At 52.2% G+C, this 115343-nt stretch carries 97 protein-coding genes and 3 tRNA genes (2 of these 100 cut by a window edge); 46 read left to right on the top strand and 54 right to left on the bottom strand.

Annotation, left to right across the window (positions count from 1 at the left end):
* The 4 genes from LX87_RS10815 to LX87_RS10800 form a co-directional block, all read right to left on the bottom strand.
* Positions 1-948, bottom strand: partial view of a ComEC/Rec2 family competence protein gene (locus LX87_RS10815; protein ID WP_111628205.1) — the 5' portion only. The gene continues 1146 nt to the left of window position 1, outside the view; only the first 948 of its 2094 coding nucleotides appear in the window; the start codon lies at positions 946-948; its stop codon lies off the left edge, out of view.
* The gene (locus LX87_RS10810) at positions 948-1397 is read right to left on the bottom strand and encodes a GNAT family N-acetyltransferase (RefSeq protein ID WP_111628204.1); all 450 of its coding nucleotides are present in this window, start codon (positions 1395-1397) and stop codon (positions 948-950) included. The genes LX87_RS10815 and LX87_RS10810 overlap by 1 nt, the downstream gene beginning before the upstream one ends.
* Positions 1398-1510: 113 nt before the next feature.
* Positions 1511-2839, bottom strand: a complete 1329-nt coding sequence (locus tag LX87_RS10805) for a M43 family zinc metalloprotease (RefSeq protein WP_111628203.1) — start codon at positions 2837-2839, stop codon at positions 1511-1513.
* Positions 2820-3767, bottom strand: a complete 948-nt coding sequence (locus tag LX87_RS10800) for a PhoH family protein (RefSeq protein WP_111628366.1) — start codon at positions 3765-3767, stop codon at positions 2820-2822. The genes LX87_RS10805 and LX87_RS10800 overlap by 20 nt, the downstream gene beginning before the upstream one ends.
* Before the next feature lie 372 nt (positions 3768-4139).
* Between LX87_RS10800 and dnaB the strand changes: the two genes are divergently transcribed.
* Positions 4140-5786: a replicative DNA helicase gene (dnaB, locus tag LX87_RS10795; protein ID WP_111628202.1), complete on the top strand. Its 1647-nt coding sequence runs from the start codon at positions 4140-4142 to the stop codon at positions 5784-5786.
* A gap of 78 nt (positions 5787-5864) precedes the next feature.
* Here dnaB and rlmD read toward each other — a convergent pair whose 3' ends face one another.
* The gene (gene rlmD / locus LX87_RS10790; RefSeq protein WP_111628201.1) at positions 5865-7310 is read right to left on the bottom strand and encodes a 23S rRNA (uracil(1939)-C(5))-methyltransferase RlmD; all 1446 of its coding nucleotides are present in this window, start codon (positions 7308-7310) and stop codon (positions 5865-5867) included.
* Between the two features lie 68 nt (positions 7311-7378).
* Here rlmD and LX87_RS10785 point away from each other — a divergent pair, with 68 nt between their 5' ends.
* Complete coding sequence (locus LX87_RS10785; RefSeq protein ID WP_111628200.1) at positions 7379-9628, top strand: T9SS type B sorting domain-containing protein; 2250 nt, start codon at positions 7379-7381, stop codon at positions 9626-9628.
* Positions 9629-9755: 127 nt separating this feature from the next.
* On the opposite strand, the gene LX87_RS10780 is transcribed toward LX87_RS10785, so the two are convergent.
* Positions 9756-10223: a CHRD domain-containing protein gene (locus tag LX87_RS10780; RefSeq protein ID WP_111628199.1), complete on the bottom strand. Its 468-nt coding sequence runs from the start codon at positions 10221-10223 to the stop codon at positions 9756-9758.
* A gap of 179 nt (positions 10224-10402) precedes the next feature.
* Between LX87_RS10780 and LX87_RS10775 the strand changes: the two genes are divergently transcribed.
* Complete coding sequence (locus LX87_RS10775) at positions 10403-11212, top strand: SDR family oxidoreductase (RefSeq protein ID WP_111628198.1); 810 nt, start codon at positions 10403-10405, stop codon at positions 11210-11212.
* Positions 11213-11316: 104 nt separating this feature from the next.
* Here the strand turns inward: LX87_RS10775 and LX87_RS10770 are convergent, their stop codons facing one another.
* Positions 11317-12030, bottom strand: a complete 714-nt coding sequence (locus LX87_RS10770; protein WP_229310616.1) for an SH3 domain-containing protein — start codon at positions 12028-12030, stop codon at positions 11317-11319.
* A gap of 137 nt (positions 12031-12167) precedes the next feature.
* Here LX87_RS10770 and LX87_RS10765 point away from each other — a divergent pair.
* The 3 genes from LX87_RS10765 to LX87_RS10755 all read left to right on the top strand — a co-directional run bounded on the left by LX87_RS10765 (position 12168) and on the right by LX87_RS10755 (position 13114).
* Positions 12168-12240 (top strand) — tRNA-Lys (locus LX87_RS10765).
* 75 nt (positions 12241-12315) lie between these two features.
* Positions 12316-12388: transfer RNA gene (locus tag LX87_RS10760), tRNA-Lys, on the top strand.
* A 183-nt stretch (positions 12389-12571) separates the two neighbouring features.
* Positions 12572-13114 carry a DUF4136 domain-containing protein gene (locus LX87_RS10755; RefSeq protein ID WP_111628197.1) on the top strand — a complete coding sequence of 181 codons (543 nt, stop codon included), beginning with the start codon at positions 12572-12574 and terminating at the stop codon, positions 13112-13114.
* A gap of 49 nt (positions 13115-13163) precedes the next feature.
* Here the strand turns inward: LX87_RS10755 and LX87_RS10750 are convergent, their stop codons facing one another.
* Positions 13164-13559, bottom strand: coding sequence for a DUF3127 domain-containing protein (locus LX87_RS10750; protein WP_111628196.1), 396 nt, complete (start codon positions 13557-13559; stop codon positions 13164-13166).
* A gap of 137 nt (positions 13560-13696) precedes the next feature.
* Here LX87_RS10750 and elbB point away from each other — a divergent pair, with 137 nt between their 5' ends.
* From elbB to LX87_RS10735, 3 genes are all read left to right on the top strand, one after another.
* Positions 13697-14386, top strand: a complete 690-nt coding sequence (gene elbB, locus LX87_RS10745) for an isoprenoid biosynthesis glyoxalase ElbB (protein WP_111628195.1) — start codon at positions 13697-13699, stop codon at positions 14384-14386.
* A 369-nt stretch (positions 14387-14755) separates the two neighbouring features.
* A tRNA-Leu gene (locus LX87_RS10740) sits at positions 14756-14838 on the top strand.
* A 315-nt stretch (positions 14839-15153) separates the two neighbouring features.
* Positions 15154-15657 (top strand): hypothetical protein, encoded by a 504-nt coding sequence (locus tag LX87_RS10735; RefSeq protein WP_111628194.1) that lies wholly within the window; start codon positions 15154-15156, stop codon positions 15655-15657.
* Positions 15658-15728: 71 nt separating this feature from the next.
* On the opposite strand, the gene LX87_RS10730 is transcribed toward LX87_RS10735, so the two are convergent.
* Positions 15729-19913 carry a hybrid sensor histidine kinase/response regulator gene (locus tag LX87_RS10730; RefSeq protein WP_111628193.1) on the bottom strand — a complete coding sequence of 1395 codons (4185 nt, stop codon included), beginning with the start codon at positions 19911-19913 and terminating at the stop codon, positions 15729-15731.
* A 143-nt stretch (positions 19914-20056) separates the two neighbouring features.
* Here LX87_RS10730 and LX87_RS10725 point away from each other — a divergent pair, with 143 nt between their 5' ends.
* Positions 20057-20683, top strand: a complete 627-nt coding sequence (locus LX87_RS10725; RefSeq protein ID WP_146624475.1) for an SOS response-associated peptidase — start codon at positions 20057-20059, stop codon at positions 20681-20683.
* 110 nt (positions 20684-20793) lie between these two features.
* Here LX87_RS10725 and LX87_RS10720 read toward each other — a convergent pair whose 3' ends face one another.
* Complete coding sequence (locus tag LX87_RS10720) at positions 20794-21399, bottom strand: deoxynucleoside kinase (protein WP_111628191.1); 606 nt, start codon at positions 21397-21399, stop codon at positions 20794-20796.
* An 85-nt stretch (positions 21400-21484) separates the two neighbouring features.
* On the opposite strand from LX87_RS10720, the gene trhO reads away from it, so the two are divergent.
* Positions 21485-22441 (top strand): oxygen-dependent tRNA uridine(34) hydroxylase TrhO, encoded by a 957-nt coding sequence (trhO, locus tag LX87_RS10715; protein WP_111628190.1) that lies wholly within the window; start codon positions 21485-21487, stop codon positions 22439-22441.
* Here the strand turns inward: trhO and LX87_RS10710 are convergent.
* On the bottom strand, positions 22427-22933 hold the full coding sequence (locus LX87_RS10710; RefSeq protein WP_111628189.1) for a GNAT family N-acetyltransferase: 507 nt from the start codon (positions 22931-22933) through the stop codon (positions 22427-22429). The genes trhO and LX87_RS10710 overlap by 15 nt on opposite strands.
* Before the next feature lie 119 nt (positions 22934-23052).
* Here LX87_RS10710 and surE point away from each other — a divergent pair, with 119 nt between their 5' ends.
* On the top strand, positions 23053-23886 hold the full coding sequence (gene surE, locus LX87_RS10705; protein WP_111628364.1) for a 5'/3'-nucleotidase SurE: 834 nt from the start codon (positions 23053-23055) through the stop codon (positions 23884-23886).
* Positions 23887-23899: 13 nt separating this feature from the next.
* Entirely contained in the window at positions 23900-25468 is a 1569-nt protein-coding gene (locus LX87_RS10700; protein ID WP_111628188.1) for a GH3 family acyl-acid amido synthetase, read from the top strand.
* Between the two features lie 102 nt (positions 25469-25570).
* On the opposite strand, the gene LX87_RS10695 is transcribed toward LX87_RS10700, so the two are convergent.
* Positions 25571-26206, bottom strand: coding sequence for a LysE family translocator (locus LX87_RS10695; protein ID WP_111628187.1), 636 nt, complete (start codon positions 26204-26206; stop codon positions 25571-25573).
* A 7-nt stretch (positions 26207-26213) separates the two neighbouring features.
* The gene (locus LX87_RS10690; RefSeq protein ID WP_111628186.1) at positions 26214-26762 is read right to left on the bottom strand and encodes an NUDIX domain-containing protein; all 549 of its coding nucleotides are present in this window, start codon (positions 26760-26762) and stop codon (positions 26214-26216) included.
* 69 nt (positions 26763-26831) lie between these two features.
* Between LX87_RS10690 and LX87_RS10685 the strand changes: the two genes are divergently transcribed.
* The 3 genes from LX87_RS10685 to LX87_RS10670 all read left to right on the top strand — a co-directional run bounded on the left by LX87_RS10685 (position 26832) and on the right by LX87_RS10670 (position 30052).
* Positions 26832-27830 (top strand): cation diffusion facilitator family transporter, encoded by a 999-nt coding sequence (locus LX87_RS10685; RefSeq protein ID WP_111628185.1) that lies wholly within the window; start codon positions 26832-26834, stop codon positions 27828-27830.
* A 1110-nt stretch (positions 27831-28940) separates the two neighbouring features.
* A complete protein-coding gene (locus tag LX87_RS10675; RefSeq protein WP_211325291.1) occupies positions 28941-29582 on the top strand; it encodes a Crp/Fnr family transcriptional regulator in 642 nt (213 codons plus the stop codon).
* Between the two features lie 80 nt (positions 29583-29662).
* The gene (locus tag LX87_RS10670; protein ID WP_111628183.1) at positions 29663-30052 is read left to right on the top strand and encodes a RidA family protein; all 390 of its coding nucleotides are present in this window, start codon (positions 29663-29665) and stop codon (positions 30050-30052) included.
* Between the two features lie 498 nt (positions 30053-30550).
* Here LX87_RS10670 and LX87_RS10665 read toward each other — a convergent pair whose 3' ends face one another.
* On the bottom strand, positions 30551-31045 hold the full coding sequence (locus LX87_RS10665) for a hypothetical protein (protein ID WP_146624474.1): 495 nt from the start codon (positions 31043-31045) through the stop codon (positions 30551-30553).
* A gap of 359 nt (positions 31046-31404) precedes the next feature.
* Between LX87_RS10665 and LX87_RS10655 the strand changes: the two genes are divergently transcribed.
* Positions 31405-32337 carry a TIM barrel protein gene (locus LX87_RS10655; protein WP_111628180.1) on the top strand — a complete coding sequence of 311 codons (933 nt, stop codon included), beginning with the start codon at positions 31405-31407 and terminating at the stop codon, positions 32335-32337.
* A 71-nt stretch (positions 32338-32408) separates the two neighbouring features.
* On the opposite strand, the gene folE is transcribed toward LX87_RS10655, so the two are convergent.
* Together folE and LX87_RS10645 are read right to left on the bottom strand one after the other, a co-directional pair.
* A complete protein-coding gene (folE, locus tag LX87_RS10650) occupies positions 32409-33143 on the bottom strand; it encodes a GTP cyclohydrolase I FolE (protein WP_111628179.1) in 735 nt (244 codons plus the stop codon).
* Positions 33106-33522: a 6-pyruvoyl trahydropterin synthase family protein gene (locus LX87_RS10645; RefSeq protein ID WP_111628178.1), complete on the bottom strand. Its 417-nt coding sequence runs from the start codon at positions 33520-33522 to the stop codon at positions 33106-33108. The genes folE and LX87_RS10645 overlap by 38 nt, the downstream gene beginning before the upstream one ends.
* 322 nt (positions 33523-33844) lie before the next feature.
* On the opposite strand from LX87_RS10645, the gene LX87_RS10640 reads away from it, so the two are divergent.
* The 7 genes from LX87_RS10640 to LX87_RS10610 all read left to right on the top strand — a co-directional run bounded on the left by LX87_RS10640 (position 33845) and on the right by LX87_RS10610 (position 41043).
* Complete coding sequence (locus LX87_RS10640) at positions 33845-35209, top strand: Gfo/Idh/MocA family protein (protein ID WP_374755120.1); 1365 nt, start codon at positions 33845-33847, stop codon at positions 35207-35209.
* 114 nt (positions 35210-35323) lie between these two features.
* Positions 35324-36553 carry a sugar MFS transporter gene (locus tag LX87_RS10635; RefSeq protein ID WP_111628176.1) on the top strand — a complete coding sequence of 410 codons (1230 nt, stop codon included), beginning with the start codon at positions 35324-35326 and terminating at the stop codon, positions 36551-36553.
* Positions 36553-37629, top strand: a complete 1077-nt coding sequence (locus LX87_RS10630) for a mevalonate kinase family protein (RefSeq protein ID WP_111628175.1) — start codon at positions 36553-36555, stop codon at positions 37627-37629. Before LX87_RS10635 ends, LX87_RS10630 begins: the two co-directional genes overlap by 1 nt.
* Before the next feature lie 152 nt (positions 37630-37781).
* Positions 37782-39803 (top strand): (E)-4-hydroxy-3-methylbut-2-enyl-diphosphate synthase, encoded by a 2022-nt coding sequence (ispG, locus tag LX87_RS10625; protein WP_111628174.1) that lies wholly within the window; start codon positions 37782-37784, stop codon positions 39801-39803.
* Positions 39804-39890: 87 nt separating this feature from the next.
* Positions 39891-40079, top strand: coding sequence for a DUF6728 family protein (locus LX87_RS10620; RefSeq protein WP_111628173.1), 189 nt, complete (start codon positions 39891-39893; stop codon positions 40077-40079).
* Positions 40076-40429 carry an MmcQ/YjbR family DNA-binding protein gene (locus LX87_RS10615; RefSeq protein WP_111628172.1) on the top strand — a complete coding sequence of 118 codons (354 nt, stop codon included), beginning with the start codon at positions 40076-40078 and terminating at the stop codon, positions 40427-40429. Before LX87_RS10620 ends, LX87_RS10615 begins: the two co-directional genes overlap by 4 nt.
* Before the next feature lie 65 nt (positions 40430-40494).
* Positions 40495-41043 (top strand): tetratricopeptide repeat protein, encoded by a 549-nt coding sequence (locus LX87_RS10610; RefSeq protein ID WP_111628171.1) that lies wholly within the window; start codon positions 40495-40497, stop codon positions 41041-41043.
* A gap of 10 nt (positions 41044-41053) precedes the next feature.
* On the opposite strand, the gene LX87_RS10605 is transcribed toward LX87_RS10610, so the two are convergent.
* The 3 genes from LX87_RS10605 to LX87_RS10595 form a co-directional block, all read right to left on the bottom strand.
* The gene (locus LX87_RS10605) at positions 41054-42247 is read right to left on the bottom strand and encodes a DUF255 domain-containing protein (protein ID WP_111628170.1); all 1194 of its coding nucleotides are present in this window, start codon (positions 42245-42247) and stop codon (positions 41054-41056) included.
* 118 nt (positions 42248-42365) lie between these two features.
* Entirely contained in the window at positions 42366-42716 is a 351-nt protein-coding gene (gene gldC / locus LX87_RS10600; RefSeq protein ID WP_111628169.1) for a gliding motility protein GldC, read from the bottom strand.
* 139 nt (positions 42717-42855) lie between these two features.
* A complete protein-coding gene (locus tag LX87_RS10595) occupies positions 42856-43617 on the bottom strand; it encodes a DUF4197 domain-containing protein (RefSeq protein ID WP_111628168.1) in 762 nt (253 codons plus the stop codon).
* Between the two features lie 193 nt (positions 43618-43810).
* On the opposite strand from LX87_RS10595, the gene LX87_RS10590 reads away from it, so the two are divergent.
* The 4 genes from LX87_RS10590 (at position 43811) to LX87_RS10575 (ending at position 47690) form a co-directional block, all read left to right on the top strand.
* Positions 43811-45064 (top strand): competence/damage-inducible protein A, encoded by a 1254-nt coding sequence (locus LX87_RS10590; RefSeq protein WP_111628167.1) that lies wholly within the window; start codon positions 43811-43813, stop codon positions 45062-45064.
* Between the two features lie 11 nt (positions 45065-45075).
* Entirely contained in the window at positions 45076-46416 is a 1341-nt protein-coding gene (locus LX87_RS10585; protein ID WP_111628166.1) for a dihydrolipoamide acetyltransferase family protein, read from the top strand.
* 132 nt (positions 46417-46548) lie between these two features.
* Entirely contained in the window at positions 46549-47166 is a 618-nt protein-coding gene (locus tag LX87_RS10580; protein WP_111628165.1) for a hypothetical protein, read from the top strand.
* Positions 47163-47690, top strand: coding sequence for a 5' nucleotidase, NT5C type (locus LX87_RS10575; protein ID WP_111628164.1), 528 nt, complete (start codon positions 47163-47165; stop codon positions 47688-47690). Before LX87_RS10580 ends, LX87_RS10575 begins: the two co-directional genes overlap by 4 nt.
* Before the next feature lie 80 nt (positions 47691-47770).
* On the opposite strand, the gene LX87_RS10570 is transcribed toward LX87_RS10575, so the two are convergent.
* The 6 genes from LX87_RS10570 to LX87_RS10545 all read right to left on the bottom strand — a co-directional run bounded on the left by LX87_RS10570 (position 47771) and on the right by LX87_RS10545 (position 54395).
* The gene (locus LX87_RS10570) at positions 47771-48583 is read right to left on the bottom strand and encodes an acyl-CoA desaturase (protein WP_111628163.1); all 813 of its coding nucleotides are present in this window, start codon (positions 48581-48583) and stop codon (positions 47771-47773) included.
* Positions 48584-48710: 127 nt separating this feature from the next.
* Positions 48711-49385, bottom strand: a complete 675-nt coding sequence (locus tag LX87_RS10565) for a DUF4159 domain-containing protein (protein WP_111628162.1) — start codon at positions 49383-49385, stop codon at positions 48711-48713.
* Positions 49385-50083, bottom strand: a complete 699-nt coding sequence (locus tag LX87_RS10560; protein ID WP_111628161.1) for a 16S rRNA (uracil(1498)-N(3))-methyltransferase — start codon at positions 50081-50083, stop codon at positions 49385-49387. Before LX87_RS10560 ends, LX87_RS10565 begins: the two co-directional genes overlap by 1 nt.
* A gap of 64 nt (positions 50084-50147) precedes the next feature.
* Positions 50148-50720 (bottom strand): hypothetical protein, encoded by a 573-nt coding sequence (locus LX87_RS10555; RefSeq protein ID WP_111628160.1) that lies wholly within the window; start codon positions 50718-50720, stop codon positions 50148-50150.
* Between the two features lie 80 nt (positions 50721-50800).
* Positions 50801-52003: a M28 family peptidase gene (locus tag LX87_RS10550; protein ID WP_111628159.1), complete on the bottom strand. Its 1203-nt coding sequence runs from the start codon at positions 52001-52003 to the stop codon at positions 50801-50803.
* A 202-nt stretch (positions 52004-52205) separates the two neighbouring features.
* Positions 52206-54395: a glutamine synthetase III family protein gene (locus tag LX87_RS10545; protein ID WP_111628158.1), complete on the bottom strand. Its 2190-nt coding sequence runs from the start codon at positions 54393-54395 to the stop codon at positions 52206-52208.
* 320 nt (positions 54396-54715) lie between these two features.
* On the opposite strand from LX87_RS10545, the gene LX87_RS10540 reads away from it, so the two are divergent.
* On the top strand, positions 54716-56548 hold the full coding sequence (locus LX87_RS10540; protein ID WP_111628157.1) for an LTA synthase family protein: 1833 nt from the start codon (positions 54716-54718) through the stop codon (positions 56546-56548).
* A gap of 110 nt (positions 56549-56658) precedes the next feature.
* A complete protein-coding gene (gene mtaB, locus LX87_RS10535; RefSeq protein ID WP_111628156.1) occupies positions 56659-58008 on the top strand; it encodes a tRNA (N(6)-L-threonylcarbamoyladenosine(37)-C(2))-methylthiotransferase MtaB in 1350 nt (449 codons plus the stop codon).
* A gap of 180 nt (positions 58009-58188) precedes the next feature.
* Here the strand turns inward: mtaB and LX87_RS10530 are convergent, their stop codons facing one another.
* The 3 genes from LX87_RS10530 to LX87_RS10520 form a co-directional block, all read right to left on the bottom strand.
* Complete coding sequence (locus tag LX87_RS10530) at positions 58189-59517, bottom strand: ammonium transporter (RefSeq protein WP_111628155.1); 1329 nt, start codon at positions 59515-59517, stop codon at positions 58189-58191.
* Positions 59518-59587: 70 nt separating this feature from the next.
* Entirely contained in the window at positions 59588-60805 is a 1218-nt protein-coding gene (locus LX87_RS10525) for a porin (protein WP_111628362.1), read from the bottom strand.
* Positions 60806-61168: 363 nt separating this feature from the next.
* Positions 61169-61522, bottom strand: coding sequence for a 4Fe-4S dicluster domain-containing protein (locus LX87_RS10520; RefSeq protein ID WP_111628154.1), 354 nt, complete (start codon positions 61520-61522; stop codon positions 61169-61171).
* Between the two features lie 183 nt (positions 61523-61705).
* Between LX87_RS10520 and LX87_RS10515 the strand changes: the two genes are divergently transcribed.
* A complete protein-coding gene (locus tag LX87_RS10515; protein WP_111628153.1) occupies positions 61706-62725 on the top strand; it encodes an aldehyde dehydrogenase family protein in 1020 nt (339 codons plus the stop codon).
* 66 nt (positions 62726-62791) lie between these two features.
* On the opposite strand, the gene LX87_RS10510 is transcribed toward LX87_RS10515, so the two are convergent.
* Together LX87_RS10510 and LX87_RS10505 are read right to left on the bottom strand one after the other, a co-directional pair.
* Complete coding sequence (locus LX87_RS10510) at positions 62792-63589, bottom strand: glycoside hydrolase family 16 protein (protein WP_111628152.1); 798 nt, start codon at positions 63587-63589, stop codon at positions 62792-62794.
* A 51-nt stretch (positions 63590-63640) separates the two neighbouring features.
* Complete coding sequence (locus tag LX87_RS10505; protein WP_111628151.1) at positions 63641-64474, bottom strand: alpha/beta hydrolase; 834 nt, start codon at positions 64472-64474, stop codon at positions 63641-63643.
* A gap of 230 nt (positions 64475-64704) precedes the next feature.
* Here LX87_RS10505 and LX87_RS10500 point away from each other — a divergent pair, with 230 nt between their 5' ends.
* Genes LX87_RS10500 through LX87_RS10475 form a run of 6 tightly spaced genes read left to right on the top strand, consistent with a single transcriptional unit; the run spans position 64705 to position 70308 of the window.
* Positions 64705-65415 carry an esterase family protein gene (locus LX87_RS10500; RefSeq protein WP_111628361.1) on the top strand — a complete coding sequence of 237 codons (711 nt, stop codon included), beginning with the start codon at positions 64705-64707 and terminating at the stop codon, positions 65413-65415.
* Positions 65412-65903, top strand: coding sequence for a DinB family protein (locus tag LX87_RS10495; protein WP_111628150.1), 492 nt, complete (start codon positions 65412-65414; stop codon positions 65901-65903). The genes LX87_RS10500 and LX87_RS10495 overlap by 4 nt, the downstream gene beginning before the upstream one ends.
* 56 nt (positions 65904-65959) lie before the next feature.
* Positions 65960-67072, top strand: coding sequence for an ATP-grasp domain-containing protein (locus LX87_RS10490; protein ID WP_111628149.1), 1113 nt, complete (start codon positions 65960-65962; stop codon positions 67070-67072).
* Positions 67073-67099: 27 nt separating this feature from the next.
* Positions 67100-68200, top strand: coding sequence for a carboxylate-amine ligase (locus tag LX87_RS10485; RefSeq protein ID WP_111628148.1), 1101 nt, complete (start codon positions 67100-67102; stop codon positions 68198-68200).
* Positions 68201-68258: 58 nt separating this feature from the next.
* Positions 68259-69068 carry a type 1 glutamine amidotransferase gene (locus tag LX87_RS10480; RefSeq protein ID WP_111628147.1) on the top strand — a complete coding sequence of 270 codons (810 nt, stop codon included), beginning with the start codon at positions 68259-68261 and terminating at the stop codon, positions 69066-69068.
* Between the two features lie 49 nt (positions 69069-69117).
* Complete coding sequence (locus LX87_RS10475) at positions 69118-70308, top strand: hypothetical protein (protein ID WP_111628146.1); 1191 nt, start codon at positions 69118-69120, stop codon at positions 70306-70308.
* Positions 70309-70376: 68 nt separating this feature from the next.
* On the opposite strand, the gene LX87_RS10470 is transcribed toward LX87_RS10475, so the two are convergent.
* Positions 70377-71249, bottom strand: coding sequence for a hypothetical protein (locus LX87_RS10470; RefSeq protein WP_111628145.1), 873 nt, complete (start codon positions 71247-71249; stop codon positions 70377-70379).
* Between the two features lie 127 nt (positions 71250-71376).
* Between LX87_RS10470 and LX87_RS10465 the strand changes: the two genes are divergently transcribed.
* Entirely contained in the window at positions 71377-72564 is a 1188-nt protein-coding gene (locus tag LX87_RS10465; RefSeq protein WP_111628360.1) for an aspartate aminotransferase family protein, read from the top strand.
* Between the two features lie 75 nt (positions 72565-72639).
* Here the strand turns inward: LX87_RS10465 and LX87_RS10460 are convergent, their stop codons facing one another.
* The 3 genes from LX87_RS10460 to LX87_RS10450 are packed head-to-tail and all read right to left on the bottom strand — an operon-like array spanning position 72640 to position 77775.
* Positions 72640-73773, bottom strand: coding sequence for an efflux RND transporter periplasmic adaptor subunit (locus tag LX87_RS10460; RefSeq protein ID WP_111628144.1), 1134 nt, complete (start codon positions 73771-73773; stop codon positions 72640-72642).
* Positions 73757-77050 (bottom strand): efflux RND transporter permease subunit, encoded by a 3294-nt coding sequence (locus LX87_RS10455; protein ID WP_111628143.1) that lies wholly within the window; start codon positions 77048-77050, stop codon positions 73757-73759. Before LX87_RS10455 ends, LX87_RS10460 begins: the two co-directional genes overlap by 17 nt.
* Before the next feature lie 50 nt (positions 77051-77100).
* Positions 77101-77775 carry a FadR/GntR family transcriptional regulator gene (locus LX87_RS10450; RefSeq protein WP_211325290.1) on the bottom strand — a complete coding sequence of 225 codons (675 nt, stop codon included), beginning with the start codon at positions 77773-77775 and terminating at the stop codon, positions 77101-77103.
* Between the two features lie 369 nt (positions 77776-78144).
* On the opposite strand from LX87_RS10450, the gene LX87_RS10445 reads away from it, so the two are divergent.
* Positions 78145-80577, top strand: a complete 2433-nt coding sequence (locus tag LX87_RS10445; protein WP_111628141.1) for a helix-turn-helix domain-containing protein — start codon at positions 78145-78147, stop codon at positions 80575-80577.
* Positions 80578-80586: 9 nt separating this feature from the next.
* On the opposite strand, the gene LX87_RS10440 is transcribed toward LX87_RS10445, so the two are convergent.
* Together LX87_RS10440 and trxA are read right to left on the bottom strand one after the other, a co-directional pair.
* Complete coding sequence (locus LX87_RS10440) at positions 80587-82776, bottom strand: penicillin acylase family protein (RefSeq protein ID WP_111628140.1); 2190 nt, start codon at positions 82774-82776, stop codon at positions 80587-80589.
* A gap of 149 nt (positions 82777-82925) precedes the next feature.
* The gene (gene trxA / locus LX87_RS10435; RefSeq protein ID WP_111628139.1) at positions 82926-83246 is read right to left on the bottom strand and encodes a thioredoxin; all 321 of its coding nucleotides are present in this window, start codon (positions 83244-83246) and stop codon (positions 82926-82928) included.
* 281 nt (positions 83247-83527) lie between these two features.
* Between trxA and LX87_RS10430 the strand changes: the two genes are divergently transcribed.
* The gene (locus LX87_RS10430) at positions 83528-83956 is read left to right on the top strand and encodes a hypothetical protein (protein ID WP_111628138.1); all 429 of its coding nucleotides are present in this window, start codon (positions 83528-83530) and stop codon (positions 83954-83956) included.
* Positions 83957-84010: 54 nt separating this feature from the next.
* Here the strand turns inward: LX87_RS10430 and dnaE are convergent, their stop codons facing one another.
* From dnaE to LX87_RS10400, 6 genes are all read right to left on the bottom strand, one after another.
* Complete coding sequence (gene dnaE, locus LX87_RS10425) at positions 84011-87583, bottom strand: DNA polymerase III subunit alpha (protein ID WP_111628137.1); 3573 nt, start codon at positions 87581-87583, stop codon at positions 84011-84013.
* A gap of 132 nt (positions 87584-87715) precedes the next feature.
* Entirely contained in the window at positions 87716-88765 is a 1050-nt protein-coding gene (locus tag LX87_RS10420) for a PD-(D/E)XK nuclease family protein (RefSeq protein WP_146624472.1), read from the bottom strand.
* Positions 88732-89538 (bottom strand): hypothetical protein, encoded by an 807-nt coding sequence (locus LX87_RS10415; protein WP_111628135.1) that lies wholly within the window; start codon positions 89536-89538, stop codon positions 88732-88734. Before LX87_RS10415 ends, LX87_RS10420 begins: the two co-directional genes overlap by 34 nt.
* A 91-nt stretch (positions 89539-89629) precedes the next feature.
* Positions 89630-90886, bottom strand: coding sequence for an NRAMP family divalent metal transporter (locus tag LX87_RS10410; RefSeq protein WP_111628134.1), 1257 nt, complete (start codon positions 90884-90886; stop codon positions 89630-89632).
* A gap of 12 nt (positions 90887-90898) precedes the next feature.
* The gene (locus LX87_RS10405; protein WP_111628133.1) at positions 90899-94660 is read right to left on the bottom strand and encodes a hydantoinase B/oxoprolinase family protein; all 3762 of its coding nucleotides are present in this window, start codon (positions 94658-94660) and stop codon (positions 90899-90901) included.
* A gap of 188 nt (positions 94661-94848) precedes the next feature.
* Positions 94849-97377: a PIG-L family deacetylase gene (locus LX87_RS10400; protein ID WP_111628132.1), complete on the bottom strand. Its 2529-nt coding sequence runs from the start codon at positions 97375-97377 to the stop codon at positions 94849-94851.
* Positions 97378-97601: 224 nt separating this feature from the next.
* Here LX87_RS10400 and LX87_RS10395 point away from each other — a divergent pair, with 224 nt between their 5' ends.
* Positions 97602-100286 carry a sodium-translocating pyrophosphatase gene (locus LX87_RS10395; protein ID WP_111628131.1) on the top strand — a complete coding sequence of 895 codons (2685 nt, stop codon included), beginning with the start codon at positions 97602-97604 and terminating at the stop codon, positions 100284-100286.
* Between the two features lie 132 nt (positions 100287-100418).
* On the opposite strand, the gene LX87_RS10390 is transcribed toward LX87_RS10395, so the two are convergent.
* From LX87_RS10390 to trpS, 4 genes are all read right to left on the bottom strand, one after another.
* Complete coding sequence (locus tag LX87_RS10390) at positions 100419-100985, bottom strand: 50S ribosomal protein L25/general stress protein Ctc (protein ID WP_111628130.1); 567 nt, start codon at positions 100983-100985, stop codon at positions 100419-100421.
* A gap of 106 nt (positions 100986-101091) precedes the next feature.
* A complete protein-coding gene (locus tag LX87_RS10385) occupies positions 101092-102033 on the bottom strand; it encodes a ribose-phosphate pyrophosphokinase (protein WP_111628129.1) in 942 nt (313 codons plus the stop codon).
* A 132-nt stretch (positions 102034-102165) separates the two neighbouring features.
* Positions 102166-102735, bottom strand: coding sequence for a phosphatase PAP2 family protein (locus tag LX87_RS10380; protein ID WP_229310615.1), 570 nt, complete (start codon positions 102733-102735; stop codon positions 102166-102168).
* Between the two features lie 69 nt (positions 102736-102804).
* Positions 102805-103779, bottom strand: a complete 975-nt coding sequence (gene trpS / locus LX87_RS10375; protein WP_111628128.1) for a tryptophan--tRNA ligase — start codon at positions 103777-103779, stop codon at positions 102805-102807.
* Between the two features lie 172 nt (positions 103780-103951).
* Here trpS and LX87_RS10370 point away from each other — a divergent pair, with 172 nt between their 5' ends.
* Together LX87_RS10370 and LX87_RS10365 are read left to right on the top strand one after the other, a co-directional pair.
* Positions 103952-104662 (top strand): DUF2461 domain-containing protein, encoded by a 711-nt coding sequence (locus LX87_RS10370; protein ID WP_111628127.1) that lies wholly within the window; start codon positions 103952-103954, stop codon positions 104660-104662.
* A gap of 61 nt (positions 104663-104723) precedes the next feature.
* Positions 104724-105725 carry a type I glyceraldehyde-3-phosphate dehydrogenase gene (locus tag LX87_RS10365; RefSeq protein WP_111628126.1) on the top strand — a complete coding sequence of 334 codons (1002 nt, stop codon included), beginning with the start codon at positions 104724-104726 and terminating at the stop codon, positions 105723-105725.
* Between the two features lie 16 nt (positions 105726-105741).
* Here the strand turns inward: LX87_RS10365 and LX87_RS10360 are convergent, their stop codons facing one another.
* The 3 genes from LX87_RS10360 to LX87_RS10350 form a co-directional block, all read right to left on the bottom strand.
* A complete protein-coding gene (locus LX87_RS10360) occupies positions 105742-106035 on the bottom strand; it encodes a GNAT family N-acetyltransferase (protein WP_111628358.1) in 294 nt (97 codons plus the stop codon).
* Between the two features lie 136 nt (positions 106036-106171).
* The gene (locus LX87_RS10355) at positions 106172-106567 is read right to left on the bottom strand and encodes a DoxX family protein (protein WP_111628125.1); all 396 of its coding nucleotides are present in this window, start codon (positions 106565-106567) and stop codon (positions 106172-106174) included.
* Positions 106568-106663: 96 nt separating this feature from the next.
* Complete coding sequence (locus LX87_RS10350; RefSeq protein WP_111628124.1) at positions 106664-108742, bottom strand: TonB-dependent receptor; 2079 nt, start codon at positions 108740-108742, stop codon at positions 106664-106666.
* A gap of 178 nt (positions 108743-108920) precedes the next feature.
* Between LX87_RS10350 and LX87_RS10345 the strand changes: the two genes are divergently transcribed.
* The 3 genes from LX87_RS10345 to LX87_RS10335 all read left to right on the top strand — a co-directional run bounded on the left by LX87_RS10345 (position 108921) and on the right by LX87_RS10335 (position 112049).
* On the top strand, positions 108921-109991 hold the full coding sequence (locus LX87_RS10345; RefSeq protein ID WP_111628123.1) for a sensor histidine kinase: 1071 nt from the start codon (positions 108921-108923) through the stop codon (positions 109989-109991).
* A gap of 15 nt (positions 109992-110006) precedes the next feature.
* Complete coding sequence (locus LX87_RS10340; RefSeq protein ID WP_229310614.1) at positions 110007-111053, top strand: sensor histidine kinase; 1047 nt, start codon at positions 110007-110009, stop codon at positions 111051-111053.
* A 216-nt stretch (positions 111054-111269) separates the two neighbouring features.
* A complete protein-coding gene (locus LX87_RS10335) occupies positions 111270-112049 on the top strand; it encodes a LytR/AlgR family response regulator transcription factor (protein WP_111628122.1) in 780 nt (259 codons plus the stop codon).
* Between the two features lie 9 nt (positions 112050-112058).
* Here LX87_RS10335 and LX87_RS10330 read toward each other — a convergent pair whose 3' ends face one another.
* From LX87_RS10330 to LX87_RS10310, 5 genes are all read right to left on the bottom strand, one after another.
* Complete coding sequence (locus tag LX87_RS10330) at positions 112059-112529, bottom strand: SRPBCC family protein (protein ID WP_111628121.1); 471 nt, start codon at positions 112527-112529, stop codon at positions 112059-112061.
* Positions 112530-112616: 87 nt separating this feature from the next.
* Positions 112617-112970 (bottom strand): hypothetical protein, encoded by a 354-nt coding sequence (locus LX87_RS10325; RefSeq protein ID WP_229310613.1) that lies wholly within the window; start codon positions 112968-112970, stop codon positions 112617-112619.
* A 167-nt stretch (positions 112971-113137) separates the two neighbouring features.
* Positions 113138-113707: a Crp/Fnr family transcriptional regulator gene (locus LX87_RS10320; protein ID WP_111628119.1), complete on the bottom strand. Its 570-nt coding sequence runs from the start codon at positions 113705-113707 to the stop codon at positions 113138-113140.
* 42 nt (positions 113708-113749) lie between these two features.
* Positions 113750-114397, bottom strand: coding sequence for a DAPG hydrolase family protein (locus LX87_RS10315; protein WP_111628118.1), 648 nt, complete (start codon positions 114395-114397; stop codon positions 113750-113752).
* Positions 114398-114407: 10 nt separating this feature from the next.
* Positions 114408-115343: the 3' portion of an FAD-dependent monooxygenase gene (locus LX87_RS10310; protein WP_111628117.1), read on the bottom strand. It continues 213 nt past the right edge of the window; only the last 936 of its 1149 coding nucleotides appear in the window; its start codon lies off the right edge, out of view; its stop codon occupies positions 114408-114410.

Below are 115343 nucleotides of genomic sequence, written 5' to 3'. Positions count from 1 at the left end.
AAAAGCCGACCCCAGCACCGGCGCCGAAAACCCCGTCATCAGCGCATAAAACCAGAGCAGCCCAAGCATGAGGGCGGCAAACAGAAACTTTCCGTGCCGGTTTCGTTTCAGAAAAGCCAGCACGAAACTCAGAGCCGCAAACAAAACGCCCACGTGTAGCCCCGAAACCGAGAGAACATGCACGGCTCCCGCGGCCGAATACGCCTGTTGCAAATCCGGATCAATACCGTCGCGGACGCCCAGAATCATGGCCTTGACAATGGCAAATTCGGGACCGTGGCCCAGATGACCCGTAAAAACACTGTCGGCCCATTCGTTGATACCGTAGGCCAGGGCCGTCAGCCGGTTTTCAGGTTGATACCCCATGACGATGCGGTCCGTTGGCTGCAAGTACTGCTGGTGGTAAATGCCCCGATTGGCCAGGTGTCGTTTGTAATTGAATTCGCCGGGGTTCAGGGGTGGATCAATGGTGCGGGGAGCGCCCCGAACAAGCCAGATGTCGCCGTAACGCGGCTTTTTCGAAACGGTTTTAGCGATATACACAATCAGCCGACCGCTCGCCGGTTGCCAGGTGCTGTCGGTCAGCACGGTTTTCAGATCCAGTTCGAGCCGAAAAGTTTTGGCACGGTTTTCGGCCTGCGAACCCACCACGGCCCGGTAAGCGCGAATCGGCTTTTGAAGGTGAATAAGGTTATTCGTATGGGTTGAAGCCGTATGCAACGCGGTCACCAGCCAGCCCAGACAACCCAGCGCCAGCAATCCGCTCACCCCTTTTACAAGTCCGATTGCTGGTAACTTTAGCCAGAATGCGGCAAAAAATACTGTTGCATCGACAAGCAAATATAGAAGTATAAGTTTATCAATTCCCGGAAAAAAAAGATAGGCGATGATTCCGCCCATCAGGGCTATTCCGTAGCGAACAAACGGGAAAGCGTTCCAGCGAAGCATCAGGCAGGAAAAGAAGAAGGCGGCAAAACCATCTTGTAGTGCTGAATACCGCACTCATCAAACATCGGCCCAACGGCTTTAAAACCAAATTTGGCGTACAACGGCATGGCTGTAACCTGCGAATTCAGGTAGATGGATTCGATGGGTTCGGGCTGCTGACTGAACACATCGTCCAGCACGGCCTGCACCAGCGCCTGCCCTACTCCCTTTCCGCGAAACGGGGTCAGCACGGCAAACCGTTCCAGCTTGATCCCGTTCGAGGTTTTGCGCCACCGGGCGGTTCCGCAGGGGGTTCCGTCGCACAGGGCCATAAAATGGCGGCTAACCGGCTCGAATTCATCGTACTCATCTTCCGCTGGCACATTTTGCTCCTTGACAAACACTTCTTCCCGGATGGCAAAGATGTGCTTCATTTCAGCCGGGCTGGTTATCTGAATAACTTCAATCATACGGCAGGAATATTCGATTTTACTCTGTTCAGTTTACCGTTTCACATACGTTAACGCACATTCCCGTTTTTACCGGCAACCGCCTACCGAAAACAGTAAACTAAAACTATCTATTAATGAATCAGCAACCGTTGGGAAGCGGTTTCTTTATCGGTACGCACTTTCACAAAATAAATACCCCGGTTCAGCGTCTCCACCGGAAGCGTAATAGAGGAACTCGGATACTCGGTGTACTTCTGGGAGCGGATGATTCGTCCGGACGCATCCACCAAATCAACCTGAAACGATTGAAAACCGGTAAAAAGAACTTCGAGCGTTGATGACTTATCGGTCGGATTCGGAAATACGTTAACCGTTAGTTTTTCCGTTTGCGGCAGCGGATCGGTCGATTTTACCAACCGCTGACGCCGGGGACTGGCTTCAATCACGGCCCGCATCCGGGCTTTCTGATCCAGCGTGAACAGGTTCATGCAGGCGTCGGGCGTATAATCCAGGTAATTTTCGATCAGGTTGCGGGTTCGGGTCCCGTTGCAATTTGAGAACTTGTCCACACACTCGGTGGTCTGGTTGGCGCCCTCGGTCGGTGGCGTATCGTTGCAGTAATCATTCCCGCAATAATCATCCCCCCACGTGTGCAGCAATCCCAGCCAGTGGCCCACTTCGTGGGTGGTCGTCCGGCCATATCGGTAAATTGAACTGGTTACCGCGCCGATGTCACTGCCAAAGTACCGGTAATCAATGATCACACCGTCCGTCAGTTCGTTTTCCGTAGGATTTAAACCGGGAATATTTTCCGCTTCCGGAAACTGCGAATACCCCAGGTAATCATTCCGCAGCGAGGTCACCCAGATGTTCAGGTATTTATCGCTGGGCCAGTAGGCAATCTGCGAAAGCGCCACATCGTCTCCGCTGGTGCCATCGTAAACGTTAAACGTGCTTTTTTCCGAATAATGCCGGGTAATACCGTTGGTCTGGAAACCGTCGGGATCTACCCGGGCCAGAAAAAATTCGATTCCGGTATCGGCTCCAATCGGGTTGGTATTAAACCCCCGTGTTTTGGGCAACCGGCGGTAATCTTCGTTTAAAACCTGAATCTGGGAAGCAATCTGCTCATCGGAAATATTGGGGTTATTGGCCCCGCCGATAAATCCGGACGAGTTATTATGCACCACGTGTACCACCACCGGGATGCGGTAAATAACCTCACCGACCCGGGCCGTCTGGGCTTCCTTTTTCTGACGGCTGATGACCTCCTGAATCTGTTCGTTGAGTTTCTGACGCCGGGCCAGGCGTTGCGGATCGCGCTGTTGCAGAATGATTTCCCGCTGGTCGATCCCACAACGCTGGGGAAGTCCGGGCGTTTGCGCCCGGACTTCCCCCAGCCCTAAACTAAGCCAAAGCCCCACTGCCGCGAGCAGCGGTTTATTTTTCAGCCCGTTCATACGCTGTGATGATTTCTTTAACCAACCGGTGACGTACTACATCGCTGCCGTCGAGTTCAACGCACGCAATGCCTTTTATATCTCTCAGAAGATCAACGGCTTCAATCAAACCCGAACGCTGGTTTTTAGGCAAGTCGATCTGCGAACGGTCGCCTGTAATGATGGCTTGCGAGTTGGGGCCCATCCGCGTCAGAAACATTTTCATCTGCATCGGGGTCGTGTTCTGTGCTTCGTCCAGCAGAATAAAGGCATTGTTCAGCGTCCGACCGCGCATATACGCCAGCGGAGCAATTTCAATGGTCCGGTTTTCGATGTAGGTTTTCAGTTTTTCGGCCGGAATCATATCGTCCAGGGCGTCGTAAATGGGCCGCAGGTACGGGTCGATTTTCTCTTTCAGGTCGCCGGGTAAAAACCCTAGATTTTCGCCGGCTTCGACGGCCGGACGGGTTATAATAATTTTCTTAACTTCCTTGTTTTTGAGAGCCCGCACGGCAATGGCCACCGCCGTATAGGTTTTACCCGTTCCGGCCGGTCCAATGGCAAACACCAGATCAAACTTTTCGGACGCATCCACCAACTTTTGCTGATTGGCCGTTTTGGCCCGCACAATCACGCCTTTGGTGCCATACACCAGCACGTTGTCGTCCGGTTGCACAACCGCAGTCGCATCGCGTTCCGTATTCTTCAGAAAGCTTTTTACGTTTTCGTGCGTGAGTTTACCGTACCGCTGGTAGTGCTCGATGAGCGAATCCAGAATGTCAGTGATGCGGGTGATTTCCGGAGTCGTTCCTTTAATGCGGATTTCGTTGCCGCGGGAAATAATCCTGCTCATCGGAAAGGCGGCCGCGACTTCTTTAATATTGTTGTTTTCAACGCCCAAAAAGTCGATGAGCGATACGTTGTCAAGCGTTATTACTTTTTCTACCAAATCTTCGTGCATATTTTCAGGGTGAACAATCGAATTCCCTTCTAAATTTAGAGGTTCGTCCGTACTAAACAACAAAAATTATCAATAATTATCTCCCAAATATCTCAAATTTGTGCAAACACTTCATGGTTAATCACTTGCACTCTTTTCTGCCTTTCGAACAAAATACCACAGCGTAAAACAGACCTCTGGCTGACTGACTTTAACCGTAAGCTAAAACGACCATTTTTTTTTAATTTTTTTTCAGACGGGCCGTTAAGAATATGTACTTTAGAGCCAATAACTTACTATTCCAGTTGCCCGCCACACACCATTTCAGGACCGATCAGTTGCCTTTTCATTCTTCCAAGGATTGGCTATACTTGCAGTGCAATGGAGAACGAACGTCCTACCAACTCTAATTTCCGGAAGACCCCGTACATGGGCAATCGGCGCAGTATGTCCGATGGTGTAAACCACATGCTCACCCCCACGGGTCTGGGAAAATTGCCCCCGCAGGCCGTCGATCTGGAAGAGGCCGTACTGGGTGCCCTGATGATTGAGAAAGATGCTCTTTCCGCCGTTATCGACATCCTCAAGCCGGAAAGTTTTTACAAAGAAGCCAATCAACGAATTTATAACGCCATCGTCACCCTGTTTGGTAATGCCGAACCGGTTGATATGCTGACGGTTACGCAGCAGCTACGAAAAAATGGCGAAATTGAGATTGTCGGCGGTGGTGGCTACATTACCGACCTGACTACCCGGGTTACCTCCGCGGCCAACATTGAGTACCACGCCCGCGTTATTGCGGAAGCCTCCATCAAACGGGCGCTCATTACGGTAGCCAACGAGATTCAGCGGGATGCCTACGAAGACACCACCGACGTCTTTAACCTGCTCGACCGGATTGAACAGTCGATGTTCCGGATTTCGGAATCCAACATCCGGAAAAACTACGCCGACATGGGGACCATCATGCGGCAGGCGCTCGACGAACTGGAGCAGAAAAAGAATATGAAAGACGGCCTGACGGGCGTACCGTCCGGCTTCAGCGCCCTCGACCGGCTAACATCCGGCTGGCAACGCTCGGAACTGATCATTCTGGCCGCCCGGCCCGGTATGGGGAAAACCGCTTTCGTCGTCAGTGCGCTCCGCAATGCCGCCGTTGATTTCGGGCAGGCGGTTGCCATCTTCTCACTCGAAATGTCGTCGGTGCAGCTGGTCAACCGGCTTATATCGGCCGAAGCCGAAATCGACAGCGAAAAAATCAAGAAAGGAAACCTGGCCCCGCACGAGTGGGCGCAGCTTCACCATAAAATCCAGCGGCTCACCGAAGCGCCCATTTTCATCGACGACACCCCCGCCCTCTCGATTCTGGAAATGCGTGCCAAATGCCGCCGGTTGAAAGCCCAGCACGATATTCAGATGGTTGTAATCGACTACCTCCAGCTGATGTCGGGCGATACGTCCGGGCGCGCGGGCGGTAACCGGGAGCAGGAAATTGCCTCCATTTCGCGGGCGATGAAAAACCTCGCCAAAGAACTCAACGTGCCGGTCATTGCCCTCTCGCAGTTGAGCCGGGCCGTAGAAACCCGGGGTGGCGACAAAAAACCGCAGCTTTCCGACCTTCGGGAATCGGGTTCTATCGAGCAGGATGCCGATATGGTTATCTTCCTGTACCGCCCTGAATACTACGGCATTACGACCGACGAAAGCGGCAATTCGGTTTCGGGCGTGGGCGAAGTAATCATTGCCAAAAACCGGAGTGGTTCGCTCGATACCGTTCAGCTTCGCTTCGTGGGTAAATACACCAAGTTTGCCGACCTGGATTCGTTCTTCATGCCGCAGCAGTCACCGGCTCCGTTCAGCGGCCCGTCAGCGGGATTTGATTCGAAAATGTCCGGCGCTCAATCCTTCGAAAACCAGGGCGGTATCGTTAAAAGCAAAGCCAACAACCTCAATTCGCCCAATCCGGGCGGGGGCGGCCTCTCCAACTTCGGCTTCGTCGATCCCAATCAACAGGAAACACCGTTTTGAGTTATGAATTAAGAATGATGAGTGAAGAGTTGGCTGGCGCATTTAACTCTTCACTCATCATTCTTAACTCCTACATTCTTAACTTCTCTTTTCCAGCTTGACGATGTTCTCTACGTGATGCGTATGCGGGAACATATCGACCGGCTGAACGGCTTTTACTTCGTATTGTTCGTCTAGAATCGCCAGATCGCGGGCCTGCGTGGCGGTGTTGCAACTCACGTACACAATGCGCTGGGGAGCCGCCTGCAACAAATTTCGGGTCACGGCTTCGTCCATTCCGGCGCGGGGCGGGTCGGTAATCACTACATCCGGTTTTCCGTATTTCTGGAACAGTTCCGGCGTCAGGATTTTACCCATATCACCCGCCAGAAATTCCGCATTCTGAATACCGTTAATCGAGGCATTGACGCGGGCGTCTTCCACCGCCGACTCCACATACTCGATACCGAGTACCTGCCGGGCCTGCCGGGCCACAAACAAAGCAATGGTGCCCGTGCCGGTATACAAATCGTAAACCCGTTCGGAACCTGTCAATCCGGCCCACTCCCGGGTGATTTTGTAAAGCTCGAACGCCTGACTGCCGTTGGTCTGGTAGAACGATTTGGGACCGACCCGGAACGTCAGCGGCTGGCCAATGCCCGCGTCCATCTGCTCCTCAATGTACGGTTTGCCCCAGTACGGTATGACTTCCTGATCCTGGTACGAATCGTTCAGCTTCTGGTTCAGAATGTAATTCAGCGACGTAATCTGCGGAAAGGTCTGTCTGAGCATCTCCATCAACCCTTTGAGTTCCTCCGGGCGGTCTTCGCCCACCTGCACGTTCACCATCACCTGCCCCGTCGAAGCCGTGCGGATAATTACCGTGCGCAGAAAACCCACGTGCGTGTTCAGGTTGTACATGGTCAGCCCGTGCTGAAAGGCGTAGTCGGCCACCGCCAGCCGGATGGCATTCGACGGATCGGGCTGGAGGAAACAATGCACAATGGGCAGAATTTTGTCGAACCGCTTGGGGATGTGAAACCCCACGGCCCGCTTGTCAACCGACGTTCCGGAGCGAATTTCCTCATCGGTGATCCAGCGGCCATCGGCGCAGGTAAATTCCAGTTTATTGCGGTAATACGTCGTCGCTCCGGACGGCAGCGTCGGCAGAACCGGCGGCAGTTGCACCTTACCGATGCGGCTCAGGTGATCAGCGGCCTGCTGGCCTTTAAAACGCAGCTGTTCGTCGTACCGGATGTGCTGCCATTTGCAGCCCCCGCAGGTTCCGAAGTGCGGGCAGAACGGCTCGGCCCGGCTGGGGCCGTAACTGTGTATTTTTTCAACAACGGCTTCCCGGTACTGCTTTTTCTGTTTGACAATCCGCAGATCGACCACATCGCCCGGCGCGGGGACCGGCCCACCCAGGCGACCTTCTACAAATATGACTCCTTCTTCCGTACGAACCAGACACTTTCCCTCGGCGGCAACGTCGTCAATGCGTACCGATTGCAACCGTTGTGTCTTCTTTTGGGTCTTTCCTGACATAATAAACTCTAATAAATTCTGTAAATTAAGCACCGTATTTTCGTTTCAACAACCCTATTCGTATTTGAATGAAACAGTTTTATCGGAAGACAGTCTGGTGGAGTTGGTTACTATGGTGTTGGTTCGGGCTGGCTTTATCGGCTTCGGCCACGCACATCGTCGGTGGAGAATTGGAATTGAAAAGACTGACCAATCAAAACCCGTATACCCACCAGATCAATCTGAATCTGTATTTTGACGACTTAAACGGCAATCCGGGTGCCGAAGATCCCACCGTTTCCATTTTTATTTACCGCAAGGGCGACAACGCTTTTATCGGAGCGCTGGACCTGCCCCTGGTTTCCTCGCAGTTCGTCAATTACACCAAACCCGAATGCGCCCTGCCCTCGCTCCGTACCCGGTTGCTGAAGTATTCCGGGCTGGTCATTTTTAATTTAAACGCCTTCAACGATTCGCGCGGGTATTACATGGTCTGGGAGCGTTGTTGCCGGAACAACTCCATCAGTAACCTCCAGAACCCCGGAAATGCCGGTTCGACCTTCTACCTGGAATTTCCGGCCCAGCGCAGCGGCAATGGCGCGGATTTCATCAACTCCTCCCCTTCGTTCCGCACCGTGCAGGGCGATTACATCTGCATTAACCAACCTTTTTCGTTTGATTTCGGAGCAACCGATGCCGACGGCGACAGCCTGGCGTACCGGCTCGTAACGCCACTGAACGGTTTTAGCACAACGAACAATCCGCGCCCGCAGGTGGCCATGCCCAGTTCGGCGTATCCGGAAGTGCGCTGGACGAGCGGCCTCAGCCAGGACCGGGCCATTCCGGGGCCCGCACCGTTGCGGGTCAACGCCCGAACCGGAATGCTGACCGTCACGGCGGGCCAGGTGGGTCTGTTTGCCTTTTGTGTGCAGGTGGAAGAATACCGTAAAAATGCGTCGGGCGGCTGGCAGCGCATTGGACTGGTCCGGCGGGATTTCCAGTTAAAAGTCATTGACTGTCAGAAAAATAACCCGCCCTCCCTGGCCATGCGCCCAACCGGTCAGGTCAATTTTTACAAGGAAGGTACGGTGTTGAAAATAAACGATAAAAACGCCAACTGCCTCGACCTGTTTATCACCGATCTGGATCCCAACCAACGGGTTAAAATGACGGTATTGGACGGACCGGCGCAGGGCATTACGTTTTCGCCCGCCGAAGTCCTGATTCGGTTTCCGGGCGATACCGTCAAAACAAAAGTCTGTTTCGATCCATGCCTGGCCGACGGAAAACAGTTGAAACTCGCGCTGCTGGCTACCGATGAAGGCTGTCCGCAGGGATTAAAAGACACCTTGACGATAACGCTGGAAATGGCCCCGGAACTAAACCGGAAACCGGACGTACTGACCACGCTGCCGGGCAACCAGACCGCCGTACAGGCCGGGAAAACGCTCCAGTTTCGGGTAAACGGTACCGATCCGGACCAGGATATGATTACGCTGACGGCCGTTGGGCGGGGCTTTACTCTGGCGCAGGTGGGCATGAGTTTTGCCGCCGTTTCGGGACAGGGTTCAGTCAGTCAGCAGTTCAACTGGACCCCACAGTGCGATCAGGTCAAAAATACGGAGTACGTGGTTGATTTCATTGTGACAGACACCCGCTGCAACCGCAACCAGCGCGATACGGTAACGGTGCGGCTCCGGGCAACACCGGAAACCAGCCGCCCGCCCACGGTGAAAACCACGCTCGGTACGCCCACGGTGGAGCTTACAATTACCCACGGCGATTCGCTGCCGGCGGCCGTACGGTTTGACGTAATTGGGGAAGACCCCGATCCGGGGGTTCTGAAACTCTCCGCCGTCGGGAATAACTTTGACTGGAAAAGCCTGGGGATGCAGTTCGAGGAGAAAACCGGTCCAAGCCCGCTGACCTCCCCGTTCGTCTGGCAACCGACCTGCCCGGTTTTGCAGGGAAAAGAAAAAGCCACCTACGAACTGGATTTTATTTCGCAGGACAGCAGTTGCCCGACGCTGTACGATACGACCCGGGTTACGTTTGTGGTGAAGGATATTCCTGTTGATTACGACATCACGATTACCAACGTCATTACGCCCAACGAAGACGGCAAAAACGACTTCTTCAGCGTTCCGAATCTGCCGTTGGATAATTGCGCCGATCAGTTCCGCCGGGTTGACATCATGAATCGCTGGGGCAAAGCGGTTTTCTCCTCTACCGACCGGAATTTTCGATGGGATGCGGGCGACTATCCGCCGGGACAGTATTATTACCTGATCAAATACACGAACCGATCTTACAAAGGCATGGTAACGGTCCTGCGGTAATGGCTAAAACCAACCAAAAAAGCTACCCAGGTCGGGTAGCTTTTTTGTTCGTGCTCATCTGGATGGTTAAGATGTCCTCGTTAGCAGGGTTGAACCGTCCGTGAAATTTCGATTGAATGGCCCCGAATTAGTCGTTATTAATCGGAGCACGCATGATGTTACCGCGAATTTCGCCAGCGGGATATTGAGCAGTTCCCAGGGTTACGTACATCCGTCCTTCGATCAGTGCGTTTTCCTGCGTCTGCGTCATGTTGGAGATCGTTCCCGAAATTGGGTTCGTCAGGGACGTAAACGTAAGAATGCTAGAACCATTGGTTCCGGGGCCGCCGGGGGCGAGGTTAATGCTTCCACTGGTGGGTGTCAACCCTGTGTAATTAACGGTATAACTCAGTGACTTAGTAACTTTATTGTACGTGCCGGTAAAGGTTCCGGTCGCCGATGAACCGTTGCTGGGAAGTACCCAATTACCGGCTAAAGCTCCCTCAAACTCAACGGTGTCTTTCTTGTCAGGAGCATCTTTAATGGGTGAGCAGGATGTAACTGCCAGGGCCGTTGCCAGAAAAGCCGTCATCAGATACGCAAATGTTCTTTTCATAAATCGTGAATGTTGAATGGTCCAGATTGCACCGCAATAATACTAACTTTGCCGTAATTCTCTACAAAATCAGACAGGCAATAGGTAGATAACTTTTTTAGCAGGCAAGTTTCTTATTAAAAGTCACAAATATTCATCCAACGGTCTTTCCCGTTCTTAGCAAAGCATTTTTGTCGTTCATGAAAGGTAAAGTAGTACTAATTACCGGAGCCTCGTCGGGCATTGGCAGGGCGCTGGCTTTTGCGTTTGGTCGCCAGCAGGCCCGCATCGTCATCTGTGCCCGGCGCGTCGAATCGCTCGAAACGGTCAGCCAGGAATTAACCCGGAGCGGGATTGAGAATGTAGGCATTCAGGCCGACGTGAGCGTGGAAGAAGACGTCCGGAAGCTCATCGACGCCACCATTGAGCGGTACGGCCGACTGGACATTCTGATCAACAACGCGGGCATTACGATGCGGTCGATGGTGCTGGATATGGAACCCGACGTGATTCGCAAAGTTATGGATATCAACTTCATGGGAACGGTCTATGCGACCCGTTACGCCCTGCCCCATATCCTGAAAACCCGGGGGTCCATTGTCGGCATTTCGTCTATTGCGGGCTACCGGGGCTTGCCGGTCCGGAGCGGGTATTCGGCCTCCAAATTTGCCATGAACGGTTTTCTGGAAGCCCTCCGCACCGAGTTGCTGAATACGGGCGTTCACGTGCTGGTGGCCTGTCCGGGCTTCACCACGTCGAACATCCGGTACTCGGCGCTCAACAGCGAGGGCCAGGTTGCGGGCGAAACCGTCCGTGACGAGACGCAAATGATGAGCGCCGAAGAATGTGCCGATCACATTTTAAAAGCCGTCAAACGCCGGAAACGCGACCTCATTCTGACGGCTCAGGGAAAACTGGTGGTTTTCCTGAATAAACTCTTCCCCGCCTTCACCGACCGCATGGTGTACAAAACGCTGGCCCGGGAAAAAGATTCGCCCCTCAGCAAGTAACACGGGTTTCAATAGCTGGATGGTTGGATGGCTACGGCCTGCTCCCCCATCGAACCATCCAGTCGTTGTTCACGCGGTTAGGTCCGCGCCCCCCCCTTCCAGCTTCAAATCTCCCAGACGGCATCCTTTCGGATGTAATACAACCCATCGTTCCAGAACACGCGGAGCCAGATATCCTGACTGCCGAGAATGTTGAGCTTGTGCCCCCGGCTGATGACGTCGGCTACGGGCGCTGCGGCTGAGGGATCGCGCCGGAGAAAAACCCGGTCGCGGTTGACAATACCGGACTGATACCCTTCCGGCAGGTTCACCAGCAGCAGCAAAGCCGTCAGATACGCCAGAACAATGATCTTATGCCGCCGACGCGATGGTTCGCGGTTGCGGTGCTTCATCCAGAAAATTCCGAAAGCATACGTGCCCAGCAGGGCCAGACCGACGGTCAGGTAAAGCCCGTACTGTTTGTAAAAAAGATAGAAATAGTTCAGGTCGTCGGTTTCGTAGCCGCGCAGATTGTTTTGGATAGCCACCTCGTGCATCTTTTTCAGGACGGCTTCGTCGGGCCGGCGGTCAAAATAAACCTGCAAATAGTAGAGCATTTTGGCGACCTCACCCTGTTTTTCCCACCCGTAAGCCAGCTTCAGCAGCATCGGATCGGTTGGTTTATAGCCATGATTCAGATGAAATTCGTAGGCACTTACAGCGGCCTCATACCGACCGGCAGCAAACAGAGAATCAGCCTGATAGAGGCTCACTGAACCCGTCCCGGCGAAGCTATTTAGCCCCCCCAGCAGAAACACCATTGAAAAAAAATATGCCAATTTTGAACCAGAACCTTGCATTTTCGTATTAGAACAGGTACTTTTGCATCGCAATTTTGGGAAGCAGCTCAAAATTACAAAAGGTAAAAGTAGAAAGGTTACGGTATCCATCATTTCTTTTCATCTTCTCCTTTTTCGATCTGGTAGCTCAGCTGGTAGAGCAATACACTTTTAATGTATGGGTCCTGGGTTCGAATCCCAGCCGGATCACAAAAGATAAAAAATAACTGTCTGGCCTTATCTTTTGTCATGCGTTCATCACGCCTGATTTTGGCCCCGACAACCGATCTGGTAGCTCAGCTGGTAGAGCAATACACTTTTAATGTATGGGTCCTGGGTTCGAATCCCAGCCGGATCACAAAAATAAACGTCAACCTGTAGCGACGTTCCCGTTTCGAAATCTTCGCTACATCGACCAAGCATCAAACCCGCTGCCTTTCCAGGAGCGGGATTTTTGTTTTCAGGGCCCCTTGCCGTACCTCCTCCAACCTTTTGCCCCCAAAACCGTTGTTGTAACGAATCATCCACGGAAGCCACCCCTATGAAAATAATTCGCTATCTGAGCCTGGTGTGCCTGCTGCTGGCAACGGGTGCGTGCAGTTCGGTCCGGGTTGTCAAAACCGAACCTGCCACGAATTTTTCGCTAACCAATTACCGGACTTTTGCCTTTTCCGACATCGAATCGGCGGGCGACCTTCCCCAGAGCGGTTTTTACCGGTCACAGATTGATGCGCTCAAAAAAGCCATTGAAACCGAACTAAAGCAGAAGGGTCTGCGCCGGGTCGATACGCAGCCGGATTTGATGATGAACATCGGAATTGCCGTCGATGAAAAAACGCAAACCCGCGAAACCAACATCCGGACCGATCCGCCCTTTTACATTGGGCAACGGCGGTATAGCTGGCGCAGTCAGGAGGTTCCGGTTGGTAAATACCGGCAGGGAACGGTCGATGTTCACTTAATTGACCCTAAGCGGAATGAAATGGTCTGGCAGGGCGTTGTGGAGGGTATTCTTCCGAAAAAACCGGAGAAACTTCAGAAGCTAATCGATGAGGGCATGGCCAAGCTCTTTGCCCGGTTATAATCCGGGCGGTTGGTTCGGCTGAACAACCGCCCGAATGGGTATTCAGTTCTTAGAACGGTAAGGCATTATCATCTTCTTCGAAGGAAGTCAGCGGCTGGCTGCTGGCCGCCGGGCGGGGGGCTGCATCCGAACGACGTGGAGCCGCCGTTGGCGCCGGCATGGCTTCGGCACCATCAGCCGGTTCAATCCGCCAGGCCCGTACATCGGTATACCAGCGGTCGTTGTATTCCCGGGATTCGACGCTGATCGCGCAGCGCAGGGTGTCGCCAGGAGCAAACTGGGCCAGATCACCGGTTTTATCACCCCAGGCCATCAGACAGACCTGCTTGGGAAACTGATCGATGGTTTCAATTACAAATTGTTGTTTGGTCCAGGTCCCGTTCTTTCCCTGCCCCGACTGTTCGGGCAGAACTTTTACCAGCTTCCCTGTTAATTCCAGTGCCATATTACGATTTTGCTTTCTATTAAATTAGTGGTCCGGCGAATCAGTTTCGCCGAAACGAAGGTTGAAATGAATCGTTGAAGTTACAACTTTTTAGCTAAATTTCCCCCAAAAATCGCCGAATTAAGATCCCCGAATCCATGAAAATTGGAGTTTTGTTACACGGTAACGGTGTGTATGACGGAACCGAAATACACGAAGCCGTCCTGACCCTGCTGGCCCTGGCGGAAGTCGGTGCCGAAACGATTTGTTTTGCTCCGGACGTCGATCAGCACCATGTCATCAATCACCTGACGGGCGAAGAAATGCCCGAAACCCGCAATGTGCTGGTCGAATCGGCCCGGATTGCCCGCGGCAACATCCGGAATCTGGCCAGCCTGACCATCGACGAACTGGATGCACTGGTAATGCCGGGTGGTTTCGGAACGGCCAAGAACATCACCAAATGGGCCTTTGAAGGTCCGCAGGGCGACATTCTGGAACCCGTTAAACAACTGATTATTGACCTGGTTGCACAGAAAAAACCAATTGTGGGCTTGTGCATGAGCCCGACCACCATCGCCAAAGCCCTGGAAGGCAGCGGTATTGCCGCCACCCTGACCGTCGGAACCGATGCCGAGGATAGTCCGTACGAAATCAGCGGTATTTCCGCCGGAATCACCTCACTGGGTCAGCAGGCCGAAATGAGAACCGTTCGGGAGATTGCGGTCGACCGTGAGCACCGGATCATCACCGCCCCCTGTTACATGATGGAAGCTTCGATTCTGGATATCCGGAACAACATCCGGGCGGCCATCGACGAACTGATGGTATTGTTGCAGGAGGAGTGATACAAGGGCAGCAGTGAGCAGCAAGAGAAGCAGGGCAACAGAACGTCGCTTTGGGGACGAATATGAGTCTTCTTGCTCTTGTCTTTGCTCACACCAACAAAAAACCGGGCGTTTCTGTTGGGAGAAACGCCCGGTTCCAGACGAATCCTATGATGACCAACCCCGCCCGGCACGGCTGGCATCCTGCCTGAACTGCTGTATAACCAAGACGTTACGCATTGATGGACCCACCAGGCACTCAGGGGCCAAAGCCGCCAGCCCCAAAGCCCTCACGCACGGGTTTTGTCATTTTTTAGGGAATCTGATTTGCACCTTTGTTTTTTTCGGGCAAATCTCTACTTTTGCATCCACAAAAAACGCCGTATACTTGTCCATGTGGTGGAATTGGTAGACACGCCATCTTGAGGGGGTGGTGCCGTCAAGGTGTGAGGGTTCGAATCCCTCCGTGGACACAGAATAATTTTGAAACCGTCAAATTCGCAAAATTTGACGGTTTTTTCGTTTTAGAATGGTCCTTCTCTCCCAAAAGTAGTTCCCGGTTTCCAATTAGCTTCAACGTTTTCCGAACCTGGCGTTTGGCGCCTTCAGATAAACCTTCTGGGTACTTATGCCTGGAAGCGGTAACGCATCAGGACTATCCCAAAACAGCATGGCGCTTTGATTGGCTGGCAGAGTATAGCTCTACAGAAAACGAAGGGTTGTTAGCCTGTTCTTTTTAGGGAATATTCTTTCTATATTAGCCTACCATCATTCTAACTCCAGAAGCTATGCTATCCCTTCTTAAGCTTTCCGCTCTGAGTTGTATCCTGTCCTTCATTTATTCGACGGTTTCAGCCCAGCACTGTAGTGATCTGCTTGCCCGGCATGAAAACAAAAAGGAGGGCTATATCGGTTTTCAAACTACTTCACTCAATCAGCCGGTTGAAGTCTCTAAATCCATCGTGAAGGGCAATACCAGCTACCTGCTTCGACTGGAGGTGTTGGGCAAATCAAAGCTTCCTGACAATTTTTTGTTAACGCTTAAATTAGAAAATGGAGCTAAAATTGAAAAGAACCAGCAAGAATTGGCCAGCCACATAACAGAAGCCAACGTTCAAAATGACCCCGGAAAAGTCTATATGGTTTTTGTTAAATTGTCACAAAATGAGTTAGAACTCCTGGCTGCGAACCGCATGACCAACTATAAATTACATCGGTTTGCGGTTTCATTCAAACCAGAAAATCAGGACATCTTTCAGGAATCCATCCAGTGTTTGATAGCGGCCAAATAAGAATGGGGCAGTTCAAACGGTGTAGCTGCCCGTAGTCCCGCTGATGTTTTTCATCAGCGGGGTTCGTTATATTAGTTGTATTTATACGGTTTATGGCGTCGGGCTGAGGCCTGTTCCAGGGCGATTTTCAACACATCCAGCCGAATGGGTTTGGAGATGTAATCATCCATTCCGGCGGCCAGGCATTCCTCCCGGTCTTCCGCCATGGCATTGGCGGTCATGGCGATGATAACGGGCTGGCGACCCGTTTGCCGACGAATGTGACGGGTGGCATCCAGGCCATTCATCTCCGGCATCTGCACATCCATCAGAATGGCGTCATACGATTGCTGGTTGAGCCGGGCAATAACTTCTGTACCATTCTGGGCAAGATCCGGCCGATACCCTAACCGGGTTAACACATTCAGAATCAGCTTTTGATTCGCTGGATAATCTTCGGCAATCAGAATGTCGAGCGGATGCTGGAGGGCAAACGTGTCACTCAACTGTTGCTGGGACGGCCGGGAAACGGTGACCGGATTTTCGTTGGGATGTTTGAGTTGCTGCTGCACCAGTTCCAGAAGCTGCTGCTGGTGGATGGGCTTGGTGATAATGGCCGAAAAGAGTCCCGCATGGGCTTTACGGGTTTCTTCTCCGATGGAACTCAGCAGGATAATCGGAAGCCAGGGATGCCGTTCGCGAATAGCGCGGGCCAGTTCCACGCCGTTCATCCCCGGCATCTGCATGTCGGTCATCACCAGCTGGAAGGGCGCACTCTCGGCCAGCAGGGTGAGTGCCTGCCGACCCGAAGAGGCCGTAACGGGTTGCAGTTTCCACTGCTCAAGCTGGTTTTTCAGAATCACCAGATTGGTTTGATTATCATCGACAACCAGCACCCGCTTGCCGTCATTATCGTTGGTATTGAGCAGGATGTAATGCCGTTTGGACTGCTGGCTGAGCTGGCAGCAGATGGTAAAGGTAAAACAGGTTCCCCAGCCTTCCTGGCTTTCAACGCTGATCTGCCCCCCCATCAGTTTGACCAGACGCTCGCTGATGGCCAGCCCCAGGCCGGTTCCGCCGTACTTCCGCGTCATGGACGAATCAACCTGCGAAAACGCTTTAAACAACCGCTGGATTTTATCTTCCGAAATCCCGATACCGGTATCCCGAACCTGAAAAACCAGTTCCAGTTCCTGCTCACTGATGCGCCGTTGAACGTCAACCCGGATAAACACCTCGCCTTTGTGCGTAAATTTGACCGCGTTGCCCACCAGGTTCACCAGAACCTGCCGAAGCCGTAATCCGTCGGTAATAATTTGCAGCGGAACCTGCGGTTCAAACTGATACACCAAATCCAGCCCATTCTCCGCGGCTTTGCTGGCAAACAGATCCAGCACATCTTCAATACAATGCCGCAGATCGACATCGTTCGACTCCAGTTCCATACTGCCGGATTCGATCTTCGAAAAATCGAGGATGTCATTGATCACCCCCAGCAAATTGACCCCACACTGGAGAATGGTATCAACGTATTCGACCTGATCGCCCTGCATTTCGGTTTCTTTCAGCAAATACGCCATGCCCAGCACCCCGTTCATCGGTGTCCGGATTTCGTGGCTCATCGTGGCCAGAAAAACGCTCTTGGCTTTATTGGCTTTTTCGGCTTCTTCGCGGGCTTTCTGTTCCTGAACGCGTTGCTCGTGGAGTTCTTCAATCAGGGCCTGCAAGTGCTCCGACTGGCTTTGTAACTCTTCTTTCTGGAGATGGACCTTCGCCGTCTGATCCCAGACAATTTTTTCGAGTTTCTCCTTCTGCGCTTTCAGTGTCTGGGTTCGCAGCCGGTACAGGGCGTAGATACCCGCCATGACCAGCACCCCGGCCGTGATCCGGAACCACCAGGTTTGCCAGAAAGGCGGTTTGATGATGATCCGGAAAACCGTTCCCTGCTCATTCCAGATACCGTCATTGTTGGAAGCCTTTACCCGGAAGCTGTACTCACCCGGATCCAGGTTGGTATACGTCACCGTCCGCTTGCGGGTCCGGCTGCTCCAATGCCGGTCAAATCCTTCCAGTTTCCAGGCATACTGGTTTTTTTCGGGCAGGGAATAGTTCAAAGCCGCAAATTCGAACGTCAGCGTCGATTGATCGTGTTCCAGCGTCATCTGGCTGGACCGCAGCAGCACCGGCTGATCGAAAACCTGTAAACTGGTGATGTATACCGGCGGCACAATCGGGTTGTCCAGAATCCGGTCGGGATGAAAATAGTTCAGACCATTGATGCCCCCGAAGTACAACATCCCACTGGAAGCTTTGAAAACGGCCATCCGGTTGAAAGCCCCTTCCTGGAGCCCATCGCCCGCGTTATAATTCCGGAACGTTTCTGTTTTCAGATTAAAACGTGACAAACCGTTGTTTGTACTGATCCAGAGGTTGCCGTGCCGGTCGCGGCTGATGGCCTGAATCACGTCGCTGGTCAGGCCATTTTTCTGACGATAGGTTTTAAACGACCGGGTTTTAAGGTCAAAGCGGTTGAGTCCGCCGTTGGTTCCGACCCACAACTGGCTCTGAGAGTCTTCGAAAAGGCAGTTAATAAAATTATGGCTTAAACTGTTCGGAGCGGCTGGATTTTGTTTATAGGCCGTGAACGTACCCGTTTCGGCGTGAAACTGGTTTAGGCCGCCCCCTTCGGTACCCACCCATAAAACCCCGTTATGATCGTAACACAGCGAACTAATGTATTGCTGGCTGATGCTGCCGGGACGCGAAGGGTCCGGGAGAAAGTGCGTAAACTGACCTGTTTTTTTGTCGTACCGGCTGATGCCCGCGCCCAGCGTTCCCAGCCAGATTTCCCCTTTTTTACCCTCCGTAATGGCGCAAACCGTTTCGTGGCTGAGTCCGTCGGCCCGGTCGGTTCGTTTGAAATTGGTGAATTGCCCGGTTGATTTTTTCCACCGGCTCAGCCCTCCTTTGTAGGTCCCGACCCAGATGTCCCCGTCGCTGTCCTGGTAAACACCCATGACAAAGTTGCTGCCCAGGCTGTTCGGATCAGTCCGTTTATTTTTGTAGCGCACAAACTGGCCCGTCGCTTTCTTCAGGACGTTTAGCCCGCCCCCGTCGGTGCCAATCCACAGATTGCCTTCCCGATCTTCCAGCATCGCCATGACATTGTTACTATTGAGGCTGTTGGGATTGGTGATTTCTCGCCTGTAAAGGCCAAATTCATCGGGTTGGCGGTCCAAAAAATTGATTCCCCGGTTAAACGTGCCAATCCACATATTACCGGTTCGGTCCCGGCAAATGGCGTAAATAGACGCGTCGTTGATACCGTGCGGATTGTTTTCGTCGTACAGATACCGCGTAAAGGTACCGTCTGCATGAAGCACACTGATTCCGCCGTTTTCGGTACCGACCCACAGGTTTCCGTAGGCATTTTCGCCCAGTGAGTTCAGATCATTATGGCTAATGGAAGTGGCTACCAGTGGATTATTGAGAAAACGGGTAAATGTTTTCTGATCGGGATTTAACCGGTTCAGACCGCCCCCTTCGGTTGCAATCCAGAGCTGGCCTTTTGAGTCCTCAAACAGCTTTTTAAGGTTATTATGACTGAGCGACGTCTTATCATCGGCCTGGTGGTCAAAGCACTGGAACGTCCGGGTTTTCGCATCAAACCGGTTAAGGCCGCCCCCAAACGTAGCCACCCACAGTTGCCCGGTATGGTCTACCAGAACATCCCGAATACTCCCATAGCTCAAGCGCCCGGGCGTGCCGGACTGAGGGCTATAATGCACAAACGTCCGATTGTCGGGATTAAACTGGTCCAGCCCCCGGTCGGTACCAATCCACAGATTGCCCTGATGATCTTCCGCAATCGCCGTAACGTTGTTACTGGCCAGACTCTGGTGGCGGGTTTTGTCATGCCTGAAAACGATGAAATTGCCGGTTGCTTTATTGAACATGCACAAGCCGCCATTATCGGTTCCGATCCAGAGCCGCCCCTTGCGATCTTCGTAAAGGGTCCGGACGTAATTATCACTTAAACTGGCGGGCCGGGCCGGGTCATTGCGATAAATGGTAAACGAATAGCCGTCGTAGCGGTTTAATCCATCGACGGTTCCAAACCACAAAAACCCCTGTCGATCCTGTACAATGCTCGTAACATTGCTTTGCGAAAGTCCTTCATTGGTGGTGATGTGTTTGAAGCGCACCGCACCGGTTTGAGCTTCGGCAACGTTATAAAAGAGCAATATGACCAGCAGCGTGGTAAAAAATAATTTCATGAAAGGCCCGACAATTCGTTTGACACAACTCGCAATCCGCTTCTTCCTAGAATGCGGATAATTACTTAAGTTATAGCTGCAAAAATTGGTCCTAACTCCTCTTTTTTTTGTATTTTAGTTTAGACAATCCCCTGATCCACATTATGTGCTATTCTGTAAAAATAATTTCTGAATTAGGCCAGCTGGCCAAAACGTTTAAGGTATCGAACAAAGCGCCGGAAAACGAAGACTATAACCCCTCCGAAAAAATTTCCGGATTTGCCCATCCGCTGCTGCCCGTCATTTCGCAGGAAAACCCGGGCGAAATTCAGCTTTTCAAATGGGGGCTGATCCCGTCGTGGGCGAAAGAAGACAAAGCCGATGAACTGGCGAATATGACGCTAAACGCCCGCGAAGAGTCGATTTTTGAAAAACCATCGTTTAAAGACAGCATCGGCTCCCGACGCTGCCTGCTGCTGGTGGACGGTTTTTACGAATGGCGGCACGAAAAGAAGGAGAAAATACCGTATTTTATCACGATGGCGGACGGCAAACCGTTTGCCCTGGGCTGTATTTACTCGGTCTGGAAAGGCCAGCCCACGTTCTCGATTGTGACTACCCGGGCCAATCCGCTGATGGAATACATTCACAACACCAAAAAGCGAATGCCGTTGATGCTCAGCCACCAGGAAGAACGGCGCTGGATCAATCCGGAACTGTCCAAAACCGAAATCCAGGAATTGATGCAGCCGCTGGACGAATCGGAGATGAAAGCGGAAATTCTGGCGTAAAGCGGCTCTGTCAACCATTGGCAGGCCCGACATAAACAGGTGTGAGGGTTCGAATTCCTCCGTGGACACAGCGATGATGGGCCTCATCATCGCTGTGTCGTTACCACTTTCTACAACACAAACCGATCCACCTCGGCAATCACCGATTTCAAATCAGCCGGCTTGTTGACGTAATCCAGCGTATTCACATCAATAATCAGCAATTTCCCGGCGGTGTAGTCGGCCACGAACGCTTCGTAATACCGGTTCAGATTGGCCAGGTAGTCAGGGCTGATGGATTGCTCATAGGCCCGGCCCCGCATCCGGATTCGTTCCTGGAGCCGGGGCAGTCCGGCGCGGAGGTAGATCATCAGGTCGGGTGGCCGCACCAGACTGAGCATGTTTTCAAACACCCGCCGGTAGGTCTGGTAGTCGCGCGGGCTCATCAGGCCGCTTTCGAACAGATTCCGGGCAAAAATATGGGCGTCTTCGTAGATCGTTCGGTCCTGCACCACCGACTTCCGGCCTTCGTTGATGACTAGCATCTGCTCAAACCGGCTGTTCAGAAAATAGATTTGCAGATTAAACGACCACCTAGCCATATCTTCGTAAAAATCAACCAGATACGGATTACCTTCAACGGCTTCCTTTAAAACATCCCAGCCGTAATGAGCGGCCAGGAAGGTGGCCAGCGTAGTTTTCCCGGCCCCGATATTACCCGTTATCGCAATGTGCATAAGCGCCTGATTTAATCCCAACGTGCTGGTCAGGGATACTTTTTGTATCTTTGTGTGTTTACCGAAGACAGGCATCCACTGAGTTATGAAGCCCTATCGCGTTTTATTATATTACTGCTATACAACCATTGAAAACCCCGAGCAGTTTCGGGATGAGCACCACCAACTCTGCATTCGCCTGAATCTGCTGGGCCGAATCATCGTTGCCGCCGAAGGATTGAACGGAACGGTGTCGGGTTCGCCCGCCGACTGCGAGGAATACATGCGGGTGGTCAAAGCCGATCCGCGCTTTGAAAGTCTGGAGTTTAAAGTGGACGAAGCCGACGAACACGCGTTTCAGAAACTGAACGTGCGGCTGAAAAGCGAGATCGTTAATTCGGACCTGCCGGTGGATCCGCTCGTCCGTACGGGCATTCACCTCGAACCCGAAGAATTTAAAAAAATGAAGGACGAGGAGGATGTCGTGCTGATCGATATGCGGTCCAATTACGAACACTCCGTCGGCAAATTCAAAGGGGCCATTACCTTCGACATGGAAAATCTGCGCGAACTGCCGCAGCATCTGGACGAAATCAGGCACCTGAAAAACAAGAAAGTCATTACGTACTGCACCGGCGGCATCAAGTGCGAAAAAGCCAGCGCCTACCTGCTGGAGCAGGGCTTTGAGAACGTTTACCAGTTGCACGGCGGCATCATCAAATACGGTATTGAAGCCGGTGGCGAGGATTTCGACGGCAAATGCTACGTGTTCGACAACCGGGTCGCGGTGGATATTAACCAGGTCAACCCGGTTGTCATTTCAACCTGTTACCGCTGCGGTTCGCATACTGACCGGATGATCAACTGCGCCAGCCCGGCCTGCAACAACCACGTAACGCTCTGCGAAAACTGCGGAAACGAGCACCAGGGCACCTGCCGGGACGAATGCAAAGCCGACCCCAACCTGCGCCCTTACGACGGAACCGGCTACTACGCCAAAGAAACCCGCGGGTATTCGCCGTTGCTGGGTTACCGGAGCCAGCAGGCGTCAATGAGCCACTAGTTCTTTTTCCAGCACAAAATCATTCATCCAGTACGGCCCGATGGGAATGTCTTCCTCCCGGACCATCTGAAAGCCCAGCCGTTCGTAGAACTGCCGGGCTTTATTGTATCGGTTTACGTTCAGGTACAGTCGGTTACCACCAGCTGTCAGACTCCGGCGAATCACTTCGTCCAGCAAAAGCCGTCCGGCACCCTTGCCCTGTTCGGCGGGCAGCACGTAAATTTTGTGCAGTTTAAACCGCTCGGGCTCGGCCGGATTTCGGGAAAAAGAAGCAAAACCGGTCAGTTGCCCCTCCTCATACACCAGCACAAATTCGTGCTGTTCCTTTATCATCTGGTCCAACAGTGCTTCTTTCGAATAGATGGTCTGGAACATGTAATTGATTTGTTCCTGATCAAGAATGGCGCGGTAGGTGGGCTCCCAGATTTTCTCCTGTAGGGCAATGATGGCATCAATATCGGCCACGGTGGCCGTCTTCAACTCATACGACATAAAATGAAGCAGTTAATTACACAAAAGTAGTTTACCAAGCGATAAAACCCGTAAACAAGCCTTTCCCATTTCATTATTGCTTACCTTTGACATTCAGTAAACACGCAAACATGATTACCATGTCGGAACAAAAACCGCTCATATTGGTCTCGAATGACGATGGCATCAACGCCCCCGGCATCCGGACCCTGGTGACTTTAATGAAACAACTGGGTGATGTTGTGGTGGTTGCTCCCAGTAGCCCGCAGTCGGGAATGGGACACGCCATTACCATTGCTTCGCCCCTTCGACTATACGAAGTTGACCTTTTTTCGGGTACGCCCGCTTACGAATGCTCCGGCACCCCCGCCGACTGCGTGAAACTGGCCAAACACTACGTGCTGAAAGAGCGCGTTCCGGATCTGGTTGTAAGCGGTATCAACCACGGCAGCAATACATCGATCAGTGTGCTGTATTCGGGCACTATGTCGGCGGCCATTGAAGCCGCCATCGAAGGCATTCCGGCCATCGGTTTTTCGCTATGCGATTATGCCCACAACGCCGATTTTACGCATACACACGATCATATCCTGAAAATCGCCGGTCACGCGCTTGAAAACGGTATTCCGAAAGGAGTGGCGCTGAATGTTAATTTCCCGGCCAAATCCGACCAGCCGTTGCAGGAAATCCGGGTTTGCCGGCAGGCCGACGCCCGCTGGCAGGAAGAGTTCGACGAACGCAAAGACCCCTACGGCCGGAATTATTTCTGGATGGCGGGCAAGTTCGTCAACAACGACACGGGCGAAGATACCGACGAATTTGCCCTGTCGCAGAATTGTACGTCTGTGGTTCCGTGTCAGCTCGATCTGACGGATTACAAGAACATGGAGACGCTGAAAGGCTGGAACCTCAACGCACGTACGCAGACTCTTCTGGATTCGCAAGCCACCGAACCCACCCCACAAACATCCTAAATCCACTGGACCGATGGCCTTTTTAGGAAGCTTATTGAAACGAGGGATTTCGTTGACCAACATAGTCAGACGGAAAAAGCTGAATCCTCTGAAATTACAGAAAAAAACGTTTATCAAGCTGATTGGTAAAGCCCGCTATACGCAGTTTGGCCAGGCCTTTCAGTTTGAAGACATTGAGAATGCCGCTTTTTTCGACGAGGGCAAGGAGTTTTACCGGAAGTACCAGGAGAACGTTCCTATTTACGATTACAACCGGATTTACAAAGAGTGGTGGCACCGCTCCATCAAGGGTGAAAAAAATGTTTGCTGGCCCGGACGGGTAACGTATTTTGCGCTGAGCTCCGGCACCTCGGAAGCGGCTTCGAAATCCATTCCGGTGACCAAAGCCATGACCAAAGCGATTCAGAAAACCAGCATTCGGCAAATTCTGAGTCTGAGCCGCTACCAGCACCTCCCCTCCCAGCTTTACGAAAAAGGCATGCTGATGCTCGGCGGAAGCACCCGGCTCAACTACCGCGACAACCACTTTGAAGGCGACCTGAGCGGGATTCAGGCCAAGCAGATTCCGTTCTGGTTTCAGAAGTTTTACAAACCCGGCAAAGAGATTGCGCAGGAACAGGACTGGGCGCTGAAACTGGACGAAATTACGGAGCAGGCTTCGCAGTGGGACATTGGCTTCGTCGTGGGCGTTCCGGCCTGGATTCAGTTGCTGATGGAGAAAATCATTGCCCATTATAAGGTCAAAACCATCCACGACATCTGGCCGAACCTGATGGTTTTCTGCCACGGCGGGGTTTCGTTTGAACCGTATCGGAAAGGCTTTGAACGGCTGCTGGCGCATCCCATCACCTACATTGAAACGTACCTGGCTTCGGAAGGCTTCATTGCCTACCAGAGTCACCCCGATGCGGAAGGGATGCAACTGGTGCTGGATAACGGCATTTTCTTTGAATTTATCCCTTTTAATGACGAGAACTTCAACGCCGAGGGTGAGGTGGTGGCCAAACCCCAGACGCTGATGATCGACGAGGTGGAAGAAGGCCGGGAATACGCCCTGTTGATTTCGACGGTTTCGGGTGCGTGGCGGTATCTGATTGGCGACACCATCCGGTTTGTTTCCAAAAAACGCTGCGAAATTGTCATTACCGGCCGGACCAAACACTTCCTGAGTCTGTGCGGAGAACACCTCTCAGTCGACAACATGAACAAAGCCGTCGAGCTGGCTTCACATGAACTGAAAATCAACGTTCGGGAGTTTACGGTGGCCGGTATTTCGCAGGATACCCTGTTTGCCCACCACTGGTATATCGGTACCGACGATCCGGTGGATGAAACGGTTTTAAAAAATTTAATCGACGCCAAACTGAAGGAGCTAAACGACGATTATGCCGTTGAACGGCGGCACGCCCTCAAGGATGTGTTTGTAACGGTGCTGCCTTCGGCAACTTTTTATAAATGGATGGAAGCGAAGGGCAAACTAGGTGGCCAGAACAAATTCCCGCGCGTTCTGAAGAACAACCTGATTTCGGACTGGGAAGGCTTCCTCAAAACGCAGGGCATCGAACCGCAATCGGTCCGCTAAACCAGGCAAGTGTAGTCCTGTCTGCTCACTCGGAATATCCCTTCCGTACACCGCGTGGGGCCGTGTCCAGGTAGCTTCCGGGAGCCCCTGCACAGAAGGTGGCTATTTTAACATAGCCACCAGCGGATCGTAAAGCCGGGTCCAGGCCAGTTGCAGGGCGATAAAAATAAAGACGATGCCAGTGACCCGGTTGAAGGTCAGGACCACTTTGGGCGTAAAAAACCGTTTCAGTTTGTGCGCAAAGATGGCCAGGGCCGACTCGGTGGCAAAAATACCGACCAGACTCGCCGTCATAAACACATAGCATTCAGCCGGGCTGTAATGCAGGGAGTTGGTCAGGTAAGCCGCCAGCGTTACCCAGGTGATAAAATTGATCGGATTGATAGCATTCAGGACAAAACCCGTCGAAAAATAATAGATAAAATTACCGAAACGGGTTTTCGGATACGCCAGACGGGGCGTTCCTTTAAAGAGATTGGCAATGCCCATTGCCATCAGCAGCACAACGCCAAATAAGGTCAGGTATAACTCAAAGCCGTCAATTTGGGGTAAAAAAGCCGTGCCGAACAGGGCGCAGACCACGAAAATGGCGTCGCAGACTACCACACCGAACGCAATCTTGATTCCGGAGCGATAGCCGTTGTCAACGCTGTTTTGCAGGAGTGAAAAAAATACGGTTCCAAACGTCAGACAAAGTAAAATTCCTGCAACTAAACCGTATAAAATCGCTAAAATCATTGTACTCTCAAATCTGTTTCAACCGCGCCACTTTCAGCAGGGCGCAGACACTGAGCGCGTCGGTTATCTGGTTATCCATTACCATTTGAACGGCATCTGACAGTAAAACCCGCCGGATTTGCAATTGTTCAGTTTCTTCCGGCTCATGCTCCCCCTGCTTCAGTTCTTCGGCGATGTAGAGAAATCCTTCTTCGTCGGTGGCCGAATTGGAAGTATGAATCCGGCCAATTGGGGTCCATTTCCCGGCTTCCAGACCGGTTTCTTCTTTCAGTTCCCGCTGAGCCGATTCAAGCATGTCCGTGCCGATGGGTGCCCCACCTTCCGGCACTTCCCAGGAATATTCTTCGAGTGGATACCGGTATTGACCGACCAGGTACGTATACCCGTCCTGATCAATGGGCACCACCACAACGGCTTTGTTCTTGAAACTGACCACGCCGTAGATTCCGGGTGTGTTTGACGGCGTTACGACCTCCTCATGCCTGATCTTCAGCCAGTTATTTTCGTACGCAATCGTTGAAGTAAGCGTTTTCCAGGGATTTTCGGTAAACTCCATGACGACAAAGGTAACGAGAAATCCTTTACACTTTGCTACCTTTGCAGGCTATTACCCACCATTGACTACATGCAACCCAGTCAGCGCACGAAATACAAATGGATGACCATCTCGCTGGTTCTGAGCGTTGCCCTGATGCTGCTCAAATTCGCGGCCTGGTGGCTGACCTCCTCAACGGCGGTGCTGACCGATGCCCTGGAATCCATTATCAACGTCATTGCCAGCGGGTTTGCTCTCTACAGTATTTACCTTTCGGGTTTGCCCCGCGACCGGAACCATCCCTATGGTCACGGCAAAATTGAGTTTTTTTCGTCCGGGTTTGAAGGCGCTCTGATTCTGTCGGCGGGCGGGTTTATTATTTTTCAGGCGATTGAATCGTTTTCCAATCCGCAGCCCATCACGTACTTGGGCTGGGGCGTCGCGTTAATTGGTCTGACCGCCGTTGCCAATGCTCTGGTGGGCTGGCTGCTCATCCGAAATGGGCGCTCTACGAACTCGATTACGCTTATGGCCGATGGCCGACACCTGCTGATTGATAGTTTGAGCAGCGTCATGGTTCTGGCGGGTCTGGGCTTCATTGAGTTAACCGGTCTGGCCTGGTTGGACGGCGTTCTGTCACTGATTCTGTCGGCGGTCATCATCTGGAACGGTTTTGGTCTGATCCGGCATTCGGTGGCGGGGTTGATGGACGAAACCGACCTATCCCTGCTCCAGCGCATTCTGACTATTCTTAACCAGCACAAACGCCGTAACTGGATTGACGTCCATAACATGCGCGCCCAGCGCTACGGCGCCGACCTGCACATCGACTGCCACCTGACGTTGCCGTATTACTGGACGCTGGCGCAGGTTCATCAGGAAGTTCATGAGTATGAGGGGCTTCTCAAACAGGAAATCGCTACAGAGGTTGAAATTTTCGTTCATGCGGACCCTTGCCTACCCGAATGCTGCTCCTATTGCCGCATCACTGATTGCCCGGTCCGGGCGCACACTTTTTCCGGCGACATTGTGTGGACAATCGCGAATATCTCTACCAATCAGAAGCACTTTGTTACCGAATCGGCGTAACGTTTAACCTTTCCGTTTTCAAAAAATTCATAAAATTCCTTTTAAAAAGCTTGGTGAATATATTCTTTTTTGTAATTTTCGGAGAGAATTTAGTGCTCAAACGAGATACTTAATTCAGGTTGTATTCATATCCCGGTTAAAAAGGGCCCCGCATTCGATGCTGAGGCCCTTTTTCCTTTCCAGGGGAATTCCAGGGGAATTTGCCATAAAACTGGGGAGGTTATTAAGCGGTATCAATACCCGGTTTAACGGTTTGTTCCTGAAAGGCGGCTTCGAGCCAGCCAGCATAGCGTGTTTGTTTGTGATGGTTCACAACATTCGCGACTGTTTGCCCATTTCTTAGCTAGTTATAAAGTACACTGGTTCAACTTATTAGTTGTCATCAATTTTTCGATTAGTAATATCGGTAGCGCATCTATAGGACTACTTTCATGGTATTCGTTTCCGGAACATGTATCAATTGAAGAAGCTAAGGATAAACTCAAAAAGTACGTAGTGGATATCGATCAATTTAAGATTCGCAGTTTCCACACGGACCCCAGATATTTTCCTGAACCACACCTTGTTCGGAATGACTGGAATAATATAAAAATAGTGGCTGTTACAAAAGTCGCTACCCACGCTAAGTGGCTCTAAAATCGGCGTTTTCAAGCTAATCCATAGCCAGTAAATAGCTAACAAACCCCACTTTCTGGCCCCTACCAGACTTTTGCCATAGCCACTGCTTATAGGGTAGCCTGTCTACAATTTATCGTAGATGATTCAGAACCACTTTCTCTTTATCACTGGCAGAAATTTCAACGACAGCATCTAAATTGCTTTTTGAAGTCATCTTGAAGCCCTTTTGGATAAAAGGATTTATCCCGCTTAGAAAACGATGGCCGGATTGCGGCTGTAGAACGAACTTTTGCATGGTTAAACCATTTTCGGAGGATCACTAAAGAGTGTGAACAGACGACCAGCCGTGCAGAATCATGGCTGATGTGGATAAACTGTGCGTTGATGTTGAACCGATTGACCAAACGACCGAATAATATTTCCCACCACATTCTTAAACCGATTCCCCAGTCTAGGTATGCCTAAGGCTGCCCAAAGGCTACTAATTTAACAATGCAACAAAGTCGAACAGAAGCAGAAACCAAAACAATTTTGGGGAAGAAAATTATATTAAAAATGGACAGTTCTATCAAAAAAAATGACACAGACTTATTTAAGAGCCTTACTGATAATGAGTTTCTTGAGATAAAAGACCTTTTTCAGTATAATAAATACAAAAAAGGAGATTTTATTATTACAGAAAACAGTATTGTTAAGCACGTTTATTTTATTCAATCGGGCTTAGTTAAACTCTCCTATTTTGATAATGATAATAAAGAATTTATTTTATCATTCGCTCATGAAAATTGGTGGGAAACAGACTTTTCTGCTTTTTACAACCAGACCAAATCATCATTAGCCCTTCAATGCATAGAAGACACAGAAACTTACGGTTTGAGTTTTGATGATTACCTCACGATATTGGTTAAATACAACTTGTCAAATTATTTCCTTGACAAATCCATAAAAGGGCATATCGCCAGTCAAAACAGGATTCTTTCCCTATTGAAAAGCAGTCCTAAAGAACGATACGAACAATTTCTGCAGTTATACCCGTCGCTTTTGCAAAGAATCCCAAAATCTGTTTTATCCTTATATCTTGGCGTTTCGAGAGAAACGCTAAGCCGATTGTATAAAAGAAGCCAAAGAAAGTGATTTCGGTCACACCTATATCACAAAAGATAGTGGGAATTTTGCATCAAATAAATTGATGTAAAATTTAAACAAATCAAGCAATGGAAAAAAACATTATCAATCCCTGGTCCTGGCAAGATGCAAGAAATTATGTACAAGCAGTAGAAGTAAAAAATATTGAAGCCACTTTATACGTTTCAGGACAAACAGCTATTAGTGATGAAGGTATTTCAAGTAACGAGAATATGCGTTCGCAATTAATCCAGACCATTCAAAATTTAGAAAAAGTTATTCGGAAAGCTGACTATGACTTGAAAAACATTGTAAGATTAAATATTTACACAATTTCAAACACTGAATTACTTGAAAATTTTGACATCATTCAAGATTGGATAACTAAAAACAATATCAAACAGACATCCACCGTATTGGAAGTAAAAAGTCTTTTTGAAACGCTAAAAGTTGAATTGGAAGCCACTGTAGTAAAATAAACGGCTTATATGTAGTGATCCTATAGATGCGCGACTGTAATGGTAGCTTTGAGCCCGAGATGGTTCCCAACCGTCAGCGTACCTTAGACATTAAAATTGACTAATGTTTCATATTGCACAATCACGCTATTTTCAATAGTTCACTTTTCAGAACGCACTTCAATCCTTTTTAATAAACGTTGTATACAACGTTTATTAAAAAGGATTGAAGTGCACATTAGCTTACTGTTTGGCCTTATGAACAGATGATTGAATAATAGTCAGACTATTAATTCCATTCCATTGTAAAAGTCTTAAATACGCCCTACAAAAAACAATACAAGAAAATGTCGTAAAGCGATCTAAAATCGCATAGAGAAATGACCCAGAGGATGCTCAACCGGCTTTTACAACAACCACGAAAGTTATAAAACAGAGTTGGGAGCAGTACGTTTCCGCAGATGGCCAGCTTCCTGAACTTTTTCTAGATGATCAGTAAAGCGTCATATAGGTATCTTCTTAATTTAATTTATTACCTGTTTTATCGATTGCATAGTTCTCCTCTATACTAATACTTAAATAATCAGTTTCTTCATTAACATCTTTAAACTTAGTAGCATTTGACTTATAAAGGATAGACTTATAGTTTTTATCAGAATATTCTAAAAACTGCCATTCTGCTTGTGCATTATTTTTTATTGTATACCTTTTTTGATTACTTTCTAAATTCCCTTCATCTCTGACTATTATTTTATAAGAGAGCTCCTTCTGATCCGAAAAATATAATGTTAAAAATTGCTTATTAATAGTTCTTATGTAACTTACAGTGGGATTATTATTAGTTTCATATCTACCAGGTATTATATATACTTCTCCATTTGCTCTTTTCCAGACAGTGATACATTTATCATCTGACAAGCAATAGAATGACTTTACACCATCAACTGTCAAGGCATTTATTACTGAATAAAAAACAAAACCTAATACCACTATTATTCCTGCTATTTTTAGCATTTTAGTCCTATTGGTCTCGGCTTTGTTACGTCTCTTCATTCTTTCTTAAATTCACCCTGTTTAACTACATTATACCCTTCTCTCGCAGATCTGTGAGTTGTCTATTCCTCTCTAACTCTGGCAAATGGACAAGCTCCATCAGCAAAAATAATGGCTAAGCGGAGACTATCATTTGAACAGTCTCTGAGTACCTCCAAATTTATCGTCTAACAGTGGTTGTTTCGTCTGAAAAGTAGCGAAAATCAACGCATTACGGGCCATAACTAATACTGCCCTCTGGAAACCTCCATCAAGCCAACCTTTTTCGTTATCTTGCCACACAATGCATCCCACGTTGGGAACCGCTAACCTCAACTTCTATGTTTTCACGTCGCAATTTTTTAAAACAACTCGGCGCGCTGACAGCCGCTTCGGCAGCCCTGCCCGTTCTGGCCGAAACCGCAGCAAAAAAATCGTTCTTCGAAATTTCGCTGGCCGAATGGTCACTTCACAAAGCCCTGTTTGCGAAACAATTCACGAATCTCGACTTTCCGGGGCTTGCCAAAAAAGAATTTGGTATTGAAATCGTTGAATACGTCAACCAGTTTTTCAAAGACAAAGCGCAGGATGCTACTTATCTTAAGGAGTTGATGATGCGCTGCAAAGACAACGGTGTTCGGAATCACCTGATTATGATTGATGGCGAGGGCTATCTGGGCGAAACCGATGCAGCCAAACGGAACGAAGCCGTTGAGAAACACAAACCCTGGGTTGAATGCGCCAAAACGCTGGGCTGTAAGACCATCCGGGTAAATGCGTTCGGAAAAGGGACGGAAGAAGAAGTTGCCAAAGCCGCCGTGGAAGGTCTGGGCAAGCTCGGCGAATTCGCTAAAACCATGAACATCAACGTCATTGTTGAAAACCACGGCAGCTATTCGTCGAACGGCCAGTGGCTAACGGGCGTAATGAAGCAGGTTAACATGAAAAACGTCGGTATTCTGCCCGATTTCGGCAATTTCTGCATCAAACGCAGCAGCGGTTCGGAATGGGGCGGCCAATGCGTGGAGGAATACGACCGCTACAAAGGCGTCTCTGAAATGATGGCCTATGCGAAAGGCGTCAGCGCCAAAACGCACGATTTCGACGCCAACGGCAATTGCACCGACATCGATTATATGCGCATGATGAAAATCGTGAAAGACAGCGGTTTCAAAGGCATTGCCGGAATCGAATACGAAGGCACCAACCTAAGCGAATTCGACGGCATCAAAAAAACAAAAGCGCTCCTGGAGCGCGTAGGAACAATGATTTAACAATTAAAAGTGAAGAGTTAAGAGTTTAGATGCGTTAGCCAACTCTTAACTCTTCATTCTTAACTTTTAACTTAAATAGCTGCGGTGGGTTCGCTGACGTGGCGCAGGAACTCCTGGCGGGTGGCTTCGTCGTCTTTGAATTTGCCGCCGTAGTGCGCCGTTACCGTCGAACTATTGACATCCTGCACACCGCGCATGGAAACGCACAGGTGCCGGGCGTCGATGATCACGGCTACGTCTTCCGTTTGCAGCACTTCTTTTAACTCATTGGCAATCTGCACCGTCAGCCGTTCCTGAACCTGCGGGCGTTTGGCAAAGTACTGCACAATCCGGTTCAGTTTCGACAGACCAATCACTTTTCCGCTCGAAATGTAGGCCACGTGAGCGCGGCCCAGGATGGGCACAAAGTGGTGTTCGCAGTGCGACTGAACGGTAATATTTTTTTCTACCAGCATTTCCTTGTACTGGTATTTATTTTCAAAAAGAGCCGCTTTCGGCTTATTATCCGGATTCAGACCACTGAAAATTTCCTTCACGTACATTTTAGCCACGCGTTTGGGCGTTCCCTTCAAACTATCGTCGGTCAGATCCAGCCCGAGAATATTCATGATCTCGCGGAAGTGTTCTTCGATACGTTCTATTTTGGCTTCGTCGGTCAGGGCAAACGCATCCTCACGCAACGGCGTTTCGAGGGAAGACGCCATGTGGTCATCACCGATCTCCTCGACCGTCAGCTCATTCAATACGTCAAAATTCAGGTGATGGCCGTTAGACCGGGTATTCAACGAAGTTCCGTTCGGTTTCATAGAGTCTGATTTTCAAATCCAGGGATGAATCAAGCTGGCTGCGCAGCGAATCGTAAATCACGATGGCAATGTTTTCGGCGGAGGGATTAAGGCTTTTAAATTCTTCGGTGTCCAGATTAAGATTTTTGTGATCAAATCGGTCCGTGACCTGAGATTTAATCAAATCGCTCAACACCTTCATATCCATCACGTAGCCCGTTACCGGGTTCACTTCGCCGATGACCTGAACGATCAGTTCGTAATTATGGCCGTGAAAATGAGGATTGTTGCACTTGCCAAACACCCGTTGGTTCTCCTCCTCCGACCACTCCGGATTATGGAGACGATGAGCCGCATTGAAGTGCTCTTTCCGGAACACCGCCACCCGTTTTTTATCCATTCTGTCAGCACCGGTTACCCGGATTTACGATTGTTAAACTTCTCGACCAAAATGTCGTCAGAAAGGTTGTCTGCAACACATTTAAGCCGTCAAGCGGTGGGACGATCCGCTTTCTGGAGAAATTTCAGTGAGTTTCGGCAATATAACATACCGGTTTCTGATTTGGTTCATACGGGCTGTTCAATGGCCCGATTTATCCAGAATCCGTATATAGGGTATGGGATAGGATAATACCGTCCCTTTAATAATCGGAGCATTTCTTGGCGCTACGAATATTTTCCGTTTTTTTTACAACCGAGTCTTATTCCAAATCCAGAAACCGATACCCTTGAAAACAAACCGCCGTCATTTCCTGCGTTCCGCAGCCGCTACCGTTTCCTCCGCCCATCTGTTTCCAACCGTTCTAACCGGCGCTCCGGCGCAGAACCAGAAAGTTCGGCTGGCTTTCATTGGGGTTGGCGGGCGCGGTCGCAGCCACGTTGAACAGGCGCTGTATCGGGATGATGTCCTGATCACGGCCATTTGCGACATTGACCCCGACGCGATCAACCGCACCAAAGCGATGATCCGGAAAGCCGGGCGTCCGGAAGCGGCCGTTTACGGCAAATCGGATGAGGACTTCCTGAACCTGCTCAAACGCGACGACATCGACGGTGTGGTCATTGCTACCCCCTGGGAATGGCACGTTCCGATGGCGGTTGCTACCATGAAAGCCGGAAAGTACGCGGGCGTGGAAGTATCGGCGACGGTCACACTCAAGGAATCGTGGCAGCTGATCGACGCATCCGAAAAAAGCGGAATGCCGTGCATGATTCTGGAAAACGTCTGCTACCGGCGCGATGTCATGGCCGTTCTGAACATGATTCGCCAGGGTATGTTTGGCGAAATGCTCTACGCCCACTGCGGTTACCAGCACGATTTGCGCAACGTCAAATTTAACGACGGAACCGTTAATCAGGGCGTTGGGGCCGAATTTGGAGCCAAAGGTTACTCGGAAGCCCGCTGGCGCACCCAGCACTCGGTAGACCGCAACGGCGATCTGTACCCCACCCACGGTCTGGGACCGGTAGCCCACTGGCTGGATATTAACCGCGGCAACCGCTTCACCCACCTTACCTCAACGGCTACCAAAGCCCGCGGTCTGCACAAGTACGTGGTTGATAAAGGCGGTCCGAATCACCCCAATGCGAAGGTCAATTTCAAGCTGGGCGATATTGTCACCACGGTTATCCAGTGTGCCAACGGCGAAAACATCGTCATCATGCACGACACCAACTCCCCCCGCCCCTATTCGCTCGGCTTCCGGGCGCAGGGAACGCAGGGCATCTGGATGGACGACGGCAAAACCATTTATATTGAAGGGACCAGCCCCAAACCGCACCAGTGGGAACCCTTCGGACCGTATCAGGAAAAATACGATCACCCGATCTGGAAACGCCACGCTTCAGCCGCCGAAAAAGCCGGGCACGGCGGTATCGACTTTTTCGTGATTCGGGCGTTCATTGAATCGGTAAAACGCAAAGTGCCGCCCCCCATCGACGTGTACGACACCGCCGTCTGGAGCGCCATCAGCCCCCTGTCGGAAGAATCCATCGCCAAAGGCAGTAAACCCATTGAAATTCCGGATTTCACGCGCGGCAAATGGAAAACCAACAAGCCGATTTTTGCCCTCACCGACGAGTATTAATACGGCAAATTTCACGGGAATCGAACGGAAATCCACATTAATAAAAAATTTTAAAATATCTTGTATGGCCGTTCTCACGTAACGGGCACAAATACTTTTTACAACCTCTTTACAATGACACCTACTGCAACCCAGAATTCTACCAAAAATTACCTCGGACCGCTGCTGATTGTCGGCATGTTATTCTTCATTTTCGGATTTGTTACCTGGGTAAACGGGGTTCTCATTGCCTTTTTTAAGCAGGCTTTCCAGCTCAGTACCGTCGGTTCGAACCTGGTTGCGTTTGCGTTCTTCATTTCTTATACGCTGATGGCCATTCCGTCGTCCTGGTTGCTGCGCAAAACCGGTTTTAAAAACGGGATGTCGGTGGGCCTGCTCATCATGGCGGTCGGAACGATGATCTTCATTCCGGCGGCCAAGGCAGTTTCCTACCCGCTGTTTCTGGTGGGTTTGTTTTTAATCGGTATCGGCCTGACGGTTTTGCAAACCGCATCCAACCCGTACGTGACCATTCTGGGCCCGCGTGAGAGTGCCGCTCAGCGGATCAGCTTCATGGGCGTTGCCAACAAAATGGCCGGTATCATCAGCCAGTTTATCTTCGGTGGTTTGCTGTTGACCGGCGCAAATACGCTTTCGGCCGCCGAAACCCTCGACAAAGTGGTGACCCCCTACATGATTCTGACGGGTATCCTGGTGGTGCTGGCCCTCCTGATCCGGTTTTCGACGCTGCCGGAAGTATCGGAGGAGCAGGATGATGATGCCACGGTAACAACCAAAGTAACGACAAACAGCATCTGGGAACACGCCAATCTGGTGCTGGGTGTCCTGGCCATCTTCTGCTACGTGGGGGTAGAAGTTATTTCGGGCGATACGATCATTAACTACGGTGTGGCGCTGGGCTTCTCAAACGACGAAGCGAAGTATTTTACGGCTTACACGCTTTACGGTATGTTAGCGGGTTATATCCTGTGTATCATCCTGATTCCGCGCTTTCTTTCCCAGCAAAAAGCCCTGATGCTGGGTACGGTTCTCGGTATCATTCTAACGGTGGGAGCCCTGCTCACGGACGGTTTTGCGTCGGTTCTCTGCATTGCTCTACTGGGCTTTGCCATCGCTCCTATCTGGGGGGCGCTCTGGCCGCTGTCGCTCAACCGACTGGGCCGTTTTACCAAATTAGGTTCGGCTTTGCTGATCATGGGGATTTCGGGTGGAGCCCTGATGCCCCTGCTGCACGGTTACCTGACCGATACCGTTAGCCCCAAAATGGCCTATGCTCTGATTTTGCCTCTTCTGGGTTACATCTTGTATTATGCCACCGTTGGTAGCAAAAAAACAAACTGGTAATGAGTCCAATCAGCGTTTCTACACCCGGCGGAATCTGTTTATTCGGCGAACACCTAGATTACCTGGGTTTACCGGTGATTGCGGCCGCTATCAACCGGCGCATCCGGATTACCGGCACCCAGCGAGCCGACAGCAAAGTCGTCATCAATCTGCCGGACATTAACGAGCGGGAAGAATTTGACCTGACGGGTTCGAGCCTGGCCTACACCAAACCGCGCGATTATTTCCGGAGTAGTTACAACGTGCTGGTCCGGCACGGCTACCGGTTTGCGAAAGGCGTCGAATGCGAAGTCCGCGGCAACATTCCCATTAATTCCGGAACCTCCAGTTCGTCGGCGCTGGTGGCGTCGTGGCTGCATTTCCTGATGCGCATGAGCGACCGTCCGCGGCTGCTCAGCCGGCAGGAAATCGGGCGGCTGGCCAACGAAGCCGAAACCGCCGAATTTGGCGAACCGGGCGGCATGATGGACCATTACTCCACGGCCATGGGTGACGTTATTTACCTGGAATCCGAACCGGAAATTGTCATTGAAGAACTACGCCCGAAACTGGGTGCGTTCGTGCTGGGCGATTCGCTGGAAGCTAAAGATACCCTGGACATTCTGGGACGGCTTCGTTCGGGCGTTACCGGCATTGTCGAGAAAGTTACAGCCGTAAACCCGGACTTTTCGCTGCAAACCGCCGATGTGCTGGAAATCGACGATTACCGGCCTTACTTATCCGGTGGTGAAAACACCCTGCTCGAAGGCACCATTTCCAACCGCGACATCCTGCGGGAAGCCCGGCAGGTGCTCGAATCGGCTGATCTGGATCACATCCGGCTGGGCGATCTGCTGAACCGTCACCACGCCAATCTGCGGGACGCCCAACGGATTTCAACCCCTAAAATTGACCGGATGCTGGAAGCCGCCCTGAATGCCGGAGCCCTGGGCGGCAAAATCAACGGTTCGGGCGGGGGCGGCTGCATGTTTGCCTACGCACCCGGTCATGCCGGAGCCGTTGCCGAAGCCATCGAACGTCAGGGCGGTCAGGCTTATATCATCCGGATCGACGAAGGCACCAAAGTTGAAGAATAAATAACACGCTGTTTTTCAGCACTTTTCAGTCTCCAGAACCCGCTTACCGAAATTGAACATTTTCGGCAAAAAGCGGGTTCTATCATTAGCGTTAGCGGGGATACCGCGTAGGTTTTGTACCTTTGCCTTTCTTCCGCACACGCTGTTTAGCTATGCTTGACTTCGCAACACCGTCTATCATCCCGTCTGCCGATCACCCGGCATCCTATTGCAATTCGCTGACCGATTACTCCCGTCGCACGACCATCACCGTTCCCATTGGTTCGGTTCCGCTGGGGTCTGATTATCCCATCCGGGTGCAGTCGATGACAACCATCGACACCATGGACACGCTGGGTTCGGTGGAACAGGCGATCCGCATGATCGAAGCCGGTTGTGAATACATCCGAATTACGGCGCCGAGCGTCAAGGAAGCCCAGAATCTGGAAAACATTCGCAAGGAATTGCGGGCACGGGGCTACGACACTCCGCTGGTAGCCGACATTCATTTTACGCCCAATGCCGCCGAACTGGCCGCCCGCATTGTCGAGAAAGTCCGGATTAATCCGGGCAACTACGCCGACCGCAAACGCTTCGAGGTGATTGACTATACGGACGCGTCCTATGCCGCTGAACTGGAGCGGATTCGGGATAAATTCCGGCCCCTCGTCCGAATCTGCAAGGAATACGGCACGGCCATGCGCATCGGTACCAACCACGGTTCGCTGTCCGACCGGATTTTGAGCCGGTACGGCGATACGCCCCTCGGCATGGTGGAATCGGCCCTGGAGTTTCTGCGCATTTGTGAAGACGAGAATTACTACAGCATCGTGCTGTCCATGAAATCCAGCAACCCGCAGGTAATGGTAGAAGCCTACCGCCTGCTGGTACACCGGCTGGATGCCGAAGGACTGAAACCATATCCGCTGCACCTGGGCGTAACCGAAGCCGGTGAAGCCGAGGATGGCCGGATTAAATCGGCAGTCGGCATCGGAACCCTGCTGGAAGACGGTCTGGGCGATACGGTTCGCGTGTCGCTGACGGAAGATCCGGAACTGGAAGCTCCCGTGGCCCAGGCCCTGATTGACCGGTACACCAAACGGGCGGGGCACGCTCCCATTCCAGCCATCCGGCACTATCCGATTGATCCTTTCCAATATACACGCCGGAAAACGCACGAAGTAGCCAATTTTGGTGGCATCAACGTGCCCCGTGTCATTGCCGATTATTCCGAAATACCGGTAACTGAGCACGAGCAGTTGCGGCCCATCGGGCATTTTTACCTGCCCGTTCCCGATAAATGGCGGATGAACGACCTGGGTGCCGATTACCTCTATACCGGCTCCCGTCCGGTGTCGTTCATGTTGCCGAACGGTTTAAAAGAAATTCTGGATTACAAAACCTGGCTCACAGCCGGTGATCGCGTCCATCAATTTCCGCTGCTCGATACCGCTACGTATCTGAATCTTCGGCAAACACCGGACGCCCTGCATCCGACGCTTAATTTTGTCGAAACCCGGTTAGGAGATTGGTCGGAGGAGCTGGCTCATGCCCTGGCTGCCGATCAGTCCGTGGTTCTGGTGGTTCGCACGGAAAACGCCCATGCAATGGCTGAACTCCGCCGGTTGTACGTAGATTTAATCAACAAAGATGTTACTTGTCCCGTGGTAACGCTGCGGGGCTTCGCTGACCGCCAGGGCGATACGTTGCAGTTGTATGCAGCCACGGATCTCGGCGGTTTGCTGGTCGATGGCTTAGGCGACGGCGTCTGGCTAGCCACCGACCAATTGCCCGATCTACCGATTGAGGAACGGCTGACGACAGCCAACCGGTACAATTCGATTGCGTTCGGTATTTTACAGGCCGCCCGCACCCGGATGTCGAAAACCGAGTACATCTCCTGCCCCTCCTGCGGACGCACGCTTTTTGATTTGCAGGAAACTACGGCCATGATCCGCAAACGGACTGATCACCTGAAAGGCATTAAAATCGGTATTATGGGCTGTATCGTGAACGGTCCGGGCGAAATGGCCGACGCCGATTATGGGTATGTGGGAATCGGAAAAGACAAAATTTCGTTATATAGAGGTCAGCAGGTGGTCAAAAAATCAGTTCACGCCGACCACGCCGTCAATGAATTGATCGAACTTATCAAAGAAGACGGTCGCTGGAATGAACCGGAAAATGAGGTATGAATGAAGAGTCAGGATGGATAAGCTGGCTCCGCACGGCTTATGACTCTTTTGAACTCTTACTTCTTCAGTCTTAACTTTTAACTCTTTATGTCTCGTATTGGAGATTATTTCAAACTGGGCGACGTGTTCCGGTATTTCTATCAGGTTTTTCAGAAACCCGATCCCAGCCGCCCCACAAATACAAACATCCGCATGATGCACGGAATTAACCGTATTTCGATCATCATGTTTCTGATTTGCGTTATTGTCATGATTGTCCGGGCGATTCTTCGATGAATATTGAAACCCTGCGGGACTATTGCCTGAGTAAACCCAGCGCGACGGAATCGATGCCTTTTGGTGACGAAACGCTGGTTTTTAAAGTGGGTGGAAAAATCTTTGCCCTGACTTCACTGGATGCCGAGCCGCTGACGGTTAACCTGAAATGCGATCCGGAGCTGGCGGTTGACCTGCGGGAACAATTCGACGCGGTGCGGCCCGGTTACCACATGAACAAAAAACACTGGAATACCGTCATCATCGACTCGTCGATCCGTGAAAGCGATCTAAAAAAATGGATTGATCACTCGTATGATCTGATTGTGAAAAGTTTGCCCAAAGCCGCCCGTCAGGAACTCGGAAAATAGGCAAACTATTGGAAAAACCGGTTTTTCCCGTTATTTTACGATAGCTTTTTGAAAGGCTTCAGACCATGGAAGTTGCGCTCATAGGATTCTGCTTTATCCTGTATCTGACCATCCGGTATTTTGTAATCGACCACGATACCCAGGCTGACAAAGACCGCCTTCGTTTTGCCCACGGTATTCGTCTCATTCACCTTCATCAGTACGATGAAGCCCTGGTTTATTTCGATAAAGCCGTCAAAACGTACCCCAAATCGGCCATTGCCTTTGCGTACCGTGCCAAGTGTCATCTCCGGAACCAGAACGCTCACTCCGCCCTGTTTGACCTAACCTGCGCCCTCAGCTTTGATAACACCATTGCCGACGCCTATCTGGACAAAGGCATTGCCCTGTTTGAGTTAAACCTGTACAGCGAAGCGTTTAAGGAATTCGATAAAGCCGTCTGGTACTTCCGGGGGCAGCAACCCGACGCCATCCGCTGGCGGGCCTTGTCGCGCATGAAGCTCGAACAATACAGTCAGGCGCAAAAAGACCTGATCCGCGCCATCGAGCTGGGCGACGAAAATTCGGCCTATCTGCTGAAGCAGCCGCCGTTCTCCAACGTGATTTACTCCTGATATTTTTCTATTACTTCATTCTCGCCAACTGGGCCGTATTCCGCTTCGTGTCCATTTTAGCGGTTTTTGCCAGCTCCAGCGATTTCTGGGCGGCTTTCAGGCCCTCTGCCGTTTTCCCCCCCCGACGGTATACTTCCGCCAGTTCGTAGTATAAATCGGCCTGCTCTGCGGGTGTTTTTGCCTGCGGAATGGCTTTATTGGCCCACCGCGCCACCGTCGGTGCATCGCTGGCGTCCGGGCTTTTCCGGTTAAACAACCGAATGACGTACAGGTACTCGGGCGTCGAAAACTGGCTCTGGGCAATGTGGTCGTCCATGCGGGAAGCGGCTTTGGCCGTTTGTCCCGTCCGGAAATAGGCGTTTACTTCCGGCAGCAGTGTGCGGTTGCTGGCCACCCGTCCGTCAATGCCGATTTGCTGAAGCTGGTTCCGGATGGTGATGATTTTGGTGGCTGGATACTGATTACCCCGGCCGCTGTACAGGGACGACATCAGAATGTTTTCCGCCACTTGCTTAACCTGCTCGGCACCGTGGGCTTTCACGAACGGGTCCAGGTGGCCGATCATGTATTGGAACAGGGGGTTGTCAACGTCCAGGATCAGGCGCTGCAAAACAAGCCAGTTGGTTGGGCTGTTGTAGGTGCTGGCGTTTTGCCGGGCGGCATACTCGTTCATCACCCGGATGTTGGTCACCGTGTCGCGCGTTACCCGGGCCAGCATGGCGTAGTCGATCAGGAAATTATCGGACCGCTCCCCGGCTTCGTACCGTTTTCGCATGGCCGACGAACGCATGTTCGGATTCAAAGCCGTCATTCCGTGCCGGATGACCTCATCCGCCGTATTATTGCTCATCGCCATGTGCATCATATTCCCCTGCCCGTCAAAGTAGAGAAACAACGGCAGCGACGGCACAAACAGGTGGTTCTTTTCCAGAAAGGCAACCGTTTCTTTGGAACCGATATCAACTTTGGTGTTGACGAAGCGGCTGTTGTAGTACTTCCCGACTCGCGCATCGGCAAACGTGGGGATAAAACTCTGGCAAACGTGACAGGTGGCCGAGTACACTTCGATAAACACAGGTTTCTTGGTCTTACGGGCCGCATCAAAAACCGTACTGAGCGCCCCCGACCGGAACTGAACCCCCTGCGCAGCCGCCGAACCAATCGTCAGCCAAACAATAATGACAAGCGAATGAAGAACTTTCATGGTAACAAGTTAGAATCATACACTGAGGGTGTATGTTATCGAGTAAACGGTTTGTGAGGTCATTCCTGCATCAACCGGCAACTCGATAGCATACACCCTACCCAAACAGCCAAAACGCTTACGATTGCTGCGCCTGTTCGCGGTACTCCTCTTCTACTTTTTTGCTCAGGGAACGACAAACGTTATCGATCTCATCGGCCATTTTCTGATCGCCCGTCGCGGTTACAATCGTATCGGCCAGACTGCCGAGCACTTCCACGCAAAAGCGCTTCATATCAGTAACGGGCATGTCTTTGGTCCACAGATTCAGCCGCAGCGTTCCCTGATTGTAATGATCCCACACCGACACCACCACGGCTTTGGCATCGCTCAGCCCCTCATTCGGATTGTCGGTGGCATTCCAGTAAATCTTTTCCGGAATATTCTGGTCGTCTAGTTCAACCGAAAAGTTGATGTCTGATTTTTTCATTGCTTTCTTCTCAATAAATAAAAACTCCGCTCATCCAACCGAAGCCGCAGACTAACGGTTCCGGTTTTTGCGGAGTTTTTCGACTTCAAAGGTAAACATTTGTCGGGTTGCAATCCTAAAGCCGCCCGTCAAATTCCGGTTACTGTTGACCAAACACTTTCTTCAGCAGGTCGTTTACGCGGGCGGCCGGGTTTTCCCGAATCCGGATTTCCTCCTGCTCAACCAGGGTAAAAATACCGTCGGTTGCCTTCGTAGCAGCATAATGAGTCAGGTCCGGGTCGATTTTTTTGGTCGCAATCGGCAGTTTATTGTAGGTACGAACCAGATCGCCGTAGTAGCGGGTTGCATTGTTTTTCTTCAGTGTGCTGTCGATGACCGGCGTAAAAGCCGCCAGAAGCTGATCGGAGGTGGTCCGTTTCAGATATTGCGTCGCGGCATTTTTCTCTCCGCGCAAAATTCCGACGGCATCCTGAATGGTCATCGACGTCAGGGCGTTCAGGAAGATCGGTTTGGCTTCTTTGGCCGCATCTTCCGCCGAACGATTGAGCGACAGGATAAACTGATCGACCTGCTTACCCAGTCCGACCTTGCGCAAAGCCGACTCCACTTTCTGCGCTTCGGGCGGCATCAGAATTTTGATGAGGGCATTTTTGTAATAACCGTCCTTGGCTGATGCCTGGTCGGACCCTTTACTGATCCCGATCCGCAGGGCTTCTTTTAGACCGCTGGCAATTTCGCTGTTGGTCAGTGAGCCACTGGTCGTGACCTCGCTCACTTTTTCCAGGATCTGTCCGAATACTGATTTCTTTCTGGGCTGTTCGGACTGACTTGAGTCGCTTTGGGCGCTGGCCACCCCCGCAAAGGCGGTCAGGAACAGGCCCAGAATTACCGTTTTTTTCATAGCAATTTCAGGTTAGTATTACTAGTGTAACGCTGGCCGACCGGCTACTGACAAAAGAAAAACCGTTTTTTTACGTACTTTTGGCGCCAAACACCGCATTCCGTTGTTGTTCTGTCAATCGGCCTTTTTTGATAAGACAGCAAATCTGGGCAAAAGTCAAAGGCTGAACCACAAAATTTTGTAATTCCTTTTCATGAAACCCATTCTGGCCGAAGTCATAACGATTGGTGACGAAATACTGTTTGGACAAATTACCGATACGAACACCCAATGGATCGGGGCCGAACTGACCAAGATCGGCATCCGAACGGTTCGCAAATCGTCGGTCGGCGACACGCGGGAAGCCATTCTGGCCGTGCTGGACGAAGCCACCCAACGCGCCGATCTGGTGATTCTGACCGGTGGGCTGGGTCCCACCAAAGACGACGTCACCAAAGTAACGCTCTGCGAATATTTCAACACCACACTCGAACGGAATCCCGAAGCCCTGGCATTTGTGACGAAGTTTTTTGAAAGCCGGGGCCGTCAGATCACTGAAATCAACGCCCGCCAGGCCGACCTGCCCCTCAACTGTACGTATGTAGCAAACGACTGGGGTACCGCGCCGGGGATGTGGTTTAACGAAAACGGGACGGTGTATGTATCGCTGCCGGGCGTACCGTTCGAAATGAAAAACCTGATGCAATACCGGATTATTCCGATGCTGCAAAAGCATTTTGAAACGCCGGTGATCGTGCATAAAATGATTCGGACGGTGGGCATTGGGGAGTCGTTTCTGGCCGAAACCATCGCCGACTGGGAAAATAACCTGCCTGCCCACATCAAACTGGCGTACCTCCCTCATTTTGGTCAGGTTCGTCTCCGGCTAACCGGCACCGGCACGGATTCCATTCACCTGAAAGAAGAAATTGATGCGCAGGTCCAGGCCGTTTTGCCCCTGATTCAGCCCTACGTATTCGGCTACGACGATGACGAACTGGAAACCGTTGTGGCCGGCTTGTTAGCCGAAAAAAACTGGATGCTGGCGACGGCCGAAAGCTGCACCGGCGGCTTTGTAGCCAGCCAGATCACGAAATATTCCGGCTCGTCATCTTACTTTGTTGGCGGGGTGGTCAGTTACAGCAATACCGTTAAGGTTAGTCAGTTGGGCGTTAAGCCCGAGACGCTGGCCCAGTTCGGTGCTGTCAGTGAACAAACCGTCCGGGAAATGGCCGAGGGCGTTCGCAAGGTGTTGGGCGCGAATGTTGGCATTGCCACCAGCGGCATTGCCGGACCCAATGGCGGAACGCCCGAAAAGCCGGTCGGCACGATCTGGATTGCCTGTTCTACGGAAAAGCAAACGGTAGCCCGCTTGCTGAAACTCGGTCCTTTTCGGGAGCAGAATATTCAGCAAACCAGTGTATATGTCTTCAATCTCCTGCGGCAAACGCTGCTGGACGAACTATAAATTACCCATCAATGGCACTCGTTGACATGGTTATGCCCAAAATGGGCGAAAGCATTATTGAATGTACGGTTATTTCCTGGCTCAAACAGCCCGGCGACCGCATCGAAGCCGACGATTCCATCCTGGAAGTGGCGACCGATAAAGTGGATACCGAAGTTCCGGCTTCGCACTCCGGCATTTTGAAGGAAGTGCTGGTGAAAGACGGTGATGTAGTTGCGATTGGCAGCCCGGTGGCCCGGATCGAAGTGGAGCAGGATGAAACCGTTTCGAAACCGCAACCAACGCCCCCGCAACCCGATGCGCCGGTTACCGGCCAAACGGAGGAACAGGATGTAGCCAGCGTTGCCGCCAAACTGGAATCGGATGTGGAACGGCTTTCGACGAGCAACCCGGCCATCCGCACCGATGCCGAAGCCACTCCCAACGCCAACAACGGTTTCCTCTCCCCCCTGGTCCAGAGTATTATCAAAGCAGAAGGCATTTCGGAAGCTGAACTGGCCACCATTACCGGGACCGGGGCCGAAAACCGCATCACCAAAAACGACATTCTGGCCTACGTTGAGAAGCGAAAAACCGAGCCAGTGGCCCCATCGATACCGCCCAAACCAGCGCCCCTGCCGGTTGCTCCTTCCGTTTCGGGACAGCAGGACATCATTCAGATGGACCGGATGCGGAAAATGATTGCCGATCGGATGGTCGAATCGAAGCGGATTTCGCCCCACGTTTCCTCGTTTGTGGAAACCGATATGACCGTGATTGTGCAGTGGCGGGAGCGCAACAAGAAATTGTTCCAGCAGCAATACGGCGAAAACATCACCTATACGCCGTTGCTGATCGAAGCCGTTGTCAAGGCTATTCGGGATTTTCCGCTCATCAACGTTTCGGTCGATGGCGACCGGATTCTGGTCAAAAAGAACATCAACGTGGGTATGGCCGTGGCCCTGCCAAGCGGGAATCTGATCGTGCCGGTCATTCACGACGCCGACCAGTATAACCTCGTCGGTCTGACCAAAAAAGTAAATGACCTGGGTCGACGCGCCCGCGAAAACAAACTGACCGCCGACGATCTGGCGAACGGCACCTACACGGTTTCCAACATCGGAATGTTTGGCAACATCATGGGAACGCCCATCATTGTTCAGCCCCAGGTAGCCATCATGGCATTCGGCACCATTGAGAAAAAACCGGCCGTCATCGAAACGCCCCAGGGCGATCTGATCGGCATCCGGCACAAAATGTTTATTTCCCACAGTTACGACCACCGGGTGGTGGATGGTTCGCTGGGCGGGCAGTTTGTCAAACGGGTTTCTGACTACCTGGAAAAGTTTGACCAGGAACGCAAGCTGGTTTAAAAACCGGCCCAGTGCGATTGAACAAGCCATTTGTTCACTTCATGGCAGAAAAAAAACAGCTCGTGGCGGGTCCGTTGAAACGGCTTCGTGAATGCACTAGCTTAGGGCTGTTTTTTTAACATATCAACTACTATGAACGTGAAGCAAAAGTTTGCCGGGCTTTTTTGTGCCTTCTTATCCGTTACCTCCGTTTTGGCGCAGAACCCCGCACGGGTCGAAAAAATTCAGGGCGTCGAGACCTACATCATGTGCGAACCGCTACAGGCGTACGAAACCGTGTTTGAAGTTGCGACGGGCGCCAAAGCGGCTTCGTTACTAACGGGCGGTGTTGTCAACGAAGGCGTATCCGACAAAGTTTCCCAGTTTGTCCGCCGGGCCACGAAAGATGCCAAGTCCAAGAACCAGGAGTTTGACGCGGTGGTGATTTCAGGCTCGAAAACCGCCATTGCCATTAAGTACAAAGACAACGCCAGCCGTGACAAAGGACTGGCGAAAGTGCGCAAAATCGACGGACTGGCGGTGTACGTGATGAACGAACCGGTGAAGGATTACAAAACCGTAGTTGATGCCTCGGGTGGAGTAAAGGCCAAGTCGTACTTTACCAGCGGTCTGGTCAATAACTCCATTGAGGAAGACATGGAGCAGTTTGTCCGTCGTGTGAAAAAAGAAGCCGAGGAAGCCAAAAAACCAATTGATGCCGTCGTATATTCAAGCGGAAAAAGAGCTATTGGCGTAAAATTTAACGAATGAAACCTCGCATTGCCATTGACATGGACGACGTGCTGGCGGACACCGTCGGCAAATTTATTGCAATCTATCGTCGCGATTTCGACACAAACGCCCTCCCCGACGTATTTCGGGAGAACTCCTTTCATGAGGTGCTGGAAAAAGACATTTCGCAGCGATTATCCGACTATGTGCATCAGCCGGGTTTCTTCGCTGACATTGAGGTGATGCCCGGCGCGCCGGAAATAACCCGGGAACTGTCCGAGAAATACGATCTCTACATCACCTCGGCGGCCATGGAGTTTCGCAATTCGCTGGCGGAAAAATACGACTGGCTGGATCGCCACTTTCCGCACATTCACTGGAAAAACCGGGTGTTCTGCGGAGACAAGAGCATCATCCGGGCCGATGTCATGATTGACGATATGCCGTATAATCTGGTTAGCTTTCAGGGAAAGGGGTTGTTGTTTGACGCTCCGCACAATCGCGATAACGAGATGTTCCAACGGGTATTCTCCTGGGAAGAGATTGCCAAGGTGTTGCTCTAACCCCGTCGTCGGAACGGCAACAATAAAAAAGCCCGCTAGTTTTGGCTAGCGGGCTTTTTATATGGTATTGAAAGCGTTTATTAAGCAGACATCTTCTCGTTGGTCTCTACCAGACGCTCGTGACCGGTTTCAAATTCGCCGGTGTTGACTTTAGCCGGACGCATTTTGATAATGCCCGTCCAGGCCAGAAACTTGATCACGGGATAGGTCGGGTCGACCTCCCACCATTTGGCACCGAAGTTGGCTGCATTCGGACGTTTGTGGTGGTTGTTCTGGAACAGCTCGCCCAGCATCAGCCAGTCGAAGAACAGCGAATTTTTCGACCGGTCGTGGTTATCGAAGTTGGCATAGCCGTATTTGTGACCGCTCCAGTTTACAATTGCGCCGTGGATGGGTCCCATCAGGAAGTGGACTGGCAGCAGGAAGAAAAACGCCCAGTGCATATCCAGATAAACGTATGCGAAAATATAGAACAGCGAGTAGGCGGTTCCCCAGCCGACGCGTGAAATCCAGGAATCCCCGATTTTCTCCAGCGTTTCCCAAACCGGGTAATTCCGGTCGAATTTGGCTTCAACGGGGCGCGTCCGGTTCAAAACGGCATTGTAAATATCTTTTGTTTTCCACATCATGGTAAATACGTTTTTCGTATGATGCGGGGAGTGCGGGTCTTTAGGCGTATCGCTGAACGCATGGTGCATACGGTGTAAAACCGCATAAGCCCGGGGGCTTAGATAGGAAGACCCTTGCGAAACGTAGGTCAGGAAATAAAAAAAGCGTTCCCAAACCTTGCTCATCGTGAACATCTTATGAGCCGAATACCGGTGCAGAAAGAAGGTCTGGCAGAAAAGTGACACGTACCAGTGAGCAACAAAGGCGACAAGAACTATTACCACAGGCGTAACATTGTTAAAAGTGAATGGCTAACAACCAACTACAGTGCAATTGATTTATACAAATCTACAACAATTAAGCCGATTGTTAACCGAATAAGACAAATTTTTATTTTTTTTATTTTTTTGCTTAATAAGCCGTTGTCGAGTACTGTAACAGGTTGGCACCCATGCGTAAAGCCTGTTGACGGGCTTCTTCCGGATCATTATAGACCGATTGGTCTTCCCACCCATTCCCTAAATCACACTCGTAACTGTAAAAACAAACCAGGCGGCCTTCCCAGATTAATCCAAATCCCTGCGGTGCCTTCCCTTCGTGTTCGTGCACCTTGGGCAAGCCGTTGGTGAAGTTAAATTTCTGGTGATAAACCGGATGGTTATATGGCAATTCAATAAACGTTAACTCCGGAAAAACCTTTTTCATCTCGCGCCGGATAAACTTATCCAGCCCGTAATTATCGTCGATGTGCAAAAATCCGCCCGACATTAAATACCGTCTCAGATTCTGGGCTTCGGCATCCGTAAACACCACGTTCCCGTGCCCGGTCATATGAACAAACGGATACGAAAATAATTCCGGGCTACCCACTTCCACAATATCTTCCTCCGGAAAAATGTTCATCCGCAGGTTGGTGTTGCAGAATTTGATCAGGTTCGGAATGGATGTTTTGTTGGCGTACCAGTCGCCCCCTCCATTGTATTTCAGTTTCGCAATTTTATAGGAGTACTGCGCCTGAACCGCCGTTGTCGTCAGCAATGTGAGAACAAAAATCGTTTGCAGAAGGTGCGTAAGCCGTCTCGTCATCATATTGTATTAATCAGGTGTATGGTATGACAGGCCGCCAGAGCCGCCGTTTCAGTACGCAGCCGCGTCGATCCCAGCGTCACCATGTTGAACCCGCTGGCAAGGGCCGATTCTATTTCCGGTTTGGCAAAGTCACCCTCCGGCCCGATCAGCACCAGCGTGGTTCCGCCCGGACGACCCGCCTTCCCCAACGGCGCAGCCGATGCGTCTTCCGGCAGATGAGCGATAAACCGCTGATCGGCCGGTTTTGTTAGCACGCTGGAAAAATCCAGCAGCGGATCAATCACCGGCATAAACAACTGCAACGACTGTTTCATGGCGGCCACGGCAATTTTTTCCAGTCGGTCGATCTTAAGCAAACGCCGTTCCGAATGTTTACTAACGAAAAAACTCAGGTGATCGATGCCCAGCTCCACGGTTTTTTCAACGAGCCATTCGATTCGGTCACTGTTTTTGGTGGGTGCTACGGCCAGATGAATCCGGTAAGGCCGGGGTGTTTGGACAAACGTTTCCTGAATTCGAAATGTACACCGGCGCGGATCGGCGGTTTCAATGACGCTTTTGTAACGCTTTCCCTTCCCGTCCGTGACATCAATGGCATCTCCCTTCGTCAGACGCAGGGTTTTGACGCAATGCCGGGATTCTTCCTCACTCAGGAATGATTCCTGTTCTGCATCAGGCTGATAAAACAAGTGCATAGATACTGACGAATGAGCCCAAACCGGCCCCTCAACTGGCTACCTTAAACTGCTAACGAAAAAATTAACTTTCTGATTCATCATCGCTCGAGAATGAATACATCGTCTCGTCCAGTTCCAGGGTGTTCGACGTGAATCTGGCAATAAAATCCTCAATGACTTCCTCGGTAATTTCTTCCACGTTCAGGCAAACGTCGAGGCTGATACCGAATTCAAAATCCGGGTCAATTTCGATGTGTTCCTGCACTTTTACGGCTTCCGTTTCTTCGATTTCCTCAATCAGTTCGGTCAGGAACAACTCAATTTCTTCTTCCAGCTCCGGGTCGATCCGGTAATCGGCTTTCCGTTCTTCCACCGGCACATAGCTTGGAAAAGACTTCTTTACTTTGTCCATTGCCATTTCATACACCAGACTGCTGTGGTGCAGCCGAAGCGTGTAGATAATGGCATCATAGATTACTTCAGACTCCCGGTAGTTTCCTACGAATTGGACGTGAACACATTCACCCGAATTGAGCACGTCAGAATCATCATCTTCGTCCTCTACATAAATGAATGTGCTTCCTTCCTGCGTATATTGTTCCTTGAGACTTCGGATCACCGCCGGATCAAATCCTTCGTTTTTATACGTCCCCATTTAAATAATAATTAACTATGGCAATTTAGTTTCTTCGCTAAAATTTCACCGGCCTGGCGCTTCCGGGCCGCTCCATTCCGTTATAATCGCTCGGCCGTGACCTCAAACGTCTGGTAGGTACGAACGAGCGTCTGAATGGCAAAATCAACCGCTACCGGAATGGCTGATACATCGGTCAGTACCAGCTGATCTTCCAGGCGATGGATATTGGGCATACGGCCACTGGCATCCATCGCCGTCAAGGTCATGACCGGTATTTTCCGGCGAACAAACCATACACTGTCAAAATCGGCCATGTGCCAGCGGTCGGGCTTTACAACCCCGCGAAACGGCTTTTCTTCCAGCAGGCTCTCCGCCGTATTCATCAGTTCATTGGTATACTCAATAACTTCTATTGTGCCGGTATGTTTAATAACCCGCAGCGTTCCGTTACCCAGGGTGTCAAAGTTAACCACAAACGTCCGTCCTTTGGGCCAACTAGCGTGGTGTTTTTCCAGATACGCCCGCGAACCCATCATGCCGGCTTCTCCGGCCCCCGTCAGCACGACCTCAAGATCCATACCCGGCAAATAGACCTGTTGCAGCCGTTCGGCGGTGGCCAGGGCCGCAGCTACGCCGGTTGCATTGTCGCTGGCTCCGTTCGAATACCCGTAAAGCCAGTAGCCCAGCGTACCGAGCAGCGCCTGTAGAACGAAATAGGCAATTAAACCGTTCCGAAACAAGACCAGCCAGCGACTTCCGAACCCGGCCTGTTCAAAAATCATCAGAAAACCGGCGGCCACCATCAGGAACAGCGACACGGCAATCGACAGCCGGAAACTGCCGACCCGATCTTTGCGGTAGAGCAGTGAAATGGGCGCGGTATCGTAATGAGCCATTAAAATGAACTTCATGACGGGGGTATCGTGCTCTTTGCCACTCTCCTTTTCCGGCCAGCGCCCTATGACATTATGGGATGTCGCCTGCGGGGGAAGGCGGCTGGCCGGCGAAAAACGCCAGTTAAAAAACAGCCAGTTCAGGATGATCCAGCACCAGGTCCAGCCGACGGACACCCAGCCCAGCCAAGAGAACGTAACTAAACCGGCAATGATGCCGCCACTCAGCCAGTAAATAACCGGCACGTAGGTTCGGGGCGTCCGGAAGGGTTCGACCGATACCGTAGCCTGAAGTTCGCGCAGGGCGGTCATCAGCAATTCGATGGCCGGAGCTTCGTTGGCAGTAGCCGCACCCCGATGCGGTAAGCGGCATAAATCGCGCATGAAGGTTGCTACGCTAAAGGGCATTTTTGCTCAGATTTTTCGAGTCAATTCGTTGCTTTTTACGTCGGGACGCCAGTTTTCGCGTTCCCAAACAGAATTACAAATAAGCGTATTTTTAACTAAAAAATTGTGGTCATTGGCTAAACAAATCCTGGGGCCTCTGAAAAACAAAAGCCCACGCCAATCGGCGCGGGCTTTATGTAACGATATGGTTGGAAAAACTTTATTACTTGATAAAAAGCAGTTCGCGGTATTTCACCAGCGGCCAGTCTTCGTCGTCGATAATCAATTCCAGCTTATCAACTTCGTAGCGGATTACATCAAAGAAATCTTTCACTTCCGTTGCGTAAACTTTCGCCATTTCAGTGGCCGTCGGCAGCGCATTGGCCCGCTTACGGGTTTCGGTCATGTCTTCAACTCCTTTCTTGATGTTGCTGACACGGGCCGAAATTTCAGCGATCATCGCTTTGATCGGCTCAGCTTCGTTGTTCATACCCAGGTCAACCAGCGATTTTGCGGTTTCGGCCAGTTTGTTCAGGTATTTCAACGCCGTTGAGATAATGTGGTTCAGGGCCAGATCACCAATCACACGCGATTCGATCTGTACTTTCTTCACGTATTTTTCCAGTTCGATCTCATAGCGGGATTCTACCTCGGTGTGGCTCAGAACTCCCGTACGCTCGAACAGTTCCAGCGACTCGGGTTTCAGGTACACACCCAGGGCTTCCGGCGACGATTTGATATTCGACAAACCGCGTTTTGCCGCTTCTTCAATCCACTCATCCGAATACCCGTTTCCTTCAAACAGAATGCGTTTTGAATCGGCGTAGTAAGACTTCAGAATATCGACAATGGCGAGTTCTTTCTTCTCTCCGTTGGCCAGACGAGCATCCAGATCCTGCTTGAATTTGTTCAGCTGATCGGCCACAATGGCGTTCAATACCGTCATGGTTGAAGAGGAGTTGGCACCACCACCCACGGCCCGGAATTCAAATTTGTTACCCGTGAAGGCAAACGGTGAAGTCCGGTTACGGTCGGTATTGTCGCGGAGCAGCGACGGAATCCGGTTGATACCCAGTTTGTAATAGACGTTATCGCCTTTGTTGACGATTACCTCCGACTTGGTTTCGAGGTCTTCCAGTGCCTTCGTCAGCGACTCACCCAGGAAGATCGAAACGATGGCCGGGGGGGCTTCGTTGGCACCCAGACGGTATTCATTACCGGCTGAAGCGATGCTGGCCCGCAGCAGATCGGCATGATCATGCACGGCTTTCACCACGTTCACCAGGAAAGTCAGGAAGCGCAGGCTTTCTTTCGGTTTAGAGCTGGGAGCCAGCAGGTTCACACCGGTGTTGGTGCCGAGCGACCAGTTGTTGTGTTTCCCGCTACCGTTGATTCCGGCAAACGGTTTTTCGTGGAACAGGATTTTGAAGTTGTGTCTTTCGGCCACTTTTTCCATCAGGTCCATCAACAGGGCGTTGTGGTCGATGGCCAGGTTCACCTCTTCAAAGGTCGGGGCTACTTCAAACTGGCCCGGAGCTACCTCGTTGTGACGCGTGCGAACGGGCATACCGAGTTTCATGGCTTCGAATTCGAAATCGACCATGAACGCGTTTACGCGCGGAGGAATCGTACCGAAGTAGTGGTCTTCCAACTGCTGACCCCGGGCGGGCGAGTGCCCGAATACCGTGCGGCCGGACATCACCAGGTCCGGGCGGGCGTAGAACAGGGCCTTATCAACAACGAAGTACTCCTGCTCGGGTCCGAGCGTTGGGGTTACTTTCGTTACATTCCGATCAAAATATTGGCAAACCGCCGTAGCTGCTTTATCAACGGCCGAGAGGGCTTTCAGCAACGGGGTTTTGTAGTCAAGGGCTTCACCGGTATAGGAAATAAATACCGAAGGAATACAGAGCGTTTTACCACCCGCACCGTTGTCCATCAGGAACGCCGGTGAGCTGGGATCCCAACCCGTATACCCGCGTGCTTCAAACGTATTCCGCAGACCACCGTTGGGGAATGACGAAGCATCGGGCTCCTGCTGAACCAGGGCGCTTCCTTTAAACTTCTCGATGGCTTTGCCTTCTATCGTTACATCAAAGAAGGCATCGTGTTTTTCGGCCGTATCACCCGTCAGCGGCTGAAACCAGTGCGTGTAGTGGGTAGCTCCTTTGCCCAGCGCCCATGACTTCATGGCATTTGCCACTTCGTCAGCAATGTCGCGGTCGATTTTACCACCGGTTTCAATAGCCTGGGTAATTTTGAGATACGCTTCCGGCGACAGCAGGGAGCGCATCACTTCGTTATTAAAAGTGTAGGAGCCATAAAATTCCGACACCTTCTCGGCTGGAGGAGCTACGGACAACGCTTGCCGACTTTGTGCAATTTCGAGAGCTTTAAACCGAAAGTTAGACATGTTAGGTTTGAGGTGGTTTTTGAATTAAAAACAGCCAAAAATACTGACAATTTGTTTTCATTTCCAAAAATTCACCTCCATTTTAACCTTTTTTTCACGAAAAATTGTCAAAAAACTCAAAACTAGGTTTTAAGCAGAGTCGGAGGTGCGTTCTAAGAAAAGAACTATTTTTGAGCCATATTGCATCCTGCAAAGAATAAATTGTACAGACTACAGATACCCCTCCAGAACCTCCGGAATACCGTTTGCGCAGGAAGTCATTAAACCGATCAAAATTGGCCTTACCTTTGTTTCATGAGTGCTGATTCATACGTACGTAAATGAAGAGTCGTTTTCGTTTTCTTGTAACTTATTTGCTGGGCTGGACAGGCTGGCTGGCCCTAAATCGGATTTTGTTTCTCTGGTACCAACCACAAACCAGCCAACTGGATTCCTCTACCCTGCTGGGTGTTTTTGCCCACGGTCTTCGCATGGACTTATCGACGGCTGGTTACCTGACGGTGCTTCCGGCCCTGCTGATTACCCTTCTCCCGAATGGGCCACACCGGCAACTGGCAACGACCCTTCACCTGCTTACGTTTGTTGAGTTAGTTCTGGTTACGTTGATTGGTGTGGCGGACCTGGAAGTTTTTCGGACCTGGGGCTTTCATCTCGATATTACTCCGCTGCACTACCTGAAATCACCGCGCGAGGCCGCAGCTTCGGTCGCTTCTTCGCCAATCTTTCTGCTGATTACGGTCTTTCTGGCCCAGCTGCTTGTTGGCGGTTATGCTTTCCGGCGGCTCATTCAATGGAACGTCAGGCGGTTTCAGCCGGTCAGAAAATGGATCGCCATTCCGGCTCTGCTGATCGCTACCGTAGCGCTGATTATCCCCATCCGGGGCGGCACGCAACTGGCCCCCATGAACGTCAGTGCGGTTTATTTTTCACCGACTGCTTTTGCGAATTACGCAGCCGTTACCCCTCAGTGGAATTTTATTCATTCCTTTCTTGAACGCAACAAATTTGGCAGCAACCCATATACCTTCTTTCCGAAAGGACAGGCTAAACGTGCCTTACAGACACTTTACCATCCCGATACGAGCCATCAATCGTTGCTGAACACCCCACGCCCTAATGTTATTTTCATTATCTGGGAAAGCTTTACGGCCAAGTCGGTGGCGGCTTTGAACGGACGGCCAGGTGTTACGCCCGAATTTGAGAAATTAACCCGCGAGGGGCTCCTCTTCAACCAGATTTACGCCAGTGGCGACCGGAGCGAAAAGGGCCTCATTGCGTTGTTAAGCGGTTTTCCGGCCCAGGCCACGGCTTCGATTATGACGCTGCCCTCAAAATCGGCCAAGCTGCCTACCCTCGGGCAGGCGATGAAAAAAGCTGGGTATCAAACCGCATTCTATTACGGCGGAGAAACGGAATTTGCAAACATTAAATCGTACCTCTACCACAACCAGTTTGACCGGATTATAGCCAAAAGCGATTTTGAGCGCAAAGACTGGAATTCCAAGTGGGGGGCGCACGATCATATTGTTTACAACCGGATTCTATCGGATCTGGGCAAAACAAAACAGCCGTTTTTTACGACATTTTTTACCCTGAGCAGCCACGAACCGTTCGAGGTTCCGATGCCGACGGTATTCCCCGGCGATGACGAAGAATCCCTGTTTCTGAATGCGATGTATTATGCCGACCGTAGTCTGGGCGAGTTTATCACCCAGGCCCGAAAGCAACCCTGGTGGTCGAACACCCTAATTATCATTACCGCTGATCACGGTCACCGGCTGCCGGTGCTGGCTTCCGACAAAATGCGGGATTTCCACATTCCGATGCTGTGGCTGGGGGGCGCTTTAAAAACTCAACCGCACCGTATTGACCACATTGGTTCGCAAACCGATCTGGCAGCTACCCTGCTTCAGCAACTTCGTCTCGACGCATCGGCTTTCAGATGGAGCCGCGACCTGCTGAATTCCAACAACCAACCATTTGCCTATTTTGCTTTTAACAACGGTTTTGGCGTCGTTCAGCCCAACCGGCATTTCGTATACGACAACATCAGTCGCCGGCTGATTGCTTCGGAGGGAGCCGTCCATCAACAGGATATTGAACTGGGACAAGCCTACGAGGAAGAATCCTATCAGGATTTTCTGGATAAATAATGAGTGCCTCAACCTTCGTTCGTGACACCTTCACAGCGAGGCAGTTCCCTAGCAATCACGGACGAAAGTCCACGGGTACGTTTGGGATAGTTTTCGTACCTTTGCGGCTAATGAAAAAGATTGCGTTCTATACACTCGGCTGCAAGCTGAACTTCTCCGAAACATCAACCCTGTCCCGGATGCTGGAACAGAAGGGCTATGAGCGGGTGGAGTTTAACCAGAAGCCCGATATATTCATCATCAACACCTGCTCGGTGACGGACAATGCCGACAAAAAATGCCGGAAAATTGTGCGGGAAGCGCAACACATTAATCCGGACGGTTACGTGGCCATCGTCGGTTGTTACGCCCAGTTGAAACCGGAAGAGATCGCTTCCATACCGGGTGTTGATGCGGTGCTGGGAGCCGCCGAAAAATTCCGGCTGGCCGAACTCCTGGGCGGTTTTGTCAAGGAGTCATCCGGCAAAGCCGTGGTGTACAACTCGCCTATTGAGGAAGCCATCGACTACCATGCTTCCTATTCGCTTAACGACCGCACCCGCACATTTCTGAAAGTGCAGGACGGTTGTGATTATCCCTGCGCCTACTGCACCATTCCGCTCGCGCGCGGCAACAGCCGCAGCGATACCATCGAGAACGTGGTGCGGATGGCCCGCGAAATTGCCGACCGGGGCGTCAAGGAAATTGTCCTGACCGGCGTTAACATCGGAGATTTTGGTTTACGCCCCCAAACCGGTCAGCCGAACCAACGGAGAGAAACCTTTCTGCAACTGATCCAGGCGCTGGACGAGGTAGACGGTATTGAACGGTTCCGGATTTCTTCCATCGAGCCCAATTTGCTGACCGACGAAATCATTGCCTTCGTGGCTGCGTCCAAACGCTTTGTGCCACACTTCCACGTACCGCTGCAATCGGGTTCCAATTCGGTGCTGGCCTTCATGCGTCGCCGGTACAAGCGGGAACTTTACGCCGAACGGGTTGCTAAAATCAAGGAACTGATGCCCCATGCCTGCATTGGCGTTGACGTTATTGTGGGTCACCCCGGCGAAACAGACGAGGCATTTCTGGAAACCTTCCATTTCCTGAACGAGCTTCCGGTATCGTACCTGCACGTTTTTACGTATTCCGAACGTCCAAACACGCACGCCCTGAACATCAAGCCGGTGGTCAACCCTTCGAAGCGCGCCGAGCGGTCAAAGATGCTGCATAGTCTTTCGGATAAAAAAAGACGGTTTTTCTACGAGCAGCAGGTAGGTCGGCAAGCAACCGTGCTGTTTGAAGAAGCGATTGAAAATGGGCAGATGCAGGGTTTTACCGAAAATTACGTTCGGGTAACGGCCCAGTACGATCCGCTATTGATCAATGAAACCAAGCAGGTTCGGCTCCTGGCTCTGAACGCAGCCGGTTTAATGGAAGTTACCGAATCGGAACCGGAATTACAGCCACTGGTCCATCATTAATTGGAATTTGGATCTGGTTCATACCATAATCATCTTAGCCCACGGCCCTAACCGTGGGCTTTTTTGATGCTCACCGGCAACGTTCCCGAAAAAAAAGAAGGTATCCGTCAAAGACAGATACCTTCATCGAGTACAACAAAACCACAGGCAACCCCTGTGGCTCTGTCATAATATCTAGAACTAAGCGTCTACCAGGAATTCGTCGTGCTGGCTAACATCCAGACCCACTTTTTCGTCTTCCTCGCTGACACGAAGGGGCAGAATCGCGTTGGTGACAATCAGAAGCAGGTAAGAAGCGGCAAAGGCAAAGACCGATACGATCACCAGCGCCACCATATGCGTCAGGAACAGTTTGGTTTCGCCGAAAGCCAGACCTTCGTCGGCTACCGCTGCGTTAACGCCTTTGGAAGCGAAAATACCCGTCATAACCATACCGACCATCCCACCTACACCGTGGCAGGGAAACACATCGAGCGTATCATCCAGGGTTGATTTAGTACGCAGGTGAGCAACAAAGTTGCTGATCATACCCGCCACCGTTCCGATGAAGATCGACGAAGGAATGGTTACAAAACCAGCCGCCGGGGTGATGGCCACCAGACCGACAACAGCACCGATGGCGAAGCCCAGGGCCGAAACTTTTTTGCCTTTAGCGGCATCGAACAGCACCCAGCCCAAACCAGCCGCAGCCGCAGCCGTGTTCGTCGTTGCGAACGCGCTGGCCGCCAGCGCCGAAGCACCTACCGCCGAACCGGCGTTGAAGCCAAACCAGCCGAACCACAGCAGACCCGTACCCAACAGAACAAACGGAATGTTAGCCGGGGGGAAATAAGCCGCTTCGGCGTGCGATTTACGACGCTTCAGGTACAGCGCACCCGCCAGGGCTGCCCAGCCCGCCGACATGTGTACAACCGTACCACCCGCGAAGTCCAGAACGCCCATTTTGAACAGGTAACCATCCGGGTGCCAGGTCATGTGCGCCAGCGGGGTATACACAAACAGGCTGAACAGCACCATGAACAAAACGTAGGATTTGAAATTGATCCGCTCGGCCATCGAACCCGTTACCAGGGCCGGGGTGATCATGGCAAATTTCAGCTGGAAGAATGCAAACACAACCAGCGGAACGGTAGCCGCCAGCGGCCAGGGTTTGCCATCCAGGACGCCATTGAACATAAAGAACGTAGTTGGATTTCCGATGATGCCACCGATGTCATCGCCAAAAGCCAGACTGAAACCAACAACAACCCAGAGAATACTGATAACGCCCATGGCAATGAAGCTCTGCAACATCGTCGAAATGACGTTTTTGTTGTTCACCATACCGCCGTAGAAATACGCCAGACCGGGCGTCATCAACAGGACAAGAGCGGCTGCAACAAGCATCCAGGCTGTATCACCGGTATCGATACCTTCGGTAACAATGGTGGTCGGGACAGACGGGAAGGCGACTCCCAGCACACTGACAATCAGCAAGAGGGCAAGCGGTAAGTAAGATGGTTTTTGCATAGCACCAAAAAACGGTTTAGTTGTACAATTAGTCAAGTTCGGTCTTTAAAGACCGGTGTGGGGTTGCTTATTAAAACTTGTAGATAAGTGCGAGACCAAGGGTTGCCTGCGAAGATTTGGTGTAGTTGCCTTCGCTGTCTTCGAATTGCTGCGCTTCGGCCCCGCCAGTCGAAGGTTTGGCGTAACTATCGAGCCGGAACTCCGGTTTAATCAGCAGGTTGCCATCAGCGGCCGTGATGTTACCCGTTACGGTAATCGAGTTTACGCTCGTGCCTTCACCGAACGAGTTGCGCAGCCCCCGGGCACCGTCGCTGTTGTCAAAGTATTCGTACCGGGCACCCAGACCAAACTTGCTGGTAAGGGCATAATTGGTGTAGACCGCCACACCGCCCCATTTTGAAGTACCTTCTTTAAGCGGATAGGAGCCCTGCAAATCTTTCTTCTGCGAACCCATGGCCGCATTCAAACCCAGGTAAAATCGCTCGGTGATCTGGTAGGTAGTGGCCAGATCGAAGACCGAATACATTCCTTTTACCTGCGCCAGTGTAGCCGTATCCGGATTTGCTTCGTTGCTTACAATACCGTTCAGGTACACATTCCAGCCCGCTGCCGGTGAGAAGAAAAGCTGGCCGATGATGCCTTTTGCTTTGTTATTATCCTTCCAGCTATCAACGTTATTGACAACACCAAGCATCAAAGAAGCCCGGTCGCTGAAGGCGTAGGTACCCTTAACACCGGTATGGTAGAAAGGGCCGTTGTTAAAAAGATTTGAGAGAGAGTAGTTGTAGTTAACCGGAGCGTCAATGACTTCATACCCGATGTGCGTTCCGAACTGGCCCGCCATTACCGCAAATTTGTCCGATACTTTCCAGTTGATATAAGCCTGTTTGATGGCGGCCAGTGAGGTTCCGCCCCCCCCCAGCGGGCCGATGACGTTGCCGTAGTTTCCGAGATCAGCGTTTGGGCCGAAGGTCAGATCCAGCACGGCATCCACTTTGTCGGTGCTGTAGCCAATTTTCGTTTGAATAAGACCGAGAAGAATTTGGCCGGAACGTTGGTCGAATACGCGGGCGGTACCGGCAGCGCCGAGATTGCTGCTTGATCGGGGGTTATTGAAGTTACCGCTATAGTATGTATCAATGTAACCAGAGAACGTGAACTTACCTTTGTTTTCGCTTCCCGTCTCCATGGGGGTAGCCACAACCTGTGGCTTTGTAGACGTGCTATCCTGCGCTTTAGACAATAAGACAGAGAACGAACAACATATTAACAATAGAGTTTTCTTCATAATTTTCTTTGGTTTGTTCAAGGACTAGTGGGACAATTGAATAGTTTCACAAATATTAATGGCTAATATATTATTTGCAAGTTTTTACAAAAATTTAATGCTAATACTGTAAAAATACTCCTTTATTTCACCAATCTACCTTAAAACTAAACCTATTTACGAAGATTTAAGTAAATTTTCTCCAAAACTAGTATATTCTGTGATATGTAAATATCGTAAAATATTATAGAAGTTGACCCGAGAGTAGCCATTCAATTTATTATTGGAATAATACCATTCATTTTATTCGGGCGAAATGAATCGGACAAAAAAAATCCCGGATCGCTAAATCCGGGATTTTCACCAAGTGGGAAATGAGTTCGGCTAGACGGCCTCGGCGTGGAGCCAGGCTTTTTTAGCGAGTAATGTTTCTTCGTCTTCAACGACATCGGGGTCGGGTACGCAACAATCAACAGGACAAACGGCTGCACATTGTGGCTCCTCGTGGAAACCAACGCATTCCGTACATTTATCTGAAACGATATAATAAAACTCGTCGGATACCGGGTTTTGTTGATCTTTCCCGTTGACTACCGTACCATCACCAAAATCGACGACATCCAATTCCGTGCCTCCACCCCAGGTCCATTCCACACCGCCTTCGTAGATTGCCGTGTTGGGACATTCGGGTTCGCAGGCACCACAATTGATGCACTCGTCTGTGATCATGATTGCCATTTTGCAGGTAGAATTTAGTGGTTCACGTGCTGATCAGTCGCTGTGATTTGATCTGACACGATGAAACAGTTGCTTGTTAGAATGAAACGATAATTTAACAACAAATATAATTATTTAAAGGTTGGCGCCAAACTATAATTTATTTTTGGCGGTTCAATAGTAATATAAGTTACCACAGCTACGATGAATTTAACGGAACGAATTGCGACGTTTGTCCAGTTGGGAAATTTTCTGAAAAACCCCGAAAACGACGCAGAAATGCAGGAAATTGCCCAAAGAGCTTATGCTTCCAATCACTGGTTCACCCCCGAATATGCTACCAAAGCCCTGCTTGCCATTGCCGATGAATACCTGAATGAAGAAAAGTTATCGGCATGGATAAAAGGTTATAACGTCACGATTGAAAACCCTAAAAATGTGGGTGTTGTTATGGCCGGTAACATTCCAGCGGTTGGTTTCCACGATCTAATGTGCGTTCTGCTAAGCGGCCACCGACTCATGGCGAAGATAAGTACGCCTGATTTTGTACTAATCAATTATTTAATAAAAAAAATCATTGAAATCAACCCCGCATTTGACTCGTTCATTCAGATTAGTGAGCGTCTGAATCAGGCTGATGCTTACATTGCCACGGGCAGTTCCAACTCGGCCCGTTACTTTGAGTACTATTTTTCCAAAAAACCGCACATCATTCGCCGGAACCGTTCTTCGGTAGCCGTACTGACCGGTGAGGAAACCGACGAGGACCTGAATGCATTAGGAAATGATGCACTGGATTACTTTGGTCTGGGATGTCGCAACGTTTCTATGCTGTTTGTACCGCAGGAATACGATTTTATCCCCTTCCTGAGGGTGCTCGAAGCGCGGATTTTTCAGTTTACCAGCCACCACAAATACAACAATAATTACGATTACAACAAGTCAATCTACCTTATCAACGGCGTACCGCACTACGACAACGGTTTTCTGCTGCTTACGGAAAACGAGGGACTGGTTTCGCCCATTTCCACCCTGTACTACCAGCGGTATTTCGATCAGGATGACCTGACAGCGAAGTTATCGAAGCATTCAGAAAATATTCAGTGTGTGGCTTCCCTAAACGGCTTTTACCCCGGCAGTGTGGCCCTCGGACAGACCCAGCACCCCGGCCTGAGCGAATACGCCGACGGTGTGGACACAATGGCCTTCTTGCTTTCCCTGTAAGAACCGGCTAGCTGCCCTCCTGAAAGGTCCGAATGGTACAGCCACATTCGGACCTTTCTTTTTGACTTACTGATACACGCGCACGTAGTCGATCTCCATCCGCTGCGGCCAGATGGATTCATCCACCCCTTTCTGACCACCCCAGTTGCCGCCCACGGCCACGTTCAGAATGAGGTAAAACGGCTGATCGAGCGGCCATTCCTCGTAACTACCTCCGGTTTCCTGTTTGGTGATGGTAAAGTATTTTTCATTATCGATCAGAAAATCAATTTTTTCGGCGCTCCAGTCGATGGAATACAGGTGAAAATTCTGCGTAGCCCCCGGTACTTTCCGGATTCCGGTTTTCTCGGTGTGTTTCGTATGGTTATAAGCCTGCGTATGAATCGTTCCGTGAATCTGGTCTTCGTTAAAACCAACGTGTTCCATGATGTCGATTTCGCCATCGAGCGGCCATTTCAGGGGCGTTTTTGCACTCAGCATCCAGATGGCGGGCCACGTACCCCGGCCTTTGGGTAGTTTGGCCCGCACGTCAATCCGGCCGTACTGCCACTGGGCCAGCCCCCTGGTAATCAGTTTAGCGGACGTATACTCCCGGTTTTCGTGTTTTTCTTTCCGGGCTTCGATGATCAGAAAACCGTTCTCGACGCGGGCGTTTTCCTTCCGCGGACCGAGGTAATACTGCAATTCGTTATTCCCGAAGCCGTGTCCGCCCACGTCGTATTTCCATTTGGCCGGATCGGGCAAACCGGGTTTGTCGAATTCATCGGACCAGACCAGTTTGCGGTCGGTATCCTTTAGAGTGGGGAGGGCAAACCGGCAAGCCATCAGGACAGCCAGAGCCGTGAACGATACGAACGTGCGCATGGTATTGGGGATAAATAGTGATGACGAACAAGCTGATTTTTAATAGAAAATTCACGCTCGCGGAAACGCCCAGCTTAAAAACTGCGGCATCACCTGACTCCACGTCTCCGGCTCGTGCCGACCGTCTTTGACTTCAACGTACGTTACGTTCCGGCCCCAGCGAAAGCCCTTCCGTTCAAGTTCGGCAATGAGGTCAAGCGTATCGTCAATGGAGTCAATAATACCGTCGTTGTCGCGGTCGTCGGTTTCGTCCAGCGTCCCGGTTTGAAACCAGAAGGCCGAGCCTTTCGGCGGCTGGGTTTTCCGGACCTGCGCGTGCATGATCCGGTCGGCATCCGAATACCCCTCGTTCAGCCCGCGCTGCCGCCACCAGAACGAACCGGAAAAAACGCCCGCTTTCTGAAACCGATCCGGATGATTCCAGACCAGATCAAAAGCCGACAGGCCCCCGAGCGAAAACCCGGCAAATACCGCCTGTTCGGGCTGCTGGCTTACTCGGTAATGTTTCTGCACGTAGGGCAGCAGCTCATGGATTACAAAATCGGTATACGCCCCGGCTTTGGCCCCCCGATGCAGGTAATCGGCCTGCGCAGCCACACCATACTCCTGAATCCGGTCGCCCGCGTGAACGGCCACCAGCACAAAGGGCCGGACGGTTTGCTGCGCATACACCGAAGCCAGGACGTGCCTCATACGAAGCCGTTCCAGATCCTGACCGTCGTTCAGATACAGCACCGGCCACGGTTCGTCCGACGTTTCGTATTGCTTCGGAAAAATCAAATCCAGCCGAACCGGACGGTTTAGATAAACCGAAACCAGCCCGGTATCCGTCCGACTCACAACGCTGTCGATCGGGGTATTCGTCGTTGTACTACCGTTCATCATGAAAAATCTACAAAGTAAGCAGACCGCCGGATTTTTCCCTGTTTACCAACCCGGACAATCCGGCGGACCAGAGCCTGTGTTTTGTAAACCCGTCACGCCAACGTATGTTCTTATAAAAAGGTGCAGACAAGAAATTTCATTCTGTCCAAAATTACGGCAAGATTCCTTGGAATTTCGCAAATATGGCTATCTTTCCTGCGGAATCATCACCAAACAAACCGAAGAATATTTTGCGGGAAGATTATAGAAAATGGTATTCGCACCACCTGGGGCGCGACATCGAAATGCTGGTGTTTGGCGAGTGGGGGTATCCGGTTCTGCTGTTTCCGACCACGATGGGACGGTATTACGAAGCCAAGGATTTTGGGCTCATCGAATCCGCCCGCTGGTTTATCGAAAACCGGAAGATCAAAATTTACTGCATCGACAGCATCGACCGCGACAGCTGGTATGCCAAACACCTCCAGCCTTCCGTCCGGATTCAGAACCATACCTGGTACGACCGGATGGTAAACGAAGAACTGGTGCCCTGGATTCAGCACGAATGCCAGGTCGACAAAATCGGGGTTGGTGGCTGTAGTTTTGGTGGCTTTCAGGCGCTTAACTTTGCCTTTCGCCATCCCAACCGGGTGGCTTATCTCTGGTCGATGGGGGCCAAATTCGATATCCGGTCGTTTATGGACGGGTATTACGACGACAACGTTTATTTCAACAACCCGCCCGACTACATTCCCAACGCCCACAACGACCATTTTTACCGCATGAATATCGTGCTGGGTACATCGGAATATGATTTCTGCAAACCCGAAAATTACCGGATGTCGGAGATTCTGAACCGCAAAGGCATCCAGCACTGGCTCGATGTCCGGCCCTGGGGTGAACACGACTGGCCGGTCTGGCGCGAAATGTTTCCGCATTATTTATCAATGGTTTCGCCATGACGCCCACGAAGAAATACGGATATGAGGATTTACACCTCCCCTACGCCGATTCGATTCAGCAGCTACGGACCTACATCGATGAGTTGCCGGAACGGTTCGGACTCTTTTCGGCGGACGAATTGACGGCCCGCAAACCGGGCAAATGGTCGCGGAAGGAAATTCTGGGTCATCTGATCGATTCGGGCCTGAATAACCTCAAACGGTTTACGGATGCGCAGTTCATGCCCACGCCGTTTGTCGTTCAGCGCTACGACATGAATCAGTCCGTGCTTCACAACCGGTATCAGGACCTGCCCGTCGACCACCTGCTGACCTACTGGCAGTCGCTCAACCGGCAGATCGTCTACGTGACCGAAGCCATCCCGGAAACGGTGCTTCAAAACCCCGTGCGGCCGCCGGATACCGCCGAAACCGTCCCTCTTTCGTGGCTGATTATTGACTACGTAGCGCATATGACCCATCATTTCAAACAATTTGAGTTTAAATAACCTTATCCACTCATTCACCAAACCACAACCGCCGAGGTTGCGTCCGTGTAGCCATTATGAAGAAAATCGGAATCCTTTTTGGGCAGGAAAACTCCTTCCCGCAAGCCTTTGTCGACCGGGTTAACAGCAAAAATGAAAGCGGCATCAGCGCCGAATTTGTCAGCATTGATAAAGTGGTGCAGGGCGACCCCACGGAATACGCCGTGATCATCGACCGGATTTCGCAGGATGTACCGTTTTACCGTGCTTATCTGAAAAATGCGGCCCTCACCGGCACGGCTGTCATCAACAACCCGTTCTGGTGGAGTGCCGACGAGAAGTTTTTCAATAACTGTCTGGCCACCCGGCTGAATGTACCGGTACCCAAAACCGTACTGCTCCCTTCCAAAGAACGGCCCGACGACACCAACGAGAACTCGTTCCGGAACCTGAAGATGATGGATTGGGACTATATTTTCAACTACATCGGTTTTCCGGCTTACATGAAACCGCACTCGGGCGGTGGCTGGAAAAGTGTGTATAAAGTCTATAACGCCGACGATCTGTGGCAGAAATTCGGCGAAACCGGCCAACTGGTGATGATGTTGCAGGAAGAAATCGTGTTCGACGATTATTTCCGCTGTTACTGCATTGGCGGCACCGATGTCCGGATTATGCCCTACGAACCGCGCAACCCGCACCATCTGCGCTACGCAGCCGAGCCCAAAACGTCCGGCGAAGCCTACAAAAAACTGATGACGACGGTGAAAAACTACGTCATAGCCCTCAACCAGGCGCTCGGATATGATTTTAATACCGTGGAGTTTGCTGTCCGCGACGGTATTCCGTACGCCATTGATTTCTGCAACCCCGCCCCGGATGCGGATATCTACTCGGTGGGTCAGGAAAACTTTGAATGGGTAGTGGAAGCAGCCGCCAACATGGCCATTGCGCGGGCGAAAGCCCAGGTTCCGGGGAAAGACAACCTGACCTGGGGCTCCTACATCAAGAGTTCGGCGCACGGACGGGTGATGCCCTCCACCGATTCTTCGGATTCGGTGGAAACAAAGGCGGAACCGGTGAAATCGAAAAAAGCGGACGAAAAACCAAAGAAAAAGGAAGCGGCCAAAGCCGGAAAAGCCGACTCCAAAGAGACGCCGAAAGCTAAAAAAGAAAAGAAGGCCAAGTAATTCACGCTAGTCACTTAGCTCTGTCTCATGCCAGTTTACACCCTAGGAATCGAAGAAGAGTTTCAGACGATCGATCCCGTTACGCGGGAATTGCGGTCGCACATGTCGAAAATTGTGGAGGGTGGTCAGATCACGCTTCAGGAACGGGTCAAAGCCGAGATGCACCAGGCCGTGGTGGAAGTCGGCACCAACATCTGCACGAACATTCACGAAGCGCGCGAGGAAGTGACGTACCTGCGAAAAATGGTTCTCGATCTGGCCGAGAAACAGAATCTGAAAATCGCAGCCGCCGGAACGCACCCCATCTCCGACTGGCAGGATCAGCTCATTACCGACAACGAACGCTACGACAAGCTCATCGACGAGATGCGCGACGTGGCCCGCTCGAACCTGATTTTTGGTCTGCACGTACACGTCGGCATCGAAAACCGCAACGACGGCCTGCACATCATGAACGCCGTACGGTATTTTCTGCCCCACGTCTATGCGCTGTCGACCAACTCGCCGTTCTGGTGCGGCCGCAACACGGGATTCAAATCCTACCGCTCGAAGGTGTTCGACAAGTTTCCGCGCACCGGTATTCCCGACTTCTTTTCGTCGGCGGCCGAATACGACGATTACATCAACCTGCTGGTCAAGACCAATTGCATCGACAACGGCAAAAAAATCTGGTGGGACATCCGGCTGCACCCGTTCTTCAACACCATCGAATTCCGGATTTGCGATGTGCCGATGCGGGTCGATGAAACCATCTGTCTGGCGGCTGTGATGCAGGCGCTGGTGGCCAAGATTCATAAACTACACCGGCAAAACCTGAACTTCCGGCCCTACCGGAAAATTCTGATCAACGAAAACAAATGGCGGGCGGCCCGCTACGGCATCGAAGGCAAGCTGATTGATTTCGGCAAACAGGAGGAAGTTCCGTATCACACACTGGCCCGGGAATTGCTTGAATTCATCGACGATGTAGTGGACGAACTCGACAGCCGCAAGGAAATTGAATACGTTAAAACCATTCTTGAAATGGGTACTGGGGCCGACCGGCAACTGGCGGTTTTCCGGCAAACCAATGACCTGAAGCGCGTTGTGGATTACATCGTGGAGGAAACTTCTCACGGCTTGATCTAGTTAATCAAGTAGACGAGCCATCGTCTGACCCATAAACTGTAGCTTTGAATTTAACTGAATGGAATCAATGAACGTGGCGGTTCTGGACCTGTACAACAACGTCCCGAACGAAGGAATGCGCTGTATTCTGCAATTAATCCGGAATATGAGCGGTCAATTGGAAACGGAATTAACGCATACCATTTTCGATGTACGGGGCAAAAACGAGGTCCCCGGTCTGGAATACGATATCTATATTTCAACGGGTGGACCGGGCAGTCCGCTGCCGAGCAACGAGCCGTGGGAAGCCCCGTATTTTCGGTTGATCGATCAGATTTTTGAGCACAACCGGACGAGTGAACAAAAAAAATACCTGTTTCTGATTTGCCATTCGTTCCAGCTCGTGTCGCGGCATCTGGGCATCGGCACCATCAGCAAACGGAAATCAACGTCCTTTGGCATTTTTCCGATGCACAAAACCGACGACGGCATGACCGAACCGCTGTTTGAAGGGCTGCCCGACCCGTTTTTCGCGGTCGATTCGCGGGATTACCAACTCACGGAACCCGACTGGGACCGCATCAGTGAGCTGGGCGTTAAAGTGCTTTGTCTGGAAAAAATCCGCCCCCATGTTCCGCTGGAACGGGCCATTATGGCGGTGCGGTTTACAGACGAAATTTTCGGCACGCAGTTTCACCCGGAAGCCGACGGCGAAGGCATGTTGCGGTATTTTATGACCGATAAAAAGAAGGAGCAGATCGTTGAAAACCACGGCGAAGAGAAGTACAACGAAATGCTGGCGTACCTACAGGACCCGGACAAAATTGCACTGACCGAATCGGTGCTGATACCGGGCTTTCTGCGCCAGTCCAGTTTGGTTAAACTCTAACATAACGCCAAACCGGTCGCCTGAACCGGCCGGTTTGGCACCCCATTTTATGATTCAATCCATTCGACAGGCTTACAACCAAGCATTCAGCCCGGAGCAATACCGGGCTTTTTTGGATCAGATTCACCACGACTATCCCGGACAACTGGATTTTCGGGTGGCCGAAACACCGGTTTTTGTGCCCATCATGCTGAAAAACCGTATTCTGGAAGCCTGCGAATCGATTATTGACACCCTCACCCGGGAGGATTTCAAGGCGCTGTCCGAAGCCGCCATTCCGCCCGGCCAGCGGGTGCCGAACGAGAACGATCATACGTCTTTTCTGGCCATCGACTTTGCCATCTGCCGGGATGAAACCGGCGAACTGATGCCGCAGTTGATCGAGTTGCAGGGATTTCCGTCGCTGTTTGGGTTCCAGTCATACCTCTCCGAAAACTTCCGAAAATTCTATCCGCTTCCCGACGGTTTCAGCCACCTGTTCGACGTGGATTCGGACGAAACCTACCGCCAGCATCTCCGGCGGCTGCTTGTTGGACTTGAACCGCCCGAGCAGACGATTTTGCTGGAAATTTTCCCGGAAAAACAGAAAACCCGCATCGATTTTGCCATCACCCGGGAAATGCTGGGTATTGAAGCCGTTTGCCTGACCAGAATTCAGAAGGAAGGCCGGAAGCTGTTCTACGAAAAAGACGGCCAGCGGTATCACATCAAACGGATTTATAACCGGCTGATTTTCGACGAACTGGAAACCATACCGGACTTGCAAACCGATTTTCGGCTGACCGACGACGTAGACGTGGAATGGATCGGGCATCCCAACTGGTTTTTCCGCATCAGCAAACACACGCTGCCGCTTTTGGATAGTCCGTACGTCCCGGCGAGTTATTACCTGAATACGCTCGAAACCTATCCGCACGATCTGGAAAATTACGTACTCAAACCGTTGTTTTCCTTCGCCGGGAGCGGGGTTAAACTTTCCGTTACCAGAGACGATCTGGACGGTATTGTTGACAAAGAGAATTACCTGTTGCAGCGAAAAGTCCACTACGAACCGGTGATTCAGTCGCCCGACGGTTTGGTGAAGTGCGAAATCCGGATGCTTTACATCTGGCACGAAAAAGACCCGCGCCCAACCCTGCTCACCAATCTGGCCCGACTAAGCCGGGGCGAAATGATTGGCGTCCGCTTTAACAAAGATTTCGACTGGGTCGGCGGTACGATCTGTTTTTTTGAGGAATAGAATAAAGACAAGAGACATGAGAGTAAAGACACTCCCTTCGGTCTCCCCTCTTTTGTCTCTTGCATTCCTCATTTTCCAATCCGGACCTGGTAGCTCAGATACGGCAACGGGCTGGTACGCATCAGGCCCTTTTCATTGTAAACCGGCAGCAACAACGCCGTATCGAACGAGTGGCGACGACGGTTAAACCGGAAACCCGCCGAGGTCAATCCCGACAGATAAGTATATTGAGGTTCAATGGCTTCCCCGATCAGGATATTATTCTGGCTGATAAACGTAAGGTCCGGTGTGATTTTCCTGACATACCCGATCGTTACAACGCCCGACGATGCCAGTCCCTGGCGTGAAAACGTTACCCCCGCGCCCACAGTCACGTTCCGTTCTTCATCACCTACCGTAACCAGGCCCTGCGCCAGCCCCATTCGGGTTAACAGCCGTTCGTTCAGACGGATACCCATATACTGAACGCTCAGGGCAGCCCGGCTTCGGGCCGTCAGCCGGGTACCGAATTTGGTGGAAAACATATGAAGGTTCTGCGGACTCAGGGTTTGAAACGTGGTGCCAACACTCCAGTGTCTGGTTACACCCACATCGATGCGGCTGAACAGCACGTAACTATTTTGCAGGTAAAGGCTTCGTTTTTCGGGCATATACGCCGTCGGCATGAAATACAGCCGAAACGGAAAACCGTTGGGAAAATCGGGTCCGCTACGGAGCGTCCCGCCCACCAGATCGGCCCGGATAATGTCGCTTATTGCCAGCAACTGATCACCGTCTTTTTTTGTACGAATCAGGTAGGAAGCGCTATCCCGGCGGACAAACTGACCGCGTAGGACGGTACCGTTTTTAAGCACAAAATTGTAGGTGCCGGGAATGCGGGCGTGGCCGGGTTCGTAATAAACATCCTGCGCCCGCGCTTTCGTCACCAATAAAATTCCCAAACATACACACAGGTAGAGTAGCTTCATAGGCGCGAAAATTGAGTCACAACGAAAGTTAAGAAACTTACCGCTTCCACCCAAGCGTTAAATACGTGTATTTTTGTACCAATCAATAACGATCTGCTTGATAACCAACCCCATTTTAACGCACCGGCAACTTTTTTTTCAACACGTTGCCCAAACGTCTGACTTTCCACTGGCCCTCGAAGTTGAGCGGGCCGAAGGCGTTTATCTGTACAGCAAGGACACACGCTATCTGGATCTGATTTCCGGTATTGGTGTCAGCAACGTCGGCCACCGGCATCCGCGCGTGCTGGCGGCCATTCAGGAACAACTCGACAAATACCTGCATTTGATGGTGTACGGCGAATATGTGCAGTCGCCCCAGGTCGAACTGGCCCATGCGCTGGCCCAAACCCTGCCGCAGCCGCTGACCAACGTTTATTTTACCAATTCCGGCACGGAAGCCATTGAAGGCACCATGAAACTGGCGAAACGGTATACGGGCCGCACCGAGATTATTTCGTGTTTCAACGCCTACCACGGCGCAACGCAGGGGGCACTGTCGCTGTCGGGAAGTGAACATTTTAAGCGAAATTTCCGGCCGCTGCTGCCCGACGTCCGGCACATTCAGCACGGCGACTGGCAGCACCTGGAGCAGATTACGCCCCGAACGGCGGCTGTCATTATGGAAGTCGTACAGGGCGAAGCGGGCATTCGGGTACCGGAAGCGGCTTATCTGCAAGCCGTTCGGCAACGGTGTTCGGAAGTTGGTGCGCTGCTGGTCTTCGACGAAATTCAAACCGGTTTTGGCCGCACCGGTACGTTCTGGGCGTTCGAAGGGTTTGGCGTGGTGCCGGATGTGGTCGTCTGCGCCAAAGGCATGGGGGGCGGTATGCCCATCGGTGCCTTCATCAGTTCGGCCGAGATCATGGGCGTTTTCAAAAACAACCCGATTCTGGGCCATATCACCACGTTTGGCGGCCATCCGGTCAGTGCTGCGGCTTCGCTGGCCACCCTGCGCGTGATTCAGGACGAACAACTCTACCAACAGGTCGAGGCCAAAGGGCAGTTATTCCGGCAATTGCTCGTCCACCCGGCCATCCGGGAAATCCGGGGAAAGGGGCTGATGCTGGCGGCTGAGTTCGACTCCTTCGACCGGCTAAAACCCATCATCGACCGGGCCATTGTCAACGGCGTAATTACCGACTGGTTTCTGTTCTGCGATAATTCCATGCGGATTGCCCCGCCCCTGATTATTACCGAAGAACAAATCCGGGCCGCCTGTGCGGTGATTCTGGATGCGATTGCTTAAACCTGAAATCGGTGACTAACAAAAAAGCCCCCGGTTTATGCCGGGGGCTGATCCAGAAGTTGAAGCAAAAAACCGTTATGTAGTCTGCTTGACGGACCGGATGGGCGAACCGTTGCGGACTTCTTCGGTAGCCGTCGTAATAATCTGATCACCGTCTTTCAGGTCGCCGAACACTTCTATTTTCTCACCGTCCTCCATGCCCTTTTGCACGGCTACCCACTCGGCTTTCTGATTGACGACTTTAACGATGAAAACGCCCGTTGAAGAATTGATCACCGCTGACTTCGGCACCACGAAGGTATTGCTCTTGGTCGGCAGGGGCACGGTTACTTCGGCAATCATCCCCGGCAGCAGCTTGCGGTCGTTGTTGATCACATCCACTTCCGTCCGCTCCGAACGCAGCCGTTTATCGAGTGCTCCCGCCAGCCGCTGCACTTTGCCGTTAAACTTCCGATCCGGAAACGCCTTGACGGTAAAGCTCACCTCATCGCCCTGATCAACGTACCCCGTGTAGGCTTCGGGCACGGCCACCACCAGACGAAGCCGTTTCTGTTCGGTTAGCACGAAAAGCGGCAACTCCGACCCTTTCCCCGACGGACCGATGTAGGCCCCGGTGCTGACGTTCCGCAGGCTGATTACCCCGCTGAAGGGTGCGCGGATTTCCAGGTATTTGCGCATGTCGGAAACCTCTTTGTAGGAAGCTTTGGCCGCCTGCAACTGGGCGTAATCCGATTCTTTTTTAGCCAGTGTCTGCTCAATCATCGACTGCGCCACGGTTCCGGGCGTTTTGGCGGCATCCACATACCGGTCGTAGTTGGCTTTGCTGGCAATGTACAGGGCTTCCTGCGATTTCAGCCGCGACTCAGCCGCAGCCAGCTGGGCGTTCAGTTCGGGGGCTTCGGCCAGGGCCAGCAACTGCCCTTCCTTCACTTCGGTGCCCACATCGGCGTGGATAGACTTGATAAAACCGCTCACTTTGGCGTAAATATCCACATCCCGGTAAGCCACCAGTTCGCCGGGAATTCGCAGGCTGGATGACAATTTATCTTTACGAAGCGAAAATACTTCGGTAGGCTCAGGCTCTTCCGCCACCACCACTTTATCGGCTTTACTATCCGACGAGTGGCAACCATTCAGGGCACTCATCACCAGAAGGCTGGAAAAAACCGCCAGCAGCGGAGACGCTATACTATTAATTAACCGATTCATATACGCCGGGAATATAATGTTTACTTTCTTTATCTTCAGGATCAAGCGATACCGACTGCACCGACGCATTGCCTTGTACCCAGGCAAACACCAGCGGTAAAATATGCAAAGCCGCAAAGGTGGAAGCAATCAGCCCGCCAATCACCGCCCGTCCGAGCGGGGCCGTCTGCGAACCGCCTTCCCCAAAGCCCAGCGCCATCGGCAGCATCCCGACCACCATCGCCACGCTGGTCATGACGATAGGCCGCATCCGCAGGGCCGCCGACTCCTTGGCCGCCAGCAGGGCATTGTGATTTTTCATGCGTAACTGCTCGGCGTTGGTCACCAGCAGCACGGCATTGGAAATCGACACCCCGACCGACATGATCATGCCCATGTACGACTGCAAATTGAGCGTCGAACCCGTCAGCAGCAGCAGGCCCAGTGAACCCGCCAACACCGCCGGAACTGTACACAGCACCACCAGCGACACCTTGAACGACTGGAAGTTAGCCGCCAGCATCAGGAAGATCACGATGATGGCCGTCAGCAGACCCGTTTGCAGGCTATCCAGCGTTTCGGTCAGTACCTGCGTTAAACCGCGGGTTTCGATGGCTAAACCACGGGGCAGTTCGCCCAGTTCCGCAATGGCTTTGGTAACAGCGGTATTGGCCGTTCCCAAATCCATGTCAAACAGGTTGGCTGTCACCGACAACACCGGAACCGCCCCAATGTTGTCGTTTTCGCCGTAGGTTTTGCCGGTGCTAATCGTCGCTACATCGCTCAAAACCGGCCGGTTGGTGTTCGGCAGAACCGGAATTTCACCAATGTCGCTGATGGTCTTCATCTGGTTCTCCGGAACCTGCACCTGTACGCTGTACATCTGGGCGCTTTTGGGGTCAATCCAGACGCTTTTTTCCGTCAGACGGGACGAAGAAGTAGAAGCCGTTAACGAGCGTGAAATCGCCGAAATATCCGTACCCAATTGGGCCGCCCGCTGCCGGTCAATATCAATATTAATAGCGGGATAATTGATGGCCGACCCGAGCTGAACATCGCGCAGATACGGGATTTGTTTCAGCTTGGCAATGACCTTGTTGGCGTATTCTTCATTCTGTTGTTTGTTCTTGCCAATGATCTTTACTTCAATTGGTGTTGGCGAACCCTGACTCAGAATTTTATCCGTTAGTTCGAGCGGTTCAAACGAAAGTTTTACATCCGGTAAGGCTGCTTTCATTTTAGCCCGGTACTGGTCTTTTAACTGATCCAGATCGACATCGTAATCGTGTTTTAAACTCACCTGTAAAACGCCTTCGTGCGGCCCCGCCATGAACAGATAAATGGGGCTGGTCGAAAACTGCGAACCGTGCATCCCCACCATCGCCGAAGTAATTTCCACGTTTTCTTTACCGACCAATCCATGCAATACATCGAGGGCTTTTAGCATGGTGGTTTCGGTTTTTTCCAGCCGCGTACCGTCCGGAGCGCGAAGCCGTACCTGAAACTGTCCGCCATTCACGCGGGGCAACACGTCGCGACCAATGATGCTGATAAAGAAAGCCGTTAACCCAATAGCCACCACGAAATAAGCTAGCGTAATGACTTTTTTATGCGGAATGGTCATCTCGATAAACCGCACGAACGCCAGCCTAAACCGTTCAAACAAGCCAATTTTGCCGTCCCGATTCAAATCTGCCTGGTGCGCTAACTGGTGTTTTCCGTTCAGTATTTTTCCTTCTGATACCGTGCCGTTACCGTTTAACCCGGTGGTTTTATGCGTTACTACGTCGTGTTTACCACCCTTTCCATTGGATTTATGCGCGTGGCTTTTCATCAGCCAGTTGGCCAGAACCGGCACCAGCGTTTGCGCCATGATGTAGGAGGTTACCATCGAAAACGCAATGGCTAACGAGAGCGGTAAAAACAACGCGCCCGGAATCCCTTTCATCGTAAAGGCCGGAGCAAATACCGCCAGGATACAGAATAAAATCAGCAGTTTCGAGAACGCGATTTCTTTACAGGCGTCCCAGATTGCCAGCGCTTTGGGTTTCCCCATGTCGAAATGCTGGTGTATATTTTCAATCGTTACCGTCGATTCATCCACCAGAATACCGATGGCCAGCGACAGTCCGCTCAGCGTCATAATATTGATCGTCTGCCCGAATAACGAGAGAAATAAAACCCCGGAAATAATACAGATCGGGATAGTTATAATTACGATCAAGGCACCCCGCGCATCACCCAAGAAAAGCAAAACCATCAGACCCGTTAAAATGGCCCCAATGACGCCTTCTTCGATCAGACTTTCAACGGAATTAATCACATAAACCGACTGATCAAATTCGTAGGAAAGCTTCACATCTTCGGGCAACTGAGCCTGGAAGTTGGGCAGTTCTTTTTTTAGATTCTGAACCACCTCCCAGGTGGAGGCATCCGACGATTTGGTGATCGGCAAATACACCGACCGGCGACCGTTGACCAGCACATACCCCGATGTAATGTCGGCCCCGTCTTCTACCCGGGCCACATCCCGCAGGTAGATGTTCTGCACGGTTCCGGTAAAGATTGGAATATTTTCAAAATCCTTGACGGTTTTGATCGTCGTGTTGGCCGGGGTAAAATAATTCAGATCGCCCACCCGGACGTTCCCCGCCGGAGTCGCCTGGTTGTTGATCCGCAGGGCCGCCACCAACTGATCGGGCGTCAGGTTGTGTGATCGCAGCAGTTCCGGATCGGCCTTGATGACCACCGTCCGGGAGTTCCCGCCGAACGGTGCCGGAGCCACCAGACCGGGAATTGAGCTAAACCGCGACCGGACGTACACGTTTGCCAAATCCTGCAACTCGTTGTTGGTCCGGATGGGGCTGCTCAGGACCAGTTGCCCCACCGGCAGGGTCGACGCGTCGAACCGAAGAATGAAAGGCGGCTGCGACCCGGGCGGAAAAATAGCCTGCGCCCGGTTGGTGTACGACGACACTTCGGCGGCCGCCTGGGCCATGTTCGTGCCTTCGTAAAAGCTCAGCTTGATGAGCGTCAGGCCCTGAATGTTTTTGGTTTCAATGCTTTTGACACCCGATACATAAAGCAGCAGGTTGACGTATTGTTTCCCGAAAAACGACTCCATCTGGTTGGGCGTAAAGCCGCCGTACGGGTGGGAAATGTAAATAACGGGCAAATCCAGGTTCGGGAAGATATCGATCTTGATGGTGCGGATAGCGCCAATCCCGAAATAAAATAAGCCCGCAACCAATACCAGAACGGTAATGGGTTTGCGTAAGGCTGCGCGGATTAAATCCATAAGGGGTTACTCGGTTTGATTGAGTTTAGGCGGAACGGCGAAGCAACGGGTTACTGAATCTGCCCGGTGATCTTGGCCGCCCAATACCAGGCTTTTTTAGGATCGCGGTCTGCAACGCTCTGCAGAAGGGATGTGTGCATACTCTGCTTGCTCAGCAACGTTTCCGTTGTAATGAAAACCTCCATAAAGGATTTTTTCATCTTGTCGGCAATGATCTTGTACAAATCGGCCAGTACTTCGTTTTTGGACGCCATCGCCAGCCGGATATGAAACTGGATATCGGCCTCAATGCAGGCTTCGGGCTGGTTTTGCAGGGCGGCATCGTGCCGTTTTTGCAGCAGTACTCTCATCACCTCAATATCTTCCGGGGTTCGGTTCAGGGCGGCTTTTTCGGCGATTTTCAACTCAAGCAACTGCCGCACTTCGTTTACCTCGGCCCCCTCGGCCCGCAACAGACTTTGCTGAAAGGGGTCGATATTAGTTTGCTGCAACTGAACAAAGGTGCCCAGCCCCTGCTGGACCCGAATCAGTCCTTTGTTGACCAGAATCCGGATGGCTTCCCGAACGGTCGACCGACCGACGCCGAACTGCTGCATGAGCTCGGGTTCAGAAGGCAACTTTTCTCCAATTTTGTAATGGCTGGCTGCGATTTGCTCCTGGAGCTTGCTGACCACCGCATCGGCCAGGCTTTCGCGTTTGATGAGTATTGGTTCTGTAGTCATCATATCATCTGATGAGTAAAGATACAAATCTTCGCCGGCATACTCATGGACAGAAAAATATTTATAATTATTTTGGTAACGCTCTACGCACAACTGCACTTAACAGGAATTAATTTGTACTTTCTCCACGATTCACTCCAAATAGCCGGATACGATTAGTACGTTTAATGCAGCCATGCGCCAAATTGAGGCTGGTGTTCGGCTTTGTTTCTTCCTAATCCACGGAGGAAACTGCACAACTGCCGGTGATCGTTTCAAAATTTTAATCAGGAGTGATCTTTCCTTTCCGTACTTTGTTCTTTTTAGGAAAAGGAGAAGGACAGCACGGTTAATGTAACCCGCCCTTTAGACCTGCTAATTTGTTGTTACTTTATGCCCGCCATTGTTAACGAAAAGCTCCAACTGGCCCATGACTTTATTCTCCACACAAACCGCAATGTGTTTCTGACGGGGAAAGCCGGAACGGGAAAAACCACTTTTTTGCACCAGGTTAAACACGCGTCGTCCAAACGGCTGGCGGTGGTGGCCCCGACGGGTGTGGCCGCCATCAATGCCGGGGGCGTTACCATTCACTCGCTGTTTCAGTTGCCATTCGGGCCGCTGGTACCGGGCGCGCTGAATCGGGAAACCCGGAAATTTACCCGCGAGAAAATCAATCTGCTCCGCACGCTCGATCTGCTCATAGTAGACGAAATCAGTATGGTCCGGGCGGATGTGCTCGACGGCATCGACGCCGTCCTGCGCCGGTTCCGGAACCGCCCCGAACCATTCGGCGGGGTACAGTTACTGCTTATTGGCGACATGCAGCAGTTGCCGCCCGTAATCCGGGATGAGGATTGGGCGTTGCTCCGACCGTATTACGACACCGGCTATTTTTTCGGAAGCCGGGCCCTACAGAAAACACCGTACATCTCCATTGAACTGGATCACATCTACCGGCAGGCCGACCAGCGGTTTATCGAAATTCTGAACAGCGTTCGGGAAAAACGGATAACCCGTGCGCAACTCGACGACCTGAACCAGCGGTATATCCCCAATTTTACGCCCCGGGACGACGAAGGGTACATTACCCTGTCAACCCACAACCAGGCCGCCCTGCAACTCAACAGCCAGAAACTCCAGTCGCTGCGCACTAAACTGCACACGTTTGAAGCCACGATTGAAGGCGAATTTCCGGCCCACGCCTACCCGACCGAAGCCAGTCTGGAACTGAAAGTGGGCGCACAGGTGATGTTTAACAAGAATGATCTTTCGCGTGATAAACTGTTTTACAACGGCAAAATTGGTCAGATCACGGACATCGACGACGATGTGATTTACGTCAAATGCCCGAACGATCCGGACACGCTGGCCGTCAGCCCGATGGAATGGACAAACGTTCGGTACACGCTCGATCAGCAAACCAACGAAATCAGGGAAGAACCCATTGGCAAGTTCGTTCAGTATCCGCTGAAGCTGGCCTGGGCCATTACCATCCACAAAAGTCAGGGCCTGACGTTTGAAAAAGCCATCATCGACGCGGCTTCGGCTTTTGCCCACGGACAGGTGTATGTGGCCCTCAGCCGGTGTAAAACACTGGAAGGTTTGGTCTTACGCGAGCCAATACCGTCGCACAGCATCAAAACCGAGCTGCTGCTCGAAGAATTTCACGAGCAGGTACAGCAGCAAACCCCCGACGAACAGGAGTTGTGGCACTCGAAACAAACCAATCAGGAGCAGCTTCTGCTGGATTTGTTTTCCTTCGAACGGTCTTACTACCTGCTCAACAAATGCCGCCGAACCGTAGCCGAACACCTCGGTAGTCTGGACGAAGGACTCGAACCCGGTCTAAATCAGCTCAATACCGTCTTCAAGGAAAAGGCTCATGAAGTAACCGAACGGTTTCGCCAGCAGCTTCCACGGTATTTTGCCGGGAGTTTGTTGCCGGAAGAAAACCAGCCGTTGCAGGACCGCGTCCGCAAAGCGGGTGCCTACTTTAGGGATTTAATCACCCATGAATTACAGCCCCTGCTGGCTTCCTGCCCGACCGAAACGGACAATAAGCAGGTGCACGAAGCCTTGGATGAACTTGAAAAAGAGCTATTTATCAAGCTCCAGTGCTTCGAGGCTACTCTAGACGGTTTTCAGGCGCTGGCTTACCAGAAAACCCGGAACCATGCCGAACTGAATTTTCAGTCGAGCCGGAAGAAGGAAAGCCGGAAAAGCGACGAAGCACGGACCTCCAGCGAGAAACCCCGTACGCTCTACGACGCACTGGCAAAGTGGCGGCAGGATCAGGCCGGTGAGCTTGATACCGGCGCACACACCATTTTACCCCGCAAAACGCTGGCTGAACTAGCCCGCTCCAAACCTTCGACCCTTGAAGAGCTCATGCAAATAAAAGGGTTAGGCAAGATGAAAGCCCGCCTGATTGGCGATGACCTCTTAGCCATCATCCGGTCTTTTACCGAAAATGAATCAGCCGAAAAAACGGCAGCAACCGGGGAAAAGACAGCAAAAACTCCGTCGCCCGCCCTGAGTCTGGCGCTATTTCGGAGCGGCAAAACGATTGCCGACATTGCGCTGGAGCGGAATATTACCGTTTCGACGGTGGAAGGCCATCTGGCAAAGTTCGTCAGTTCCGGCCAACTATCCGTCTATGATGTCATTCCCGCCGAAAAAGTGGAAGCCATCCGTACCTACCTGGAAAAACACACGCCCAAAACCCTGACGGAAACCAAAGCCGGTCTGGGCGATGACGTAACCTTTAGCGAAATCCGGATGGTTTATAACTCCCTGCTGGCGGGTAAAACCGGTACAGACTGAACCGTGGCCCTATTCGCCCGGATGGTACGTCCGGGCGACGTGTTGCTGCACGTCTTCGGGATAAAACCAGATGTCTTTAAACTTTCCTTCGCTGAACAGTTTCGCCTGATCGTTGAAATGCGGGGAATTCGGGTCGCTGCTGTGGCCGCCGTTGACCACCGTTCGGGCCTTCACGCGGTCGCCAAACTCGACCACGGCCACAAAACTATTGCCCACGTACCCGTACCGTTTTTTGGTATTCGGATAGGTCCGCGCTCCAAAAGACGCCAGCGACCCCCAGGTTGAGGGCGTAAAGCCCACCGGAAAACTCGGTTTGGCATCGTCGTAGGTTTCCTTAATTTTTCCGGTCAGGCGCTGAAACCGGTTGATTTCGCCCCAGCCGGTTTTCCAGGTACCAAAATCCCGGTTTAACTCTTCGATCACTTCCGCCAGCAGTTTCACTTTTTCTTCCGGGCTGGTTTTCTCGATCACGAACGCCGTAAAGGTCAGAAAGTCGAACCGCTGGTCGCGCGGAAACCGGGTGCGGGCCAGCCGCTGAATTTTCTCACCCCAATGTACCGCCAGGGTTGTCGCCACTGAGTTGACGCCGTAGGTTTTATCCCAGCCCCGCAAGATATCAATGGCTTCGGCAACGGCCTGGGGTTGCGCTTCCGACGTCTTCCCGGCGGTTTCGTAGGCTTTGACCAGCGCCGGAATCAGGTCGTCAAAACCCGGCAGGTGCGGATCGTTGGCAGCCGCAATCAGCGTGTCGAGCGTAAAAATGGATTTTTTGCTCAGGGTACGAACGGCGTTGATGCCCCGGTAATTCTCGCCATCGGGTGCCATGTAAGCCGGAAACTTGTTGCGATCCGGACTATCCGCTCCCGAAACCGTGAACGGTGTTGAGTTGCAATTCTGAATCCAGCCAATCGCCGGGTTCTTCACCTGCACAATTTCATCAATACCGTGGAGTCCTTTCCAGTCGGTTTCCGGGTCGCTGCCGTCAACGGGTTGTTCCCAGTCGAATTTCGGGTTCCGCTTCGGGATGAAATTACCGTGCCAGTAGGCAATGGTGCCTTTCCGGTCGGCGTAAACCGTGTTGTTGGTGGCGTTCCCGTTCAGTTTCATCACGTTCCTGTAACTCTCGTAATCCTTCGCTTTCGTGCGCAGGTACGACTGGGCCAGGGCGTTCAGCGGATCGTTCATCATATTGATTGTGATCCATTTATCACCCAATTGCCCGGCCACGGGGCCGTGGTGCGTGCGGTAAAGAGTAAATTCTTTGAATTGAATACCGGTGGCGGTTTTATACGGAAATTTAACGGTTTCGGCCTGTACCGGTTTCCACGCATTGCCGTGTTTGTAAACATATTTCCCATCCCGTTTCTCAACGGTTTCCAGGTATTCGTCTACCGAGTCGGCATTGCCGGACGTGTGCATCCAGCCGCAATTTTCGTTAAATCCCTGATAAACAAAAAATTGACCCCAGGTAACGGCCCCGTACGCATTCAATCCTTTTTTGCTCACCAGGTGAACTTCCGACCGAAAGTAGAAAGACGTATGCGGATTGATCAGTAGCATGGCGTTTTTGCTGGCCGTTCGGGATGGGGCAATAGCAAAACCGTTTGAGCCGGTGGGTTCGCGTTCGTGCTTTTCAAAATCGTGCACCTGCGACGACCACTTCGAGTTGGTATAAAACGCCTTGATCCGTTCGGTGGAAATAACGCTGATGTTACCGCCAATGCTGCCTTCGCTGAACATCAACGGCATCCAGGGCTGAAACCGGGTCAGCAAACGGGGTTTGACATTCGGGTGCGTATAAAGGTAGTAATTGGTTCCGTCGGCAAAGGCGTCCATCAGCTCCCGCATCCAGGCTGGCGATTTTTTGTAGAGGGCAATGGCCTGCGTGGTGTCCATGAAAAGCCGGGCGCGAATATCGTGGTACAAAGCCTCTTCGCCCTCGACTTCGGCCATGCGTCCGATGGCGTCGATGTAGTTTTCCTCCACGCGCGCAAAATCATCTTCGCACTGGGTATACAACAGCCCGAAAACCACGTCGGCATCGGTTTTGCCGTAAATGTGCGGAATGTCCCAGGTGTCGCGGGTGATGGTGATGGTTCTCGCCCGTTTTTGCCAGCGGGCAATTTCATCCGGTGTAAACCGTTGCGCAAGGACCGGAAACGTACAGAGAAATGAAATCAGGAGGAAAAAGTATCTCATTTGGGGTTGTATTCGGTGTACGGAAAGATAAACCAAAAGCCCCAACCAGACAAGCTTCCCAAAGCAGTTTGCCGCAATAACCTGTTGCCCGAAAATAAGAAAAGCCAGACACACAGCCCGGCTTTTCTTTGCTAGTAGTAAACGCTTTATTACAATTGCGCAACTAATTTCTGCTCCAGAACAGCTTTCGGAACGGCACCGATTACTTTATCAACCATTTTACCGTTTTTGAAAACCATCAGGGTCGGGATGCTGCGGATACCAAATTGCGCCGGAACCTGAGCGTTCATATCAACGTCCATTTTAGCAACAACGGCTTTGCCTTCGTATTCACCAGCCAGTTGCTCAACAACCGGCCCGATCATTTTACAGGGTCCGCACCATTCGGCCCAGAAGTCAACTAAGACCGGTATATCAGAATTGATTATTTCTGCGAAGTTAGCGTCGGTTATTTCAATCGCTTTTGCCATGACTATGTCTCGGTTATTTATCTATTTTAACTCGTCTGTACGTACAATGTTTTGGATTTAAAAAAAGTTCACGGGATTAATTGAATCCCCCTCCCAATTGCCCGAAAACCGTTCCCTTTAAATTTTTCTGTGGCTCGACGACTTTTATACCATTCCCTAGTCACCTTCTGTCCAACCAGTTAACCATCCATCAAAAATCCATGCAATACCAGCTACTATGTTTTGCATAGTAGACTATTTGACTTTACTTTCAACCGTTCACCTTATTCCAACAACTACTTATGAAAAAGCTTCTTGTTCTTCCCCTGCTTCTGGCCGGTATTTTACCCGGCTTTGGCCAATGTGATAAACATCTAACCCTGGCTCTCTCCAAAACGCAATACCTCGACGGCAGCGGAGCCGTTCAGCGGACGGTTGAAGAAAACAGTACGGTCGAAATCAGTCCATCAGATGTGGTCATTACGCCCGGCGGTAAGACTGACCATAGAATGAATGGAAAAATTCAGTCCAACACCTGCTCCTGGAGCGTTCCGTATAAGGAAGGAAAGTCGGTCTACAAAGCACGGTTCGAAGACCCCGCCGGGAATCAGCAAAATACCACGTTGACCATTGAAGGGAAAGACGGGAACGTAACGTTTCTGCTGGAAATAGCTGAAAGGCCCGATCAGAAAATCCGGGTCAATGTCGATACATTCGAGGAGAAGAAGTAATGTATGCGGTAAGGGCCGTCGCTGCTTTTGACAAACGACAGCCCTTACCCGCTTTTAATTCAGCCGGTATCCCACGCCGTCCATCGCATCGAGCGCTTTCAGCAATTCATTGACGGGCGTAATTTTAAAAGGCCGTGATAACATGCTGACTTCCACCCGATCTTCGTCGTCCATCACCCGAAGCACCAGGTTGCAGGAACCCGGGTAGGTTTTCACCAAATCCGTAATCCGGGCCACAAACTCGTTGTTGATCAGCTTCAAATCCAATTGCACGCAGAGTTCCTTGCTGTATTTCGTCCGCACTTCGGTCAGCAACTGAATGAAATTCGGCCGGAACTCATAAGCGTCGGAGTTCCAGCGGGTTTGCAGCTTTCCTTTGACGTGCAGAAATAAACCCTCTTCGATGTAATTACCCATTCGGACAAAATCCTCCCCGAACAAACTCATCTCGACCGAGCCGTTGTAATCCTCCAACTTAAAGATGACGAAAGGGTTACCGTTTTTCGATTGACGAAGCTGCTTACTCGACACAATACCACCAACGGTTACCTCTTTCCCCTGATTGCATTCGTCAAACAGCCGGTCGAGCGTACAGGTACAGAAGCTTTCCAGTTCGATCCGGAATTCGTCCAGCGGGTGACCGGAGATGTAAAAACCGACCACTTCTTTTTCAAACTTGAGCTTTTCGATCTCGCTCCAGGGCTGCACATTGGGCGGTTTGGGCAGCGGAATGCTGGGTTCTCCGCCCGCGCCCCCAAACAGCGACTGCTGGGCCGCTGATTTCTCGGCGTGGTAGTTGTTGGCGTACCGGGTCAGCTTCTCGATGAATGTCGCCGTTTCGCCCGCCGGAATATCGAAATATTGTGCCCGGTGCATCTCGCCCAGGCTATCAAACGACCCCGCGTAGGCCAGCGATTCGAGCGTTTTCTTGTTTACCGTCCGCAGGTTAACCCGGATTACAAAATCAAAAATATCCTTGAACGGCCCGCCTTTTCTGCGTTCCTCAATTATCGATTCAACGGCGGCATCGCCCGTGCCTTTAATGGCGCCCAGCCCAAACCGGATTTCGCCCTTCTGGTTGACCCCGAAAAACCGCTCCGATTCGTTTACATCCGGCCCCAATACCGGGATACCGATGGCCTTACATTCCTCCATAAAGAACGTAATCTTTTCGATGTTGCCTAAGCAGCTCGTTAAGACGGCGGCCATGTATTCGGCTTTGTAGTGCGTTTTGAGGAAAGCCGTCTGGTAGGCCACAAAGGCGTAACAGGTCGAGTGGGATTTGTTGAAGGCGTAGGAAGCAAAGGCTTCCCAGTCGGTCCAGACTTTTTCGCAGGTCTTCAGGTTCAGGTTGTTTTTGCCGCAACCCTCCATAAACTTGCCTTTCATTTTGTCGAGCGTCGCGCGGTCTTTCTTCCCCATCGCCTTCCGCAACACGTCGGCGTCGCCTTTCGTAAAACCGGCCAGCTTCTGCGACAGAAGCATGATCTGCTCCTGGTAGACGTTAATCCCGTAGGTGTCCGCCAGGTATTCTTCCATCTCCGGAAGGTCGTACTTTACTTCCTCGCGTCCGTGTTTCCGGTTGATAAAGGTCGGGATGTAGGCAATCGGACCGGGTCGGTACAGGGCGTTCATGGCAATCAGGTCCTCGAAGCGGTCAGGCTTGAGGTCCTTCATGTACTTTTTCATCCCGTCGGATTCGAACTGGAAAATGGCGTTCGTTTCTCCGCGCTGGAAGAGTTCGTACGTCGCTTTATCGTCCAGCGGAATGTCGTCAATGTCGGTTTCAACGCCGTTGATAAAAAAGCCGCCGTAATTCTGCCGAATCAGCCGCAGACATTCCTTAATGATGGTCAGGTTTCGCAGACCCAGAAAGTCCATCTTGATGACGCCCGCATCCTCAATCACCCGGCCCTCATACTGCGTAATAATCAGGTCGGATTCTTTCGAAGTCGATACCGGAACGATGTTCGAGAGGTCCTCCGGCGCAATAATGATCCCGGCTGCGTGAATACCGGTATTCCGGATGTTTCCCTCCAGCTTGCGGGCCTGCTTCAGGACTTTGGCCTGCAAATCATTCCCGGCTTCAATCTGCCGCATCCGCTTCACGTTCTCGACCTCTTCCGGCTGAATCATCTGACCCAGCGAATCAATCGGCTCCTCAAAAATCTTTTTGAGGGTCATGTTATACGTCGGCTTATCGGGTACAAGTTTCGCCAGCGCGTTCGAATCGGGCAGCGGCAATTCCATCACACGGGCTACGTCTTTGATGGCCGATTTAGCCGCCATCGTACCGTACGTGACGATCTGCGCCACCTGCTGTTTACCGTATTTCTTGACCACGTAATCGATCACCTTCTGACGGCCTTCATCGTCAAAATCCGTATCAATATCGGGCATTGACTTCCGGTCGGGGTTCAAAAACCGCTCGAACAGCAGGTTGTACTTGATGGGGTCGATGTTGGTAATTCCGATGCAGTAGGCCACCGCCGAACCAGCCGCCGAGCCCCGGCCCGGCCCGACCATCACACCCAGATCGCGCCCGGCCTTGATGAAGTCGGAAACGATCAGGAAGTACCCCGCGAAGCCCATCTGCCGGATGACGCCCAGCTCAAACCGCAAGCGTTCGTCGGCTTCCGGCGTCAGAATTTTGTAGCGTTGCTTGGCCCCTTCGAAGGTCAAAAATTCGAGATAATCGTCCTGCGAGGCAAAGCCGTCGGGAATCACGAAGTTCGGCAGCAGAATGTCGCGCTTGAGCTTCAGCGTCTCGACCTTATCGACAATCTCGTTGGTGTTGTCAATCGCTTCCGGCAAATCGCTGAAGAGCGTCGACATTTCCTGCGTATTCTTGAAGTAAAACTGGTCGTTGTAGAACGCAAACCGGGTTCCTTTCTTGAAACCTTCTTCGTCGTTAAATTCTTTTTCGGAGGGCGTACTCAACTTTTCGTTGGTGTTGACACACAGCAGAATATCGTGGGCCACCCAATCTTCGCGATCCACATAATGGGAGTCGTTGGACGCAATAATTTTGACGTTGTATTTCCGGGCCAGCCGCACCAGCACCTCGTTGACCTTGATCTGGTCGGGGATGTCGTGGCGCTGTAATTCGACGTAATAGTCTTCGCCAAACCGTTCGAGCCACCACTGAAACTCTTTCTCTCCCGCTTCTTCGCCTTTTTTCAGAATGGTTTTCGGAACCGAGGCCCCGATGCAGCAGGTCGAAGCAATCAAGCCTTCCTTATACTGGTCGATGAGTTCCTTCGTGATCCGGGGATATTTACCGTACAACCCTTCCATATACCCCAGCGAGCAGAGCTTGATGAGGTTTTTGTAGCCCTGCGGATTTTTCGCCAGCAGCAGCTGGTGGTAGCGAATGTCTTTCTGTTCTTTGGTGAACTGCTTCTTGGTATGGTCTTCTACCACGTAAAACTCGCAGCCAACGACCGGCTTGATGCCCTGTTTGGCGGCTTCGGCCACAAATTCAAATACGCCGAACATATTACCGTGGTCGGTAATGGCTACGCCGGGCATATTATCGGCTTTCGCCTTCTTAATCAGCTTCTTGATTTCAGCCTGCCCGTCGAGCAGCGAGTACTGGGTATGGCAGTGGAGGTGGGAAAATTGCATTAGCAATAAACAGCTTTACGGTTTCCTAACTAGTATAGTCAGTAAGTAAAAATAGGAAGATTTGTCGGCTTTCCGGTAAAGTAACGGGCCACAAATTCCATAAAAATCGGTAACTACCTGATGGATGCTGTCTTACTTGAATGCATTCATGAGCAGATACGTAAGCGCTCGAAGCCGCTCAACGGTATTTTTCAGATCAAGGGTTCCATTCGAATACAGGCGATAATCACCATCCATCACCAAAACCGTCATATACCGACCATTCCCCATACGGGCGGGCCGCACAAATTTCATATCCGCATTTTGAGTAACTTCCAGCAACAAATCATACGCTTTTGCTCTCGCAGTCACCCGATTTTCCTCCAAAGGGACTTCAATCTTGAAGCACAATTTATTCTGCTCTAATTGCAGATAGGCACTGTAGTGTTGGTCTGTATCTACAAACCCCCACCAGAAACCGTAAAAGCCCCCGGCCGGATTAGCTACATAATTCCAGTTTGCACCCCGAAATTCGCTTAGCTCCGTGTATAAATTCATGTAAAAACCTATCCAGTCCGTCGCAATCCAATCATTGAATGGCTTTTGTACGTACTGATTCACGGCGCTCTCCAACCGTTCAAGATGGGCTAAAAAGTCATCATAAATCGCATTCGCAACGCCGTTTGCTTTGCCCTCCCGTAGCACATTCAGAAAGTCGCTTCTTAAATACAGTTGATACCTGCCAACGTCAAAATACGACTGATAGCCTGTTTTAAAGAAAATTGGAATAATCTGTTCCTCCCTGAACGCATATTTTTCGCCACTCACCAGCGAATAATACCGATCAAGCTGCCCCGAATGATGATTGGTATGCGTTTTATCTTCAATTAAGATCGCCAATCGATCGTCCTGTTCTTTATTGACAACGATTAGAACATCTATGCGGTCATCCTGACGTTGAACATCAATGGTATTAATTTCAGGAACTTCTCTTTTGCATTTCAAAATAAGAGAAGCAATAAACTGTTGAGCTGTCTGGTGTAACAAAGGATCGGTTTCCTTTAACTCCGGCTTTGCCCAGGAAGCCAGCCAGCAAATAAAGGCATCCTGTGAAAGCTCACTGGTTGCAAACGAAAAAAGATTCGGCTTTTGAACTTCCATATAACCTGTCATTTCCTGCGCTTGTGTTTTTGCTTCACCCACTCCTGCTGAAACGTAATCATTACCGACTCCTGCGCGGTCACCGGGAAATTAACCAGCATGTGCCTGGCATCCCGGCTCATTGGCAGATACACCAGACCGCGCACGGATTCGCCCGGTTGCAGCGTGGTGGGTTTCATGGATAATTCTTTCCAGCGGTAGGTTTCGTAATCGTAGCGCTGCATCCGGTCGGCAAACATACCGTGGTCAATGATTCGCTTGGCCTGAATGGCCGCGTAAATGTTGTCGTGGGTCACCCGGTTCTGCACCCAACGCTCGGGCCGCTGGTTGCTGCGGTTCGACGACGTGGCAACATCGCTGGCGATCGCGGCCACCATCAAAACCGTGTTGATTATCTTGGCGGTCTTCAGCCGTTTCACTTCCCGCTCCTGATTCACCGACGTTCGGTCGGCTTCCCGAACCGGATCGGCGGCCGAAAACATCAACGGCTTCTGGGACGCGTTGTTAGTAACAAACAGCGTCTTCTGTTCGTCATCCAGCGCCGTGTATTCAAAATCCGCCGGATTTACGTCAAAAGGGCGGTCGGTCCCGTTTTTTACCTCAATGTCCAGTGCGACATACTGCATATCCAGCCGCTCAAACGAAGCCACTACGGCAATACCGTCTGTTTCGGCTTTTGTCGTCGGGCGACCTTCAATCTGGGCCACCTCACCGGAAACGGGCGTGAGTTGATAAACTTTGGTAGCACAGCCGCTTAAACCCGTCAACGCCAGCAGACAAACCCATCCAATCCGTATCTGTTTTATCGTCTTCATACCGTCCTTCGTTAGCTAAATCGAAGGTACGCTTCTTCCTCCCCAAAATCAATGGACTTTGTGATGAGCGAACCCGAGCTTAGATGAACCGTCAGCGAAGCAGATTCTGCACGGCCAGCCAGACGTTCCAGCCGCCAAAAAGCAGCGAAACCGCCACCACCAAAAGCATTGCCGCATTTTGCCATAACGAGTTACGGTATTCTTCCGGAATAAGCTTCCGATCGTTAACGGCCAGAAACAGAAATACCGTCACGACGGGCAGCAGAATCCCATTAATGGCCTGAACGACCACAATGATGGTTACCGGGTTGTAATCCGACAGGCCAAACGCCAGACCGATACCCAGCACCAGCAGCCAGACCAGCCGGTATTTCCAGGATGTAGCCGGCCAGCCCAGCAGACTCCGGGCCGTTACCGCAGCCGCCAGCGGAGCCGTCAGTGAGGAAGCGAATCCGGCGGCAAACAACCCAAACGCAAAGAGCAATCCGCCCCAATTCCCCACCCGGTTGCTGAGAACGTCGGCCATGTTCGTAAAGGAAAATCCGCCCGTGACGAGTAAACCCGCCAGTAGCAGCACGACCGAAATCAAGCCGCCCAGCAGAACGGCAATCCAGATGCCCAGCCGCATTTCACTCAGCGTCTGCCCTGAGGTGATGCCCGAACCGAAAAACAGGTTATACGGCACAATGGTCGTACCAATCAGGCTGTTGATGAGGAGTAACGAACCCGCCGGAAACGACGGAATCACCAGCGCCCGGGTCACCTCTACCGCCGAAACGGGCGCTCCAAAGGCGACGTACACAAAAGCCCCACCCATCGCAAAAACAACGATTCCCAGAAAATTGGCAATCCACTGCGTCGAGCCAATGGCCAACAGGACCAGACAAACCAGTCCGATACAAACCGTTAGCCCTTTGATCGGCCAGCCGGTCAGGAGTGCCAGGCCGGAAACCGCCCCGAGGATGTTACCGGCCTGATAAGCCGCACAGCCCAGCCAGACGGCAAAAAACAGCAAAAGCGGTATGGTTTTGCCACGCTGCTGATTTGCCAGCGCGATTGTTTGGCCCAGATCCCGGCCAGTGGCAATGGTAATGCGCGAAGCCGCTTCCTGCAACCAGACCGTACCGAGCGTCGCAAACGTCAGTACCCACAGCAGGCTTACACCGTACTGCGCCCCGGCCATGGTACAGGCCGTAACGGAACCGGGCCCAATAAAAGCGGCCGAAATAACCGACCAGAACAGAATACTGCCAAGACCGGAGCGAAACGAGAGCGTTTTGATGCGTGAAGAGTTAGGAGTGAAGAATGAAGAGTTAAAATAGCGGCTTTTCGTAAACTCTTCACTCATAACTCTTAATTTTTAACTCTTTCCTCCCCAGCCGCCCCCGCCCGGGGTTTCAATCCGGATGCGTTCGCCCGGCTGCATGGGGCGGGTGAAAATTCCGGGTAGTACGGTTTCATTGCCGTTGCGGTCAATCAGGGTTTGCTGGCCGGTCTGGCCCGCTGCTCCACCGGCCAGTCCATAGGGGGCTTCGTTGCGGTGTTGGCTGAGCAACGTGGCCTGAACGGGTTCAAAAAATTCGATTTCGCGGATAATACCGTCTCCCCCGCGCCACGTTCCCGCGCCACCCGATCCTTCGCGAATAACAAATTGATGCAGGCGCACCGGATACCGTCGTTCCAGTTCTTCGGGGTCGGTCAGTTTGGTGTTGGTCATGTGCTGATGCACCGCTGAGCGCCCCGCAAAACCGTCGCCAGCCCCCGCACCACCGCCAATAGTTTCGTAGTAACCAAACTGACCGTTTCCGAACAGAAAATTGTTCATCGTTCCCTGACTGCAAGCCGCCAGGCCCAGGGCTTTCAGCAGGGTATCGACCAGCCGCTGGCTAACTTCGGTATTGCCGCCCACCACCGCCGGGCATTCGGCGGGATCGTCGGGAAAAACGGGGTTCAGAAAGCATTCCGGCAGGTGAAGCGCCACCGGAGCCATCAAGCCTTCGTTCAGCGGAATATCCGGTCCGACCAATCGTGGCCCGCACCAGAGCCGTAAGACGTATAAAATGGCGCTGTTCAGAATCGACACGTTGGCATTCAGATTAGTGGGGTGAACAGGTGACGTACCGCTAAAATCGAACGTAATCGTCTGGCTTTTCACTACAATTTTCGCGCAGATCCGGTGTCCGTCGTCCAGTCGTTCCTCCGCCGAAAAGGTCTGCCCTTCATAACGGCTCAAGACGGTTTTCAGAGCATCAGTTGCCGATTGCTGAAGCCGCTTCATATAGTGCTGGACCGTTGGCAAACCGTGCTGCCGAACCAGTTCCCGCAGGGCCGTTTCGCCCGTCCGCAACGAAGCCAGGGCGGCTTCGATATCGGCCCGGTTCTCGGCCAGCGAACGGGTTGGAAAAAGGGCTTCTTCAAACCGTTTCTGAACATCTTCCCACAGAAACTGGCCGTTTTTTACGATGTATTGCGGTTCCAGCACCACGCCTTCTTCCACCAGCCGCGTGGCATCGGGCGGCATCGAACCGGGCACTTTGCCACCAATTTCGGCGTGGTGGGCGCGGTTGATCACGTAGCCGATCAACGCCCCTTCGTCGGTATAAACCCCGGCCAGCAAGGTCACATCCGGCAAGTGCGAACCGCCGTATCTGGGGTGGTTGGTAATGACAACATCACCGGGTTTTAGCGGTAGTTTCTCCAGCACCAGCCGGGCGCAAACCCCTAAACTGCCCAGATGCACCGGAATATGGGGCGCGTTGACCAACAATTCGGCCTTCGCGTTGAGCAGGGCACAGGAGAAGTCCAACCGCTCTTTCACATTGACCGAAAAAGCCGTTCGCTGCAACTGCGCACCCATTTCTTCGGCAATGGCCACAAACCGCCGGGCAAACAACTCGGTTTGGGCGGCTTCCAGCAAAGGCACGTCAACGGTTTCCGCTTGACCGACAAACCGGGCTACGGCGTTGCGGTTCGAGCCAACCGTGACGTCCCAGCCCGCAGCCAGAAAACTCGACGAAGTGGTGTTCAGCAGCAGCGCCGGGCCGCTGAAATAGTTACCTTCCTGCAAGTGCATCCATTCGTACACGGGTATGTCTCCTGCGAAAAAAGACGGTTTGACGGGCACGACAACCGCCGTTGATGGCCCATTGGGTAAGCCCGGCTTTGCGCTGCTGACAATCACCCGAATGCTTTCGACCTCGATGGATCGATTGGCCGGAAAATGCCCGTAAAGCTGCTGGTAACGTTCCTGAAAAAGCCGTTCAACCGGGTATACAGCCCCGCTAGGTGTATGAATTTGAGCCTGTGGGTACGGGATTTCAAGCGTACTTTCCTGCCCCTGCAACCGCATGAACAGCAGGACATTACTTATTTCAACCGGCGTGGCTGTTCCAATGTCGCGCCGTAAATCGTCCGTGGCTTTCTGAATCAACTCATCAATCCGGCTCACCAGATTTGGAGCGGCTTCCGTCAAGGGTTGCAACACCTGCCCGGCGGCCATCCGCTCGATTCGCGCCTGACCAATACCGTAAGCACTCAGCAGACCGCCATCGAAGGGCAAAATCACTATTTGAATTCCGAGCAACTGCGCCACGGCACACCCGTGCAAACCGCCCGCGCCACCGAAGACCAGCAACGCATACTCTTTCGGGTCAAAGCCGCGGGCCACAGAAATCTTCCGGATTGCACCCGCCATTGTTTCGTTGGCAATCCGCTCAAAACCAAGCAGTAGTTGTTCTTCATCCACCGGCAGCCCGGTTTGCCGTTCCATCTGCTGCCGAACCGTCTCCAGCGCGGCCCGGGCCTTTTCGGGGGTAACCGGAATGCCAAACAGGGCCGGATGCAGCCGCCCCAGCAGCAGATTGATGTCGGTAATCGTCAGTGGCCCACCGGCCCCGTAACACGCCGGACCGGGTAAGGCTCCGGCACTTTGCGGCCCCACCCGCAACTGGCCGTCATACCAGCAAACCGAACCACCCCCGGCGGCTACGGTCTCCACGGCCAGCGAAGGCGATTGCAGTTCAAACGAACCGACTTTCGTGGTAAACTGGTAATCCACCCGGCCATCGAACCGGGCTACATCCGTGCTGGTGCCGCCCATGTCGAGCGTTAGCGTCCGGTTGACAGACAACTCGTTCGCGATGTGTCCCGCGCCGATGACCCCGCCCGCCGGACCGCTCAGCAGACTGTCTTTGGGCTGAAACAAGTCGGCTTTCACCAGGCCCCCTCCGCTGGTCATGACCCGAACGGGATGGCCGCCCAGTTGCCGGGTCAAATTGTTCAGGTACGCACGCAGAACCGGTTTTAGATACGCATCAACAACGGTGGTTTGTGTACGCGGAACGTACTGAATCGCCGTCGAAATTTCGTGTGAGAGGGTAACAGTGAAACCGGCCTTGCGCAAGGCGTCGCCCACCTGCTGTTCGTGAACCGGATTTCGGTAGGCATTCAGGAGCGAAACGGCCACCACGTCGGGATTAGCCAACGCGAGTTCATCCAGAAGTTGATTGATGGACTGATCGGACAGGGGCAAAACCGGCTTTCCGTCCGCAGCCATGCGTTCGTCCAGTTCCCGGACGGTTTCGTATACAACGTCGGCGGGCGGAATAGCCAGTTGAAAGAGATCCGGGCGTTGCTGGGTGCCAATTTTCAACAGATCGCGGAAACCTTTGGTAACGACCAGCGCCACCCGTCCGCCTTTTCGTTCGAGCAGGGCGTTGGTGCCCCGGGTGGTTCCCAGTCGCATTTCCAGCGGTGGAAACGGCTGATTTAACGGTGTTTGCGTTAGAAGACGGGCGGCCAGAACCGGCGCTTCTTCATCCGAATAAAGCTCAACGGTTACCGGAGACGGGAGTTGTAGCGTATTATCAAGTAACAGATTACCGCCTGAATCCAGATTGATAACCGTTGCCGTTTCACCGGTTTCTAAAACCCGCAAGCCATATCCATCAAAAATCGGTGCCTGAAGCCACGGTGCTTCGAGCCGAAATGCGTTGCCGGACGGCAGTAACCGCGCCCGGAGCCTACTGCTACTGAGCACTTTAGTACGGTGCAGATTCCCGTCGGGGTCGGTTGCCATGCCGTCCGTAAACGTCCCACCGGTATCAATCCAGATTTTCCACATGAATGATTGTCTAACTATCTCTCTGCAAAAATGACGCTATTTACGGTTTTAGCCATTATTTACTGACTTTTAAACACGCACAGGCTTTTTTTCGCACGTCCCAAAAAGCAGGAGCCGCCCGGCACAACCGGGCGGCTCCAATTCTTTTAATTTACCCGGGATCTAACGACACCGCCGGGCCAGTGAGGTTACTTGCCAACCGAAATCATGTTGGCAAACAGACGGTAGGCACCCGGCACACCCGCCGGCAACTCCCGGAAGAAAGACAGGCCGGTATACATAAAGTGTCCTTTTCCGTACTGGCAGTACAGTAAACTTCCTTCCTTCGGGGCTTCGTTGGTATCGTGGGCCGAAAAGATGGGTTGGTAGGCTTTGTCCCACTCCTGCGCAAAATAAAGTCCCCGCTCCTGAATCCAGCCATTAAAGTCCTGATCCGTAATTTTATTAGGCGCATTGAGCAATGGGTGCTGGGGCTTCAGGAAGGTCATTTTGGCGTCCTCCTCCGCTACACGGTCCCGGCCTACGGTGAACGGGTACGGCCCCATCTGACTCACTTTCAATCCGTTCTGAATAAACGAACTACCGGGTGTCACATACTGCACAATCATGCGTCCGCCGTTTTTGACGTAATCCATCAATTTGCTCTGGTAATACCGCAGCCAGTCTTCCGTGTTGTACGCCCGCACCCCCACCACAATGGCATCGAATCCGGCCAGTCCGGCGTTGATTTCGCGGGGGCCGAGGGGCGTTACCGTACACCCGATCTGTTGCAGAGCCGCCGGAATTTCGTCGCCAGCCCCGGCAATGTACCCGATGTTTTTGCTCTTTACTTTAATATCCAGCTTGACCAACCTGGCTTCGGCCGCCGGAAAGACCGTCTGCGTCGGAATGTGCTTATAGGCAATAACGCGCAGGCTGCTGACGTACGTGGCCTGGCTCGCCGGTGCTTCGCTGACCATGACGCGCAGTTTACCTTCGCTGTACGCAGCCGACGGAAACACCCGGAACGATAGGCGAACCTCCTGCGATTTTTGCTTGAAGTCATACGGTATCTGAGCCGGTTCGACCCGCCAGCCCGCCGGAACCTCCAGTTTCAGTGATCCCGAAACGCCCGACCGCCCCGCCCGGACCACCACATCGACGGTCTTGGGCGTATTGTCGGCAAAAACGTAAACCCGTTCGGCCAGGTTGGCCATCACGGCGGGCTGAACCACAAAAGGTCGGTAGATTTCGCCATCCACCGGATCGGTTTCCTTGTAGCTCCAGCCCCGGCTGAAGGTAAATTTTTCCCCGCCGATGTCAAATGTATACTGCGTGGTAAAAGCGGGCGGGTTTTCGGGCAGACCGATCAAGGTCTGGTCATTCACCTGAAACAAGCCTTTACTGACGGGCTTCTCCAGCCAGTACGGCTGGGTAATGGGCTGATTCGCCGGAATCGAAACCGTCGTTGTAAACTGCGCCACATCGTTGGGTTTCAGGATCAGGTTGGTCACGGTATCTTTCTCCACACCCGGCATATGCAAACCGATCAGTTTAACCGGGAGGTCGGACCGGTTAACGGCCGTGCTGGTCACCTGAATCCGGTCGCCCGGGGCAACCGCGTATTCCATCGGATTGGATTCAAACCACAACCCCAGGCACTGCTGAATCAGGATTTCAACTTCCAGCCGTTTGGCCTTCACATACGTATTGCTGGCATCCAGTTGATTCAACGCCTTATAAAGCTGCACCAGCACCGGCACGGAAGCCGCCGGTTCGTCGGGTTTGAAGGTCGTGATGGCCTGATTAACCAGTTGCTGCACTTTCTCGCTGCCCGAAACCCGTTTCCAGCTCAGATCAATACCGTCGAACGGATCGCTGGGGGCGGTATCTCCCCCCTTCAGCAACAGGTAATCAATTTTAACACCCCGGTTGGGCGTTGCGCCAAACCCCTGGCTTTTGTGCTGGCTACGGCTTTCGGCGGCCAGTTCTCCGTACGATTTACCGAATAAGGGGTTATACAAACCGGTTTCAACGGCAATCACCCCGGCTTCGTCGGGCCGCTTGTTGCTCATGAACGCGCCGGGAATAAACACATTCCAGAAGATGCGCCGGGGTTGCCAGGGCTTCACAAACGCAAGTTGGTCAGGGTATTTGGTGGGGTCATTGGCAATTTTGAAGGCTTCTTCGGCCAGGTAGCCCGACGCGCTGTGGTGGCCGTGTCCGGCGCGGGGGTCGGGCGGAAACCGCGTAATGATCACATCCGGCTGATACTTGCGAATCATCCAGACCACATCACCCAGCACCTGATCGCGTCCCCAGGTTTTCACGGCTTCGTCCGTCGATTTGGAAAAGCCAAAGTCATAGGCCCGGCTAAAAAACTGCTCGGGTCCGTCGATGCGCCGGGCGGCCAGCAATTCCTGCGTCCGGATGACGCCGATATATTCGCCCTGCTCCGGCCCGATCAGGTTCTGGCCCCCATCCCCCCGCGTCAGGGCCAGATAACCGGTTCGGAGCTTTCGCTCGTTGGCCAGATAAGTCAGCATCTGGGTATTTTCGTCATCCGGATGGGCGGCTACGTACAGCACCGTACCCACCACATTCAGTTTTTTCAGTCCTTGCAGAATGGTCCCGGATGCGGCTGGTTTATTCTGCCCCGAGCAAACCGTCTGGACACCCAGGAAACTCAGTATAAGATGAAATGCATAAAAGCAACGCAGTAGAAGTTGGTTCGTCATCGGAAGGAAGTGTTCGCGTGATTAACAAAAATAGTCAGGTCAGGATACCCAATTTGTTTCGTAAACACCGGCTTTTAGCCAGATAGTTCTGTTTTTTTGACGCCATAAAAAAAGCAAAACATTTTCCCTAAAAAATCTAGCAAATCTACCGTGTTCATTTTCAAATGCTAGCAATCCGTTTATATTTGCGACGTTCCAAAAGTATAACCCTTCAATCATTCAGTATGAATTTTAGCATTTATCTTGTTCCCATTCTGGGTCTGATCGGCCTGGCGGTGATGTACACCAAATTCATGTGGGTCTCGCGCCAGGATCCTGGCAACGACCGGATGCAGGAAATTGCATCCTACATCGCCGACGGTGCCATCGCCTTTCTCAAAGCCGAGTGGCGCGTTCTCATTGTATTCGGTATTGTGGTGGCGCTGCTGCTGGGCTTTGCCGGTACGCTGGTTGAAAATTCCGACTGGCCGATCGGAATTGCCTTTGCCATCGGTGCGTTTACCTCGGCCCTGGCGGGTTACATCGGCATGAAAATCGCCACCAAAGCCAACGTCCGCACCGCCCAGGCCGGTCGGACCAGCCTGACCCGCGCGCTGAATGTCTCCTTTACCGGCGGTTCGGTAATGGGTATCGGCGTAGCCAGTCTGGCCGTTATTGGGTTAAGTGTTCTTTTTATTCTCTTTCATTCTATTTACGTCGGCACCACCGGTGATGTGAACGGTATTCCGATGGAAAAAACGCTGGAAGTACTGGCTGGTTTTTCGCTGGGTGCCGAGTCGATTGCCCTGTTTGCCCGGGTTGGGGGCGGTATTTATACCAAAGCCGCTGACGTGGGTGCCGATTTGGTGGGGAAAGTGGAAGCCGGTATTCCGGAAGATGATCCGCGTAACCCCGCCACCATTGCCGACAACGTGGGCGATAACGTGGGTGATGTGGCCGGTATGGGTGCCGACCTGTTCGGGTCTTACGTGGCGACCATTCTGGCTACGATGGTGTTAGGCCGCGAAATCCGGATTCCGGAAGCCGACAATATTTTAGGCCACGCCCCCATCGTGTTGCCGATGCTCATCGCGGGTCTGGGCCTGATTTTCTCTATCGTTTCAACCTATTTTGTTCGGGTCAAAGACGATAAGGGCAACGTTCAGGCCGCGCTGAATATGGGGAACTGGGCTTCCATTCTACTGACCGTCATTGCTTCGTATTTTCTGGTTAACGCCGTTCTTCCTTCGGGAACGCTGGAAATCCGGGGGGTTGAATTCACCCGAATTGATGTCTTTTACGCCATTTTCACCGGTCTGGTGGTGGGTGCCCTGATGTCGATCATCACCGAATATTATACCGCTATGGGCCGCCGTCCGGTGATGACCATTGTGCGTCAGTCGTCGACCGGCCACGCAACCAACATCATCGGTGGGCTTTCCGTCGGGATGGAGTCAACGGTATTGCCAATCCTGACGCTGGCCGCCGGGATTTTCATTTCCTACAAATTTGCCGGTCTGTACGGTGTCGCCATTTCAGCGGCTGGAATGATGGCAACCACGGCCATGCAGCTCGCCATTGACGCCTTCGGACCGATTGCCGATAACGCGGGCGGGATTGCCGAAATGAGCGAACTGCCCGAGGAAGTACGCGGACGGACGGACATTCTGGATGCTGTGGGCAACACCACTGCGGCTACGGGTAAAGGCTTTGCCATTGCTTCGGCGGCCCTGACGTCGCTGGCGCTGCTGGCCGCATTTGTGGGTGTTTCGGGCATTACGGGGATTGATATTTACAAAGCCGACGTACTTTCGGGCTTGTTTGTGGGCGGTATGATTCCGTTTATTTTCTCGTCGCTGGCGATTGCTGCGGTGGGGCGGGCGGCCATGAAAATGGTGGAAGAAGTTCGGCGTCAGTTTCGCGAAATACCGGGCATTCTGGAAGGAACCGGCAAACCGGAATACGAAAAATGCGTCGCCATTTCCACCCAGGCTTCGATTCGGGAAATGATTCTGCCGGGGGCTATTGCGCTGATCTCTCCCGTGCTTGTCGGTTTTTTATTTGGACCGGAAGTACTGGGCGGTTTTCTGGCGGGCGTGACGGTTTCGGGCGTACTGATGGGTATTTTCCAGAGTAATGCCGGGGGGGCCTGGGACAACGCCAAAAAGTCGTTTGAGAAAGGTGTTGAAATCAACGGCCAAATCTATTATAAAAAATCAGAGCCGCACAAAGCCTCGGTAACGGGTGATACCGTCGGCGATCCGTTCAAGGATACGTCCGGTCCGTCGATGAACATCCTGATCAAGCTGATGTCCATTGTCTCGCTGGTTATTGCCCCGTATATCGCCGTACACTCCAACGAAACGGCGGGCTATGCGCAGGAAGGTGTGGTGGCTGAGGGCACAACCGACGGCGTTGATCTGGAGAAATCGACGGCGGCTGACAACGAAACGGTTTACACCCCCAACTTAGGTTCTTTTCAGGCTGTTAAGCTCACCAACGGGGTGGACCTGACGTTGCCCGAACGCGGGGTTGAAAACAAACTCCTGGCCTTTATTCAGGACGACAAGAAAGCCGTTGACAAGGAAACCTGGTTTGATTTCGACCGGCTGACCTTTGAAACCGGCAGCGCCACGCTGGTTTCTTCGTCGCAGGAGCAGTTGAAAAACATCGCGGAGATTCTGAAAGCGTATCCCGACGTAGAGATTAAACTGGGCGGCTATACCGATAATACGGGCAACCCGGCAGCCAACCAGAAACTGTCGGAAGCGCGGGCGACTTCGGTTCAGAACGAACTGGTAAAACTCGGTATTGATAAAGACCGGCTGGAAGCGGAAGGCTACGGTCAGGAGCACCCCGTGGCGTCGAACGACACGGAAGAAGGCCGGGCGCAAAACCGCCGGATTTCAATTCGGGTAACGGAAAAGTGATTTTTTAGACCAGAGAGGTTAGACCAGAGACAAAAGACCTGCACAGCTTCCTTTCTCTTTTGTCCTGAAAACAGAAAAACCCGTTCGTCTGAACGGGTTTTTCTGTTTAATCTATTAGCTGAATGACCGCAATTAAGCAGCCGTTTTACCCCGCATAGAGCGCGGAATTTCGATGCTGGCAATGGGAAGCAACGGACCGTCGAGGATCTCAACACCGTCCAACGTAACAGCACCCACTTTGATGGTTTTACCCAAATCCAGATCGGCGACATCCACATCCACGTAATCAGGAATGCGGTTTACCGCTCCGCGCAGTTTCAGTTTGCGAAGTTTCTGAATCAGTTTACCCCCTTTTTGCACACCCGGAGCCGTTCCAACGAAACGGATGGGTACTTCAACTTTGATATCTTTTCCTTCAACAATTTCCAGGAAATCCGCATGAAGCAGTTGGTCGTTGACCGGGTGGAACTGCGTATCCTGCAAAATCGCCGAGTATTCATCACCTTCGATGTTCAGCGTCACTTCGTACGCTTCGGGCGAAGTCAGCAACTGCCGGAACAAAATGGCCGGTGCATAAAAGTGAACCTGCGACTTACCGCCGTACAATACACCGGGGATATAGCCTTCGGCACGAAGAGCCTTCGACCCCGTCTTACCGAGATTCGCTCTGTTATACCCTACAATCTCGTGTTTTTTCATTTGATTTTAGAATTTTAGATGTTAGAAGAGAGATAAAGACTTGAAACAGTGAGTAAAAACAGCTTAACCGCATGTCTTTACTCTATTGTCTATCCTCTTTGTTCTCTCAGTACTTTATAAACAGTGAACTAATAGATTCGTGATCTCGAATGCGTCCGATGGCTTTGGCGAACAGATCCGCTACCGTCAGCACGCGTACTTTAGGGTTCGGCTGGCGCAGCGGCAGCGTGTCCGATACCACCAGTTCTTCCAATACCGAATTGGTAATATTTTCGTGGGCCTTACCCGACATAACCGGGTGCGTAGAAATGGCCCGCACCGATTTTGCTCCTTTTTCCAGAATGATTTCGGCCGCTTTGCACATGGTGCCGCCCGTATCAATCAGGTCATCAATCAGCACGACATTGGCGCCTTCCACGTCCCCGATGACCTGCATCGAGGCAATTTCATTGGCGCGTTTTCGGTGTTTGTCGCAGAGCACAATGTCGGCGTTGAAATGCTTGGCAAACGCCCGGGCCCGGGCCGCTCCGCCCACGTCCGGCGACGCAACCAGCAGGTTGTCCAGGTTCAGGCTCTGGATGTACGGTACAAAAACCGATGCTCCTTCCAGATGATCAACCGGGAAATCAAAGAATCCCTGAATCTGCCCCGCGTGCAGGTCAATCGTCATGAGCCGGTCCGCCCCGGCAGCCGCCAGCATGTTGGCCACCATCTTGGCCGCAATAGCCACGCGCGGTTTGTCCTTCCGATCCTGACGGGCATATCCGAAATACGGAATAACCACCGTTACGTAGTGGGCCGACGCCCGACGGGCTGCGTCGACCATCAGCAGCAATTCCATCAGGTTGTCAGCCGGCGGATTGGTTGACTGAATCAAAAATACGTCGCACCCCCGCACCGATTCTTCAAAACTTGGCGATAACTCGCCGTCGCTGAACCGTCGCAGGGTGTAACCGCCCAGATCCTTGCCGTACTGACGAGCTATTTTCTCTGCCAGATACGTTGATTGAGTGCCTGAAAAAATCTTAACCGTATTAAGGGATGCCATTCGGTGCCGAAAATTTCCGCAAAAATACGAATATTGTTCGACTCTTGTGAAGACTTGCCCTAAGTTTTCTGCAATTAGCTTTTCAATAAGACTTCTACTTTATTTTCTTGAACAATGTACAGAATTTTGCGTCTAGTGTGGGGCCGGGGCCAAGCTTTTTGACAGCTTCCTGTACAAAAAAACGCATCCAACCGCCATCAGAACCCCCACTCCGGCCCCGGCCAGCACGTCGAGCGGATAGTGTGCGCCCACATAAATCCGGCTGTAGGAAACCAGTAGTGCCCACAGAAAAATCCATTTCACCCACGCAAACCGTTGCCCAACCAGCAGCCACAACGCCATTGCCAGGGCAAACGTGTTGGCGGCATGGGACGACGCAAATCCGTAGGTTCCTCCGCATTCGAGCACGGGATGAATCAGCTTTTGCAGCGCCGGTTCGTGGCAGGGCCGCAGCCGCAGGGTCAACGGTTTCAGCACCGCCGAAGCCGTCTGATCACTCAGGGCAACGGCCGCCACCAGCGTCAGCACCAGACCGATGGCCTGCTTCCGGTATTGAAACCCGAGCCAGCCGATCAGCAGCGCATAAAACGGTATCCAGGTATTCCGCATCGTCGCCCACACCATCACTGTATCCAGCCAGGGCGCATACAGGCCGTTGAGCCAGAGAAACAGATCGGTATCGAGTTGGTTGAGGGTTTCCAATTTTGAATGAGTGAATGAGTGAATGATAGAATGACCGGGCCGGTGGCCCGGTCATTCTATCATTCACAATTAGTTATAGCCTAATTTCGTCCGGACGCGTTCGATGGTTTTGGAAGCCACGGCGCGGGCCTTTTCTTCGCCGATCCGGAGTTCTTTTTCCAGTTCGTTGTTGTTTTCCATGTAGAACGTAAACCGTTCGCGGGGACCGGAAAACTGGTCGATAATCAGTTCGTAGAGTTCCTTTTTGGCATGGCCATAGCCGTAACCGCCGTTGAGGTAGTTCTGGCGCATCGTATTGACCTGATCTTCGTTTGCCAGCAAGGCGTAGAGTTTGAACGTAATGTCGGTATCCGGATTTTTGGGTTCTTCCAGGGGCGTTGAGTCCGACACGATTTTCTTGATAACCTTGTAGAGATCGTTGGCGGGCTGGAAAATATCGATGTAGTTGTTGTACGACTTGCTCATTTTCTGGCCGTCGATGCCCGGAATGGTCATGATCCGCTCGTCGATCTTCGATTCCGGCAGCACAAAAATCTCTTCGCCTGCCTGGTTATTGACCGCGCTGGCCATATCCCGGGTCATCTCGACGTGCTGCTTCTGATCTTTCCCTACCGGCACAATGTCGGCATCGTACAGCAGGATGTCAGCCGCCATCAGGCACGGATAGGTAAACAAACCCGCATTCACGTCCGACAACCGTTCGGCTTTGTCCTTGAAGGAGTGGGCGTTGGCCAGCATCGGAAACGGCGTAAAGCAGTTCAGGTACCAGGCCAGTTCGGTATGCTCGGGCACGTGCGACTGCCGCCAGAACGTATTCTTTGTCGTATCCAGCCCGAACGCTAGCCAGGCCGATGCCACCGCCCGGATATACTCCCGACGCAGCGCCCCGTCCTTAATCGTGGTCAGCGAATGCAGGTCGGCAATAAAGAAAAAGGAATCATTGTCGGGTTGCTCTGAAAGTGTAATAGCGGGCTTAATGGCCCCCAGAATGTTTCCCAAATGCGGTCGCCCGCTGCTTTGAATACCGGTAAGAATGCGAGACATGTTTTTTTGAATGAGTGAATGATAGAATGATAGAATGACCGGCGGCCGGTGCGGTGAATAGTTGCCGCTGATAAACGCGTGATCTTCGATCCTATTCACTCATTCGCTCATTCACTCATTCACAATTAAACTTCGTGCAAACTTCGCTATTTCTGGTTAGCTTTGGAACAGTATGAAGACGAAAAACACGCCTAATTCACAGCTTACCGTTCAAACACTTGACTTTCTGCGCGATCTGGCCCAGAACAACAACCGGGAATGGTTTCAGGCCAACCGCCCCCGCTACGATGCCGCCAAAGCCGAATTCGAACACTTCGTTGGCCGGTTGTTGCAGGGAATCGAAACGTTTGAAAGCCTGCCCAATACGTCCGTAAAAGATTGCATTTTCCGGATCAACCGCGACATCCGGTTTTCCAAAGATAAAGCGCCGTACAAGAAACATTTCGCGGCTGCCGTGGGCCCGGGCGGACGCCATTCGGGCCGGATTGATTATTACCTGCACCTGCAACCCGACGGTGAATCGTTTCTGGGCGCGGGTATGTGGCAGCCCACGCCCGCGCATCTGGCCAAGTTTCGGCAGGAAGTAGACTACAACGTCGACGAACTGAAAGACATTATCGAAGCCCCCGAATTTCGCACCTATTTTCCGGAAATTTCGGGCGAAAGCATGAAAACCGCTCCCAAAGGCTATTCAGCCGACCACCCCGAAATCGACCTGCTGCGCCGGAAAGAACTGTTTTTTATGCACCGGTATTCGGATAAGGACGTACTCAAACCGGGCTTTGCCGACGAGGTGGTGAAAGGATGCCGCCTGATCAAACCGTACTGCGATTACCTGAATTACCTGTTTTACGACGAAAAGGACGAAACCATAAGCCTGTAACGGGAATCAAAACCCGATGGGTTCGTGTTCATTCAGTGAACCTTATAAAATCCCATCTGTTATGGCGACTATTGCTCTGCATGGTTTCGGGCGCATCGGACGGCAATTCCTGCGCATTGCGTTAAGTAAAAACCTTTTTGTACCGGTTTCAATTTCCGACATTCGTGATGAGGACACCCTGGCGGCTCTGTACGCCGTTGACACCAACTACGGCCGCTGGCACGAGCCGGTGTCGGGCACAGAAGGCAAACTAACCATCGGTGATCGGAACATTCTTTATATTAATTCGTCCAAAGAGATTCCGGACTGGGCCGCCCTGGGCGTCGATCTGGTGGTGGACTGTACGGGCCGGGCGACGGTTCGGGCGGGGGCGCAGGCTCACATCGACCGGGGCGCTAAATACGTGCTGATCAGCGCACCCAGCAAATCGCTGGCCGACTGCGACGCCGTGTTGCTGAAAGGAATCAACCTGGACACCTTCGATCCGGCCAGCCACCACATCATCAGCATGGGTAGCTGTACGACCAACGCCCTGGCCGCGCCGATCAAGGTGATTCTGGAAAATTTCGGCATCCAGTACGGTCTGTTTTCGACGGTTCACTCCTACACCAACACCCAGTCGCTGACCGACCAGCCGATGAAAGACCGGCGCGACTCGTGGGCCGCCACCGAAAACATCATTCCGTCGTCGTCAGGAGCCGCACGGGCTTTGCAGTTCATCTGGAAAGACCTCCAGATCACCGGAAAAGCGTACCGCGTACCGACCCGCACGGGCAGTATTGCCGAACTGAACCTGATTACGGAAAAAGACTGCACGGTGGAGGAAGTCAACAACGCGTTCCGCAAAGCCGCGAGCGAAGGCCCTCTGAAAGGCGTTATGGATGTGCTGGAAGGCGAATGGGCTTCTTCGCGCATTGTGGCCGATCCGCACACGTCGCTGATGGATTTACCTCTCACCACCAAACAAGGCAACCTGTTGTCGATTGCTTCCTGGTACGATAACGAGTGGGGTTTTGCCAACCGTCTGGCGGAAGTGGCCGCTTACCTGGCCGAACGGATTTGACGGTTTGGTATAACCGTTAGCGGCTCTGCGCCCAGACATCCTGATACCGTTCCGGATGCCGCTTGAACTGTGCGTGTACATACGGGCACAGGGGCACTACTTTCAACTGATGCTGGCGGGCGTACTCCACCATCGCGGTGAGCAGTTCGCCCGCTATTCCTTTTCCCTCTGCTTCCGGTACCACTTCGGTATGATACACGGTCAGGGCGGTATCCGATTTATCAAAAACCATCTCGGCAATGGTGCGTTCACCTTCGCGGATGTAAAACATTCCCTTCCCCTTGAGGAGCATTAACTGAACGGGTTCCATAACAAAATTATCTTTGCCTGAATAGCCGGATTCGTACCGGCCCAACGGTGCTCTCCAACAAGGTCACGATAAATTCCGTATTGCGCAACGGAGGGGCACAAGATTTTCCATTTAAACCCGCCCAAACGGCAATCCCTCACAGACGGTTTTCGGCTTCGCGTAGCAAAAAGTAAAAGGCCAGCACGTGAATGAGCTGAATGCTGACGGCGCCCCATTCTTCGCGCAGGGCGGAACCAAAAATCAGCGCTGCCATCGTCAGACCGCCCGCCAGACCGCCCCAGATCAGAAACCGCCCGCCCAGGAACAGCAAAATCCCGATGATCAGCTCGACAAACGGCAGCGTCAGGCCGAAGCCCCGGACCAGAAAATCCGGCAGGATGGTGGCCGAAAAATCGCCGACCATTTTATCGGCAAACTTCGTCAGTTTAGGAATGCGCACCAGACCGTGCATCGCCAGATCAACGCCCAGCCCGAGTTGCAGAATCAGAAAAGCAAATTGATTGTTATTCCGTGGAAAACTTCCTCTCGCCATTTTTTAAAAGTTTAGGGTATACGGTTCAGCGTTTACGAAACGAAAGCCGTTGGATGAAATCCGCCGTAAACGCTGAACCGCGCATTAATCACTGATTTACCATCTGACGGCCAGCTTGACACCGCCCGTCAGGTTCCGGCCCGGAGCCGCATTGTAATACCGTCCGCCAAAGGCGTTGAGGTCGTAGCCTAGGCTGTAGGTTTGATCCAGCAGGTTATCCCCGCTGAGGAACGCTTCCAGCGTCCAGCGGTTGGCCAGTGTTTTCCGGTAGCCAATGGTGGCATTCAGCATACGGGCTACGTCGGATTTGACGGTATTGGCATCGTCCAGCGGAAACTGGTCGATAAACTGATGCGTCAGGTGCGCGTACAGGCCCACTTTCGTTTCGGCGTCCAAACCCGTTACGACCACCGTTGGCGGAACGCCCGTTACCCGGTTGCCCGACACATTCACATCGCCCTGCTGGTAATTCCGGAACCGGTAGTTGGTCAGCGTCGTGCTGTTCCAGAGTCGAACGGTTTGCCAGAACTGGTCCGGTTTCGGGACAACAAATTGATACGACACCTGGGCTTCCAGTCCTTTCTGATTGGTGGCTCCGGCATTGATGAAATATTCGGCTCCGCTTTCTACCGACCGCCGGACAATCGTTTGCCGCAGCCGGAACTGGTAGGCCGTCAGGTCAAACTGGAACCGGCTCAACCGCCCGCGCACACCGGCTTCCAGGTTGGTACCGCGCTCGGGTTCCAGCGTCGGATTGAACGTTCCCTCCGAAGGCCGTACCTCCTGAATCGTCGGCGTGGAGTAACCGGTGCTGACGCTGGCAAAAGCCGACACGTTCTCCCCCAGTTTCTTCAACAGAGCCACACGGGGCAGCCAGACCGGCTCAAAACCGCGCGGCTGGGCCACGACCGGCTGCACCGAAAACCGGGTAAACTGGTAGGCCACTTCGTTGCGGCTGATTCCGGCGGTAGCAATGATGCCCAACGGCAGGGTGGCTTCGAGCTGAGCAAAAATAACCGATTGCGTGGCCCGGAGTTCGTCGTCGGCCTGTAGCGTGTCGGGTTGTCCGGCACGGTTTCCGTAGTTGCGGTTCACCGTAAAATTGTTCTGCCATTCGCCCCCGAAAACGAGTTTGGTCGGTACGCCCGCTTCAATCATCTGCCAGCGCGTAACGGTTCGCCCGCCGATTCCCTGATCTGCCCGCTTTTCGTAGTTGGTAATGAACGGGTTGGCAAAATCGGTTAACGAGCCGTAGACAACGGTGGTGTTCTCGATCCGGTCGTTCCAGCGGTATTGGTGCGAGAAGCCCAGATAACCGGTTTTCTGGTAAATGGCCGCCCGCTGATCAACGCTACCCGGCGAAACCCGCGTGGCCGGACGAGCCTGCCGCCGATTGGCCAGGTACTGCGCCTGGGTCAGACCGCCCGGCGTCTGATACATCAGATCGGAATACAGACCGATAATGGAAATCGTCTGTTTGGGGTTGACGGCGAACGTCGCGTTGAGGTTCAGGTTGTCGCGGTACATCCGGCTGTTTTCGCGGTAGCCGCCAGACTGCAAATGGCCGTAACTGAGCGAAATCGCTGCGTTATTTTTACCGGTCTGGATCGTATAGGTCTGCCCGGCCAAACCGTACGACCCCATTGTTACACCAACTTCCGCGCGGCTGGCCTGCTGACCGGTCGAGCTGCTTTGTCCGCCCAGCAATACCGTACCGCCGGTTCCGGCGCCGTACAAACTTCCTGAAGGGCCCTTGATGACTTCGACCCGACCCACCGAGCGCACATCCAACGCATTCAGGTACGTGGTTCCGCCCGCGTCGGTCAGCGGCAGTTCGTTCCAGTAGATTTTAACATTGCGGACCCCAAACGGCGAGCGAATCAGACTGCCCCGGATGGAAAGCCGGTAGCTGCCCGGCGACCGTTCGTCCATGCGTACCCCGGGCAGGGTGTTGAAGGCGGGAACCAGGGTTGGCTGACCAAAACGCTGGTTAAGATCTCTGACATTCAATGTGTTGATGGAGGCTGCCGTTTCCATCAGGGAACGATTGGTTTCGTACCCCCTCACCGTCACCTCCGCCAGCTGAACCGTATCGGTTTCCAGACGGCTGGGTTGGGGTTGCTGAGCGGCTACGGCAATGGGAAATAGTAATAAAACGGAAAGGGATTTATTCATATCAATACGGACTACTTGGGTTTTTTACAAAGCTAACGCGTCCAAATGATATTTTACTCTTTAGCGTCCACTAACCTCAATTCAACCCCAAAAGTCGGCGTTTCAAACAAGTCTGTATTGAGCAAGCGGGGCGGGAACCTTTATTTTTACAAAAAATTAAATCCAAATTACAAAGTACGTGACAACGTTTGAAAGACCGAACGACCGATGGCTCCGCTGGATTGGCATCCCGCTGATTGTGCTGCTGGCGAATCTGCTCTACCTGAAAGATGATCAGCACAACCCGGTGTTGTACGCCGGTTGGGTATTTATCGGAATGGCGTATGTCACGCTGGCGTGGGAAGGCTCGGTCAGTTGGGTAGCGTATGTACGCAAACTTTTTCCCGACGCCCGGCATTCGTTCCGGCGCATTGTGATCACCTTTACCGGGTATTTTCTGCTGGCGGTGGTCTGCCAGTCGATGTTTGTGTTTCTGACCGACCTCAGCGGGCTGGCCATCATCCCCATTACGGCCCACGTTTACCGGGCGTACATCGGCATCGGCATTTTCTGCTCGCTGGTGCTGGGCATCACCTACGAAATCATTTATTACCTGCACCAATACCGTCAGGCCGTTGCCGAAGTCGAAGCCATCCAGAAATCCCGGATTCAGGGGCAGTTCGATAGCCTGAAAAGTCAGGTAAACCCCCATTTCCTGTTTAACTCGCTCAACTCCCTATCGGCCCTGATTGCCGAAGATAAGCAGCAGGCCAACCGGTTTCTGGAGGAAATGTCGAGTGTATACCGGTATCTGCTGCAATCGAACGACCGAAAACTGGTGACGCTCCAGACCGAAATCCGGTTTATTGAATCGTTTTTCTATCTGCTGAAAGCGCGCTACGGCCCGGCGATTGAACTGCATACGGCCATTGCTCCCGAACTGCTGGATCATTACCTGCCCCCGTTCAGTTTGCAGATGCTGATCGAAAATGCCATCCGCCATAACATCATCCTGGCCGACCGACCGCTGGTGATCATGCTCCAGGCCGATAGCAAAAAACAGACCGGGACGACGCGCTTGCAGGTCGCCAATAACATTCAGCGCAAAAACATACAGGTCAAGAAGCAGCCGGGCGGATTGACGCAACTCACGGAACGGTTCAAGCTCCTGCGGCTGCCCCGCCCGGTGATTCAGGACAACGGTCGTGAGTTTAGTGTGCACGTGCCACTCATCACGAAAGATGCTGATTTTTTAATAAATTTACCCTGATTTTTCCGTACCAATGTGGGCCTAACATTAAATCGGTATACCCAGAAAGATACCTGGATTGCCCTGGGTATCCTGCCGACTTACTACTTTTTTCTGAACTACATGCTGCTGGGGAAGATTTATCTTCAACGGCTGGATGTTTTTCTGCTTGCTACCCTCTTTACAGCCCTGGTCTGGACACCGGCTTTTTTCCTGCACGCCCTGCCCGCCGTTTACCTGCGCCAGCGCTATCCGCACATTCGTCAGACCTGGATGCGGCTGTGTCTGGCCCTGATCATCCACATGATTATGTCATCGGCGGTGATTACGCTTCTGTTTCATCTGTACGACTGGGTTGACTTTCCGGGGTTTGAATTCAACACGGGCCGGCTTCGGTGGGCGCTCGTTTTAGGCATTGTGGGTAATCTGGTGGCCAACATCGTCCATGAAAGTGTGTATACCTTTGAAAAGTGGTCGCAAACCATCAGCGAGACGGAAAAACTCAAGAAAGCCAATCTGCAAAGTCAGCTGGACAGCCTCAAACAGCAGGTCAATCCGCATTTTCTGTTCAACTCGCTGAACACACTCTCGTCGCTGATTGATGAAGATACCGAGAAAGCCGAACTGTTTATCGAAGAACTGTCGAGTGTGTACCGGTATCTGCTCCAGACCAACGAAAACGCCCTGACCAGCCTGCGCGACGAACTGGCCTTTATTGAGTCGTATTTTCACCTGCTGAAAACCCGGTACGGCAACGGTATTGAACTGGATGTCAGCATTGCCGACGGATACCGCGAAGCCCGGCTACCGCCCCTGACGCTCCAGATGCTGGTCGAAAATGCCGTTAAACACAACATCATCCTGTCGGAACAACCGCTGCAAATCCGGATTGAAACCACCCCGAACGGGCAGTTATCGGTTTCCAACAATGTGCAGCGCAAAAACGTCCGCGTGGCTTCCAACGGCGTCGGGCTTTCCAACATCGCGACGAAATACCAGTTACTCGGGCATAAAGGGCTGGAAATTGACAAGTCCGAAAGCTGTTTCCGGGTTACCCTGCCCCTGATTCCAGTCGAGTCGTAAAGGTATAGGTTCGATAACTTCCGCCGTCCTACCGAACCCAAACCACATCCGGCGCGGGCGGAAGCCCCGGTTCATGACTTACCTGTGCCGCTTCGCCCGGCCAATATGCGGTTTCAACCGGGAGCGATTTGGAAAAAACGGGCCTAATCTGCTATTTGTACAACAATTTAACCTGAACACACGCAAGCCATTTGCCCCTAAAAACAACCCAATTGTATGGATGTACTGGTCATTGAAGATGAAGAACTGGCGGTTCGCAAGCTAACGAAGCTTTTACAGGATGTCGATGATTCCATACGGATTGTTGGCACAGCCGCCAGCGTGCGCGCATCGGTGCAATGGTTGCAGAATAACACCTCGCCCGACTTGATTCTGATGGACATCGAACTGGCGGACGGACAGAGCTTTGAGATATTCGAACAAACCCACGTCGTGTCGCCGGTTATCTTTACCACCTCCTACGACGAATACGCCCTGCGGGCTTTTAAGGTAAATAGCATCGATTATCTGCTGAAACCCATCAAACGCCACGAGCTGGAGGCCAGTCTGGCTAAACACCGGAAACTGCATACCCAGGCCGAACCCGAAACCGGCGGGGGGCGCATGGCCATTGAAGCCCTGGTGCAGCAACTCCGGCAGCAGATTCAGCCGACGGAATACCGCAAACGGTTTCTGGTCAAACACCTGTCGCAATGGATGCCTATTGAAATCTCGGAAATTGCCTATTTTTATTCGGAGGAAGGGATCAGCCTGTTTCGGACCCGCAATAACCAGAAATTTTCGGTCGACTACACCCTCGACGAACTCGAAGCCATGCTGGACCCCACGCAGTTTTTCCGGGCCAACCGGCAGTTCATTGTCGATATCAACTGCGTCCAGCAGATTCATCCTTATTTCAACAACAAACTGAAGCTGACGCTGAAACCGGCGCCGGAAGAGGAAGTGCTGGTCAGCCGCGAACGGGCTACGGAGTTTAAGAAGTGGATGGGAAAATAACGAACGGTTTTACAGCAGTCGTTTGGGCAGTTCAATCAACGGGTTGGGGGTTTCTTCCAGCAGTTGTTTGACCCGTAGCAGGTCGTTGCGAAACTGGCGCTGTAACTGATGAATCAGCAACGGCGCCATCAGCCGCTGCCAGCCTTTCAGCTCCACGCTCAATTCGTAGGTTACCCGGGTTTCCTTGTGAACGCGTTCAAATAACCGCTGCTCCCACAAGTCGACCGGGCTGTTAACGCTTTCGTGGGCCGTCCGCCGGTTGGGTGCAGCCGCCGTCACCTCGGCCAGGATGGTCATCTGCTGGTCGAACAACCGCACTTCCTGGTGAAGTTTCATGCCCGACCGGGCCAACCCCGGCACATTCTGTTTTAATTCATGCAGGTTGCTCCGCCAAAGCAAGTCGTATTCATAACAGCCCAGCAACCCGTAGACTTCCGTTATCGGCAATCGGATCAATTCAGAATGTCGAACGGTAATCATGAATCACGTTAATGTTAGAATACGGGAGGTTGCTCAAGGAGAAAACGGTGTATAAAAGTAAAGAAAAACCGGTCTGTTGACAGTCACTTAGATTCCACGCTGGTACTGCTCACCGATAAACTGCTCGGCTTCGGCCAGCGTCTCGCACAACTGGGTTGGAATAACCGGGTTGCTCTGCTCAAACAAGGCTTCCGACGAGAGTTTTGAGAACAGATCGGGCGACAGAATACTGATGTTGTACCGCACGCCGAGTTCGTAAACCCGGGGGAAATACTCCTGAACAATCCAGTCGATGGCACCCGACCAAGCCACATCAAACTCTTTCGTGTCGTGAACGTGAAACCGGCACCCGCGCTGCTGCCCGACGGTCTGCTGCCAATCCAGCATCGTCAGTGTGGCTTCCATCAGTTCTTCGTCCGTACAGAAGCCAATCCACTTCATCAGGAGATAATTTTTCGCGGGTTCATCTGTGAGAATGGCGTAAACGGCCCCTTCGCTATTGTGTATTCTTTTCAGTTCATTCACGGCAACTTAACTCGTTGAAATCGGCACCTCACATCCCGTCATAACGAACCCGGCGGTACCCCTTGTTGATTACAAATATACGTTCAAATGGCTATACCCGCCCGGTAGCGCCCCAGGGTTTCGGGCGTAATGCCCAGGTAACTGGCGACAAACTCACCGGGAATGCGCTTCAGAACTTTCGGATGCTCCTGCAACAACCGGCGGTACCGGTCTTCGGGAGCATCTTTCAGCAGGGAAGCCTCCCGCCTTTCGACCCGCATCAACTGGTCCTGCAAGAGCAGCGTGGCAAAGCGTTGCCAGGTCGGATAGGTTCGGCACAGGTCCATGACATCGTCGTAATGCAATTCGAGCAGGTGCGTTTCTTCCAGCGTAGCCACATTCACATTGGACGGTTTCTGGGTAAAAAAACCGACGAAAGACCCCAGTAGTGCGTTTTCAAAAACAAATTCTTTGGATACTTCCCAGCCGTCGACTTCGTAGAACAGCCGCCCGCACCCTTTCTCAATGAAGGCAATGGTTCTGCAAAGGTCGCCCGCCCGGACGTAGAGTTCATTGGCAGCCAGCACACGGGGATGAATGATGCGTTCGAGGGCAGCTTTTTCTTCAGCGGTGGGTTTGGTAACTCGTTCAATGTTGAACAGGACGCGCTGCATACGGCTAATATCTTTCAATTTGGGGCTAAAATGGGGAAAACATTACGGAAAAGCAAACCGCTGGGCAGCATACAGCTCCGGTAGAAAGGATTCAAAATTACCGACTTCCTCCACGTTGTGTTTCAGCCAGGCCCATCCCATGTCGCGCGTAAACAGCAACCGGTGCATCAGCGGATTGAGCACCCACTTCCCTACCCGGTTTTCGGCCCCCACCTGCATCCGCGACCGGTACCGCGTTCCTCCCTCCACGGCGATGAAACGGTGGGCCAGCCGAAACACTTCCAGACCCAGAATCCGGCGAATGAGCGTGATGCCTTCCGAATCCAGCTTGATCACGTCCTCCACGCTGTCGATCAGGTGCTTTGGGTTGCCCCCGAAGGCTTCCACAATGCGAAACGATGCCCCGACGCCCGCTCCGCCACCGGGCGCGGGCCGGACCAGTTCCCAGTGAATATGATCAATGGGGTGCCAGACGAGGTAGCGGGGGTATTCGACACCGTTTACCTGCATTGTGCCCCCAATGTGATGAAACCACCAGTTCAGCATATCGGGCGTAACACCCCGGACAATATCGTGCTCAATCCGCAGTTCAAAGCTCCCGTATGGCAGCGTCCGGAACTGGGTGTGGGCGCTTTCGAGCGGTTTTCTTACCCAATTAATCTCCCGTTTGGGAGGCAGTTGCCAGGCCATAAGAGGAGGTTTAAAAATCTACCTTATACAGCGTCTCCAGCTGGCGTTCGTTCACGCTGGCGGGCAGCAGCCGGAACAAGCCGTTTCGGAGGGTGGCCAGCACGGTGTTCTGCCATTGAGCCACCTGCCCAATGCGCCGGGAGTTCTCGATGATGTAGTGCGTGCGTTTCAGGCGCCGTTGCTCAAAGCGTTTGAAGGCATCCGGAACGCGGTCGCTGGTTGCCAGTTCATCCGCCAGCACAACGGCATCTTCGATGGCCTGACAGGCACCCTGGCCCATGTTCGGGGTGGTGGCATGGGCCGCATCGCCGAGCAGTACCACGTTGCCGAAGGCGTAGCGAGACACCGGTTTCAGGTCCAGAATGTCGTTCCAGAGCAGGCTCTCGTCTTTGGTGCGGGAAATAATTTCCGGAATCGGGGCGTGGTAATCCCCAAACTGATCGACCAGATCACGAACCGTAAACGCCCGAAACCGGGGGTCTTTTTCCGGGGCGTTGGCGGTGGCAAACCAGTAAATTTTATGATCGGCCAGCGGCACAACGCCCACCCGTCCCTTCGGCCCCCAGGTTTCGGTGGCTTCCGTCAGGTTCAGACCCGTGCTGTCAACCACCGACCGCCAGGCCGTGTAACCCGCGTAGCGCGGCTGGGAGTCGGGCAGCAATTGCCTGCGGATGGCCGAGTGAATACCGTCGGCGACGATCAGGTAATCCGTCTGGTGAACGGTTCCGTCATCAAAATAAACCAGACTGCCTTTGTTGCTCTGGTCGATGGAGATGGCCCGTTTGCCCAGCACGATCGGGCTACCCGTCAACTGGTCGAGCAAAGCCTGGTGCAGCGCGGCCCGGTGAATGGCGAAGTTGTCGGTGCCGTATTTCCGGCTAACGGCCCGGCTGTCGGTGCGCGTGATGGTCCGGCCCCGTTCGTCAAGAATCACCAGGGCATCCAG

The organism is Larkinella arboricola, assembly GCF_003259745.1.
Classification (GTDB): domain Bacteria; phylum Bacteroidota; class Bacteroidia; order Cytophagales; family Spirosomataceae; genus Larkinella; species Larkinella arboricola.
The sequence above is the reverse complement of the archived record's forward strand: the minus strand, read 5'-3'. Positions and strand labels throughout refer to the sequence as shown.

Coding starts and splice junctions, on each gene's coding strand:
- LX87_RS10810 (WP_111628204.1), bottom strand. CDS start 1,397: ATGATTGAAGTTATTCAGATAACCAGCCCGGCTGAAATGAAGCACATC.
- LX87_RS10805 (WP_111628203.1), bottom strand. CDS start 2,839: ATGAACGGGCTGAAAAATAAACCGCTGCTCGCGGCAGTGGGGCTTTGG.
- dnaB (WP_111628202.1), top strand. CDS start 4,140: ATGGAGAACGAACGTCCTACCAACTCTAATTTCCGGAAGACCCCGTAC.
- rlmD (WP_111628201.1), bottom strand. CDS start 7,310: ATGTCAGGAAAGACCCAAAAGAAGACACAACGGTTGCAATCGGTACGC.
- LX87_RS10785 (WP_111628200.1), top strand. CDS start 7,379: ATGAAACAGTTTTATCGGAAGACAGTCTGGTGGAGTTGGTTACTATGG.
- LX87_RS10780 (WP_111628199.1), bottom strand. CDS start 10,223: ATGAAAAGAACATTTGCGTATCTGATGACGGCTTTTCTGGCAACGGCC.
- LX87_RS10775 (WP_111628198.1), top strand. CDS start 10,403: ATGAAAGGTAAAGTAGTACTAATTACCGGAGCCTCGTCGGGCATTGGC.
- LX87_RS10755 (WP_111628197.1), top strand. CDS start 12,572: ATGAAAATAATTCGCTATCTGAGCCTGGTGTGCCTGCTGCTGGCAACG.
- LX87_RS10750 (WP_111628196.1), bottom strand. CDS start 13,559: ATGGCACTGGAATTAACAGGGAAGCTGGTAAAAGTTCTGCCCGAACAG.
- elbB (WP_111628195.1), top strand. CDS start 13,697: ATGAAAATTGGAGTTTTGTTACACGGTAACGGTGTGTATGACGGAACC.
- LX87_RS10735 (WP_111628194.1), top strand. CDS start 15,154: ATGCTATCCCTTCTTAAGCTTTCCGCTCTGAGTTGTATCCTGTCCTTC.
- LX87_RS10730 (WP_111628193.1), bottom strand. CDS start 19,913: ATGAAATTATTTTTTACCACGCTGCTGGTCATATTGCTCTTTTATAAC.
- LX87_RS10725 (WP_146624475.1), top strand. CDS start 20,057: ATGTGCTATTCTGTAAAAATAATTTCTGAATTAGGCCAGCTGGCCAAA.
- LX87_RS10720 (WP_111628191.1), bottom strand. CDS start 21,399: ATGCACATTGCGATAACGGGTAATATCGGGGCCGGGAAAACTACGCTG.
- trhO (WP_111628190.1), top strand. CDS start 21,485: ATGAAGCCCTATCGCGTTTTATTATATTACTGCTATACAACCATTGAA.
- LX87_RS10710 (WP_111628189.1), bottom strand. CDS start 22,933: ATGTCGTATGAGTTGAAGACGGCCACCGTGGCCGATATTGATGCCATC.
- surE (WP_111628364.1), top strand. CDS start 23,053: ATGTCGGAACAAAAACCGCTCATATTGGTCTCGAATGACGATGGCATC.
- LX87_RS10700 (WP_111628188.1), top strand. CDS start 23,900: ATGGCCTTTTTAGGAAGCTTATTGAAACGAGGGATTTCGTTGACCAAC.
- LX87_RS10695 (WP_111628187.1), bottom strand. CDS start 26,206: ATGATTTTAGCGATTTTATACGGTTTAGTTGCAGGAATTTTACTTTGT.
- LX87_RS10690 (WP_111628186.1), bottom strand. CDS start 26,762: ATGGAGTTTACCGAAAATCCCTGGAAAACGCTTACTTCAACGATTGCG.
- LX87_RS10685 (WP_111628185.1), top strand. CDS start 26,832: ATGCAACCCAGTCAGCGCACGAAATACAAATGGATGACCATCTCGCTG.
- LX87_RS10675 (WP_211325291.1), top strand. CDS start 28,941: ATGCAACAAAGTCGAACAGAAGCAGAAACCAAAACAATTTTGGGGAAG.
- LX87_RS10670 (WP_111628183.1), top strand. CDS start 29,663: ATGGAAAAAAACATTATCAATCCCTGGTCCTGGCAAGATGCAAGAAAT.
- LX87_RS10665 (WP_146624474.1), bottom strand. CDS start 31,045: ATGCTAAAAATAGCAGGAATAATAGTGGTATTAGGTTTTGTTTTTTAT.
- LX87_RS10655 (WP_111628180.1), top strand. CDS start 31,405: ATGTTTTCACGTCGCAATTTTTTAAAACAACTCGGCGCGCTGACAGCC.
- folE (WP_111628179.1), bottom strand. CDS start 33,143: ATGAAACCGAACGGAACTTCGTTGAATACCCGGTCTAACGGCCATCAC.
- LX87_RS10645 (WP_111628178.1), bottom strand. CDS start 33,522: ATGGATAAAAAACGGGTGGCGGTGTTCCGGAAAGAGCACTTCAATGCG.
- LX87_RS10635 (WP_111628176.1), top strand. CDS start 35,324: ATGACACCTACTGCAACCCAGAATTCTACCAAAAATTACCTCGGACCG.
- LX87_RS10630 (WP_111628175.1), top strand. CDS start 36,553: ATGAGTCCAATCAGCGTTTCTACACCCGGCGGAATCTGTTTATTCGGC.
- ispG (WP_111628174.1), top strand. CDS start 37,782: ATGCTTGACTTCGCAACACCGTCTATCATCCCGTCTGCCGATCACCCG.
- LX87_RS10620 (WP_111628173.1), top strand. CDS start 39,891: ATGTCTCGTATTGGAGATTATTTCAAACTGGGCGACGTGTTCCGGTAT.
- LX87_RS10615 (WP_111628172.1), top strand. CDS start 40,076: ATGAATATTGAAACCCTGCGGGACTATTGCCTGAGTAAACCCAGCGCG.
- LX87_RS10610 (WP_111628171.1), top strand. CDS start 40,495: ATGGAAGTTGCGCTCATAGGATTCTGCTTTATCCTGTATCTGACCATC.
- LX87_RS10605 (WP_111628170.1), bottom strand. CDS start 42,247: ATGAAAGTTCTTCATTCGCTTGTCATTATTGTTTGGCTGACGATTGGT.
- gldC (WP_111628169.1), bottom strand. CDS start 42,716: ATGAAAAAATCAGACATCAACTTTTCGGTTGAACTAGACGACCAGAAT.
- LX87_RS10595 (WP_111628168.1), bottom strand. CDS start 43,617: ATGAAAAAAACGGTAATTCTGGGCCTGTTCCTGACCGCCTTTGCGGGG.
- LX87_RS10590 (WP_111628167.1), top strand. CDS start 43,811: ATGAAACCCATTCTGGCCGAAGTCATAACGATTGGTGACGAAATACTG.
- LX87_RS10585 (WP_111628166.1), top strand. CDS start 45,076: ATGGCACTCGTTGACATGGTTATGCCCAAAATGGGCGAAAGCATTATT.
- LX87_RS10580 (WP_111628165.1), top strand. CDS start 46,549: ATGAACGTGAAGCAAAAGTTTGCCGGGCTTTTTTGTGCCTTCTTATCC.
- LX87_RS10575 (WP_111628164.1), top strand. CDS start 47,163: ATGAAACCTCGCATTGCCATTGACATGGACGACGTGCTGGCGGACACC.
- LX87_RS10565 (WP_111628162.1), bottom strand. CDS start 49,385: ATGACGAGACGGCTTACGCACCTTCTGCAAACGATTTTTGTTCTCACA.
- LX87_RS10560 (WP_111628161.1), bottom strand. CDS start 50,083: ATGCACTTGTTTTATCAGCCTGATGCAGAACAGGAATCATTCCTGAGT.
- LX87_RS10555 (WP_111628160.1), bottom strand. CDS start 50,720: ATGGGGACGTATAAAAACGAAGGATTTGATCCGGCGGTGATCCGAAGT.
- LX87_RS10550 (WP_111628159.1), bottom strand. CDS start 52,003: ATGCCCTTTAGCGTAGCAACCTTCATGCGCGATTTATGCCGCTTACCG.
- LX87_RS10545 (WP_111628158.1), bottom strand. CDS start 54,395: ATGTCTAACTTTCGGTTTAAAGCTCTCGAAATTGCACAAAGTCGGCAA.
- LX87_RS10540 (WP_111628157.1), top strand. CDS start 54,716: ATGAAGAGTCGTTTTCGTTTTCTTGTAACTTATTTGCTGGGCTGGACA.
- mtaB (WP_111628156.1), top strand. CDS start 56,659: ATGAAAAAGATTGCGTTCTATACACTCGGCTGCAAGCTGAACTTCTCC.
- LX87_RS10530 (WP_111628155.1), bottom strand. CDS start 59,517: ATGCAAAAACCATCTTACTTACCGCTTGCCCTCTTGCTGATTGTCAGT.
- LX87_RS10525 (WP_111628362.1), bottom strand. CDS start 60,805: ATGAAGAAAACTCTATTGTTAATATGTTGTTCGTTCTCTGTCTTATTG.
- LX87_RS10520 (WP_111628154.1), bottom strand. CDS start 61,522: ATGGCAATCATGATCACAGACGAGTGCATCAATTGTGGTGCCTGCGAA.
- LX87_RS10515 (WP_111628153.1), top strand. CDS start 61,706: ATGAATTTAACGGAACGAATTGCGACGTTTGTCCAGTTGGGAAATTTT.
- LX87_RS10510 (WP_111628152.1), bottom strand. CDS start 63,589: ATGCGCACGTTCGTATCGTTCACGGCTCTGGCTGTCCTGATGGCTTGC.
- LX87_RS10505 (WP_111628151.1), bottom strand. CDS start 64,474: ATGATGAACGGTAGTACAACGACGAATACCCCGATCGACAGCGTTGTG.
- LX87_RS10495 (WP_111628150.1), top strand. CDS start 65,412: ATGACGCCCACGAAGAAATACGGATATGAGGATTTACACCTCCCCTAC.
- LX87_RS10490 (WP_111628149.1), top strand. CDS start 65,960: ATGAAGAAAATCGGAATCCTTTTTGGGCAGGAAAACTCCTTCCCGCAA.
- LX87_RS10485 (WP_111628148.1), top strand. CDS start 67,100: ATGCCAGTTTACACCCTAGGAATCGAAGAAGAGTTTCAGACGATCGAT.
- LX87_RS10480 (WP_111628147.1), top strand. CDS start 68,259: ATGGAATCAATGAACGTGGCGGTTCTGGACCTGTACAACAACGTCCCG.
- LX87_RS10475 (WP_111628146.1), top strand. CDS start 69,118: ATGATTCAATCCATTCGACAGGCTTACAACCAAGCATTCAGCCCGGAG.
- LX87_RS10460 (WP_111628144.1), bottom strand. CDS start 73,773: ATGAATCGGTTAATTAATAGTATAGCGTCTCCGCTGCTGGCGGTTTTT.
- LX87_RS10455 (WP_111628143.1), bottom strand. CDS start 77,050: ATGGATTTAATCCGCGCAGCCTTACGCAAACCCATTACCGTTCTGGTA.
- LX87_RS10450 (WP_211325290.1), bottom strand. CDS start 77,775: ATGATGACTACAGAACCAATACTCATCAAACGCGAAAGCCTGGCCGAT.
- LX87_RS10445 (WP_111628141.1), top strand. CDS start 78,145: ATGCCCGCCATTGTTAACGAAAAGCTCCAACTGGCCCATGACTTTATT.
- LX87_RS10440 (WP_111628140.1), bottom strand. CDS start 82,776: ATGAGATACTTTTTCCTCCTGATTTCATTTCTCTGTACGTTTCCGGTC.
- trxA (WP_111628139.1), bottom strand. CDS start 83,246: ATGGCAAAAGCGATTGAAATAACCGACGCTAACTTCGCAGAAATAATC.
- LX87_RS10430 (WP_111628138.1), top strand. CDS start 83,528: ATGAAAAAGCTTCTTGTTCTTCCCCTGCTTCTGGCCGGTATTTTACCC.
- dnaE (WP_111628137.1), bottom strand. CDS start 87,583: ATGCAATTTTCCCACCTCCACTGCCATACCCAGTACTCGCTGCTCGAC.
- LX87_RS10415 (WP_111628135.1), bottom strand. CDS start 89,538: ATGAAGACGATAAAACAGATACGGATTGGATGGGTTTGTCTGCTGGCG.
- LX87_RS10410 (WP_111628134.1), bottom strand. CDS start 90,886: ATGAGTGAAGAGTTTACGAAAAGCCGCTATTTTAACTCTTCATTCTTC.
- LX87_RS10405 (WP_111628133.1), bottom strand. CDS start 94,660: ATGTGGAAAATCTGGATTGATACCGGTGGGACGTTTACGGACGGCATG.
- LX87_RS10400 (WP_111628132.1), bottom strand. CDS start 97,377: ATGACGAACCAACTTCTACTGCGTTGCTTTTATGCATTTCATCTTATA.
- LX87_RS10395 (WP_111628131.1), top strand. CDS start 97,602: ATGAATTTTAGCATTTATCTTGTTCCCATTCTGGGTCTGATCGGCCTG.
- LX87_RS10390 (WP_111628130.1), bottom strand. CDS start 100,985: ATGAAAAAACACGAGATTGTAGGGTATAACAGAGCGAATCTCGGTAAG.
- LX87_RS10385 (WP_111628129.1), bottom strand. CDS start 102,033: ATGGCATCCCTTAATACGGTTAAGATTTTTTCAGGCACTCAATCAACG.
- trpS (WP_111628128.1), bottom strand. CDS start 103,779: ATGTCTCGCATTCTTACCGGTATTCAAAGCAGCGGGCGACCGCATTTG.
- LX87_RS10370 (WP_111628127.1), top strand. CDS start 103,952: ATGAAGACGAAAAACACGCCTAATTCACAGCTTACCGTTCAAACACTT.
- LX87_RS10365 (WP_111628126.1), top strand. CDS start 104,724: ATGGCGACTATTGCTCTGCATGGTTTCGGGCGCATCGGACGGCAATTC.
- LX87_RS10360 (WP_111628358.1), bottom strand. CDS start 106,035: ATGGAACCCGTTCAGTTAATGCTCCTCAAGGGGAAGGGAATGTTTTAC.
- LX87_RS10355 (WP_111628125.1), bottom strand. CDS start 106,567: ATGGCGAGAGGAAGTTTTCCACGGAATAACAATCAATTTGCTTTTCTG.
- LX87_RS10350 (WP_111628124.1), bottom strand. CDS start 108,742: ATGAATAAATCCCTTTCCGTTTTATTACTATTTCCCATTGCCGTAGCC.
- LX87_RS10335 (WP_111628122.1), top strand. CDS start 111,270: ATGGATGTACTGGTCATTGAAGATGAAGAACTGGCGGTTCGCAAGCTA.
- LX87_RS10330 (WP_111628121.1), bottom strand. CDS start 112,529: ATGATTACCGTTCGACATTCTGAATTGATCCGATTGCCGATAACGGAA.
- LX87_RS10325 (WP_229310613.1), bottom strand. CDS start 112,970: ATGAAGTGGATTGGCTTCTGTACGGACGAAGAACTGATGGAAGCCACA.
- LX87_RS10320 (WP_111628119.1), bottom strand. CDS start 113,707: ATGCAGCGCGTCCTGTTCAACATTGAACGAGTTACCAAACCCACCGCT.
- LX87_RS10315 (WP_111628118.1), bottom strand. CDS start 114,397: ATGGCCTGGCAACTGCCTCCCAAACGGGAGATTAATTGGGTAAGAAAA.